The sequence below is a fragment of the Pseudomonas sp. F1_0610 genome, assembly GCF_047470865.1.
Taxonomy (GTDB): Bacteria; Pseudomonadota; Gammaproteobacteria; order Pseudomonadales; family Pseudomonadaceae; genus JAZDRH01.
On the sequence record NZ_JAZDRH010000001.1, the window covers coordinates 57,672 to 173,014 of the forward strand.

109 protein-coding genes, 1 tRNA gene, 1 pseudogene and 1 CRISPR repeat array (2 of these 112 cut by a window edge) are annotated in these 115,343 nt (G+C 42.3%); of the genes and pseudogenes, 82 read left to right on the top strand and 29 right to left on the bottom strand.

The features are described from left to right. The 6 genes in view from VQ643_RS00265 to VQ643_RS00290 are tightly spaced (at most 60 nt apart) and all read left to right on the top strand, a layout consistent with a single transcriptional unit that may run on beyond the window. Positions 1 to 782, top strand: partial view of an AI-2E family transporter gene (locus VQ643_RS00265; protein WP_414197149.1) — the 3' portion only. The gene continues 295 nt to the left of window position 1, outside the view; the window shows 782 of its 1,077 coding nt (coding positions 296–1,077); its start codon lies beyond the left edge, outside the window; the stop codon is at positions 780 to 782. Next, a complete protein-coding gene (locus VQ643_RS00270) occupies positions 783 to 1,061 on the top strand; it encodes a hypothetical protein (RefSeq protein WP_414197151.1) in 279 nt (92 codons plus the stop codon). It begins immediately after the preceding gene. Between the two features lie 16 nt (positions 1,062 to 1,077). Beyond that, positions 1,078 to 1,995 (top strand): AAA family ATPase, encoded by a 918-nt coding sequence (locus VQ643_RS00275; RefSeq protein WP_414197152.1) that lies wholly within the window; start codon positions 1,078 to 1,080, stop codon positions 1,993 to 1,995. Further along, entirely contained in the window at positions 1,995 to 2,936 is a 942-nt protein-coding gene (locus VQ643_RS00280) for a DUF58 domain-containing protein (protein WP_414197153.1), read from the top strand. The genes VQ643_RS00275 and VQ643_RS00280 overlap by 1 nt, the downstream gene beginning before the upstream one ends. A gap of 1 nt (position 2,937) precedes the next feature. Next, on the top strand, positions 2,938 to 4,926 hold the full coding sequence (locus tag VQ643_RS00285) for a transglutaminaseTgpA domain-containing protein (RefSeq protein ID WP_414197154.1): 1,989 nt from the start codon (positions 2,938 to 2,940) through the stop codon (positions 4,924 to 4,926). A 60-nt stretch (positions 4,927 to 4,986) separates the two neighbouring features. Next, positions 4,987 to 5,379 (top strand): hypothetical protein, encoded by a 393-nt coding sequence (locus tag VQ643_RS00290; RefSeq protein ID WP_414197155.1) that lies wholly within the window; start codon positions 4,987 to 4,989, stop codon positions 5,377 to 5,379. A gap of 16 nt (positions 5,380 to 5,395) precedes the next feature. On the opposite strand, the gene VQ643_RS00295 is transcribed toward VQ643_RS00290, so the two are convergent. Beyond that, positions 5,396 to 6,127, bottom strand: coding sequence for a phosphoadenylyl-sulfate reductase (locus VQ643_RS00295; RefSeq protein WP_414197157.1), 732 nt, complete (start codon positions 6,125 to 6,127; stop codon positions 5,396 to 5,398). Between the two features lie 185 nt (positions 6,128 to 6,312). Here VQ643_RS00295 and thrH point away from each other — a divergent pair, with 185 nt between their 5' ends. From thrH to VQ643_RS00315, 4 genes are all read left to right on the top strand, one after another. Next, positions 6,313 to 6,930, top strand: coding sequence for a bifunctional phosphoserine phosphatase/homoserine phosphotransferase ThrH (gene thrH / locus VQ643_RS00300; protein ID WP_414197159.1), 618 nt, complete (start codon positions 6,313 to 6,315; stop codon positions 6,928 to 6,930). A gap of 85 nt (positions 6,931 to 7,015) precedes the next feature. Continuing rightward, positions 7,016 to 7,513 (top strand): hypothetical protein, encoded by a 498-nt coding sequence (locus VQ643_RS00305; protein WP_414197160.1) that lies wholly within the window; start codon positions 7,016 to 7,018, stop codon positions 7,511 to 7,513. Positions 7,514 to 7,807: 294 nt separating this feature from the next. Beyond that, on the top strand, positions 7,808 to 9,355 hold the full coding sequence (locus VQ643_RS00310; protein ID WP_414197162.1) for an FGGY-family carbohydrate kinase: 1,548 nt from the start codon (positions 7,808 to 7,810) through the stop codon (positions 9,353 to 9,355). A gap of 78 nt (positions 9,356 to 9,433) precedes the next feature. Beyond that, entirely contained in the window at positions 9,434 to 9,778 is a 345-nt protein-coding gene (locus VQ643_RS00315) for a hypothetical protein (RefSeq protein WP_414197163.1), read from the top strand. Between the two features lie 129 nt (positions 9,779 to 9,907). Here the strand turns inward: VQ643_RS00315 and VQ643_RS00320 are convergent, their stop codons facing one another. After that, positions 9,908 to 11,830: a transglycosylase SLT domain-containing protein gene (locus VQ643_RS00320; protein WP_414197165.1), complete on the bottom strand. Its 1,923-nt coding sequence runs from the start codon at positions 11,828 to 11,830 to the stop codon at positions 9,908 to 9,910. Positions 11,831 to 11,984: 154 nt separating this feature from the next. On the opposite strand from VQ643_RS00320, the gene VQ643_RS00325 reads away from it, so the two are divergent. The 3 genes from VQ643_RS00325 to VQ643_RS00335 all read left to right on the top strand — a co-directional run bounded on the left by VQ643_RS00325 (position 11,985) and on the right by VQ643_RS00335 (position 16,699). Next, positions 11,985 to 13,901, top strand: coding sequence for an ATP-binding cassette domain-containing protein (locus VQ643_RS00325; protein WP_414197167.1), 1,917 nt, complete (start codon positions 11,985 to 11,987; stop codon positions 13,899 to 13,901). 46 nt (positions 13,902 to 13,947) lie between these two features. Then, positions 13,948 to 14,694: a hypothetical protein gene (locus tag VQ643_RS00330; RefSeq protein WP_414197168.1), complete on the top strand. Its 747-nt coding sequence runs from the start codon at positions 13,948 to 13,950 to the stop codon at positions 14,692 to 14,694. A gap of 274 nt (positions 14,695 to 14,968) precedes the next feature. Next, positions 14,969 to 16,699, top strand: a complete 1,731-nt coding sequence (locus VQ643_RS00335) for a DEAD/DEAH box helicase (RefSeq protein WP_414197169.1) — start codon at positions 14,969 to 14,971, stop codon at positions 16,697 to 16,699. Between the two features lie 388 nt (positions 16,700 to 17,087). Here the strand turns inward: VQ643_RS00335 and VQ643_RS00340 are convergent, their stop codons facing one another. From VQ643_RS00340 to VQ643_RS00365, 6 genes are all read right to left on the bottom strand, one after another. Beyond that, positions 17,088 to 18,404, bottom strand: coding sequence for a type II toxin-antitoxin system HipA family toxin (locus VQ643_RS00340; RefSeq protein WP_414197171.1), 1,317 nt, complete (start codon positions 18,402 to 18,404; stop codon positions 17,088 to 17,090). Further along, a complete protein-coding gene (locus VQ643_RS00345; RefSeq protein ID WP_414197172.1) occupies positions 18,398 to 18,721 on the bottom strand; it encodes a helix-turn-helix transcriptional regulator in 324 nt (107 codons plus the stop codon). The genes VQ643_RS00340 and VQ643_RS00345 overlap by 7 nt, the downstream gene beginning before the upstream one ends. Positions 18,722 to 18,967: 246 nt before the next feature. Continuing rightward, entirely contained in the window at positions 18,968 to 19,459 is a 492-nt protein-coding gene (locus VQ643_RS00350; protein ID WP_414197174.1) for a hypothetical protein, read from the bottom strand. Further along, a complete protein-coding gene (locus VQ643_RS00355) occupies positions 19,440 to 19,895 on the bottom strand; it encodes a DUF2489 domain-containing protein (RefSeq protein WP_414197175.1) in 456 nt (151 codons plus the stop codon). Before VQ643_RS00355 ends, VQ643_RS00350 begins: the two co-directional genes overlap by 20 nt. Positions 19,896 to 19,898: 3 nt before the next feature. Beyond that, positions 19,899 to 20,087: an SEC-C metal-binding domain-containing protein gene (locus VQ643_RS00360; protein WP_414197176.1), complete on the bottom strand. Its 189-nt coding sequence runs from the start codon at positions 20,085 to 20,087 to the stop codon at positions 19,899 to 19,901. A gap of 5 nt (positions 20,088 to 20,092) precedes the next feature. Beyond that, positions 20,093 to 20,581, bottom strand: coding sequence for an LEA type 2 family protein (locus tag VQ643_RS00365; protein WP_414197178.1), 489 nt, complete (start codon positions 20,579 to 20,581; stop codon positions 20,093 to 20,095). A 119-nt stretch (positions 20,582 to 20,700) separates the two neighbouring features. Here VQ643_RS00365 and VQ643_RS00370 point away from each other — a divergent pair, with 119 nt between their 5' ends. Next, positions 20,701 to 21,219 carry a hypothetical protein gene (locus VQ643_RS00370; RefSeq protein WP_414197180.1) on the top strand — a complete coding sequence of 173 codons (519 nt, stop codon included), beginning with the start codon at positions 20,701 to 20,703 and terminating at the stop codon, positions 21,217 to 21,219. Between the two features lie 4 nt (positions 21,220 to 21,223). Here VQ643_RS00370 and VQ643_RS00375 read toward each other — a convergent pair whose 3' ends face one another. Then, positions 21,224 to 21,691, bottom strand: coding sequence for a YchJ family protein (locus VQ643_RS00375; RefSeq protein ID WP_414197182.1), 468 nt, complete (start codon positions 21,689 to 21,691; stop codon positions 21,224 to 21,226). 98 nt (positions 21,692 to 21,789) lie between these two features. Between VQ643_RS00375 and dinG the strand changes: the two genes are divergently transcribed. From dinG to VQ643_RS00390, 3 genes are read left to right on the top strand one after another with little or no spacing between them, the layout of a single operon-like run. Beyond that, positions 21,790 to 23,928 carry an ATP-dependent DNA helicase DinG gene (dinG, locus tag VQ643_RS00380; RefSeq protein ID WP_414197183.1) on the top strand — a complete coding sequence of 713 codons (2,139 nt, stop codon included), beginning with the start codon at positions 21,790 to 21,792 and terminating at the stop codon, positions 23,926 to 23,928. A 25-nt stretch (positions 23,929 to 23,953) separates the two neighbouring features. Beyond that, positions 23,954 to 25,099, top strand: coding sequence for a serine hydrolase domain-containing protein (locus VQ643_RS00385; protein WP_414197184.1), 1,146 nt, complete (start codon positions 23,954 to 23,956; stop codon positions 25,097 to 25,099). Further along, positions 25,099 to 25,803 carry a helix-turn-helix domain-containing protein gene (locus VQ643_RS00390; RefSeq protein ID WP_414197185.1) on the top strand — a complete coding sequence of 235 codons (705 nt, stop codon included), beginning with the start codon at positions 25,099 to 25,101 and terminating at the stop codon, positions 25,801 to 25,803. The genes VQ643_RS00385 and VQ643_RS00390 overlap by 1 nt, the downstream gene beginning before the upstream one ends. Here VQ643_RS00390 and VQ643_RS00395 read toward each other — a convergent pair. Next, positions 25,789 to 26,175 carry a hypothetical protein gene (locus tag VQ643_RS00395; protein WP_414197186.1) on the bottom strand — a complete coding sequence of 129 codons (387 nt, stop codon included), beginning with the start codon at positions 26,173 to 26,175 and terminating at the stop codon, positions 25,789 to 25,791. The genes VQ643_RS00390 and VQ643_RS00395 overlap by 15 nt on opposite strands. Positions 26,176 to 26,313: 138 nt before the next feature. On the opposite strand from VQ643_RS00395, the gene VQ643_RS00400 reads away from it, so the two are divergent. Continuing rightward, the gene (locus VQ643_RS00400; protein WP_414197188.1) at positions 26,314 to 27,102 is read left to right on the top strand and encodes an SDR family oxidoreductase; all 789 of its coding nucleotides are present in this window, start codon (positions 26,314 to 26,316) and stop codon (positions 27,100 to 27,102) included. 62 nt (positions 27,103 to 27,164) lie between these two features. On the opposite strand, the gene VQ643_RS00405 is transcribed toward VQ643_RS00400, so the two are convergent. Continuing rightward, positions 27,165 to 27,446, bottom strand: a complete 282-nt coding sequence (locus VQ643_RS00405) for an HU family DNA-binding protein (protein ID WP_414197190.1) — start codon at positions 27,444 to 27,446, stop codon at positions 27,165 to 27,167. A 265-nt stretch (positions 27,447 to 27,711) separates the two neighbouring features. Then, a complete protein-coding gene (locus VQ643_RS00410) occupies positions 27,712 to 27,996 on the bottom strand; it encodes an Arc family DNA-binding protein (RefSeq protein WP_414197191.1) in 285 nt (94 codons plus the stop codon). 277 nt (positions 27,997 to 28,273) lie between these two features. On the opposite strand from VQ643_RS00410, the gene VQ643_RS00415 reads away from it, so the two are divergent. Further along, the gene (locus VQ643_RS00415; protein WP_414197192.1) at positions 28,274 to 28,891 is read left to right on the top strand and encodes an OmpA family protein; all 618 of its coding nucleotides are present in this window, start codon (positions 28,274 to 28,276) and stop codon (positions 28,889 to 28,891) included. Positions 28,892 to 28,941: 50 nt separating this feature from the next. Beyond that, positions 28,942 to 29,595, top strand: a complete 654-nt coding sequence (gene pdxH, locus VQ643_RS00420) for a pyridoxamine 5'-phosphate oxidase (protein WP_414197193.1) — start codon at positions 28,942 to 28,944, stop codon at positions 29,593 to 29,595. A 42-nt stretch (positions 29,596 to 29,637) separates the two neighbouring features. Here pdxH and VQ643_RS00425 read toward each other — a convergent pair whose 3' ends face one another. Beyond that, on the bottom strand, positions 29,638 to 29,880 hold the full coding sequence (locus VQ643_RS00425; protein WP_414197194.1) for a hypothetical protein: 243 nt from the start codon (positions 29,878 to 29,880) through the stop codon (positions 29,638 to 29,640). A 57-nt stretch (positions 29,881 to 29,937) separates the two neighbouring features. On the opposite strand from VQ643_RS00425, the gene VQ643_RS00430 reads away from it, so the two are divergent. From VQ643_RS00430 to VQ643_RS00490, 13 genes are all read left to right on the top strand, one after another. Continuing rightward, on the top strand, positions 29,938 to 30,405 hold the full coding sequence (locus VQ643_RS00430; RefSeq protein WP_414197195.1) for a glycine zipper 2TM domain-containing protein: 468 nt from the start codon (positions 29,938 to 29,940) through the stop codon (positions 30,403 to 30,405). Between the two features lie 172 nt (positions 30,406 to 30,577). Then, positions 30,578 to 33,373 carry a monovalent cation/H+ antiporter subunit A gene (locus VQ643_RS00435; protein ID WP_414197197.1) on the top strand — a complete coding sequence of 932 codons (2,796 nt, stop codon included), beginning with the start codon at positions 30,578 to 30,580 and terminating at the stop codon, positions 33,371 to 33,373. Then, entirely contained in the window at positions 33,373 to 33,723 is a 351-nt protein-coding gene (locus tag VQ643_RS00440) for a Na+/H+ antiporter subunit C (protein WP_414197198.1), read from the top strand. The genes VQ643_RS00435 and VQ643_RS00440 overlap by 1 nt, the downstream gene beginning before the upstream one ends. Then, on the top strand, positions 33,720 to 35,216 hold the full coding sequence (locus VQ643_RS00445; RefSeq protein WP_414197200.1) for a monovalent cation/H+ antiporter subunit D: 1,497 nt from the start codon (positions 33,720 to 33,722) through the stop codon (positions 35,214 to 35,216). Before VQ643_RS00440 ends, VQ643_RS00445 begins: the two co-directional genes overlap by 4 nt. Beyond that, complete coding sequence (locus VQ643_RS00450) at positions 35,216 to 35,719, top strand: Na+/H+ antiporter subunit E (RefSeq protein WP_414197201.1); 504 nt, start codon at positions 35,216 to 35,218, stop codon at positions 35,717 to 35,719. The genes VQ643_RS00445 and VQ643_RS00450 overlap by 1 nt, the downstream gene beginning before the upstream one ends. Next, complete coding sequence (locus VQ643_RS00455) at positions 35,707 to 35,976, top strand: K+/H+ antiporter subunit F (protein WP_414197203.1); 270 nt, start codon at positions 35,707 to 35,709, stop codon at positions 35,974 to 35,976. The genes VQ643_RS00450 and VQ643_RS00455 overlap by 13 nt, the downstream gene beginning before the upstream one ends. A gap of 9 nt (positions 35,977 to 35,985) precedes the next feature. After that, complete coding sequence (locus VQ643_RS00460; RefSeq protein ID WP_414197205.1) at positions 35,986 to 36,303, top strand: Na+/H+ antiporter subunit G; 318 nt, start codon at positions 35,986 to 35,988, stop codon at positions 36,301 to 36,303. 92 nt (positions 36,304 to 36,395) lie between these two features. Beyond that, positions 36,396 to 37,295 carry an EamA family transporter RarD gene (gene rarD / locus VQ643_RS00465; RefSeq protein WP_414197206.1) on the top strand — a complete coding sequence of 300 codons (900 nt, stop codon included), beginning with the start codon at positions 36,396 to 36,398 and terminating at the stop codon, positions 37,293 to 37,295. A gap of 10 nt (positions 37,296 to 37,305) precedes the next feature. Then, positions 37,306 to 38,631 carry a DEAD/DEAH box helicase gene (locus tag VQ643_RS00470; protein ID WP_414197207.1) on the top strand — a complete coding sequence of 442 codons (1,326 nt, stop codon included), beginning with the start codon at positions 37,306 to 37,308 and terminating at the stop codon, positions 38,629 to 38,631. Between the two features lie 78 nt (positions 38,632 to 38,709). Continuing rightward, complete coding sequence (locus VQ643_RS00475) at positions 38,710 to 39,348, top strand: bifunctional 4-hydroxy-2-oxoglutarate aldolase/2-dehydro-3-deoxy-phosphogluconate aldolase (protein ID WP_414197209.1); 639 nt, start codon at positions 38,710 to 38,712, stop codon at positions 39,346 to 39,348. 1 nt (position 39,349) lies between these two features. Continuing rightward, complete coding sequence (locus VQ643_RS00480) at positions 39,350 to 39,784, top strand: acyl-CoA thioesterase (protein ID WP_414197211.1); 435 nt, start codon at positions 39,350 to 39,352, stop codon at positions 39,782 to 39,784. 16 nt (positions 39,785 to 39,800) lie between these two features. Further along, positions 39,801 to 40,226 carry a hypothetical protein gene (locus VQ643_RS00485; RefSeq protein WP_414197212.1) on the top strand — a complete coding sequence of 142 codons (426 nt, stop codon included), beginning with the start codon at positions 39,801 to 39,803 and terminating at the stop codon, positions 40,224 to 40,226. A 181-nt stretch (positions 40,227 to 40,407) separates the two neighbouring features. After that, positions 40,408 to 41,364: a tRNA dihydrouridine synthase gene (locus VQ643_RS00490; protein WP_414197214.1), complete on the top strand. Its 957-nt coding sequence runs from the start codon at positions 40,408 to 40,410 to the stop codon at positions 41,362 to 41,364. Here VQ643_RS00490 and VQ643_RS00495 read toward each other — a convergent pair. Next, positions 41,339 to 42,217, bottom strand: a complete 879-nt coding sequence (locus tag VQ643_RS00495) for a LysR family transcriptional regulator (protein WP_414197215.1) — start codon at positions 42,215 to 42,217, stop codon at positions 41,339 to 41,341. The genes VQ643_RS00490 and VQ643_RS00495 overlap by 26 nt on opposite strands. A gap of 130 nt (positions 42,218 to 42,347) precedes the next feature. Here VQ643_RS00495 and leuC point away from each other — a divergent pair, with 130 nt between their 5' ends. From leuC to VQ643_RS00575, 16 genes are all read left to right on the top strand, one after another. Next, a complete protein-coding gene (leuC, locus tag VQ643_RS00500) occupies positions 42,348 to 43,769 on the top strand; it encodes a 3-isopropylmalate dehydratase large subunit (RefSeq protein WP_414197216.1) in 1,422 nt (473 codons plus the stop codon). Positions 43,770 to 43,780: 11 nt separating this feature from the next. Then, the gene (leuD, locus tag VQ643_RS00505) at positions 43,781 to 44,428 is read left to right on the top strand and encodes a 3-isopropylmalate dehydratase small subunit (RefSeq protein WP_414197218.1); all 648 of its coding nucleotides are present in this window, start codon (positions 43,781 to 43,783) and stop codon (positions 44,426 to 44,428) included. Positions 44,429 to 44,437: 9 nt separating this feature from the next. Further along, positions 44,438 to 45,520 carry a 3-isopropylmalate dehydrogenase gene (gene leuB / locus VQ643_RS00510; protein WP_414197220.1) on the top strand — a complete coding sequence of 361 codons (1,083 nt, stop codon included), beginning with the start codon at positions 44,438 to 44,440 and terminating at the stop codon, positions 45,518 to 45,520. 80 nt (positions 45,521 to 45,600) lie between these two features. Further along, on the top strand, positions 45,601 to 46,713 hold the full coding sequence (asd, locus tag VQ643_RS00515; protein WP_414197221.1) for an aspartate-semialdehyde dehydrogenase: 1,113 nt from the start codon (positions 45,601 to 45,603) through the stop codon (positions 46,711 to 46,713). A 299-nt stretch (positions 46,714 to 47,012) separates the two neighbouring features. Further along, the gene (locus tag VQ643_RS00520; protein WP_414197222.1) at positions 47,013 to 49,664 is read left to right on the top strand and encodes a FimV/HubP family polar landmark protein; all 2,652 of its coding nucleotides are present in this window, start codon (positions 47,013 to 47,015) and stop codon (positions 49,662 to 49,664) included. Between the two features lie 488 nt (positions 49,665 to 50,152). Next, positions 50,153 to 50,647 (top strand): hypothetical protein, encoded by a 495-nt coding sequence (locus VQ643_RS00525; protein WP_414197224.1) that lies wholly within the window; start codon positions 50,153 to 50,155, stop codon positions 50,645 to 50,647. 5 nt (positions 50,648 to 50,652) lie between these two features. Further along, complete coding sequence (locus VQ643_RS00530) at positions 50,653 to 50,877, top strand: hypothetical protein (RefSeq protein WP_414197225.1); 225 nt, start codon at positions 50,653 to 50,655, stop codon at positions 50,875 to 50,877. Positions 50,878 to 51,907: 1,030 nt separating this feature from the next. Next, complete coding sequence (gene truA / locus VQ643_RS00535; protein ID WP_414197226.1) at positions 51,908 to 52,768, top strand: tRNA pseudouridine(38-40) synthase TruA; 861 nt, start codon at positions 51,908 to 51,910, stop codon at positions 52,766 to 52,768. After that, on the top strand, positions 52,765 to 53,385 hold the full coding sequence (locus VQ643_RS00540) for a phosphoribosylanthranilate isomerase (RefSeq protein ID WP_414197228.1): 621 nt from the start codon (positions 52,765 to 52,767) through the stop codon (positions 53,383 to 53,385). The genes truA and VQ643_RS00540 overlap by 4 nt, the downstream gene beginning before the upstream one ends. Positions 53,386 to 53,525: 140 nt before the next feature. Then, positions 53,526 to 54,419 (top strand): acetyl-CoA carboxylase, carboxyltransferase subunit beta, encoded by an 894-nt coding sequence (accD, locus tag VQ643_RS00545; protein WP_414197230.1) that lies wholly within the window; start codon positions 53,526 to 53,528, stop codon positions 54,417 to 54,419. Continuing rightward, the gene (gene folC, locus VQ643_RS00550) at positions 54,419 to 55,690 is read left to right on the top strand and encodes a bifunctional tetrahydrofolate synthase/dihydrofolate synthase (protein ID WP_414197232.1); all 1,272 of its coding nucleotides are present in this window, start codon (positions 54,419 to 54,421) and stop codon (positions 55,688 to 55,690) included. The genes accD and folC overlap by 1 nt, the downstream gene beginning before the upstream one ends. A gap of 78 nt (positions 55,691 to 55,768) precedes the next feature. Next, positions 55,769 to 56,377: an SPOR domain-containing protein gene (locus tag VQ643_RS00555; RefSeq protein ID WP_414197233.1), complete on the top strand. Its 609-nt coding sequence runs from the start codon at positions 55,769 to 55,771 to the stop codon at positions 56,375 to 56,377. Between the two features lie 77 nt (positions 56,378 to 56,454). Beyond that, on the top strand, positions 56,455 to 56,961 hold the full coding sequence (locus VQ643_RS00560) for a CvpA family protein (RefSeq protein ID WP_414197235.1): 507 nt from the start codon (positions 56,455 to 56,457) through the stop codon (positions 56,959 to 56,961). Between the two features lie 49 nt (positions 56,962 to 57,010). Continuing rightward, positions 57,011 to 58,516, top strand: a complete 1,506-nt coding sequence (purF, locus tag VQ643_RS00565; RefSeq protein ID WP_414197237.1) for an amidophosphoribosyltransferase — start codon at positions 57,011 to 57,013, stop codon at positions 58,514 to 58,516. Between the two features lie 58 nt (positions 58,517 to 58,574). Then, positions 58,575 to 59,789, top strand: a complete 1,215-nt coding sequence (locus VQ643_RS00570; RefSeq protein ID WP_414197238.1) for an O-succinylhomoserine sulfhydrylase — start codon at positions 58,575 to 58,577, stop codon at positions 59,787 to 59,789. A gap of 93 nt (positions 59,790 to 59,882) precedes the next feature. Beyond that, positions 59,883 to 62,924, top strand: a complete 3,042-nt coding sequence (locus tag VQ643_RS00575; protein WP_414197240.1) for an autotransporter outer membrane beta-barrel domain-containing protein — start codon at positions 59,883 to 59,885, stop codon at positions 62,922 to 62,924. A gap of 1 nt (position 62,925) precedes the next feature. Here VQ643_RS00575 and VQ643_RS00580 read toward each other — a convergent pair whose 3' ends face one another. Then, entirely contained in the window at positions 62,926 to 64,389 is a 1,464-nt protein-coding gene (locus VQ643_RS00580) for a PLP-dependent aminotransferase family protein (protein ID WP_414197241.1), read from the bottom strand. Positions 64,390 to 64,520: 131 nt separating this feature from the next. Here VQ643_RS00580 and VQ643_RS00585 point away from each other — a divergent pair, with 131 nt between their 5' ends. Both VQ643_RS00585 and VQ643_RS00590 read left to right on the top strand, forming a co-directional pair. Then, on the top strand, positions 64,521 to 65,147 hold the full coding sequence (locus VQ643_RS00585) for a LysE family translocator (RefSeq protein ID WP_414197242.1): 627 nt from the start codon (positions 64,521 to 64,523) through the stop codon (positions 65,145 to 65,147). A gap of 243 nt (positions 65,148 to 65,390) precedes the next feature. Then, complete coding sequence (locus VQ643_RS00590) at positions 65,391 to 65,867, top strand: hypothetical protein (RefSeq protein ID WP_414197244.1); 477 nt, start codon at positions 65,391 to 65,393, stop codon at positions 65,865 to 65,867. Here the strand turns inward: VQ643_RS00590 and VQ643_RS00595 are convergent. Continuing rightward, positions 65,847 to 66,506 (bottom strand): HAD family hydrolase, encoded by a 660-nt coding sequence (locus VQ643_RS00595; protein ID WP_414197245.1) that lies wholly within the window; start codon positions 66,504 to 66,506, stop codon positions 65,847 to 65,849. The two genes, VQ643_RS00590 and VQ643_RS00595, sit on opposite strands and share 21 nt — an antisense overlap. An 83-nt stretch (positions 66,507 to 66,589) precedes the next feature. Between VQ643_RS00595 and VQ643_RS00600 the strand changes: the two genes are divergently transcribed. Further along, positions 66,590 to 67,342, top strand: coding sequence for a hypothetical protein (locus tag VQ643_RS00600; protein WP_414197246.1), 753 nt, complete (start codon positions 66,590 to 66,592; stop codon positions 67,340 to 67,342). A 5-nt stretch (positions 67,343 to 67,347) separates the two neighbouring features. Here VQ643_RS00600 and VQ643_RS00605 read toward each other — a convergent pair whose 3' ends face one another. From VQ643_RS00605 to VQ643_RS00615, 3 genes are all read right to left on the bottom strand, one after another. Then, on the bottom strand, positions 67,348 to 68,511 hold the full coding sequence (locus VQ643_RS00605) for a glutathionylspermidine synthase family protein (protein ID WP_414197248.1): 1,164 nt from the start codon (positions 68,509 to 68,511) through the stop codon (positions 67,348 to 67,350). Positions 68,512 to 68,518: 7 nt separating this feature from the next. Beyond that, on the bottom strand, positions 68,519 to 69,301 hold the full coding sequence (locus VQ643_RS00610; protein ID WP_414197249.1) for a DUF1190 domain-containing protein: 783 nt from the start codon (positions 69,299 to 69,301) through the stop codon (positions 68,519 to 68,521). Between the two features lie 521 nt (positions 69,302 to 69,822). Beyond that, on the bottom strand, positions 69,823 to 70,176 hold the full coding sequence (locus VQ643_RS00615; protein WP_414197250.1) for a histone-like nucleoid-structuring protein, MvaT/MvaU family: 354 nt from the start codon (positions 70,174 to 70,176) through the stop codon (positions 69,823 to 69,825). Between the two features lie 1,383 nt (positions 70,177 to 71,559). Here VQ643_RS00615 and VQ643_RS00620 point away from each other — a divergent pair. Next, positions 71,560 to 72,192 (top strand): TIGR02117 family protein, encoded by a 633-nt coding sequence (locus VQ643_RS00620; RefSeq protein ID WP_414197252.1) that lies wholly within the window; start codon positions 71,560 to 71,562, stop codon positions 72,190 to 72,192. 15 nt (positions 72,193 to 72,207) lie between these two features. Beyond that, entirely contained in the window at positions 72,208 to 72,540 is a 333-nt protein-coding gene (locus VQ643_RS00625) for a hypothetical protein (protein ID WP_414197253.1), read from the top strand. A 97-nt stretch (positions 72,541 to 72,637) separates the two neighbouring features. On the opposite strand, the pseudogene VQ643_RS00630 reads toward VQ643_RS00625, so the two are convergent. Next, positions 72,638 to 73,058 (bottom strand): annotated as a pseudogene (locus VQ643_RS00630) (IS30 family transposase); the annotation flags it as partial. A 552-nt stretch (positions 73,059 to 73,610) separates the two neighbouring features. Continuing rightward, a CRISPR array of direct repeats spans positions 73,611 to 75,921; the repeat unit is 28 nt; unit sequence GTTCACTGCCGAGTAGGCAGCTTAGAAA. Between the two features lie 453 nt (positions 75,922 to 76,374). Further along, positions 76,375 to 76,464 (bottom strand) — tRNA-Ser (locus tag VQ643_RS00635). Positions 76,465 to 76,620: 156 nt separating this feature from the next. On the opposite strand from VQ643_RS00635, the gene earP reads away from it, so the two are divergent. From earP to VQ643_RS00660, 5 genes are all read left to right on the top strand, one after another. Continuing rightward, positions 76,621 to 77,748, top strand: coding sequence for an elongation factor P maturation arginine rhamnosyltransferase EarP (gene earP, locus VQ643_RS00640; RefSeq protein ID WP_414197254.1), 1,128 nt, complete (start codon positions 76,621 to 76,623; stop codon positions 77,746 to 77,748). A 43-nt stretch (positions 77,749 to 77,791) separates the two neighbouring features. Further along, the gene (efp, locus tag VQ643_RS00645) at positions 77,792 to 78,358 is read left to right on the top strand and encodes an elongation factor P (RefSeq protein WP_414197255.1); all 567 of its coding nucleotides are present in this window, start codon (positions 77,792 to 77,794) and stop codon (positions 78,356 to 78,358) included. Positions 78,359 to 78,425: 67 nt separating this feature from the next. Continuing rightward, positions 78,426 to 79,178, top strand: coding sequence for a sulfite exporter TauE/SafE family protein (locus tag VQ643_RS00650; RefSeq protein ID WP_414197257.1), 753 nt, complete (start codon positions 78,426 to 78,428; stop codon positions 79,176 to 79,178). Positions 79,179 to 79,199: 21 nt separating this feature from the next. Further along, complete coding sequence (locus VQ643_RS00655) at positions 79,200 to 79,811, top strand: hypothetical protein (protein WP_414197258.1); 612 nt, start codon at positions 79,200 to 79,202, stop codon at positions 79,809 to 79,811. Between the two features lie 124 nt (positions 79,812 to 79,935). Continuing rightward, complete coding sequence (locus tag VQ643_RS00660; protein ID WP_414197259.1) at positions 79,936 to 80,604, top strand: TetR/AcrR family transcriptional regulator; 669 nt, start codon at positions 79,936 to 79,938, stop codon at positions 80,602 to 80,604. On the opposite strand, the gene VQ643_RS00665 is transcribed toward VQ643_RS00660, so the two are convergent. After that, positions 80,576 to 82,201 carry a phosphoethanolamine transferase gene (locus VQ643_RS00665; protein ID WP_414197261.1) on the bottom strand — a complete coding sequence of 542 codons (1,626 nt, stop codon included), beginning with the start codon at positions 82,199 to 82,201 and terminating at the stop codon, positions 80,576 to 80,578. The genes VQ643_RS00660 and VQ643_RS00665 overlap by 29 nt on opposite strands. Positions 82,202 to 82,376: 175 nt before the next feature. Between VQ643_RS00665 and VQ643_RS00670 the strand changes: the two genes are divergently transcribed. Beyond that, the gene (locus VQ643_RS00670) at positions 82,377 to 83,252 is read left to right on the top strand and encodes an alpha/beta hydrolase family protein (protein ID WP_414197263.1); all 876 of its coding nucleotides are present in this window, start codon (positions 82,377 to 82,379) and stop codon (positions 83,250 to 83,252) included. Between the two features lie 74 nt (positions 83,253 to 83,326). On the opposite strand, the gene VQ643_RS00675 is transcribed toward VQ643_RS00670, so the two are convergent. From VQ643_RS00675 to VQ643_RS00690, 4 genes are all read right to left on the bottom strand, one after another. After that, positions 83,327 to 84,067 carry a YciK family oxidoreductase gene (locus VQ643_RS00675; protein ID WP_414197265.1) on the bottom strand — a complete coding sequence of 247 codons (741 nt, stop codon included), beginning with the start codon at positions 84,065 to 84,067 and terminating at the stop codon, positions 83,327 to 83,329. A gap of 25 nt (positions 84,068 to 84,092) precedes the next feature. Next, positions 84,093 to 84,764 carry an HAD family hydrolase gene (locus VQ643_RS00680; RefSeq protein WP_414197267.1) on the bottom strand — a complete coding sequence of 224 codons (672 nt, stop codon included), beginning with the start codon at positions 84,762 to 84,764 and terminating at the stop codon, positions 84,093 to 84,095. Continuing rightward, positions 84,764 to 85,465 carry a bifunctional 2-polyprenyl-6-hydroxyphenol methylase/3-demethylubiquinol 3-O-methyltransferase UbiG gene (gene ubiG / locus VQ643_RS00685; protein ID WP_414197269.1) on the bottom strand — a complete coding sequence of 234 codons (702 nt, stop codon included), beginning with the start codon at positions 85,463 to 85,465 and terminating at the stop codon, positions 84,764 to 84,766. Before ubiG ends, VQ643_RS00680 begins: the two co-directional genes overlap by 1 nt. Before the next feature lie 207 nt (positions 85,466 to 85,672). After that, positions 85,673 to 87,019, bottom strand: a complete 1,347-nt coding sequence (locus VQ643_RS00690; protein WP_414197271.1) for a TRZ/ATZ family hydrolase — start codon at positions 87,017 to 87,019, stop codon at positions 85,673 to 85,675. A 153-nt stretch (positions 87,020 to 87,172) separates the two neighbouring features. On the opposite strand from VQ643_RS00690, the gene mtnA reads away from it, so the two are divergent. From mtnA to VQ643_RS00800, 22 genes are all read left to right on the top strand, one after another. After that, positions 87,173 to 88,246 carry an S-methyl-5-thioribose-1-phosphate isomerase gene (gene mtnA / locus VQ643_RS00695; RefSeq protein ID WP_414197273.1) on the top strand — a complete coding sequence of 358 codons (1,074 nt, stop codon included), beginning with the start codon at positions 87,173 to 87,175 and terminating at the stop codon, positions 88,244 to 88,246. Positions 88,247 to 88,356: 110 nt separating this feature from the next. After that, the gene (gene gyrA, locus VQ643_RS00700; protein ID WP_414197275.1) at positions 88,357 to 91,107 is read left to right on the top strand and encodes a DNA gyrase subunit A; all 2,751 of its coding nucleotides are present in this window, start codon (positions 88,357 to 88,359) and stop codon (positions 91,105 to 91,107) included. A gap of 7 nt (positions 91,108 to 91,114) precedes the next feature. Continuing rightward, positions 91,115 to 92,200, top strand: coding sequence for a 3-phosphoserine/phosphohydroxythreonine transaminase (gene serC / locus VQ643_RS00705; RefSeq protein WP_414197437.1), 1,086 nt, complete (start codon positions 91,115 to 91,117; stop codon positions 92,198 to 92,200). Beyond that, positions 92,201 to 93,295, top strand: a complete 1,095-nt coding sequence (pheA, locus tag VQ643_RS00710) for a prephenate dehydratase (RefSeq protein ID WP_414197277.1) — start codon at positions 92,201 to 92,203, stop codon at positions 93,293 to 93,295. Positions 93,296 to 93,348: 53 nt separating this feature from the next. After that, a complete protein-coding gene (hisC, locus tag VQ643_RS00715; RefSeq protein ID WP_414197279.1) occupies positions 93,349 to 94,461 on the top strand; it encodes a histidinol-phosphate transaminase in 1,113 nt (370 codons plus the stop codon). Next, on the top strand, positions 94,454 to 96,697 hold the full coding sequence (locus VQ643_RS00720) for a bifunctional prephenate dehydrogenase/3-phosphoshikimate 1-carboxyvinyltransferase (protein WP_414197281.1): 2,244 nt from the start codon (positions 94,454 to 94,456) through the stop codon (positions 96,695 to 96,697). Before hisC ends, VQ643_RS00720 begins: the two co-directional genes overlap by 8 nt. Further along, positions 96,694 to 97,383, top strand: a complete 690-nt coding sequence (gene cmk, locus VQ643_RS00725) for a (d)CMP kinase (protein WP_414197283.1) — start codon at positions 96,694 to 96,696, stop codon at positions 97,381 to 97,383. Before VQ643_RS00720 ends, cmk begins: the two co-directional genes overlap by 4 nt. Before the next feature lie 151 nt (positions 97,384 to 97,534). Then, positions 97,535 to 99,214: a 30S ribosomal protein S1 gene (rpsA, locus tag VQ643_RS00730; RefSeq protein WP_414197285.1), complete on the top strand. Its 1,680-nt coding sequence runs from the start codon at positions 97,535 to 97,537 to the stop codon at positions 99,212 to 99,214. A gap of 121 nt (positions 99,215 to 99,335) precedes the next feature. Beyond that, positions 99,336 to 99,815 carry a 2-C-methyl-D-erythritol 2,4-cyclodiphosphate synthase gene (ispF, locus tag VQ643_RS00735; RefSeq protein ID WP_414197287.1) on the top strand — a complete coding sequence of 160 codons (480 nt, stop codon included), beginning with the start codon at positions 99,336 to 99,338 and terminating at the stop codon, positions 99,813 to 99,815. Next, a complete protein-coding gene (truD, locus tag VQ643_RS00740) occupies positions 99,808 to 100,860 on the top strand; it encodes a tRNA pseudouridine(13) synthase TruD (RefSeq protein WP_414197289.1) in 1,053 nt (350 codons plus the stop codon). Before ispF ends, truD begins: the two co-directional genes overlap by 8 nt. Further along, positions 100,848 to 101,597 (top strand): 5'/3'-nucleotidase SurE, encoded by a 750-nt coding sequence (gene surE, locus VQ643_RS00745; protein WP_414197290.1) that lies wholly within the window; start codon positions 100,848 to 100,850, stop codon positions 101,595 to 101,597. The genes truD and surE overlap by 13 nt, the downstream gene beginning before the upstream one ends. Positions 101,598 to 101,635: 38 nt before the next feature. Continuing rightward, the gene (locus VQ643_RS00750; RefSeq protein WP_414197439.1) at positions 101,636 to 102,271 is read left to right on the top strand and encodes a protein-L-isoaspartate(D-aspartate) O-methyltransferase; all 636 of its coding nucleotides are present in this window, start codon (positions 101,636 to 101,638) and stop codon (positions 102,269 to 102,271) included. Positions 102,272 to 102,275: 4 nt separating this feature from the next. Beyond that, positions 102,276 to 103,199, top strand: a complete 924-nt coding sequence (locus VQ643_RS00755; RefSeq protein ID WP_414197292.1) for a DUF368 domain-containing protein — start codon at positions 102,276 to 102,278, stop codon at positions 103,197 to 103,199. A gap of 15 nt (positions 103,200 to 103,214) precedes the next feature. Then, complete coding sequence (locus VQ643_RS00760) at positions 103,215 to 104,033, top strand: peptidoglycan DD-metalloendopeptidase family protein (protein WP_414197294.1); 819 nt, start codon at positions 103,215 to 103,217, stop codon at positions 104,031 to 104,033. A gap of 69 nt (positions 104,034 to 104,102) precedes the next feature. Beyond that, a complete protein-coding gene (locus tag VQ643_RS00765; RefSeq protein WP_414197295.1) occupies positions 104,103 to 105,014 on the top strand; it encodes an RNA polymerase sigma factor RpoD/SigA in 912 nt (303 codons plus the stop codon). A gap of 28 nt (positions 105,015 to 105,042) precedes the next feature. Continuing rightward, positions 105,043 to 105,987 (top strand): alpha/beta fold hydrolase, encoded by a 945-nt coding sequence (locus VQ643_RS00770; RefSeq protein ID WP_414197297.1) that lies wholly within the window; start codon positions 105,043 to 105,045, stop codon positions 105,985 to 105,987. 32 nt (positions 105,988 to 106,019) lie between these two features. Continuing rightward, on the top strand, positions 106,020 to 106,496 hold the full coding sequence (gene rraA / locus VQ643_RS00775) for a ribonuclease E activity regulator RraA (protein WP_414197299.1): 477 nt from the start codon (positions 106,020 to 106,022) through the stop codon (positions 106,494 to 106,496). A gap of 17 nt (positions 106,497 to 106,513) precedes the next feature. Next, positions 106,514 to 107,491: a CorA family divalent cation transporter gene (locus tag VQ643_RS00780; RefSeq protein ID WP_414197301.1), complete on the top strand. Its 978-nt coding sequence runs from the start codon at positions 106,514 to 106,516 to the stop codon at positions 107,489 to 107,491. A 21-nt stretch (positions 107,492 to 107,512) separates the two neighbouring features. Beyond that, positions 107,513 to 107,779, top strand: coding sequence for a CrfX protein (locus tag VQ643_RS00785; RefSeq protein WP_414197303.1), 267 nt, complete (start codon positions 107,513 to 107,515; stop codon positions 107,777 to 107,779). Beyond that, positions 107,779 to 108,603 (top strand): mechanosensitive ion channel family protein, encoded by an 825-nt coding sequence (locus VQ643_RS00790; protein ID WP_414197305.1) that lies wholly within the window; start codon positions 107,779 to 107,781, stop codon positions 108,601 to 108,603. Before VQ643_RS00785 ends, VQ643_RS00790 begins: the two co-directional genes overlap by 1 nt. Before the next feature lie 45 nt (positions 108,604 to 108,648). Further along, complete coding sequence (sigX, locus tag VQ643_RS00795) at positions 108,649 to 109,239, top strand: RNA polymerase sigma factor SigX (protein ID WP_414197307.1); 591 nt, start codon at positions 108,649 to 108,651, stop codon at positions 109,237 to 109,239. 99 nt (positions 109,240 to 109,338) lie between these two features. After that, the gene (locus tag VQ643_RS00800) at positions 109,339 to 110,406 is read left to right on the top strand and encodes an OmpA family protein (protein ID WP_414197309.1); all 1,068 of its coding nucleotides are present in this window, start codon (positions 109,339 to 109,341) and stop codon (positions 110,404 to 110,406) included. 73 nt (positions 110,407 to 110,479) lie between these two features. Here the strand turns inward: VQ643_RS00800 and VQ643_RS00805 are convergent, their stop codons facing one another. The 3 genes from VQ643_RS00805 to metH form a co-directional block, all read right to left on the bottom strand. Beyond that, positions 110,480 to 110,980: a DUF934 domain-containing protein gene (locus tag VQ643_RS00805; RefSeq protein WP_414197310.1), complete on the bottom strand. Its 501-nt coding sequence runs from the start codon at positions 110,978 to 110,980 to the stop codon at positions 110,480 to 110,482. Further along, complete coding sequence (locus tag VQ643_RS00810; RefSeq protein WP_414197312.1) at positions 110,964 to 112,616, bottom strand: nitrite/sulfite reductase; 1,653 nt, start codon at positions 112,614 to 112,616, stop codon at positions 110,964 to 110,966. The genes VQ643_RS00805 and VQ643_RS00810 overlap by 17 nt, the downstream gene beginning before the upstream one ends. Before the next feature lie 425 nt (positions 112,617 to 113,041). After that, positions 113,042 to 115,343, bottom strand: the 3' portion of a protein-coding gene (gene metH / locus VQ643_RS00815; RefSeq protein ID WP_414197314.1) for a methionine synthase. The gene runs 1,394 nt beyond the window's last position; only the last 2,302 of its 3,696 coding nucleotides appear in the window; the start codon falls outside the window, past its right edge; its stop codon occupies positions 113,042 to 113,044.

The following is a 115,343-nucleotide window of genomic DNA, read 5'->3' on the forward strand; positions in this document are numbered from 1 at the left end:
AGGTTGAAGGTCTACCAGAGGCGCCTTCATGGCTAGGTAAGGTACCTATGTTAGGTGAGCGCTTAGTTGAAGTTTGGAATAATGTTGATCAACAAGGTGCGGCTTGGTTGGCAAGTGTTAAACCCTATTTAGGTCAACTGGGCAACTGGTTGCTAGGGCGTAGTGCCACTATTGCTCGCGGCCTGTTAGAAATGGCATTAAGCCTATTTTTAGTATTCTTCTTTTATCGTGATGGACCTAAGTTGGCCGTGTTAGTCCGTAATTTATTACAGCGCTTGATTAGCGAAAAAGCAGATCACTACATGAACTTAATCGCTGGTACTGTGCAACGTGTTGTTAATGGGGTGATAGGTACAGCTATTGCTCAGGCATTGATTGCTTGGGTTGGCTTTAAGATTGTGGGCGCACCAGGCGATTTAATACTGGCATTTATGGTATTTGTATTAAGCCTTATACCTATGGGGCCGCCATTAGTCTGGGGGCCTGTTGCAGTATGGTTATTTGTTACTGGGGAAGTCGGTTATGGTGTATTTATGGCTCTTTGGGGGTTATTAGTTGTCAGCAGTGTTGATAACTTCTTAAAGCCTTATTTGATTAGCCGAGGCGGTAACTTGCCAATTGTTGTGGTGCTAATGGGCGTTTTCGGCGGCATTATTGCCTTTGGCTTTATGGGGCTATTCTTAGGGCCAACCTTGTTGGCAGTGGTTTATAACCTATTAAGTGATTGGAGCGCTCAAACCCATAAAGCCACTCAAGCAGAACACTCATTAGAGGATGTTTAAATGCAGCGTTTACTTATTGTGCTAATCATTAGTATGGGTTTGTTGGGCTGCCAAGGTAAAAGTTATAAAAGAGAAGCCTGTGGTATCCAAACAGATGCAGCTTGGAAAGAATTGTCTATTGCTAAAGCAGAAGGTTTTGCGGGCACTGTAAGCTATTCAAAAGCCTTGTCGTTGCTAACTGCAGCTAAAACGCAACAGCAGTTTGAAGCCTTTGAAGGCTGTACTCGTAAGGCCAAAAAAGCACGATTTTATATCCAAGAATCACGTGCTGGACGTTAATTCATAGGAGCAGGGTGTGCGCCAACAATTGCTAGCTTGTGTAAAAACAATTAATCAGGTTATTTTGGGTAAAGAGCATCAGGTGAATTTGGCTGTTTGTTGTTTGTTAGCCAAAGGGCATCTTCTGTTAGAAGATTTGCCTGGTATGGGGAAAACAACGCTAAGCCATGTGCTAGCACAGGTCTTAGGCTTGTCTTATCAGCGTATTCAATTTACCTCTGATTTATTGCCAGGCGATGTATTAGGTACCTCTGTTTTTGACCGCTCAAATAATGCCTTTGTATTTCACCCCGGCCCTATATTTGCTCAAGTCGTATTGGCTGATGAAGTTAACCGAGCCACACCTAAAAGTCAGAGTGCTTTGCTTGAGGCCATGGAGGAGCGACAGGTTTCCATAGAGGGTAAAACGCATCTATTACCTGATCCGTTTTTTGTGATTGCAACACAAAACCCTTCAACACAAAGTGGTACTTTCCCTCTTCCTGAGTCTCAACTTGACCGTTTTTTAATGCGTATTTCATTAGGTTATCCTCCAGAAAAAGCAGAAAAAAAATTGCTACTAGCAGGAGGCGCCAGACGCACACTCAATCAAGCCGCTATCTTAACGATTGAAGGATTAAAAAAAGCTCAGCAAGAGGTGGTGCAGATAGAGGCGAGTGAAGTCTTGATTGACTATATTTTACGACTAGTCACTGCAACACGCTCGCAATCTCAGTTTGTGGAAGGCTTATCGCCTCGTGCAAGTTTGGGTTTATTAGCCGCCGCTAAAGCTTGGGCATACATGGCAGGTCGTTCCTATGTCATTCCTGAAGATGTACAGGCTGTACTTCCAGCGGTTGTTAGTCATCGCTTAAATGAGCCTGTAAGCACTAACTTGCAAGCAGGTGGCAAGCAAGTGCAGTGGCTATTAAATAATACGCCAACGGTTGCCTAATGCGCACATGGTTTAAGCGCTGGCTAGCTAAGCGGTTGCCACCAAGTTCCTGTGTGCAGCTCAATCGTAAAACAATTTTTATATTGCCTACGATAACAGGCTATGCCATGGGAACTGTCTTAATTTTGATGTTGTTATTGTCAATCAACTATCAAAATAGCCTTGCTTATGCGTTGACCTTTTTATTGTTTTCCATTTGTTTATTAACGGCCTTGCATACATGGAGAAATCTTGATCAGCTGAAACTACAGGCAGTTTCTGTAACAGATAGTTTTGTAGGTGAGCAGGCTTCGTTCTCTATTCAGTTAATCAGTGATAAACGTGCTTACTACGCGATTAATCTTTCTTGGTATGAAGGTGAAGAAAATTTACAGCGTTTTGACGCTAATGCGCAATCCCCCACCTTAGTGCACCTACCATTATTGCAATCTCGCCGAGGTGTAATGAAAGCGGGGCGTATTAAAATAAAAACAGTATTTCCGTTGGGTATTTGGCAAGCGTGGAGTTTGGTTGATCTTGACCAGTATGCATTAGTTTACCCTAAGCCAATTGAGGCGGATATTAAAGCGCTGCTGTCAGAGGGTAGTAAAGATTTGCAAGTCAGTGTAAATCAACGCTCTGGTGCTGATGATTATGATGGTTTGCGTGACTGGCAGAAAGGCGAGTCTATGCAGCGGGTGAACTGGAAGGTATGGTCAAAAACGGATCGTTTCGTGGTGAATAATTTTACTATGCAACAAGGTTCAGAACAGGTGCTTAACTATGCTGATATCCTAGGTGATACAGAATATCGACTTAGTGTTTTGTGCTTTCATGTGCTACGCCTAAGCCAAGCTGGGCAGACTTTTGAGTTGCAGCTACCACAGCAGACTATAGGTCCGGATCAAGGGCTTTTGCATCAAACTGAGTGCCTGCAAGCACTCGCCAAATTTGGGCAATGATATGAATAGCTTTTCAGCTCAACCCTTACCACGCACTAGTATTACTTGGCTTCTGGTAGCACAAGCCTTAGTTATTGTACCACTAACATTCTATTTGCCTTTTTGGGCGACATTATTATGGCTATTTTGTGCAGGATGGCGCATTCAGATTTATCGCAGCAAACTTAAATACCCTAAAAGCCTAATGAAAATCAGCTTAATGCTAGCCTGTGCTGCAGCTATTTTTTTTAGTCGCGGCACGCTGATTGGTGTAGATGCGGGGGTGGCTTTACTCATTAGCGCTTTTACTTTGAAACTGATAGAGGTACGTACCAATAGAGATGCCTTGGTTGTGATTTTTTTAGGCTTTTTTTGTTTACTGACTCACTATCTGTTTGATGCAGGAATATTACCCGCTCTATTTAGCTTGATTTCATTTTCAGCTTTGCTAGCTACCTTAATAGGCTTACAGCAAACCCCTAATAGTATTAAACCAATGGCAACTTGGCGTATGGCTTGGACACTTATTTTGCAAGCAGTGCCATTAATGCTAGTGCTATTTTTATTTTTTCCCAGACTATCACCGCTATGGGCATTGCCAGCACCTAGCGATCAAGCAAGAACGGGCTTATCTGAAAGCATGACACCAGGTGATGTGGCTAAATTAAGTCAGTCAGCTGACCTTGTGTTTCGAGTGAGCTTTACAGGAAAGGCACCAGAGCATAAAGACTTATACTGGCGCGCGCTTACCTTTAGTCATTTTGATGGGCAAACGTGGTCTGCTGGGAATACTTATGCGGGTATGGCGGGGCGCGAATTGAAATGGCAAAGGCGTGGTCAAGCGCTTGATTATCAAGTGATTATGGAGCCAAACAATAAGCATTGGCTTTATGCCCTAGATACAGCAACTAGTAGCGCGCCAGGTATTACGCAGCAATCTGACTTTAGTTTACAACGTCTAAGTCCTGTAACTAGCTTATACGGTTATAAAGTACAGTCTTGGCCAGCCGCTTTACGTCAGGGAAACTTATCGGAGCGGCAACAACAGCGCTACTTGCAGTTACCTGCAACAGGAAATATAGAGTCTAGAGAGTTTGCGCGTAACTTATTAGAAAACGCAGGTTCTACGGATGCATTTGCTGAAAAAATGCTCGCATATTTTAACCAGCAGCCTTATTACTATACGCTGACTCCACCGACCTTAGGCGAGAACAGTGTAGATGAGTTTATGTTTAGTTCACGCCAAGGCTTTTGTGCGCATTATGCAGGGGCTGCTGTTTTTATGTTTCGTGCAGCTGGTATTCCTGCACGAATGGTTGTTGGCTATCAAGGCGGTGAATTTAACCAAGAAAAAAACTTTGTGCAAGTAAGGCAATTGGATGCGCATGCATGGGTTGAATATTGGCAAGCCGATGTAGGTTGGACAACTATTGATCCTACTTTCGCAGTAGCGCCAGAGCGCATAGAGTTAGGCTTAGAAGCGGCTTTGTCTGGGCAGGAAGGCTACTTAGCAGAATCGCCATTTTCTCCATTGAATTACAGCAAATATGCTTGGGTCAACAAACTGCGAGGTTTCTGGGATAATCTTAATTATCAATGGCAGATAAAAGTACTTAACTTTCAAAGTGATGAGCAAGAAAGTTGGTTTTCAGCGCTTTTTGGTAACTGGAGTTGGCAAAGTATTGCCTTGTTCTTAGTGAGCAGTATAAGCATCATTATATTAGTGGTTATGTTGTTGATGTTTAAACCTTGGGTGCATAAGTATACGCCATTACAGCGCTTGCAAAATAATCTTGATAAGTTCCTATTAAAGAAAAATCTGCCACGGCATGAAACAGAAGGCTTACATAGCTATTTCGAACGTATTGAGCCACAGCTTACAGTTGAACAAAAAGTAATATTGCTAGAGTTTATTCGTAACTGGGACGCTTGCTTATACCGTAAATCCTTAGTAAATATAAAAGTATTACGTGTAAGCTTAGCAAAACTTAGGAGAAGTTGGCATAAATAGACGGAACCTTTAGCAGATAATTAAGGTCTATTGAAATTATCTATATAAGGTATTTTGCCAATGTCATCTTTTTTTAAGCTAAGTCTATTTATTTTCTCTATCCTGCTAATAGGCTGTAATGCATTACCGCAAAATACTACGGTGCCTAACAACCCATTAACTACACAAAATAGCGTTTTTTTAAAGGCTAAGGGAGATTCTCCCTTATGGACAGCAGATATTGAAAATAATCAGTTATTTTTTTCGAACACTAAGTATGCACGTTCTTTGACGGAGCTTACATCACGTGCAAACTATGCCTCTGGAGTGAGTTACAGCGGAAACTGGCAGGGCTATGCCTTGGTACTTAATGTGACTAAACAAGATTGTGAAGATAAAAGTGGACGCAATTATCAATATACTGCCCAAGCCATGTTAGATGATCAAGTATATTCAGGCTGTGCCAGTCTCTAAAGCTGTTGAGAAAAAGTCATGATAAATTAACATTGCCTGCATGTAGTCCACATTCTTTATGGGTGCTTTCTTCCCACCACCAACGACCTTCGCGTTCATGTTGATTAGGCAATACGGGACGAGTGCAAGGCTCGCAGCCAATGCTAATAAAACCTCGCTCATGCAAGCTGTTGTAGGGCACCTCTAAAGCACGAATATAGTCCCAAATTTCACTACTGCTCATCTGGGCAAGTGGGTTGAACTTGTATAAAGGATGCTCTGGAGTAGAAAAGCTTGTATCTAATTCAACATGGGCAACCTGATTACGTGTGCTAGGGCTTTGATCTCGACGTTGTCCTGTAATCCAAGCACTAATTGTACTTAATTTGCGTCTTAAAGGAGCTATTTTGCGAATACTGCAGCACTGACTATGACCGTCTTGATAAAAGCTAAATAAACCTTTCTCATGAACAAAATGCGCCAGTTCTTCTGCATTGGGAGAAAGCACTTCAATTTTTAACTGATAATGGGTTCGTACTTGCTCAATAAAACGATAGGTTTCAGGGTGTAAACGACCTGTATCTAGAGTAAATACGCGTAGATTAGGGTTTATCTTGACTGCCATATCTATAAGCACAACATCCTCGGCACCACTAAAAGATAAGCAGATATCATTACCAAAGAGTTCGAAGGCTTTTTTTAAAATCTGCCTCGCAGAGCTTTGTGCAAGGCTTTCATTTAAAGCAGCTATATCAAGTAGACTGGGCATAGTTAGGCTCATAGCTATAAAAATTATTGGGCTATGGTAGCAAGCTTTATTTAGAACATTAACTGTGATTGTGCGTTAAATATATACCTGTTAGTTATATATCAATAAAAAGCTGTGCTTAAAGATTGCAGGGGGCATTGCAAGTCGTTAGAGTGCATACTTTTCAACCTATTGAGGATGCATTTGTGGAAATCGCCTGTCTCGACCTTGAAGGGGTACTGGTACCAGAAATCTGGATTGCGTTTGCTGAAAAAACTGGGATTGATGAGTTACGGGCTACCACGCGTGATATTCCAGATTACGATGTACTCATGAAACAACGCTTACGCATTTTAGATGAGCATGGCCTAAAGCTGAATGACATCCAAGAAGTTATAGCAACACTAAAACCACTTGAAGGTGCTGTTGAATTTGTTGATTGGTTGCGTGAGCGTTTTCAAGTTATTATTTTGTCGGATACCTTTTATGAGTTCTCTCAGCCACTCATGCGCCAATTAGGCTTCCCAACGCTGTTATGCCATAAGCTAATCACAGATGAAACCGATCGCGTAGTGAGCTATCAGCTGCGCCAGAAGGACCCTAAGCGTCAATCTGTCATCGCACTTAAAAGCCTGTATTACCGTATTATTGCTGCAGGGGATTCGTATAATGACACTACTATGTTGGCAGAAGCCCACGCTGGTATTTTATTCCACGCGCCACAAAATGTGATTGATGAGTTTCCTCAATTCCCAGCTGTGCACACTTACGAAGATTTGAAAAAAGAATTTATCAAAGCTTCAGATCGTAAATTAACGCTGTAACAAGTTATTCAAAATAAACCAAGCTGGCGTTGTCTAATGCTAGCTTGGAATTGCCATTTAATACGTTAAGGAAGAATCAATTAAAATGGTTAAAAAAATAAAAACGGAACTTACCTATCTCAAATATGAAAGCGACTGGAATCGGTTAGACATTAATTTTGGCTCAGTCATTTTTAAAATGTCGAAAGATAAAATTTATATCGATGAAACACCTTATGCCTGCAATGAAACATTATCTGAAATTTTTAATTTAAAACTGGATGATGCAGGTTATTTATTTTTTTCAGTAAACTCATATAAAAAGAAAGTAATTAAGTACCGCTTAGATTGTAATACGGTGGCAGGTGCTGCTGAATTGGCTAGATGTTTAATCAGTGTGCATTCGGGCACTATGATAAGAAATTCAGCCTATAACGATATTGATATTGTCATTAAAGAAAATAACTACTATGTAGCAATAGGTACACGCCATTTAAAATTATTTTTGCTATCGATAATCCTTATCGTCATGATTTTACAGAGCGCTTTCCAGAGCCAAGTAAAAAATTTGATTTTACAACGGTTGATATTGATAAAAACATGATTCAAGTTAATTGTGTTGGTCCTGATTTAAATAATGAGCAATCAGGCCTTGTTGATTATAAATATGAATGGCAGTTAAATTTACCCAAAGAATTAGAATTACATTGCTAATTGTTATTGAAAGCGACCTTTAGTTTAATGAGTAAAACTCAATAATATAGTTGGCTTTAACTGATTAAAAAATTAGTGCAACTCAGTTAATGCTAGCGTTTCATGTTCATAGAGTTTTCAAATCTTAGCGTGCAAAAAAATAAGCTTCTTTGCATAATGTGCTACCTTCTTGATGAGCATTGCTATGAGTACTTCTGATTACTTGTTAGCTTTAGATAATGGAACACAAAGTGTTCGTGCCTTGGTTTTTGACTTGCAGGGCAATTTGATTGCTAAAAGTCAAGAGATCTTTGAGGCGCCGCACTCACCGAAAAAAGGCTGGGCTGAGCAAGATGCTAACTACTTTTGGATAAAGCTGGCTTATGCTTGCCAACATTTATGGCAACAAGGGATTGATCCTCAATCTATAAAAGCAGTATGTGTTACCACGCAGCGTGGTTCATTGGTGCATGTTGACGAAAAAGGCAACCCATTGCGTCCTATGATTCTATGGATGGATCAACGCCAAGCTTGTGTGCGTAAACCCCTAGGTTCTTATTGGGGGGTATTGTTTAAGTCTATTGGCTTAAGTTCATTGGTAAATTACTTTCGTGCACAATCAGAAGTAAATTGGGTTGCACAAAATCAACCTGAAATCATGCGTAAAACCCATAAAGTACTTTTACTATCAGGACTTATTAATTATCGCCTAACAGGTAAATTTGTTGAGTCCAGCGCTAATTGCGTAGCCTATCTGCCTTTTGATTATAAGAAACAGCGCTGGGCTGCTAAGGGTAGCTGGAAGTGGCATGCGATTGCTTTGCGCCCAGAGCAATTACCAGATTTGCTTGAGGTAGGTACACCGCTAGGAGAGATCACGGAGCAGGCGTCTATTCAAACAGGTATTCCTCAGGGGGTGCCAGTGATTGCAGGAGCTGCTGATAAAGCCTGTGAAGTGCTAGGTAGTGGGGCGTTAGAAAAAAATGTGGCGTGTTTGTCTTATGGTACCACGGCAACTATTAATACAACGCGTGAAGATTATTTAGAAATTACTCGTTTAATTCCGCCGTATCCAGCCGCAGTTGCAGGGCGCTATAACACTGAAGTGATGATTTATCGTGGTTTTTGGATGGTAAGTTGGTTTAAACAAGAGTTTGGATTGCAAGAGTTACAACTTGCCGAGCGTTTAGGACTTGCACCAGAAGCGTTATTTGATGATTTAGTCAAGCAAGTGCCAGCGGGTAGCGAGGGCTTAATGTTACAGCCTTACTGGTCTCCAGGTTTACGTGTGCCAGGGCTTGAGGCAAAAGGGGCTATTATTGGTTTTACGGACGTACATACTCGCGCGCATATGTATCGCGCTATTTTAGAAGGTATTGCTTATGGCTTGCGTGAAGGAAAAGAGCGTATTGAAAAGCGCAGTGGAACCCCGATTAAATGCTTGAAAGTATCAGGTGGCGGTTCGCAAAGTAATGCCGCAATGCAACTGACTGCAGATATTTTTGGATTACCAGCCGAGCGCCCTCATACCTTTGAAGCCTCTGGTTTAGGTGCAGCCATCATCTGTGCAGTAGCTTTGGGCTATTATCCAAGTTATACAGCAGCCGTAGAGGCTATGGTACGAGTAGGTGATGTCTTTTACCCTAATCCATTAGCGCAAACAACCTATAATCAATTATATCGCCGCGTTTACTTAAAAATGTACAAGCGCTTGCGTGCTTTATATAAGCAAATTGAAAAACTACCGAAATAACGCAATAACATAGGGTACTGATATACCTAAGAAGTGCAAAATTTATATGATAAAATCAATAAGTTGAGAGGCAAGGTATTGCAAGGCAGAAAAACTGATAGCAAAAGCGAAACTGAAAAACAGGCCTTGGCTTTTCAAGATGTTTTTTATGGGCGAAATGCACATTTCCTACCTTGTGCTTGGAATAATGAGGAGTCTTTAGGACGAGCGCTGGTTGATGATGCTGGGATCACTGGTAATACAGATGATACAGTGTTTCGACTTGCAATTTTTATGATAAAAGAATATTTAGAAACTTACCTCAAGTATGAGGATAATCAAGTGAGCGATGAAAGCTTTAAAAACTTTGTTAACACTATTATTAATAAATACACATTGGTTTTGCTAGGTCGTGACTATTCTTATAGGCGTGATACTCAATAAAAGGATTAACATTTATTTAGGTGTATTTTAGAAAGGGGAAAATGCACAGTTCTTATGTTTGTATGATCAAGCTCAAAGCAGTTAGATTTTATGCGGCGCTTATTGTTGTTATAGGCGCCGCTTTTTTTATTACTGGCGTAAATCTTGTTCGTGAAGTTGAATCATTTGTGCAGGTACTTTCAACTTGTCACTATAAATCACCGAATAGGTTAATACGTTTTGCACATACTGTCGGGTTTCATCAAAAGGAATACTTTCAACCCATACATCATAAGGAAGATGATCGGCATCCTTTAACCATTGACGCACACGGCCAGGGCCAGCGTTATAAGCAGCAGATGCGAGAATACGGTTACCTTTAAACATATTTGAAACCTGACTTAAATAGGCTGTACCGATTTGAATATTAGTCTCAGGTTCTAAGGCTTTTTGTGGATGACTTAATGTGATGCCATAACGGCGCGCTGTTTCGCGTGCAGTGGCGGGCATGACTTGCATTAAACCCATAGCACCTGCGTGAGATTTAGCATCAGCCATAAACCCACTTTCTTGGCGAGTAATAGCAATAACCCAGCTGGTTAATAAGCCTCGCTGTTTGGCGTTATCTCTAAACTGTTGCTGATAAACAAGTGGGAAGCGAATATCCAAGTCATCCCAATATTGCGCGCGGCTAATATTGACGATAGCAGGGAAGTACCATTGCATCTCATAGGCTAATTTGGCTTGGGCAATCAGTTCGTCATTGCTAAGATGCTGGCTAATGAAGTACCACTCACGACGCGCCTCAGCAATTTCATTGCGTGCAATAAACTCTTTTGCACGGGCCACCGCAGGAAGGTTGCGGACCTTGTCCGTTATTTCAGGGCTGAGTGTTTTAGGTTGATTGAGTAAATGGTATGGCTGTTTGACTTGGTCAGCCGATAGAAAGCCATAAAAGTCTCGCTGATTAGCCACATTAGCGAAATGCTGCTGAATACCTTTATCACTAGGGTTAGCTAGCTGTAACGAACGGGCTTGCCAGTATTGCCAGCGGTTAGTGTTTGCCAGTGAGCTAGGAAACGCTCGAATGGTCTGATTAGCCGCCTTCCATTGTCCTGTACGCAATAATAAACGGGCTTTCCACTCACTAACTGTATCGTCTTTATAGTTAGGGTCAAAATTTTGCATCACAGCTAAGCCACGTATATCAAAACGCTTAGCTAAAGGTAAACCAATGGTTTTGGCCAGTGCAATTTGCTCGTGTTCAGTAAAGGCCAGTTGCTGGCTATAATGATTGAGCAGAGTTAGGGCTTGTTCAGCATTTTTTCGAGCTAGTTTACGTAAGCCTAAGGCAACAACTTGAGCGGTTTGGCTATCTTTACCGGGATAGTTTTGAGTTTGTGCTATGAGCTCAGGGCGTTGAGCAACCGCTAATAACTTATTGGCTTGAGCTTTATGGCTGGGAATGGTTTGGGTTAAATAATTCGCTAAACGGTAATTATTGGCATCAATCGCCAGTAAAAAACGCTGCCAACGGTGTTCTTCTGTTTGCTTGCCAGCAGCTGCCCATGCATTAAATAAAGGGTCACACGCATTAGGTTGAGACTGTCCTGAAAGCCAAAGTGTATTTGCTAAGCTATAAGCTGAATCAAATTGGTTGGTAGCAAGCAGTTGCTGGCCTTGTAAACAGTCTAACTCTGTAAAGTTGAGTTCTGGTGAGTAGTACTTAGCAAAGGTCGCCCAGTCTTTTTTGTCAGCCAGTTGTTTTAACCAACGCATTTGCATCCAGCGAATTTGAGGTAAGTCTTGATTGCTACTAATATAGTGCTCGATTTCTTGATCAGGGGCTGATTTTAGGCGCAACGAAAGTTCGTCATAAACCAAGTAGGTATAAAGCGGATAGCTACTTAAAGCATTTTTATTTTGCTGGAAAAGACTCGTTTTGCCTTTGGCTAGCTCAGCTTTTGTTTGCGTAAATAAGCTACGTTGTTGCTCTAATGACAGCGCGGCAGCAGGCAGTGAAATACTAAAAGAAATAGCTGCACATAAAGAAAGTAAAGAAGTCGTGCGCATAATAAACCCGTAATAAATAATGCTCAGGAATAAATAAATGCAGCTTATCCTTTTACGGACGCAGTTAAAAGCGTTGAACCTACGGCTTTTCAATAAAATCAGGAAATCTTTCACAGACTAGGTACAATGCGCAGCAATTAATAGGAGATCCCCCATGACCTTGCTAAAACTTACTGATGTTTCATTAGCCTATGGTGCGACGCCATTGCTTGACCATGTTAGCTGGCAAATAGCTAAAGGCGAGCGTGTTTGCATTATTGGGCGCAATGGTACAGGTAAGTCCAGCATGCTCAGCGTTGTGCGTGGCAGCCAGTTGCCAGATGATGGCAGCATTTGGCGTGCGCCTGGTTTAAAAATTGGTGAGTTACCACAAGAACTACCGCGGGCAGATGATCGCACCGTGTTTGATGTGGTAGCTGAAGGCTTAGAAGGTGTTGGTGAGTTATTAGCGAAATATCACAAGCTTAGCCAAAATATTCAAACCGATGCAGATCTCACAGAATTAATGCACGTCCAGCAAGCATTGGAAAGTAAAGATGGCTGGCGTTTACAGCAGTTGGTTGAGAGTACTCTAAGTCGTTTGCAATTACCCGCAGAAAAGACCCTGAGTGAGTTATCAGGTGGTTGGCGCCGTCGAGTTTTATTGGCGCAAGCTTTAGTAGCTGAGCCAGATTTGCTTCTACTGGATGAACCAACTAACCATTTGGATATTGGTGCTATCGCATGGCTAGAAGAGGCACTCAAAAGCTTTACAGGTGCAGTGCTTTTTATTACCCATGATCGAACCTTCTTGCAGCACTTAGCAACCCGTATTTTAGAGTTGGACCGTGGGCATTTAATTGACTGGCAAGGGGACTACGCCAGTTTCTTAGTTCATAAAGAGCAAGAATTAGCGGCTGAAGAAACCGCCAATGCCTTATTTGATAAGCGTTTAGCGCAAGAAGAAGTATGGATTCGCCAAGGTATTAAAGCACGCCGTACTCGTAATGAGGGGCGAGTCCGAGCTTTAAAAGCGATGCGTATGGAGCGTCGTGAGCGGCGTGAGCGTCAAGGCACTGCAAATATCCAGTTAGAAACGGCCTCGAAATCAGGAAAGCAAGTTCTTGTTGCAAAAAATATTAGTTTTGCGCATCCGCAAGGGCGGACGTTGATTAAGGATTTTTCCTTTCTTTTGCAGCGTGGAGATCGTGTTGGTCTGCTTGGCGCCAATGGTAGTGGTAAAACAACACTATTAAAACTGCTTCTAGGTGAACTAACTCCAACTAAAGGCGAGTTGGAAGTAGGCACCAAATTAGAAATTGCTTATTTTGACCAGTTACGCCATCAGCTTGATCCGGAAAAAACAGTCATGGATAACGTAGCTGAAGGCAGTGATACCTTGACTATTAATGGTCAAGACAAGCATGTGTTGAGTTATTTAGGTGATTTTCTTTTTAGCCCTCAGCGTGCGCGTACACCGGTAAAAGCTTTATCTGGTGGGGAAAGAGCGCGCTTGTTATTGGCTAAACTCTTTACTAAGCCTGCTAACCTATTAGTACTTGATGAGCCAACTAACGATTTAGATGTGGAAACACTTGAACTGCTAGAGGAAGTCCTTTCTGAGTACCAAGGTACAGTGCTTATTGTTAGTCATGACCGTAGCTTCCTTGATAACGTAGCAACCAGTACTTTGGTGTTTGATGGTACGGGGAAAGTTAATGAGTTTGTAGGTGGTTTTGATGACTGGCTGCGCCAAGGTGGCAGTATCACGCAGTTAGGAATGACTGAAGCACTAGATAATAAAAACCAGAAAAAAGCACCAACAGCTGCAGCGACAGCAGCAATAGAAAAACCAACGGCTGAGCCTAAAAAAAAGCTAAGTTATAAACTACAGCGTGAATTAGATAGCATGCCTGAGCAGATAGAGGCTATTGAAACACGCATTGCAGCTTTAGAAACAATGACAGCTGATGTTGCCTTTTATGCTCAGTCAGTGGAGCAAACGCAGCCTATATTAGATGAGTTAATAGCAAAACAAGAAGAGCTTGAAACATTGATCGAGCGCTGGGCTGAATTGGAAGAAATGCAATAATATGGCGTCATTAATGGAATAAAATTAATGATAAAGGGGTAGGAATATGCCTATATTAGTAGGATTTTCAGGATTGATGATTGGCTGTGCCATCTTTTTTGCAATCCATGCGATACGTCATCGACAACCACTGTACTGGGTATTTTTACTCTTTGTATTTCCTGGTTTAGGCTCTTTGGTATACTTTTTTGCTGTGTATTATCCGCAATCGAAAGTGCAGGTTGGCGTGAATCGTGCACTGAACAAAGCTGTATCTGAGCTTAATAGAGGTAAAAATCTGCAGGCAGCAAGAGATGCTTTTGAGTTTACGCCCACAGCGCAAAGGCGTTTAGAGTTAGCTGATTTATTGCTGGATAATGATTTGCCAGAGGAAGCATTGGCTCATTATGAACAATGCTTAACTGGTATTTATGCAGAAGATATGAATATTCGCTTCTCGGCAGCCAAAGCTGCATTTGAGTCAGCACGCTATGATTGCGGACTTAAACATCTAGAAACTATTCGGCAAAAAGCACCTGATTTTAATCCAGAAAAGATTTTGGTACTGATAGGGCAAGGTCTTTGGATGGCGCAACGCTATGAAGAGCGAGACAGGTTTTTTACTCAGCAATTAAAAATGCTTGATACCTTTGATGCTCGTGTAGTCTATGCATTATGGGCTCAAGAAAAGCAATTGCCAGAGGCAAAAAATCTAGCGGATAGTATTGAAAACACTATTAAGCGCTGGAGTAAGATTAATAAACAAATGAACAAGGAAATGCTTGCTTATTGGCAAAAAACAAATACCTTGTAAAAAATGTGGTCATAAATTTAAGCTAAAGTCTAGGTTTTTATAGATAAAACCTGTATTATATGCGCCGGCTAAACATTAGCCCCCGTTAGGTACTGCATTAACACGAAACGCTCAGTTTCGGCTGCTTGTCCAAAATTGGACTGTCCTTACGTTTTTATCTGAATATTCGCAAATACTCGCCATATTAAAGGCTGCCTGGGTGACCTCAAATGAAGGTCTTTCATGGCGTGCGCAGCTTAGCATGGGTCTTTGCGATTGCACATGAGGCATCCCCATGACCCAAGAAACCATCAGCTTCGCTGAACTCGGACTTCACCCTTCTGTAGTTGCAGCTATCGCTGAGGTTGGCTTTGAAGAGCCATCTCCAATCCAACAGCAAGCTATTCCATTGGTGCTTGCTGGACATGACATTATTGGTCAAGCGCAAACAGGTACAGGTAAAACTGCTGCCTTTGGTTTGCCATTACTATCACGTATTGATCCATCACGTCGTGAACCACAAATTTTAGTATTAGCACCTACACGTGAGCTAGCCTTACAGGTTGCTGAATCCTTTGAAACCTTTTCGCGTCAATTACCAAGCGTAAATGTTGTAGCTGTCTACGGTGGTGCTCCTATGGGGCCGCAGTTAGGCGCTTTACGCCGTGGTGCGCAAGTTATAGTAGCAACACCAGGTCGTCTGATTGACCATTTAAGTCGCAATGCTAATTTGTTATCGAGCATTGAATACTTAGTGCTAGATGAAGCAGACGAAATGCTAAAGCTCGGTTTTATGGAAGACCTTGAAGTTATCTTTAATGCGATCCCAGCGAACCGTCAAACACTACTTTTCTCAGCAACCTTGCCAGCGTCTATTCGCGGTATTGCTGAGAAACACTTGCGCGAGCCAAAGCACGTAAAAATTGCGAGTAAAACACAAACAGTGGCACGTATTGATCAGGCCCACTTAATGGTGCACGCTGATCAGAAGGCTAATGCAGTTTTACGTTTGTTAGAAGTTGAAGACTTTGATGCTTTAATTGCCTTCGTTCGTACTAAGCAAGCGACCTTAGACTTAACCACGGCACTTGAGGCAAAAGGTCATAAAGTAGCAGCGCTTAATGGCGATATTGCGCAAAATCAGCGTGAACGTGTTATTGAGTCATTAAAAGATGGCCGTATCGATATCGTCGTAGCCACTGATGTAGCCGCTCGTGGTCTTGATGTGCCACGTATTACGCATGTATTAAACGTAGATATGCCATATGATCCTGAATCATATGTGCACCGTATTGGTCGTACTGGTCGTGCTGGACGTGATGGTCGTGCACTGCTGCTAGTAACTCCTCGCGAACGTCGTATGCTGCAAGTGATTGAACGTGTAACAGGGCAAAAAGTGGCAGAAGCGACTTTGCCAGATGCTCAGCAAGTGTTAGCAGCGCGTATTGCTCGTCTAGAGAAAAAATTAGCACCTTTAGCCGAGCGTGCGACGGATAAGCAAAAAGAATTATTGGCTCAATTACAAAGCCAATTGAACTGCTCAGTTGAGGATTTAGCGGTTGCATTGCTGGCTAAAGCGACTGAAGGGCAGGCATTAACTAGTCAAGAAGTAGAGCGTGAATACCCCATTGCCCCTGTTATGAATCGCGAGCGTCGTGATCGTCGCGAGCGCAATGATGGTAAAGGCAGTGAGCGTCGTGAGCGTTCAGAACGCCGTGGCGAAAGAGCTGAGCGTGGCGGTGAACGAGGTGATCGCCGTGAGCGTCGCTTAGCCCCTTTAACTGAAGGTCGTGTACGTTGTCGTACGGCTTTAGGTGTGCGTGATGGTGTTGCTGCACGTAACTTGCTAGGCGCTATTCTTAATGAGGGCGGCTTAGCACGTGAGTCTATTGGCCGTATACAAGTACGTGAAAGTTTCAGCCTGATTGAACTGCCGGAAGAGGGCTTGGAGCGCTTACTGGGTAAGCTTAAAGATACACGTGTGGTAGGTAAGCAATTAAAACTACGCCGTTATCGCGAAGATTAAGCTAAATTGTCTGGTTTAAGCAGGTAAGTTAAGCGGTATTTTCCGCTGCTAAGCGTTAACTGTTAAGCTAAACAAGATAAATAACTAAGATCCGATGATTGATTAGTCAATCATCGGATTTTTTATTTCTTTGTTAAGTGCTTTAACCTGTTTCGTGTATTGCTATGGCTTATTTGGGGCTTATCTATTGGTGTTCCAGTAGATGGTGTTCCAGTAGAAATACGTAAGGCGAAAAATGGGTGTGCTCTAAGGGGCTTGCTGTAAAACCGACAGTGTAGCTAGGTAAGTACAAGTAAGGTTGCTAGTGCAGTCTGTTTTTCACTGTATTGTGCTAAGTACTATTTCGTCAGGCTGCTTGGCTAGACACCTAGCAACATGTTCTGTTGACTTAAATAGCTAAACGCAAGTTTGCTTGGATTTGATCTATTAGTGCTTGGGGGACATCCCATTGCTGTGCCAGTTGAGGCCAATTTGATAGTTGTTCAATGGTGGCATCTATTATTTCGTCAATCTTTCTTTTTTTAAAAATGGGGCTTAGTTTTTCTAAGCTGTAGAAATCGCTTCGTGTAAAGTTGTCTCTTTTACCATTCAGGCTCATCCAGTGGCTATTAACCCATTGGCTGCCAGGTTTGTAGCTGTAAGCTAAATCATAAGCCGGAGCAAGAGTCCACTTGTCTTGTTGTAGCATGAAGGCAAAGTTCTTTGAGTGATCATCATGGTTGCGTGCGATGATATTAAATGCCATGCGCTTGAATAGTTGTTCTGCTTCAAGGGCAGAAAGCCTCAGCTGTCTGGCTATGGCAAATAACTCTGCGTAAGAAAAAGAACCAGGTTTTTTATAATCAACGTGCGCTAGGCCGTTAAGGGTCTGCACATGTACTTTGTTATTTTCAATTCGATCAAAACGTTGTGTAATGAAGTGTCTTCGTTTTCCCTCATGAAGCAGGTGGCAAGGCATCATATCAATACCGCATTGCTTCGCCATCAAGTGATAAACATATTCCATAGCGCCATAACCTAAAGGGTCGCCAAAGGTTTCTTGGTTTTTATTATGTTCACTGACACCATCAAATTTCATTAAGTAATGGGTAAACCCGCTCGGCGCATGAGTTTGGCCAGAGCGTACTTGAGTAAAGTTTTTGTTAAAGGCTAATACCGCTTTAGGCCTTGCCCCGCCTGCACTCATGCCAACAGAGAGTAAAGACATCATTGCTTCTCGATCATCTTGGCCGTTTTGATTGAGCTCTACTGTAAAGTTACCGCGTGAATCTAAAATTTCCTGTGCAATTGAAATAAGGGATTGAATTTCTATCTGCTGTGAAGCGTTTAAACTGCGCAATTGTGTGGCAGGTGCATACTCAAGTGCGCCCATGCCTCGTTTTCCCGTATATTGAAGGCGTTGTAAGGGGCTAATCTCGTTTGGTGAGCGTCCTTGTCCTGCGATCCAAGCATTCAGTACGGCATTGCCAAAGTCGTCAGGTAAGGAATCGGCAATTAATCCAGGCAATCCTTTAAAAGTATTAAAATCCAGCTCAGGAAAGTTATAAATCTGGCGTGATAATGGCATCTTAATGGGCGAGAGTTCGATGCCAGTTTTTATGAAGTTTGAGTCATACTCAAATGAACCTAGCCCCTTTTCAGAGTCAAAACTAACAGCGCCAACCAGATAGTCTTGGTAGGTTATTTTAATGACATCCATTACCATTCTGGGGTTTCCTCTTTGCTAGTACTGTTCTGACCAGAAGCCCTTTGTCTTCTTTTGCCTTGCAGCTTGGCTAGTTGCAAGGGAGATATTTCTTGTTTGGGAAGAAATAGATCAAGCTGTCCTGTTAGGTCTAGTGCCATAAGGATGGCAATCAAAATTTCAAGCTGCACTTTCCCTTTTTCGGCATTAAGAACTGTTTTTCGAGCTATGCCAGCAAGGGTGGCTACTTGAGATTGAGTGAGATCGCGATTGAGGCGCGCTTGCTTTAATCTTTCGCCAATCTCTTCGGCTAATGCAGTGGCAGTTATTTGGCTCATTTTAAAGTGCCTATTTGGTATCTTTAAACTTATTTTATGGATTAATGTTACTAATTTAGGACTTTAAACCTGTGTTGTCAAACTATGTATATAGTGTCCCATTTTGGTTTCATTATAGAGATATTTACATTTAATGTATCTAATATGGGGCTTTACGATAAGGAAGATAGAATTGTTTTGCCAGTGGAGACTCTTGATATTTATCTCGGTACTGTTCTTCGCCTTATATAAGAGGAGGCTCTGTTTTTAGTTACAGTGTGATAGCTCGCTCTGTTCTTGCATATTACGCAACAGCTGGTAAGCCGGAAATAAGTGATAGTGAGCATACCTCTGGCGATAATATGCATTCCAATAGCTGATACTGCGTTGTATTGATTTTGCCAAATAGCATGGATTTTCGTGAGCAAATCCCGTGAAGGCTTGGTGCTGCTGTTGGCAGTATTTAATACAGGCTAAATGAATGTCTAACACATATTCACTCAGTAGCTGAATAATGAAGGGGGTATTGAAATCGCAGGGCGTTCTAAGTAGTTGTAACAGGCCTTGTTGGCGTATAAAACCATTTGTTGCACGTGTTTGAAGGGCGCTTTGAATGCATTTGGGCGTGCTTTGTCTGATATCAAAGCGATAGGGAATGAGCAGTCTATTGCCCTTTATTTTTACTTGAAAGGCTGAGTTTTCATTAAAAGCAGACTGTGCGAATAATGCTTGGATAGCCTCAATTTTTGCGTGTAGCATAGTTTTGTCGAATAGCAGTTACAAGCGCTTGTACCGCATCTTGGCTGGTTACTTTATGCATGGTTTCCAGCTCATTAAAAAGCTGCTCGTAGTTTGTGCGAGACTGAGCATCCAATGCGCGCCATGCATCATGGCTAGGCGTATCTTTCACTGCATCATAGACGCTGTGTAGTACCTGAAATTGTGGCTGTAAGCTTAGGCTGTGATCATAATTATCCAACAGTACTTTCAAGCGAATACAGCCTTCAATCCAAGGTACTTGTCCTTCCATAAAAGCTTTGGCAATCAATAGGAGGCTTTCTGTGAGTTGATCTTGGCGTTCTTGGGTAACTTCTCGCAAGGCTTTTTCCTGGCGCCAAACTTTACGCCATAGGCTTAAAGTGTATATTCCTAAGCCTATAACTATACCTAAGCCAACAATAATAAAGATGCTCATGGCTTAATTAGCGCCATGGCATTTTTTAAATTTGCTACCACTACCGCAAGGGCATGGATCATTGCGCCCAATGTTTTTTAGTGGGTTGCGTATAGGGGCTTGTGATCCATGATTACAGTGCGGTCCATGCACGTGGTGTTCATGATCATGCTCGTGATTACAGTTTGGGCCGTGTTGATGGTTATTGCTCATAAACTTCACTCAAGTAATAAATTGCCAGGTACGAATTGCCCTGTGCGAGAAACGTTAACTTTTTTGCCAAACATACCGCCTGTTTTGAACTCAGTATCAAGCTGATACTCAATAGGGGTATTAGGCTTTTCAATAAGGCGGATTATAGACTTCATATGCCGCCAAAGGTTAGTGAAAACTGTAAGTTCTATATGTTTATGTTGCTTAGCAGGGACTGTTAGCCAAATTTTTTGCGAACCTTGTGCAAGTGGAATGTTATTAATCTGGACATCATACTTCATGCTTTTTAGCGCAAGAGAGCTATCATTAGGGTTATCCACCCGAAATTGTAGCTTAAACTCTTGTTCTACTAGCTTTGCTTGGACTAACTCAATGCTGGTCAGTTGAATATCAGGCTGCTGAAAATTGCTGCTGAGCCAAGTTGAGCAGCCATTGAGGAACATCAATGTCATAAGTAGTGTAATTGAAGTAAAGCTATATCTTATTCTTGCCATGTGATTCACTATGTAATTCCCTCGTATATGGCAATGTAACAAAAACTTATTTTCTTAGCTAAGCATCCTGAGAAAATATAACTTAGTTTGTAGCATGTAAATCAGTAAGGAGATAGGTAATGGCGCAATATGACATTATTTTTTCAGGGCAAATCACAAATGGCGCCGTGCTTGACCAGGTTCAACAGAATCTAAAACAAATATTACGCGTTGATGACAAAACCATTGCTGTTTTATTTTCAGGCAAGCGTATTTCCATAAAGAAAGGTGTTGACTTGGCAACGGGTGAAAAATTTCAGCAAGCCTTTGCTAAAGCCGGGGCTATTGTGCAATTAGAGGCTCAGTCTGTTGTTGAGTCGCCAGTAGCCAGCACAGCACCACCTGTACAAACCAACCCAGAAGCAAAAGCAGCTGAGGAAGTAGAAGGCTATATGAAAGCCTTTGCGCATATAATTGCACCCAATTTTAACGTTGCTCCAACAGGCACTAGCTTAAAAGATGCAGATCCTGAGCCGGTAGCGCCACAGGTTAATCTAGATGGTATTAGCATAGCACCTGTAGGCAGTGATATGAATCAGATGGATATGCGTAAAACAGCTGTTATTCCGGATACCAGCCATATTAAGCTGGTAGACTAGTCCTTTAGGGTAAATAGAGTGCGCAGCATTTTTTAAATTTCTTGCCACTTTGGCAAATACAATTATCGTTGCGCCCCAATTTAGTTCCTAGCGTAGAATCGAGAAAATACCAAGCGCCATCACGTAAAACAAATTCTGAACATTCGTGATGGCTGTGTTCTCCATTTTTATCTTGCCATTTGGCTATAAATTCCACACGGCTGCGATCATTGGTATAGGCTTGGTAGTCAATAACCTGTAGCCCTAGCCATTGGCTTTGAGTGCTCCATAAATACATAGCGGTTTGATCAAGCAGTCGCTGTTGATTAGGTACGGTGGTGCGTACTAAATAAGCAATATCGCCTATAGCAAATGCACAATAACGTGAGCGCATTAATTTTTCTGCATCAGGTGCAAGCTCACCTAAGTGGTAAGGCTTGCAGCATTGAGCGTAAGGTTTTTCGCTATTACAACGGCACATTGTGGCAGGCATAGCATAATCTCATTAAGCAAAACTGTAATTTTGCGCTATTATAGCTTAATTCTGAAATACTGATTTTATATACAGCCTAGTTGCTACGCAGGAACAGCATGTTATCAAGCGAATTGAAAAACACTATCCAAACCGCCTATTCGCAGTTTTTAACGAATAAAGAGTTAAAGCCGCGTTATGGCCAACGCTTGATGATTGCTGAAGTGGCAAAGGTGTTAGGTTCAATTGAGGTTGATGAAGAAGGACAACGCACAGGCGAGCCTGCTGTAGTTGCCGTTGAAGCAGGCACAGGTACAGGAAAAACGGTAGCTTATAGTATCGCTGCTATTCCTGCAGCTAAGCTAGCGGGCAAACGCTTAGTGATAGCAACGGCTACTGTTGCCTTACAAGAGCAAATAGTAAATAAAGATTTACCTGATTTAATGCGCAATTCTGGGCTTAATTTTAGCTTTGCCTTAGCTAAAGGGCGTGGGCGCTATTTATGTTTGTCGAAACTGGATTTATTACTCCAGGAAGGCCATGCTCAAACTGCAACTGCTCAATTATTTGAAGAAGAAGGGTTTAAGCTGGATGTTGATAAAGATAGTTTAAAGCTTTATAGCACAATGATTGAACGGCTAGCAGGTAATCGTTGGGATGGTGATAGAGACAGTTGGGCGCAGGTTTTAGAAGATGAACAGTGGAGTAAAGTAACCACAGATCATAGTCAGTGCACAGGACGGCATTGTCCTAATTTTGGGCAATGTGCTTTTTATCGCGCCCGAGAAGGTATGACCAAGGTTGATGTTATTGTTACGAATCACGATATGGTATTGGCTGATTTAGCTTTAGGCGGTGGCGCAGTGCTACCCGACCCGCGTGATACCTTATATGTGTTTGATGAAGGCCATCATCTACCAGATAAGGCGATTAACCATTTTGCTCATACAACGCGCTTGCGTTCAACAGCAGATTGGTTGGGGCAGATTGATAAAAATATCACCAAGTTGTTAGCACAGCATCCATTACAAGGTGATTTGGGTCGAATCTTGGAAGAAATACCTAGTGTAGCGCGTGAGTTAAAAGTGCAGCAGCAATTTATGCTCAATGCCTGTGAAGAACTGGCGGACTTTAAACTAGCAGAAGACAGCGAAGGGCGCGAAAAGCCTCGCTTTCGATTTGTAGGCGGGGTTATCCCTGAGCATATTGAAAGCTTAGGATTGGAACTCAAAAAAGGCTTCTTAGGCTTAACCGATAGTTTAAACCGCGTAACAGACCTGCTAAAAAAAGCTATGGATGATGAGCCTGTTGGTGTTTCTTCTGTACAAGCAGAAGAATGGTTTCCACTGTTTGGTAGTTTATATACACGAAGTGATGCCAATTTTAGTTTGTGGTCAGCTTTTACAACCCAAGATCCTGAGGACAGTCCGCCAATGGCGCGCTGGTTATCCTTAGCAGAGGGTAATTTTTTCGATATTGAAGTGAATGCTAGCCCTATTTTAGCAGCACAAACCTTGCGCCGTAATCTATGGAATGTTGCCTACGGTGCTTTAGTAACATCAGCAACCTTAACGGCGCTAGGTAGTTTCGATCGTTACCGTATGCGCTCGGGTATCCCTAAAGATGCAGTAACAGCTGTTGTGCCTAGCCCATTTTTTCATGCTGATGCTGGCGTATTGCAGATTCCTGATTTAAAAGCAGATCCACGTGATAGTGCTGCCCATACTTCGGCTATAGTGCGTGTGTTACCTGATTTACTGGAAGCTAATAAAGGTAGCTTGGTGCTATTTTCTTCTAGAAGACAAATGCAGGATGTATTTGATCAACTCGACCGTGATTGGCGTAAACGGGTACTTATTCAAGGCTCCTTGTCGCGCCAAGAAACCCTAATTAAGCATAAAAACAAAGTTGATAAGGGTGAGGTTAGTGTCTTATTTGGGCTGGCAAGTTTTGCCGAAGGCGTAGATTTACCTGGTGATTATTGTCAGCATGTGGTTATTGCAAAAATCCCGTTTTCAGTGCCAGATGATCCTGTAGAAGCGGCTTTGGCAGAATGGGTTGAAGCACGAGGCGGTAATCCCTTTATGGAGATTGCAGTGCCTGATGCTTCACTTAAATTGATTCAGGCCTGTGGTCGACTGTTACGCACAGAACAAGATAAAGGCACTATTAGTTTGCTTGATCGTAGAGTGGTAACCCAGCGCTACGGTAAAGCTATTTTAAATTCATTACCACCTTTTGCGCGTAAAATTGATTAATTATTGCTTGTTGTAGGAGTAGCTCATGCCAGTACAAGGTTATTTTGATTTGACCTTTGAGTCGGTAAAAGAAGCATTTGCACAGCTTTTTGAAAATGATCAGCAGCGAGGCGCTGCATTATGTGTGCAAATTGCTGGGGAAACTGTTATTGACCTTTGGGCGGGCACTACTGACAGAGAGCGCAGCCAAGCGTGGCAGCAAGACACATTGGTGAATGTGTTCTCAAGTACTAAGCCATTTGCTGCTGTAGTATTAATGCAGTTGGTCGCCGAAGGTAAACTAGAGTTAGACGCTCCAGTCAGTCAGTACTGGCCTGAGTTTGTGGCAAAGGGTAAGCAAGACATTAGTGTTCGTCATCTATTAAGCCATCGCTCAGGCATATCTGCCATTCATCAAAGCTTGCCAGCGGAGTCTTTGTACCATTGGCAAGCTATGGTACAGGCTATTGAGCAGGAAACCCCCTGGTGGACACCCAATACAACCCATGGTTATGCACCTATTACCTATGGCTGGCTGGTTGGTGAGCTTATTCGACGAGTAGATGGCAGAATGCCAGGTGATGCAATAGCAGCGCGTATTTGTCAGCCATTAAATCTAGATTTCTTTGTGGGGACACCAGCATCAGAATTTTACCGCATCAGTGATGTTAGTCGCATGAAGGGGGATATAGGTGATGAGGCAGCGCAGCGTATGTTGCAAACAATCATGCGTGAACCAAATAGTTTAACAACAAAATCCTTTACTAATCCGCCTTCAGTAATGACCAGTACAAATAAACCTGAATGGCGACTGATGCAGCAACCTGCAGCTAATGGGCATGGAAATGCACGGAGTTTGGCGCAGTTTTATACGGCTCTGTTAAATAATAGCTTGCTAGAGCAAAAGTATTTATTAGAAATGTGTAAAGAACATAGCTTTGGCATGGATAAAACGATGTTGACTTCTACACGTATTGGGCTGGGCTTAATGCTTGATCAAACGAATACAGAAAATGCTACTTACGGAATGACGGCTTCCGCATTTGGCCACCCAGGAGCAGGAGGAACAACCGCCTTTGCTGATCCTCAACTAAATTTAAGTTTTTCTTTTGTAACTAATAGCTTAGGCCCTTATGTCTTAATGGACCCTCGAGCGCAACGCTTAGCCAGATTAGTTAAAGCGGTACTCTAATGCTTAGTTTTTATAAAAGTTTTACCTATGAAAAACATATGTCTGTAACAGCGCATAGCCATATTGAGCAGCAATGGGTATATATGCACGAGGGGTTAGGGGTGGTACGTACGCCCTCACAGTCAATTTTTATTAGTCATGGCCAATTACTGAAAATCCCTGCCCGTTTTGCCCATGAGTTTGAAGTAATGCGCACAGGGCGCGTGAGTGTTTTTTATGCGACACCGGCGAGTGAGGATGGCATTTTAGCTCAGCAAACGGTATCTACTTTGTTGGTTCAGTTGTTGGAATTGTTTCAGCAAGAGTCTGATCCTAAATTGCGTGATGCCTATGCCCAGGTGATTTACCCACAGTTATTACAACAACAGAATGTAGCTTTTAATACCTATGTTACTAATCGTTTAGATAGACGCCTGTTAAAAGCAATGGAGGTGGTTAGTAGTCGGCCTAATATTCAATTAACCTTGAATCATGCAGCTGATCATGCCGGTGTTTCTATTCGTACTTTGCATCGTTTGTTTTTGCAGGGGTTAGGTTGTAGCTTTCGGCAGTGGCGAACCCATATTGTCATGCAAGAGGCAGTTATTCTGCAAAAACAAGGTTTAAATCAAACACAAATTGCTTATGAATTAGGTTATGACAGTTTGTCAGCATTTTCAGCAGCATTTAGTAACTATCAGAAAAACCAATTAGCGCCAGCCTAAACTGGCGTTTTCTTCATCACCTTCAAGTAGTTCAGTGGTCTCATTTGTCAAAATAAGTTTGTTATGTTCAAACGTAAATTGGCCCTGCACCTTAATTCGCACCTTGCTGCTATCATTTTTTACCACACGCACAATGTGAATGGAATGAATAGTGTTGCCATGCTGTTCGAGCAATTCAAAATCGATTGAACAGCGAATAACAGCCTGTTTTAAGTGCTCTATATGAGCTACGAATTGCTCGTAGTTAAGCGTTTTACCATCAACATGTTGTATGTAGCTAGTTGAAAAGTATTCCGCAATAAGCGCTGTATCAAAATTAGGATTGCAGATAACTTCTGATAGGCATTCTTGAAAACGTTTTTTATAGTCCATAGGAGACTCCTTTTGTTGAGAATTATTATCATATAGGAATCAGATTAAATTTGTTTTGGCAAACAAGCCAAAAGATTTAGAGAATCTGCCATCTTGTATGCTAATTTGTGTCGCATTTCTAATATGAGGATTAAATCAATGGATTTAGGTATAGCAGGGCGCTGGGCGCTGGTATGTGCCTCGAGTGCAGGTTTAGGCCGTGGTTGTGCGCAAGCTTTAGCAAAAGAAGGTGTTAACTTAGTTATTAATGGCCGTAATGAGCAAAAGCTGGCAATGACACGTAATGAGCTACTTGCATTAAACCCAGCACTTGAAGTGCGAATGGTTGCAGGTGATATTACACAAGCCAGTGTAAGAGCTGAATTTCTAGCGGCTGCCCCACATGTAGATATTTTAGTTAATAACGCGGGTGGCCCACGGCCTGATAGTTACGCAAACCTTACAACAGATGATTGGCATGATGCGTTAAATAACAACATGATCACGCCAATTGAGCTGATTCGTGAATGCTTACCAGATATGATTTCACGTGGGTTTGGGCGCGTCATTAATATTACGTCGATGGCCGTTAAAGCGCCGGTAAGCGTACTAGGATTGTCTAATGGTGCTCGCGCTGGCTTAACTGGTTTTGTTTCAGGGGTGGCTCGCGAAGCAGAGCTGGCCGCCAATAATGTCACCATCAATAATATTCTACCAGGTGCTTTTGATACGGATCGTATTTTAAAAACCATGGGTATTGATGAGCAGACATCTGCAGAAGAAGCACAGCGTAAAATAGAGGCACGTTATAAAACGATACCGGCACGTCGTTTTGGTAAGCCAGAGGAGTTTGGTGCGCTTTGTGCTTTTCTATGCAGTCAACAGGCCGCTTATATGACAGGACAGAATCTGCTTATTGACGGTGGGGCTTATCCAGGTACCTTTTAGCTTTTGTGCCTAAATACTAAAAAGCCCAAGGTTAAACTTGGGCTTTTTAGTTCAACAACAACTTATTTGTTGATGTCGTCAGCTAATGCTTTAGCAGGAACAAGTTTGATTACTTTTTTCGCAGCAATCTTAATTGTTTTACCTGTTTGTGGGTTACGTCCACTGCGTGCTGGGCGATCTACTACTTTTAATTTGCCAACGCCTGGCAACGTAATTTCACCGTCGTTATCTAACGCATCGGTAACAATTTCTTTTAAATGATCTAGAAATGCGCGAGCTGTTACTTTGGTTGTATCAGTCGCTTCGGCTAGTTCACTGATCAGTTGGTCTTTAGTTAGTGCCATAGTGTCAAACTCCAAGGTTGAAGACTCTGTTCATGCAGAGAAAGGTTAGTTGACTATTTCATCCATAAACTATGACGTTATTGATAATGCTTTACCTGCATAAAGTAAAGGTAAAACAGCTCTGGGATGTGATTTTATTGACGAAGTAGGGGAAGTTTCACATTTATGCTAAATAGTGTTTCAAATAATATAATTATTAATTCTTTCTTTTTCTATCCTGTGCTATCTGAAAAGCAACACTCTGACGAGTGCTGCTTAGCTAAAACTAGGCTTTGTCTTTGTTGATTAGCTCCAGTAACGCACTTTGTTGGTGCTGTGCCAGCTGGCGAAAATTACGTAGCAATAATTGCTCGTTATGTGACAAATCCTTATTTTCAATACCTTTAATAGGGGTGATTTGTTGTTCATTGTGCAGACTATGTTCTAAGCGTGAAATTATTTCAGAGTTCATGCTGCGATGATAGTTGCGCGCAATTTGAGCGATACGATCACGCATTCCTTCAGGCAAACGAACAACAAATTTATCAGCAGGGCGGCTTGAATATGGCATATCTATCATTCTACTAGCTAAAGCCAGAGAGTTCTCGGCGTTAGGTTAAACACAGATTGGTGGCCTTTATGAACTGGTGTGTCAAAAAAATGCCGCCAAATTAATGACGATCATAACCAGATAAATGAAAAAAACCAGCCTATTTTTTTAAATATACTTCTGAGATTGCGTGAAAAGACTGTGACTAGGCACGTTAAAATTGATCTATGCTCTAGCTAACTTAATATAGAAAGAGTAATCTTTTATTATCTTGTAATGTTAAATATGGACTCCTTTCATGGGCTTCAAGAAATTTTTTGGCATCCTCTCCTTTGCTTTACTAACGGCCTGTCTTGGGCAAAAACCTGTACCTATTGCTGATGCGGTGAAACCTTTAACGCCAGAAGAACAAAAAATCTGGCTTGACCAGTACGAGCCTAAGATTCGCCAAGCCGTACGAGGCTCAGATTTTGTCGTAACGCGCATGGATCGTACTTTAGTGGTGACAGCGAGTGCAAAAACCATGTTTCACCCTGATCGTCCTACTATGTTGATGCCTGTTGTATTAAACCCTTTAACACGTGTTTCTAAAATGCTAGAAAACGACCGCAGTGTAGGGGTTATTATTTTTGGTCATACAGACTCCACAGGCAGCTTAGACCTAAACCAAAAGCTTAGCCAAGACCGTGCACGCTCAGTTGCTGCTATTTTCCGTCTTAGCGGCTTAGGTAATGATCGCATGTTATTATTAGGCATGGCTGATAGTAAGCCTATCAATAGCCAGCGCAATGCAAAAGAGCGTGAAGCTAACCGACGGGTTGAATTGGTAATAACGCCACAACGAGCCATGGCTTTGGCGCTTTCTGAATATCGTGGTCGATCCCCAGAGGTTATTGCAGCAGGTCAAACACGATAGTAAAAAAAAGGCGTATTGTTAATGCGCCTTTTTTGTTGCCGGAGAAGCCTATGAGCCACATAGAACGCTTAGCTGATATGCGTCGTAACTATACACGTGACGGCTTACATGAATCACAAGTACCACAGCATCCTTTCTTGCTATTTAAACAATGGTTTGATGATGCTGTTGAAACTGAGCAGCCCCCTGTAGAGCCTAACGCCATGATGCTTGCTACCGTTGATACGCTAGGGCAGCCTCATTGCCGTGTGTTGCTATTAAAAGGGGCGGATGAAGCAGGTTTTACATTTTTTACCAATTATCAAAGCAATAAAGGTGAGCAACTGGCTTTTAATGCGCAAGCCGCAATGACATTTTTTTGGCCTACACTAGAGCGCCAGGTGCGCATTGAAGGTAAGATTGAAAAAGTTTCCGCGCAAGAATCAGATGATTATTTCCAGGTTCGCCCATTAGGAAGTCGCCTAGGTGCCTGGGCATCGCCACAAAGCAGACCTTTGAAAAATCGTGAAGAACTTGAAGCGTTATTGGAAGATGTACAATTGCGTTTTGCCGATACAGCACCCAGCTGTCCACCGCACTGGGGCGGGTACCGATTAAAACCAAGGTTAATTGAGTTTTGGCAAGGCCGTCCAAGCCGTTTGCATGATCGAATTTGCTACCAGTTACAAAATGATACATGGCAACTGCAACGATTAGCGCCGTAATAGCGCTAATCCGTTAAACTATAGCTGTATAAAATGCTTATTCTATTGTTCAATATAGTTTTTAGCAGCAGCTTCAAGCCATGTTTGTAGTTCTGCTTTTTTAACTTTTTGTTGTTTGGCTTGCTCTAGCATTTTTAGCATGTATTCGCGCTTTTTAGGGTCGCTTCCGGCGATATTAAGTGCAAGATCGCGATCTACCCAGCGGCGGATGCGTGAAAAAAACCACCAGTGAAGGTAAAGGGCAACTAGTGTGGCTATAATGCCAGCAACAACGACATAATCCATTGTAACCTCGATTAAAATTAGTCGGACTGTCTATGACAGTGTTTAAAGGAGTATTCTATGCGTAAGATGATGATTCTTGCAGCATCTATGGCAGTTGTTAGTACGCTAGTGACTGGTTGTGCATCAAGTTTGACAGGCGATAGCTATTCTCGCGATGACGCACGTCAGGTTCAAACTGTTCGTTTAGGGACTATTGTCGCATTACGTCCTGTGAAAATTGAAGGCACTAAAACAGCAATTGGCTCTGTAGCGGGTGGTGCTGTAGGTGGTATTGCAGGTAGTTCTGTAGGTGGCGGCAAAGGAAGTGCAGTAGCTGCAGTGATAGGTGCTGTTGCAGGCGGGCTATTAGGGTCAGCTGCCGAGGAAGGTATGACGCGTACTCAAGGGGTTGAGATTACTATTCGTGAAGACGATGGTAGCTTGCGCGCCTATGTCCAAGCCGTAGAGCCCAATCAAATATTTCGCGTTGATCAGCGTGTGCGCATCATGAGTGTAAATGGTGCCAGTCGCGTTGCTCCACTCTAGTTCTTGTTGTCTTAAAAGCTTGGGCTAGAGCCCAAGCTTTTTCTGTTAAATTTGATATATCTAGTAGCTTTTAAAACGGATTTGTAATAACTTTATCACATTAAGGTTTTTAGATTTGCTGGGTGGGTATTGGTACTCCTGTTCGTCCGGCTGAACATAAAGGAGGGCTTATATGCTACTACCCATCATAGTTGCTTTACCTTTTCTCGCCTGCATTTTGCCTTTAATTGCAGCGCGTCGCTCACAAACACAAATCGCCTTGGCTGCTGCTTTAGCGCCTATTTTGGGTTTGTCATTGCTGCTTTCTCAAACCTCTGCTGTTTTAGATAGTCAAGTCATTACCTATTACCAGCCCTGGCTAACCCAGTTAGGACTTAACTTAAGCTTGCGTTTAGATGGCTTAAGCTATTTATTTGCCTTATTAATTCTAGGCATAGGCTTGCTGGTTATTCTCTATGCGCGCTATTACTTAGGCGTGAATGAAAAAATAGGTCGTTTCTACTGTTTTCTGCTGCTGTTTATGGGCGCCATGCTTGGCGTTGTGCTCTCTAGCAACGTCTTATTGATGATGGTGTTTTGGGAATTAACTAGCCTTTCATCTTTCTTGCTCATCGGATTCTGGAGTTATCGTCGTGATGCGCGACAAGGTGCTCGCATGGCGTTAGCTGTTACAGGCGGTGGTGGGTTAGCGCTTTTAGCTGGTGTACTGCTATTAGGTAAAATAGTCGGCAGCTTCGAGCTGGCTGACATTCTTCAAGCTGGCGATATTGTTCGAGCCCATGCACTTTATCCTGTTGTACTCATCTTGATTTTGCTTGGTGTATTTACTAAATCTGCGCAGTTTCCATTTCATTTCTGGCTACCACATGCCATGGCAGCACCGACTCCAGTATCCTCGTACCTGCACTCTGCGACTATGGTGAAGGCTGGCGTCTTTCTTTTAGCGCGTTTCTATCCCGTGTTGTCTGATACTGAGTTGTGGTTTTATTTAGTCACTTTTACCGGTTTAACTACACTTTGTGTGGGAGCTGTAACAGCGCTATTTCAGCATGATTTAAAAGGGTTGCTGGCTTACTCGACGATTAGTCATTTGGGGTTAATTACCTTGCTATTTGGCTTGAACTCGCCATTAGCACCTGTGGCGGCTATTTTTCATATTATCAATCACGCTACGTTTAAAGCTTCGTTATTTATGGCGGCTGGTATTATTGACCATGAAACAGGCACACGTGATATGCGTCGTATTAATGGTTTATGGAAATACATGCCACATACTGCCTTACTTGCCATGGTTGCCTCCTCCGCAATGGCTGGCGTACCGCTGCTAAATGGTTTCTTGAGTAAGGAGATGTTTTTTGGCGAAACGCTACAGCAAAGTTTGTTAGGAGGTTTTAGTTGGTTGATTCCTGCCTTGGCTACTTTCGCTGGTGTGTTCTCTGTAGCTTATTCATTACGTTTTATCCATGACGTATTTTTTAATGGTGAGCCAATTAACTTGCCTAAATATCCACCGCATGAGCCGCCACGCTATATGAAAATACCTGTAGAAATACTAGTGTTTTTATGCTTATTGGTTGGTATGGTGCCGGCGTGGAGTGTTGCAGGATTACTCGCCTCGGCAGCCAGTGCCAGCTTAAATGGCGCCTTACCTCAGTATGATTTAGCTATCTGGCATGGCGTGAATATGCCATTAATTATGAGTTGTATAGCTTTAGTCGGTGGTTTAATTATCTATGGATTGCGCAAACCTTTGTTTAACTGGTATGACGGCTTACCGCCTTTACATGCGCGGGTTATGTTTGAGCGTGCGGTTGTACGTTTGCGACGCTTGGTTCAGCGCGCATTAGGTGCATTGGAAAATGGCTCTCTTCAACGTTATATCGGACTGTTTTTTATCAGTGCAATTATTGTGACGGTGGCGGCACTGACGCCAATGTCTAGCATGCATGGCAGTTTACAGCAAACAGAAGTAGACCCTGTTACCGCCATTGCTTTAGTAATGATGATGTTAGGGGCTTTGGCTACTGTATTCTTTGTTTATACGCGTTTAATTGCCGTTATTATGATCGGCATTGTTGGCTTGTTTAGTGCGTTATTGTTTGCGCGCTTTTCGGCACCAGATCTGGCATTAACGCAGCTGGTTGTAGAGGTGGTCAGTGTACTCCTGATGCTGCTTGTGCTGCATTTTATGCCTAAAAAATCACCCTTTGAAACCTCTAGTTTAAGGCGTAGTGGGCATTACTTGATTGCTTTAGCGGGCGGCACTTTAATGGGTGTTTTATTATTTGCCGTGTTAACGCGACCTTATAGCAGTATTAAAGACTTTTTTATTACCAATAGCGTGCCTGGTGGCGGCGGTCATAACGTCGTTAATGTGATTTTGGTGGATTTCCGAGGTTTTGATACCTTAGGGGAGATTAGCGTATTAGCAATTACAGCGATTGCAATTATTGCACTCTTAAAAGGCATGCTGATTAAACGCTCACCACTTGATCCAGAAGGACGACCCTGGTCACCAGAAACTCATCCATTAATGATGCGCGTATTGGCGCGCTTCACTTTACCATTAGCGCTAATGGTCGCTGTATTTATTTTCTTGCGTGGCCATAACGAGCCAGGTGGTGGCTTTATTGCAGGCTTAATTGTAGCAGTAGCACTGATTTTGTTAGAAATAGCCTATGGACAGCAATGGGTTGAAAGTCACCTGCGGATTAAACCCAGCTTATTAGCAGGTTTAGGTGTGTTAGTAGCAGGGGCTACAGGTCTGGGCAGTTGGCTGTGGGGATACCCATTCTTAACCACCGCATTTGGACATTTTAGTCTTCCATTCATTGGCGAAATTGAATTAGCCACTGCCATGCTATTTGACTTGGGTGTGCTGTTTACCGTTGTAGGAGCTACTTTAATGATTTTGAGTCGCTTAGGTCATTTAGGAAATAATGAAGTGCAACCACAGGAGGATAACTAATGGAACTATTGTTAGCTATTACTGTGGGCGTAGTGGCCAGTTGCGGCATCTTTTTGATCTTGCGTGCACGTACATTCGCTGTAGCTTTAGGCTTAACGCTATTTTCTTATGCTGTAAATATTTTTCTGTTTGCGATGGGGCGCTTAGAAACTGGTAAACCAGCCGTGGTAGGTTTGGTTGCAGAATATACTGATCCTGTTCCTCAGGCCTTAGTCTTAACAGCCATTGTCATTGGCTTTGCAATGACAGCCTTCGTCTTGGTATTGGCGTTACGTGGGCAAATAGATTTAGGCAATGACCATGTAGATGGCAAAGAAGATAAAGACAATCATCAGGAGCCTAAAGTATGAATCATTGGCTAATTGCTCCTGTTTTATTACCTTTATTTGTAGGTGCGCTGCTGGTTTGCTTTGGTAGTCAGCCGCGTTTAGCGCGTGGTTTTAGTCTTTTGAGCACAGTAGCCTTATTGCCTATCGCTATTTATCTTCTAGGGTTAGCTGCTACAGGTGAAATTCATACCTACGCCTTAGGTAACTGGCAGTCACCTTTTGGTATTGTGCTGTTGCTAGACAGATTAAGCGCACTAATGCTGCTCACTACGGCAGTCTTAGCTATTTTTGCGGTGTTATATGCTTTACGTGGTGAGGATCAGCAAGGGCTATATTTTCATGCGCTATTTCAGTTTCAATTAGCTGGAATTAATGGCGCTTTCCTAACAGGCGATTTGTTCACCCTATTTGTATTTTTTGAAATACTACTGATAGCTTCTTATGGCCTGCTGCTACATGGTCGCACCCAAGCCCGTGTTAAAGCCGCTATGCACTATATTTTATTGAACCTAGTTGGATCCGCCTTTTTCTTGATTGCAGCAGGCATTTTTTATGGTATTGCTGGCACCTTAAATATGGTCGACCTAGCGCGCGCAGTTTCTCAAGCGCAGGGCGATCAGCGCTTACTACTGCATGCTGCTGGACTCTTGCTCTTTTTAGTCTTTGGCTTAAAAGCAGCCTTTTTACCTTTATATTTTTGGCTACCAAAATCTTATGCTAGCGCTGCTGCTTCAGTGGCGGCATTATTTGCCATTATGACAAAAGTTGGTTTGTACGCCATTATTCGCTTTAGTGTTTTAGTTTTTGGCAGCTTAGCAGGAGAATCGGCAGGTTTAGGTTTGTCGTGGTTCTGGCCACTTGCCTTGTTAACCATTTTCCTAGGCGCTTTAGGTGCTTTTGCTGCAACCAATTTAGCTAGCATGGTCGCTTATTTTATTTTGGTTTCCGTAGGCACTATTTTGGCAGGTATTGCTTTGGGTACGCCACAAGCGCTAGGCGCAACACTGTATTATTTAGTTCACAGTACTTGGGTCAGTGGCGGGCTATTCTTGCTTGTAGGAGTAATTGCGAGTCAGCGTGGAAAGCTAGTAGATCAGCTTACACGCGGCCCAGCCTTAAACCGCCATAGCCTGATTGGCGTGTTGTTTTTTGCGGGCGCTATTTCCATTGCAGGTTTGCCACCACTATCAGGCTTCTTCGGTAAGATAATGTTGTTATTTAGTGCCACAGGCTGGCAGGCTGGCTTGCTATGGGGAGTTATATTGTCAGCTGGTTTAATTGGTGTTGTGGCTCTCTCAAGAGCGGGCAGTCAAGTTTTTTGGCGCTCTAATGCCCCAGCACGAGAAGATATTCATCTGGATACCGCGTCGTTAGTTATCGCTTCTGGCTTAATTGTATTAAGCCCAGTACTTGTGGTGTTTGCAGAGCCTGTTAGCCAATTTACACAGGCTACAGCGAATCAGTTATTTGATGTAATAGCTTACTTATCATTATTAAATGGAGGAGTAAACTGATGAAAAAGCGCCGTTTACTCGCCCATCCGTTGATGACCTTAGGCCTGTTATTCGTCTGGCTGTTATTGGTTGATGACTTTACTTCTGTCGGGCATTGGATTTTAGGTACAGTGCTGGCATTGTCATTATCCTATTTAACAGATCATTGGTGGCCACCGCTATTAAAGATTCATAGCTGGAAAAGTTTGTTTGTTTTTATGACTCATATGCTTACAGATATAGTGAAAGCTAATTTAGATGTGGCACGCTTAATTTTAGGCTCCACTGAAAAGCTGGATCCTAGCTATATTGAAGTACCTTATGAATTAGAGAATGAATTAGGTATTTTTATGTTGGCGAGCGCTATTTCACTAGCGCCAGGTACAGTAGCTACTAGTGTTGATTGGCGTAAAAAACGCCTGCAAGTGCATGCTTTACATTGTGAAGATAGCAACGCACTTATTGCAGAAATCAAACAACGTTATGAGCAACCCTTGTTGGAGGTGTTTCCATGCTCAAAATAGTGATGCTTATTAGCATGGTGATTTTTGCAATTAGCATGTGTTTAACCTTATGGCGTCTATTTGTTGGACCTGACATGGTCGATCGAGTATTAGCACTAGATACCTTATATATCAATGCATTGGCGCTGTTAGTTATTTTTGGTATTTGGTTGGCCTCAGATATTTTCTTTGAAGCAGCTTTGCTAATTGGTCTTTTTGGTTTTGTTAGCACTGTTGCCTTGTCTAAGTATTTAATGCGTGGCGATATTATTGAGTAGGGAGGCGGTATGGATTTTGTAATAGAGTTAATCATCGCCTTCTTTTTGTTGGCAGGTAGTTTGTTTGCGCTTATTGGTTCTATTGGCATTGTGCGCTTTCCTGACTTTCTTATGCGTTTGCACGCACAAGCAAAGCTCACAACACTGGGTGTAGGCTCGGTACTTATAGCTTCTCTGCTGTATTTCAACTGGTATGAACATATTTTGCATTTACACGAGCTGCTTATTACAGCATTTTTAATGCTCAGTGCACCACCATCAGCCTATATGATGGCTAAAGCGGCAGTGCAGCAGGGGGTAAAAAGAAAACAAGGCAAAACTGATTAAGCGCTATCTAAAGATAGGGAATTGCGTAAAATGTGCACTGTATAGCCTGGTATGTAGGGTACATTTTTATTTGTCAGGAGTAAGGGAGTCGTATGCGGTTGTCTGGTCGCGGTGTGGGAATGTCGCTGTTTTCTTCATTGATGTTCGCCTTGATACCTAGCTACGCCCTATTACTGGCACCATTAGACGGCATCCAAGTGTTTGCTCAGCGGCTACTCTGGTCTTTACCTGTTCTTTTGGCTTTGGTGGTAATAACGGGGCATTGGCGTAAATTTTTGCTTTGTTTACGCCAACTTAAACGTCGCCCTATATTAACCTTGGGTTTATTGGCCAGTGCGAGTATTTTAGGCTCACAATGGTTTTTATTTGTGTGGTCACCCTTAAATGGCCATATGCTAGATATTACCCTAGGTTATTTTTTAATGCCTTTGGTCTTGGTTTTAGTAGGGCGCGTGTTCTATCAAGAACGGTTGCGAGCCTTGCAGAAAATAGCAGTACTGTTGGCAGTCATTGGCTGTGTACATGAGTTATTTGCACTGGGTGCCATATCATGGGTGACAGTGGTGACTATGTTTGGCTATCCACCTTACTTTATGCTACGCCGCTGGATGAAGTTTGATGCTTTCAGTGGTTTTTTCTTAGAAATGCTAGTGCTTGCACCTGTAGCTATTACTTTAATGTATTTATATGGTGATACATTTAGCCTAATACAGGTGCAGCCATGGTTGATTCCCTTACTGTTAGGAATGGGGATTCTTAGTAGTTTTGCCTTTGCTGCCATGATAGCAGCTAGTCGTTTGTTACCTCTAGGTGTGCTGGGTATTTTAAGTTATATAGAGCCAGTACTGCTGTTTTTATCCAGTATTTTTATTGTTGGTGAGGCGGTAACCAGCCAGCAATGGTGGACATATATTCCTATTTGGCTAGCCGTAGTGCTAGTAATGTTTGATAGTGTGCGCTTGCTGTATAAGCAGGCGCAACGTGGATATTGAAAGGTTTTTAATGAATAATTTTGCTGATTTACACTTACATGAGCGTTTACTAAAGGGTTTAGACGAGCTCAAACTGACTAAACCAACGCCAGTCCAAGAGCAGGCGATTCCTCTACTGCTACAAGGCAAAGATGTGCGTGCCATTGCCCGTACTGGAAGTGGAAAAACAGCTGCCTTTGTATTGCCTCTGTTACATTATTGTTTAGAAAATCCGCAACGTATTCCTTTACATAGAGCCTTAATTTTAGCGCCTACGCGCGAGCTTGCACGGCAAATCTTGCAAGAGGTTGAGCGTTTTGCGAGCTACACCTTTATTAAAGGTATATTGCTTACAGGCGGTGAAAACTTTAAAGAGCAAATTGCAGCATTGCGTAAAGTACCTGAGATTATTATTGCCACACCAGGACGTTTATTGGAACATATCAGCGCAAAAAGTCTTGATTTAGCAGAGATTGAATTATTGGTGCTAGATGAAGCTGATCGTATGCTAGATATGGGATTCGCAGAAGATATTCAAAAAATTACTGATTTATGCGTTGATCGTAAGCAGACTATGCTGTTCTCCGCCACCACAGGCGGTAATGCGCTGCGTGAAATGGTGCAAGCGATTCTAACCAATCCTGAGCACTTAATGCTCAATAAAGTGGCCGATCTAAACGAGAGCACTCAGCAACAAATTATTACCGCTGAAAGTGAGCAGCATAAGCAAAACCTATTGAAGTGGTTGCTAGAAAACGAAACCTACCGTAAAGCAATAGTCTTTACCAATACGCGAGAAAAAGCTGACTTTTTATATGGGCGAATGGAAGCAGCACAAGTAAAAGTATTTGTTTTGCATGGCGAGAAAGATCAGTCAGAACGTCGCAAAGCCTTAGAGCGCTTTAGCCAAGGCAGCTCGCGAGTGCTGATTGCTACAGACGTGGCTGCGCGTGGTTTAGATATTGAGGGTGTTGATTTAGTCATTAATCACGATATGCCGCGATCTGGAGATGAATATGTTCACCGTATCGGTCGGACTGGACGAGCAGGTGAAGCAGGTTTAGCTATTTCACTGATAGATCACACAGAATGGAACTTAATGAGCAGTATTCAGCGCTACTTAAAGCAGCAGTTTGAGCACCGTGTGATTAAAGGTTTGAAAGGTGGTTATATGGGGCCTAAAAAGCTCAAGTCATCAGGTAAAGCTGTAGGCGTTAAAAAGAAGAAAACGACGGATAAAGCGATAGTAACGAAAAAAACACGACCCACACAACACAAGCCAAAAACACTCCAAACACAAACAGAAAACAGTAGCACGGATGGATTTGCGCCATTGCGTAGACGCAAATCAGAATAAGCCAAAGGTGTAGCAGTTTTAATATCCGCTATCACCTATGCTAAACCTACTATTTGCTGTACTCACAAGGAGCTAACTATGACTATGGAAGATATTTTACGTAAAGCCTATCCATTACTACCTGTGCTAGTCATCGAAGATGCAGAGACGGCTGTGCCTATAGCTCAGGCTTTAAAGGCTGGAGGTTTAAACGCCGTGGAAGTCACGCTACGAACTCCAGATGCGTTAAAATCGGTACAGAAAATTAGCGAGGAAGTACCTGATTTATTAGTTGGAGTAGGGACTGTTGTTTGCCCAACACAACTGGCTAAAGCACAAAAAGCAGGTGCGCAATTTGCAGTTAGCCCAGGTTTTAATAAGGCTTTAGGACGTGAAGCTTTACGTCTAAAAATGCCATTTTTGCCTGGCGTGATGACACCTTCTGAAGTTATGAAAGCCATGAAGATGGGGTTTAAATCACTTAAGCTATTTCCAGCGGATGCAGTGAATGGATTAGAGTTATTAAAAAGTTTACATGGTCCACTGACTGATCTACATTTTTGTGCCACAGGTGGCATTAACCGTAGCAATCTTTTAACCTACTTAAGCCTACCTAACGTGTCTTGCTGTGGAGGTAGTTGGCTAGTGCCCAATAAGTTGGTGCAAAATAAAGATTGGGAGCAAATTTCCTCATTAGCACGCGAGGCTTGTGCATTAGCAGGTCGAATGGAGCTGTAATATGTGGGATTGGCCTAAGCCATTTACGCAAGAAATTGTTGTTAGCGCACAGGAAATAGATGGCTTAGGTCATGCCAATAATGCCAATTACGTACGTTGGATGGAAGAGTGCGCTTGGCAACACTCGCAGTCTTTAGGGTTAGGACTTGAGGAATACCAGCGTTTAAATAGAGCAATGGCAGTGATTCGCCATGAGGTTGACTATTTATCCAGTGCTTATCAAGATCAAACTCTAATTATGGGAACTTGGATTCGAGAAGTAGATAATAAATTGAAAATGGATCGCTATTTTCAACTTATTCGGCCAGCTGACCAAGTTACCTTGCTTCGTGCCAAAACTACTTTCGCTTGCATTGAGCTTAGCTCAGGACGGCCAAAACGTATGCCTATTGAGTTTATTGAAGGCTATAGTAAGGCTGTTTCAACTCAAGCTTAGTGCAGCACAACAAAGCTTGATTATAGGAAATACAGACTATGCAGTCGCCGCTCCGGCATTTAACTCTGATGCCTTTCCCATTGTGGCTGGAGAAGATGAAGAAGTTAATCCAGGTATCTATGGAAAAACACTGAGCGAATGGTTGGCTGAAAAATTAGCCACCAAAAATATTAAGGTGCTGAGTATTTTTGCAGATGACTTTGGCCGTCTGATAGAGATTGAAACTCATCCATTTAACCTGTTTGTTGTGTGTGCCAGTGAAAGTGGGTCAAAAAACCAATTCTGTGTTTTTGTATTGTGTGAAGGGGCTGCCTTACAATGCTTGTTTTCAAAAAAAGTTCGTAGTAAAAAAGCACAACTGATGGGTACAACCTTTGCAACAGTGCAGTCTATTTTACAAGCGACCAATGAAATCAGTCATCTTCAAGTAATAGAGTCTTAGATATTTGAGTTTTAAAAAACAATACAGTACAGGTCATAGGCTAGAGGTTGAGGCGTTACCAAGCTTCTTGCAAGCTATAAAGGTGAAAAATTTTTATGTACGTTGCTCTCTAGTAGTAAATTACTTGTCTTGCGTGTTTTTTTAGTTACAATCGCCTCTTTTTTTGAGATGGTCCTATTTCGTGCAGATAGCTCTTGCGCCAATGGAGGGGTTGGTTGACGACATTCTCCGTGATGTTCTTACAAAAGTCGGTGGCATTGATTGGTGTGTCACTGAGTTTATCCGTGTCTGTGACCGTCTGCTTCCTGCACATCAGTTCTATAAATTAGCCCCTGAGCTACTTAACGGTTCTAAAACTGCTGCTGGTACTGCGTTGCGAGTACAACTGCTTGGTTCTGATCCAAGTGCTTTAGCTGACAATGCAGCGTTAGCTGTTAAGTTAGGCGCACCTGTGATTGATCTTAATTTTGGTTGCCCTGCTAAAACAGTTAATAAATCCCGTGGTGGTGCTGTGCTTTTACAAGAGCCAGAGTTGTTATTTCGTATCCTACAAGAGGTACGTAAAACAGTTGCCCCTGAAATTCCTGTAACCGCAAAAATGCGCTTAGGTTATGAAGATAAATCCTTAGCCTTAGATTGCGCTTTAGCTTTAACTGAAGGCGGGGCGCAACAGCTAGTGGTGCATGCACGCACTAAGGTTGAAGGCTACAAAGCGCCAGCCCATTGGGAATGGATTGCGCGAATTAATGAGCATGTAGCTGTACCTGTTGTGGCAAATGGTGAAATTTGGACCATAGAGGACTGGCAGCGTTGTCGAGCTATTAGTGGCGTTGACGATATTATGCTGGGCCGTGGCCTTGTAAGTTGTCCTGATTTAGCCTTACAAATTGCTAAGGCTAAAGCAGGAGAAGCTTATCAGGCAATGACTTGGCAGCAAGTACAACCTGTATTGTTTGACTTTTGGCGGCAAGCACGACAAAACATAGCGCCACGCTTTGCGCCAGGGCGGTTAAAACAGTGGCTAGCTATGTTGTCTCGCACCTATAACGAGGCTGAGTTGCTTTTTTCAGCCGTGCGTAGAGAAACTGATGTTGAACGCATTGAAGCCCTAATTAAGCCCAGCTTCCATGCTGTTTAAGTATTTGCATAAAAGCCTGTGCTGCATTAGATAAAGTCCGTTCTTGATGAAAGATATATCCTAGCTGTCGTGTTAACTGAATATTGCCTACCTTAAGGTGAGCTATGGAGTCATCGAGCATGGTGCGTGGCAGCAAGCTCCAAGCTAGACCAATAGATACCATCATTTTTATGGTTTCTAGATAATTGCTGCTCATACTGATGTTAGGTGTAATGCCTGCACGATCAAAGAAGCCTTGGGCAATTTTCTGGGTAAAGGTATTAGCACCTGGAAAAACAGCAGGATAGGCGGCTAAGTCTTCTAAGGTTAAACTTCCAAGCATAGAAAGAGGGTGATCTTTCGCCGCAACAAAATCAAGATAATCCAGCCAAATTGGCATAGCGTGCAAGGGTGGCTGAGTACTGGGCGATAAGGTAATAATAGCGAGCTCACATCGGCCTTGTAGCACTTGTTCATAAGCCACCTCTGAGTCAAGAAAACGAATGTCTAAGCGCACCTTGGGGTATTGCTTAGTAAAGGCTTTAAGTGTTGCAGGTAAGCGATGTAGCCCAATATGGTGGCTGGTCGCTAAGGTTAGAGAGCCACCAACGTGCTGTTCTAAATTGGCCAGTGCACGTTGAGTATCTTGTAGTTCATTAATAATTCGTCTAGCTCTAGGGAGTAAGGCTGTACCTGCTTGCGTAAGCCCAACATCACGACCTATACGATCAAATAAACGCGCATTTAGCTGTTGCTCTAGTGCTGCAATTCGTTTGCTAACGGCTGGTTGAGTGAGATGCAAACGCTCTCCAGCCAGTGAAAAACTACCTAGTTCAGCCACTGCTATAAAAGTATGTAGGTTAGCTAAATCCATTTCGTATTCCTATTTGGAATGCAATCTATAAAAAATTACAATTTGAGTTATTCAATTAAAGCACATAGCATCACAAAAAAGCACATAAAAACTGTGCGAATAACACTACCGTATAGATGAGGATGCTCTGATGGCTGGTAAAACGTTGTACGATAAATTATGGGAAATGCATGAAGTGAAACGCCGTGATGACGGTTCTTCATTGATTTATATTGACCGTCATATTCTGCATGAAGTTACTTCTCCTCAGGCATTTGAAGGGCTACGTTTAGCTCAGCGTAAACCATGGCGGATTGATGCTAATATCGCTACTCCTGATCATAACGTACCAACAACGAAAAAAGAGCGTGATGGTGGCTTACAAGCTATTGCAGATGAAGTAGCGCGTATTCAAGTAACTACCTTGGATGAAAACTGTGATGAGTTTGGTATCGTTGAATTTAAAATGAACGATATTCGCCAAGGCATTGTGCATGTAATAGGGCCTGAACAAGGGGCTACTTTGCCTGGCATGACGGTAGTCTGTGGTGATTCTCACACCTCAACTCATGGTGCATTTGGTGCCTTGGCGCATGGCATTGGTACGTCAGAGGTAGAGCATGTATTAGCGACGCAATGCTTGGTTGCTAAAAAAATGAAAAATATGCAAGTACGTGTTGAAGGCAAGTTGCAACAAGGCGTGACGGCAAAAGATGTCGTTTTAGCGATTATTGGCAAGATTGGTACCGCCGGTGGCACAGGCCATGCAATTGAATTTGCCGGTAGCGCTATTCGTGATTTATCTATTGAAGGGCGCATGACTATTTGCAATATGGCGATCGAAGCCGGTGCACGTGTAGGCTTAGTCGCTGTAGATGAAAAAACGATTGATTATGTTAAAGGGCGTACCTACTCACCAAAAGGTGATGACTGGAATAAAGCAGTCACTGTATGGCAAAACCTAGTGTCTGATGCAGATGCACATTTTGACAAGTTGGTTGAATTGCGCGCCGAAGATATTATTCCGCAAGTCAGTTGGGGTACCTCGCCAGAAATGGTTTTGGCTGTTGATCAAACCGTTCCTGATCCAGCTAAAGAATCTGATCCTGTTAAGCGTGATTCTATTGAACGGGCTTTGAAATACATGGGACTGCAGCCTAATCAGGCGATCAAAGATATTAAAATCGACCGTGTATTTATTGGTTCATGCACTAACTCTCGGATTGAGGATTTACGAGATGCCGCTAAGGTGGCTAAAGGACGCAAAGTGGCTGCGGGAGTAAATGCCATGGTTGTGCCAGGCTCAGGCTTAGTCAAAGCACAGGCAGAGCAAGAAGGTTTGCATCAGATCTTTCTTGAAGCAGGTTTTGAGTGGCGTGAACCTGGCTGTTCAATGTGCTTGGCAATGAATCCAGACAAATTAGCTTCAGGTGAGCATTGTGCGTCTACCTCCAACCGTAACTTTGAAGGGCGCCAAGGCAATGGTGGGCGCACGCATTTAGTGAGCCCTGCTATGGCGGCGGCGGCAGCGATTGCTGGTCACTTTGTTGATGTTCGTGAATTGTTAAACTAAGGAGCCCAAAAATGAAAGCATTTACTCAGCATACAGGTATGGTTGCTCCATTAGATCGCGCCAATGTGGATACTGACCAAATCATTCCTAAACAGTTTTTAAAATCAATTAAACGAACAGGTTTTGGACAAAACCTTTTTGATGAATGGCGTTATTTAGATGAGGGCTATCCAGGGCAAGATTGCTCAAAGCGTCCATTAAATAAAGATTTCATTTTGAATCAGGCACGCTATCAAGGTGCTAGTGTGTTATTAGCACAAGAAAATTTTGGCTGCGGTTCCAGTCGTGAGCATGCACCTTGGGCGCTGGATGAGTATGGATTCCGTTGCGTGATTGCACCTAGTTTTGCCGATATTTTTTATAACAATAGCTTTAAAAATGGACTGTTGCCTATCGTATTAAAACAAGAGGAAGTGGACGCTTTATTTGCGCAGGTAGAAGCCAATGAAGGCTATTGCTTAACAATAGATTTAGACCAGCAAAAAGTAATGCGTCCTGATGGTATCAGTTATAGCTTTGAAGTAGATGCTTTCCGTAAGCACTGCTTATTTAATGGGTTAGATGACATTGGATTAACCTTGCAAGATCAGGACGCAATCAAAGCATTTGAGGCTCAACATAAAGCTAGCCAACCTTGGTTATTTGGCGCAGTTAAATAGGAATGAAGTATGACTAAGCAAATTTTAGTATTGCCTGGCGATGGTATTGGCCCAGAAATTATGAGCCAGGCCGTCAAGGTGCTTGAGCAAGTAAACCAGCAGTTTAATCTTGGCTTTTCTTTAGTCGAAGATGTTATTGGCGGTGCTGCTATTGATAAGCATGGCGTTCCTTTAGCCGATGAGACCTTGGCGCTTGCGCATAAGTCAGATGCTGTATTGCTAGGTGCTGTTGGTGGTCCTAAGTGGGATACATTAGATCGAGCTATCCGACCTGAGCGTGGCCTGTTAAAAATTCGCTCAGAAATGAAGCTCTTTGCTAATTTACGCCCTGCAATGTTGTATAAACAACTGGCAGAAGCCTCTACCTTAAAACCTGAAGTAGTATCGGGCTTAGATATTTTAATTGTGCGTGAGTTAACAGGCGGCATTTATTTTGGTAGTCCACGCGATACAGTTACTTTGGAAAATGGTGAGCGTAAGGCCTTTGATACCCTGCCATACAGTGAAAGTGAGATTCGCCGTATTGCTAAAGTAGGTTTTGAAATGGCGCGTCTACGTAATAAAAAATTATGCTCTGTAGATAAAGCTAATGTTTTGGAATCAAGCCGTTTATGGCGCGAAGTTGTGACTGAACTGGCAAAAGACTATCCAGATATTGAGTTAAGTCACATGTATGTCGATAATGCCGCTATGCAATTAGTGCGAGCTCCAAAACAGTTTGATGTCATTGTCACAGACAACATGTTTGGTGATATCTTGTCTGATGAAGCCTCTATGTTGACAGGTTCTATAGGCATGTTACCTTCTGCATCACTTGATGCGCAGAATAAAGGCATGTACGAACCTTGCCACGGTTCCGCCCCCGATATCGCAGGGCAAAACCTAGCTAATCCATTAGCTACTATATTGTCCGTTTCAATGATGCTACGTTATAGCTTCAATGAAGTGCGAGCGGCTGATGCTATTGAGCAGGCTGTAAGTCAGGTGCTTGACCAAGGGTTGCGTACAGGTGATATTTTTAGTCATGGCATGACTAAAGTAAGTACAGATGCAATGGGTGACGCAGTAGTCACCGCGCTTGCAAAGCTGTAAGCTGTTCGGTCCCGTCGTTTTGGCTATTTTAATAGATAGTCAAAAAGGCGGGTTATTTCTTTATACAGGTGTAGTTGCAGATGAAACGTGTAGGTCTTATCGGTTGGCGTGGCATGGTTGGCTCAGTCCTCATGCAGCGCATGCAAGAAGAACGTGATTTCGATTTAATCGAGCCTATCTTCTTTACCACATCCAATGTTGGCGGTCAGGCTCCTGAAGTGGGTAAAGATACGCCTACGCTTAAAGATGCCTATAGTATTGATGAGCTAAAGACCTTAGATATTATTATCACCTGTCAAGGTGGTGACTACACAAATGAAGTATTCCCTAAGCTGCGTGCTGCAGGCTGGCAAGGCTATTGGATTGATGCCGCCTCCGCATTACGTATGGAAGATGACTCCGTTATTATTTTAGATCCTGTTAACCGGAAGGTAATTGATCAGTCCTTAGATGCAGGTCGTAAAGATTTTATTGGCGGTAACTGTACAGTTAGCTTGATGTTAATGGGCTTAGGTGGCTTGTTTGAGGCGGGCTTGGTTGAGTGGATGAGTGTGATGACTTATCAAGCAGCCAGTGGTGCAGGCGCACAAAATATGCGCGAACTAATTAAGCAGATGGGTGCTATCCGTGACAGTGTAGCTGATGAGTTGGCCGATCCTGCCTCTGCTATTTTAGATATTGATCGTAAAGTGGCGCAGATGCAACGTAGCGAACACTTCCCTACTGAACATTTTGGGGTACCGCTAGCAGGCAGTCTTATTCCTTGGATTGACAAAGCGCTGCCTAATGGTCAAAGCCGTGAGGAATGGAAAGGCCAGGCTGAAACTAACAAAATTTTAGGGCGCTTTAAAAACCCTATTCCTGTAGATGGTATGTGCGTCCGTATTGGTGCTATGCGCTGCCATAGTCAAGCGCTAACTATTAAGCTAAACAAAGATGTGCCTTTAACAGATATTGAGCAGCTCATTAGTCAGCATAATCCTTGGGTGAAGCTGGTACCTAATCAGCGAGAAGTTTCTATGCATGAATTAACACCTACTGCTGTAACAGGAACTATGAGTATTCCTGTAGGTCGTTTGCGTAAATTGAATATGGGATCACAGTTTTTAGGTGCATTCACTGTAGGGGATCAATTACTATGGGGTGCAGCTGAACCATTGCGACGTATGTTGCGAATTTTACTGGAACGTTAAAATAGCTGCTGTAAATCAAAGAAAGGTCGCTAAAAAGCGACCTTTTTTATTAATCTTTGTTTTTCATGTTAAATCAATGCTTTAATTTGTGCAGCACGTCCACTAAATCAGACGCTTAAGTTGATAATTTAGACTCAAAGGTTGATGTAACATCTTGAATTAGAATTGAGTCAAAGAAAAAATAACGTATACATACGTTAATTGTTTGTTTTCAGTTAACTCACGTCTGGCTATCATGGTTGTGATGATGAAAGCTTTACATGGCCCTAATGTGGGAAAGAATTAAGGGATAACTTCATATGCTTCAGGTTCGCAAGTTGGTGTTGGCAATTGCAGCCGTGACTACATTTTCTTCCAGCGCTGCTTTTGCGCTTGGCCTTGGTGAGATTAAAGTTCACTCTAAACTCAACCAACCGCTAAATGCAGAAATTGAACTGTTAGACACTAGAGGTCTTACGGCAACAGAGATGAAACCTGCTTTAGCTTCGCCTGAAGACTTTGCGATGGCGGGGGTTGATCGTAACTATGGCCTAACTAGCCTTAGGTTTACGCCTATTATTAAAAATGGCAAAAGCTACGTGCGTGTAACTACGCAAAAGCCTATAAACGAGCCTTATCTTAATTTCTTAATGGAAATGGTATGGCCCGATGGTAAGTTGCTACGTGAGTACACCTTGTTGCTCGATCCGCCAAACTATGTGCCGCAAAAAATTGTTTATGCGCCCGCTGTAGCGCCTAGTCTTGCTCCAGTGACTGTGACGACCGCGAGCGAGCCATTAACAAAGCAGCCACCGCAAGTAGCACCTAATAAAACAGCGGCAGAGCAACCCGCAGTTGCTGCCAATCAACCACGTGTTGCTCCAACTCAGCCACTGTCAAAACCTTTACCTGCAAGCGCTGTACAGCAGCAGACTGCAAGTAAGCAGCCATCTACTCCTGCTAAAGGACAAGGTGCTCAACAGGCTGGCGAGTATAAGGTTAAGAAAAACGACACATTATGGGACATTGCCAACGAAGTTTCGGGTGGTCGTAACGTCAACCAAACCATGCTGGCGTTGCAGGACTTAAACCCTAAAGCCTTTATCAATGGTAATATTAACCAGCTTAGAGAAGGCTATACCCTACGTACACCTTCTGAACAAGAAGTGCGTAGCCGTACTCGCGCACAAGCCATTGCTGAAGTTCAAAACCAAAATAGTGCTTGGCGTAATGAGCCAGCCCCTAAGCGTCAGTTAGATGCTGGTCGAGTAGCACAGGCTGGTTCAGCACCATCTAAGGTTGCAAAACCTGACCAACTGCGTATTGAGGGCAGCTCTGGTAAGGGGCAGCAAGGCCAGGATCGTGGTAATACAAATAATGCAGCCTTAGCTGCAGAGTTAGCTCAATTAAAAGAGTCAATTGATTCTTTACGCTTAGAAAATCAAGAATTGCAAAGTCGTGTTTCTGACTTAAATAGTCAGTTAACTAAGGCACAGCAGATCGCTCAGCTGAAAAGTAATCAACTTGCTCAGTTGCAAGAATCCTTAGCCAAACAGGAGCAGGCTGTAAAACCAGAGGCAGTCGCAACTCAGCCTGAAGAGGTTAAACAAAACGAGGACGGCTCAGAGGAAAAACCTGATACAAATGCATTGCCAGCTGTTAAGCCAGCAGCGCCAGAGGTTTCTACTGCTACTGTGCCTGAGGTACAAGAGTCCCCAAAGTCTGAACCCCAGCCAGAGCCAAAAGCTGAGTCTAAACCAGTCTATAGTGAGCCTGAGCCATTTGTAGATGATAGCTCATTCTTAGAGTCATTATTGGCTGACCCAGTAATGATGGCTGCTGTTGGTGGGGGGGTAATTTTACTATTACTTGTTGCGATATTAGCTCGTCGTCGTCTTGCTGCGAAAAAAAATGCAAATCTTGAAGAAGATTCAACAGTTACTGCTGTTGAGCTACCTGTTGCAGCAAAGTCCGCCGTTCCAGCAGCTAATATTATTGACTCTCCAGTACCCGATGCTGTAGATACCGTTTTAGAAGATGCTGATACTTATATTAAGTTTGGACGCTTTCCAGAAGCTATAGAAGTATTAGAGCAAGCAATAGGTAAACAACCAAAGCGTATCGATCTACGCAATAAGTTAGCAGGGCTCTATGCTCAAACAGGTAATAAAGATGCTTTTAATACTCAGTTACGCGAGTTGCAGGCATTAAATGCAGACACTGAAGTGCAGTTTTTAAGTGTTAAGTTTGCTGAGCTCGTTGAAAAAGCGCCTGAGCTATCAGATGATCTGCTAGATCTGGAGTTTAATGTAACTAGTCCTGCACCGGCTCAAACCAGTACAAGCACGGAATTTGACTTCCAGGAAGAACAAGCAGCTGCCACACAAGGCACCGATGATTTTGACTTGTCTAGCTTCGAAGCGGAGTTGAATGATGCATCAGCTAGCTTAGATGCAGGTTTTGCTGAACTTGATTTAACGGAAAAGCCAGTACAGCCATCTGAGCCGGTTATTGAGCCTCAGGCCGCATCAACTGAAATGGAATTTAACCTAGATGAGTTAGCTCAAGAGCCAGAAGTTCAAGTAGCTTTACCTGAACTAGAGCCAGAAACGCCATCTACGGATGAGTTACTAACTGAGCTTGACCAAATGTTAGATGTGGCAGACAACACTGTTGCCTCGACAACTACCAAAGACAGCGACTTTGATTTCTCATTACCAGAAGATAATTTTGCATCTGCAGCACCTATGGATGAGGTTGCAGTTGCTGATGAGGGCTTTGCTTTTGAGGAAGGTGATGACTTCAATATGCTAGAAGGTACAGATATGAACGCAACCAAACTGGATTTGGCTCAAGCCTATATTGATATGGGTGACAAAGACGGCGCGCGTGATATTTTAAATGAAGTTCTAGCTGAAGGTAACGACCAGCAGAAGCAAACGGCACAAGGGCTCATTGCAAAACTAGGATAGTTTGTAAATAATGAGTCATTATGAAAGGCAGCCAATATGGCTGCCTTTTTATTTTAATGTAGTTAGATAAATACAAGTATTTTCTGTTTTTTGGAGTATTTATGAGACTATGTAACGTTATAAAAAGTATTCTTTTTTAATATTTACTGCTTTATTATTTGGTCATCTGATAGGGTTTTTTTTGATATTAAAGGCTAATCTTGTTGGCTGTTTTATTCGTTGTTTAGATAAGATTAAATTATGCGGGCTTGGCCCAAGCTTCACTATTTTTAGAGTATTATGGCTTAGGTTTTATTGTGATAAATTCTTGCAGGTCAAATAGGTTATAAGTCTATACGCAGGAATAGCTCGTGGTTGATTCTATTATTTTATATAAAGCGGAGTAGGAAAATTGGAAAAATAAATAATAAATAGTTGATAAATTTTTTTTATTGATTTTAAAAAAAATTATGTCAAGATATCTAAAATTAATTGTAAGAGATAAAAATATGAAATATACACAATACCTAAAAAGCTTAATTTTTCTTGTTTTTCTTATACCACTGACCGTCAATGCCAAAACAGAGCAGTTTGGTAGGAATAACTTTAAAATTGATAAGTGCGTGTTAGTGAAGGATGCATTCTTTAGGGAGAATCAATTTAACTCTTATACCTTACTGGTGCAGTGCGCTGATCTTGATGAAATGCAAGCCTATGCAAACGGTCAGCGTAAAAGCTTTATGGTGTATACCCTCCCACAAGGACGCTACTCAAAGAATGGTACAAAGGGAATAAAACTTCCTGTACACCATAAAAAAGGTGCCGTCTGGACCTTTATTTTTAACTATCATCCGCGTACTGGCCAATGGATGTGGGATCATATCTATGCACAAATGACAGCAAAGCCATTTAGTAAGTGGGAAGATGCTATGGGATCAGACCCTGAGATTACATACTCTGAATATGTGACGACTGTTGATAAACTCCTTTCTGGTGAGTGGTAATTAATATGAAAAAAATAGCACTTATTCTGACGTTGTCACTACCCATTTTTATCTCAGGCTGTACTAACCCAGAAGGTTTTTTTGAAGTTTTACTTGATCCGGAAACAGGTGTATTAGCGCCTAAGGGTGGTGCTAATACAACCAATACTAATCGGAGAATGGGTACAATGAAACCAGATACAGCGGTACAAAAAGAAGCGCAAGCTTATGCGAGACAGTTGTTTAGATAGTTTATTAGGTTGAAGCTAACCTAGTGTAAAAACCCGCCTTGGCGGGTTTTTTCTTATCAAGAACAACGGTGTATTGGCAACAATGATATAGCTGATACACCCATGGCATTATTTAATAAACATATTTTAAAATATCTAGCTAAGGTGTTGAACCATCAGTAATCGCTATGCGAAATTCAAGCTAGGTTTATTTGTGAGCCAGCTTGAGTGTATTAAGCTACCTTTATTGAGAAGGTATCTAAAAGATGGAGTATGCACAGCATTGAGCTAATATTAAACAAATATGAGCCGCTCTCTAATACTGCTAATACAAGGCCGATGTTTGCTAAAGGATGCAAAGTCAAATAATTAAGTTAATCATAATTAGAAAGCTTTAATACTATCGCGTGGTGCAAAATATTCTTATTCCTTTGCATTCTTTTCTTCAACTTCACGACAGCCTTGAGCCGCATGTGCTCTAATATTGTGTGCGCCTATGGCATCCTAGCTCCAACCTGTATTTTGGGTTATAGGTGACCAATGCACAGAGATGCAACCGCTAGAGAAACTTACAACAGCCTGACATTGACCAGTCTGCCCAGTGTTATTACGGATACAATATTTTTCAGCTTCTCTCAACGCCTTATTTTTGATGGCCAATTTCATACACCTCCTGTAGCCCCAGTTTGCTTATTAATATAGACAGTCTCAATAGTTAGCATGAGCACTTGTTATTGGGGTCGAAAAGAAGGGTAAAGCTAAGCTAAGTTTTTAAACAGGCTCATAAATTTACTTTTTAATACAGTACTAGATATATCTATACTATCAGGATTTCAACTCATAACCTGAAGTATGAGCAAGTAAACAGGCAAATCTTTAGTAAAGCCTAGAGGTCGATTCAGCTGAGTAAAAAGCCAGCAGAGAGTAAAGTCTGTATGCTGCGATATGATTTTTTGTATAGACTGCAATTTTGTTTTGGGTAAAACAAAAATAGCTCTAAATAGGTGGTATCTTTGATTCTGAAATTTAATAGAATATCCGTATTTTCAATATGTTAGATATAGATAAAGCAGTTAATACAGCTACCTCTGGCATAGCTAGAATAGCCTTAGGCGTTGAGTATAAAGGCTCAAGCTACCGAGGGTTTCAACGCCAGCCAGATGGAATTCCAAGCATTCAGGCTTGTTTAGAACAGGCGCTAAGCCAAGTTGCAGGTGGTGCGGAAATCAGCTTGACATGTGCTGGACGAACCGATGCTATGGTACATGCCTGTATGCAGGTAGTGCATTTTGATACGCCAGTAATGCGCACAGAGAAAGCCTGGGTTATGGGCGCTAATAGTTATTTGCCTGCTGATATTAGCGTGATTTGGGCAAAACCTATGCCAGTTCATTTTGATGCGCGCTTTAGTGCTTATGCTCGGCGCTATCGCTACGTTATTTATAGTGATTTAATACGTCCAGCGCATATGCATCAAGAAGTCACATGGACCTATAAAAAGCTTGACCTAAATAAAATGCAACAAGCGGCTGATTTGTTATTGGGTACGCATGATTTTAGTTCTTTTCGAGCAGCAGAGTGTCAAGCTAAAACACCTATAAAAACAGTGTATCACGCTAAGATTTTGGCTTTTGGTCAGTTCCTTGTGCTTGATATTCGAGCAGATGCTTTTTTACATCATATGGTACGCAATATAGTGGGAGTTTTAATGCGCATTGGTGCAGGAGAGCGCCCAGTGAGTTGGATGCTAGACGTTTTAGCTGCAAAAGATCGCAAGCAAGCTGATGTTACGGCGCCGCCTTATGGACTTTATATGATAAAGGCAGATTATCCAGAAGAGTTTGCTGTTCCTAAACGCTATTTAGGACCTCATTTTTTATCAGCCTTACCCGATGTGGAGCAACAGCAATGAAGTGGGTGCGTAGCAAAATTTGTGGCATCACTCGGATTGAAGATGGACTTTGTGCTGCGCATATGGGAGCAGATGCCATTGGGTTGGTTTTTTATGAAAAAAGCCCTCGTTATGTTGGTTTAGATCAAGCACGCAGTATTGTTCAAGCCATGCCAGCCTTTGTTAGTATTGTAGGCTTATTTGTGAATGCACAAGCAGCGCAGATTAAGCAGACTTTTGACTATGTTGGTTTAGACTTGATCCAGTACCACGGCGATGAGACGGCTAGCTTTTGTGAAGCCTTAGCCTTGCCTTATATTCGAGCGTTGCGTATGCAGCCTGATGTAGATATTGCGCAAGTAGCTAAAACCTATGTCAATGCTAGAGGTATTTTGCTTGACTCGTATGTGCCAGGTTTGCCAGGCGGAACAGGTGAGGTATTTAATTGGTCGTTGATTCCTTCATTAGATAAACCGTTAATTTTAGCCGGTGGTTTATCTAGCACTAACATTGCCCAGGCTGTAGCTCAGGTGCAACCTTGGGCGGTAGATGTGAGTGGCGGTGTTGAACAAGCGAAGGGTATTAAAAGTGCCGAAAAAATAACTGATTTTATGCAGGCTTTGCGCGCTAATAGATAGCAATAAATGTGACGAGTAAGTTAAAACTACCGTCACTGCTAGTAATTAATTTAACGAACACTGCGTGGGCAGATAATTTTGCCCAGCTTAGATTTTAATGACTGTGTCCAAAACACAGTAACGGCTGGAGTACTTCTCTAATGAGCAACTGGTTAGTTGATAAACTGATTCCCTCTATCATGCGTTCTGAAGTAAAGAAAAGCACGGTCCCTGAAGGTTTATGGCATAAATGCCCATCCTGTGATGCTGTTTTATACAAGCCCGAACTAGAAAAATCACTTGATGTTTGCCCAAAATGCGATCATCACATGCGAGTTAGCGCCCGCAGTCGCTTAAATATTTTCTTAGATGCAGAAGGTCGTGAAGAAATTGGTGCTGAACTAGAGCCAGTTGACCGTCTCAAGTTCCGTGATAGTAAACGCTATAAAGACCGTTTATCAGGTGCACAGAAAGCAACCAAAGAAAAAGATGCATTAGTTGCTATGAGTGGCAGTTTAAATGCAATGCCAATTGTTGCCTGTGCTTTTGAATTCTCCTTTATGGGCGGTTCGATGGGCGCTGTGGTAGGTGAAAAGTTTGTGCAAGCAGCAAATGTGGCGCTTGAGAAAAAATGCCCATTTGTATGTTTTGCTGCATCAGGTGGCGCTCGTATGCAAGAAGGTCTGATCTCGTTAATGCAAATGGCTAAGACATCTGCCGTATTGGCACGTTTACGTGAACAAGGTGTTCCTTATGTTGCCGTGTTGACCGATCCAATCTATGGTGGTGTTTCTGCAAGCTTGGCTATGTTAGGTGACATTAATGTTGCAGAACCAAAAGCCTTAGTAGGCTTTGCAGGACCTCGTGTAATTGAGCAAACAGTACGTGAAAAGCTACCAGAAGGTTTCCAACGCAGTGAGTTCTTGCTTGAGCATGGCCAAGTAGATTTAATTATTCATCGCAAAGATATGCGTACTCGTCTAACTCAAGTTTTACGCCAAATGATGAATTTGCCCGCTCTGGAAGCGACAGAGGAAGAAAAAGAGATCGCCTAATGCAACATCGTAACCTTGCGCAGTGGTTAGCCTATTTAGAGCAGCTTCATCCTAGTGAAATTGATATGGGGTTGGAGCGTGTTAAACAAGTAGCAACGAGGCTAGGTTTAACCAAGCCGGCTAGTAAAATCGTTACTGTTACGGGTACCAATGGTAAAGGCTCTACCTGCGCCATGTTGGCTGCTTTATTACAAGCACAAGGACTTACGGTGGGTGTGTATAGCTCTCCGCACATGCTTCGTTATAACGAACGTGTGCGAATTAACGGCAAAGAAGTATTGGATGATGCGTTATGCCAAGCTTTTGAGAAAATAGAGCAGGCACGAGGTGATATCTCATTAACCTATTTTGAGATGGGCACCTTGGCAGCCTTTGATATTTTTAGCCATGCTGGTCTAGATGTGGCCATTCTTGAAGTGGGTTTAGGTGGGCGTTTAGATGCCGTAAATATTGTGGACGCAGATATCGCCATTGTAACTAGCATCGCTGTTGATCATACAGAGTATTTGGGTAATACCCGTGATTCTGTTGCTTACGAAAAATCAGGGATTTTTCGGCAAGGGAAAATAGCAATCTGTGGCGATATAAACCCACCGCAAACCTTGTTGGATCGAGCAACAGAAATAGGTGTGGATCTCTACCTACGCAGCCGCTGCGATTTTGATGTTGCAGTAACGGATGAGCATTGGCATTGGCAAGGGCAAGACGCACAGCACCATAAGTTGCAAATTAATAACCTGCCTATTATTAACTTGCCTATTGATAATGCCGCTATTGTATTGCAAGCCTTTGAATTGCTATCAGCCCAACTAAGCGCTGAAGAAATAGGCAAGGTATTACAACAAGTACAAATGCCGGGGCGTTTGCAAGCCATTGACTATGTACTGCTGCATAAAAGGGTACATCTTCTGTTAGATGTTGCACATAATCCCCATGCTGCACAGTATTTAGCACAGCGTTTATCTCAAAAACCTAAACGTCGTTTAGCTGTGTTCAGTATTTTAAACGATAAAGAAATGGGTGCTGTATTAGAAAGCATGTTGCCATTAATTGATACTTGGGCAGTAGCCAGTTTGCCTACGCCACGTAGTCGTACTACAGAGGATATGCAGGCAACATTACAGGGTTTAGGCGCTTCAGTTCTAAGTTATGAAAGTATTGAACAGGCTTTGTTAGCTCAGTGTGAAAAAGCAAATGCTGATGATGAGGTGCTTGTTTTCGGCTCATTCTTTACAGTTGCCCAAGTACTTGCATTACTTGAGAAGAATTAACTGCAAAATAATGGAACTGAGTTTAAGCTATACAACCTAAAGAACATTCGTTCACTTTCCAACAAAGGATGTAAGTTTATGGCAGTTTTCACGGGTCAATTAAAGCAGCGTATTGTGGGTGCTTTGGTTTTAATTGCCTTAGCCGTTATTTTTTTACCCATGTTGTTTAAAAAAGATGAACAGCTTGTTGAGCAGCCAGTTCAGGTGAGTGTTCCTCCTACGCCTATAGCGCCTAGTCAGCCGGTAGTAGATACTGCACCCGTGGTAGTGCCTCAACCTACACCTCCTGTTATTCTAGAGTCTCCTGTGACGCCACCAGCAGCGCAGCCTAGCATTGAGCCTATAGCTCAGCCAAGTAAGCCGGTTATTGCTGAAACAACAAGGCCTGTAGCACCACCGGCTAAGCCCGAAACTAAACCAGCGCCAATACCAAACAAACCTGTGGTAAGCGCAAGTGCAGGGCAATGGGCTGTACAGTTGGCACGTTCTAGTGATGAAAAAAATGCTAAGCAATTAAGCGAAAAATTCCGTGCAAAACAATACAAAGCCTATATCAGCAAAGAATCAGGCTTTTACTACGTACGCATTGGGCCTTTGGTCAAGCGTGATGACGCCCAGCAAATGTGCAAACAACTGAAAGCCCGTGAACAGCAAGACTGCTTCGTTGTTACTTATAAAGCCAAATAATTAGTATATTAAAGCTTACCCGAAACTTAATGCTCTGATAAAATGCCCGTCTGATTTAGCTACCTAGGCATTTTATCGTGGCATTGATTTGGGTTGACTGGGTGATTATTGCGATTATTGTGATCTCAGCCGTAATAAGTTTAGTACGTGGCTTTGTAAAAGAAGCACTTTCTTTGATTACTTGGGTGATTGCAGGACTTATCGCATGGCTATTTGGTAGCGCCTTAGCACCGCATTTAGAACCTTATATTGATACACCTTCAATGCGGGTTATCGTGGCCTGTACCATTTTATTTGTAATTGCTTTATTACTGGGCGGCTTGGTTAATTTCTTGATTTCGCAATTAATTAAGGTGACAGGGCTCAGTGGCACTGATCGTGTATTAGGAATGGTGTTTGGTGCGGCGCGTGGAGCAATGTTAGTAGTTATCGCTGTTGGTTTGTTAAGCTTAGCGCCTGTTCGTCAAGATCAATGGTGGCATGATTCAGCATTGATTCCTCACTTTTTAGTTATGGCTGATTGGTCAAAAAACTTAATGTTAGACTGGTCTGCTGGCTGGATAACAGATGCAAAAGCATCTTAATTGAGCATTTTGGTGCTCATAGCCTAAAATCAATAGGGGTTTTCTCTACATGTGTGGCATTGTTGGAATCGTCGGTAAATCATACGTCAACCAAGCATTGTATGATGCGTTAACTGTTTTGCAGCATCGTGGTCAAGATGCCGCTGGCATAGTTACCACGCAAAATGGTCGTTTGTATCTACGCAAAGACAATGGACTGGTCAAAGATGTGTTTCATACAAGGCACATGAAGGAGCTACACGGTAATATTGGTATTGGCCATATTCGTTATCCAACAGCAGGTAGCTCATCTAACGCAGAAGCACAGCCTTTCTACGTTAACTCCCCTTATGGCATTACTTTGGCTCACAATGGTAATTTGACCAATGTTGAGCAATTAACCAAAGAAATTTATGAAGCTGATCTACGCCATATAAACACTGATTCAGACTCGGAAGTTTTACTGAATGTGTTTGCTAATGAGTTAGCAGAGCGTGGCAAGTTGCATCCTACTGAAGATGACATTTTTGCAGCGGTAGCAAAAGTACATCAACGCTGTAAAGGTGGATATGCCGCTGTTGCCATGATTACAGGCTATGGTTTAGTAGCGTTTCGTGATCCTCATGGAATTCGCCCTGTTGTATTTGGCCAACGTCATACTGATGAAGGCGTTGAATATATGGTTGCCTCGGAAAGTGTTGCATTAGATGTTTCTGGATTTAACCTGATTCGTGATATTGCACCAGGTGAAGCTATTTACATTACTGAAAATGGCAAATTACACACACGTCAATGTGCGAGCAATGCGCAGTTGGCACCTTGTATTTTTGAGTATGTTTATTTAGCTCGACCTGACTCTATCATTGATGGTGTATCTGTCTACTCAGCGCGCTTACGCATGGGCGAAAAGCTAGCTGATAAGATTCAGCGCATACGTCCCGATCATGATATTGATGTTGTTATACCTATTCCAGATACCAGTCGCACTGCAGCTTTAGAAGTAGCAACACGTTTGGGTATTAAGTTTCGCGAAGGTTTTGTTAAAAATCGCTATATTGGCCGTACTTTTATTATGCCAGGACAAGCTGTACGTAAAAAATCAGTACGCCAAAAGCTAAATGCCATTGGCCAAGAGTTTGCTGGTAAAACAGTATTGCTGGTAGATGACTCTATTGTGCGTGGTACTACCTGTAAACAAATTATTCAGATGGCGCGTGAAGCAGGAGCAAAAAAAGTTTATTTCTGCTCTGCGGCTCCAGAAGTTCGCTATCCAAACGTCTATGGCATTGATATGCCTAGTGCACATGAACTCATTGCACATGAGCGCACCGTAGATGAAGTGGCTGACTTAATCGGTGCTGACTGGCTAATCTATCAAGATTTAGACGATCTTAAAGATGCTGTCGGTGGCGGCGTAGAAAAAATAGAACATTTTGATTGTGCTGTGTTTGATGGGCATTATGTTACAGGCGACATTGATGCGAGCTATCTACAGCACATTGAAGATGAACGTAACGAACTATCAAAAAACGCTCGAAGGGGAGCGAATGCTGTAATAGAATTGCACAATAACTAATAAAAAGGCCAAATCACTGATTTGGCCTTTTTTGTTTATAACCAAAGAAGGTAAGCATATGTCAATTGAATGGGATGCAGGGCGTTTAAATAGTGATTTGTCAGATGTAGCACAAGATACATTTGCAGTGCGTGGTGGGCAACATCGCACGCCAGAAGCAGAGCATGGCGAACCAATGTTTATGACATCTAGTTATGTATTCCAAAGCGCAGAGCAAGCGGCGGCAAGCTTTTCAGGCGAACTGGGTGATGTGAATGTTTACTCACGTTATACCAATCCTACTGTGCGTGTATTTGAAGAGCGCCTCGCCGCACTGGAGCAAGGTGAGCAAGCCGTAGCAACTGCCTCAGGTATGTCGGCCATCTATGCTGTGGTTATGAGCTTGTGCTCATTAGGTGATCATATTCTGGTATCACGCAGTGTGTTTGGTGCCACCATCAGTTTGTTTGATAAATACTGTAAGCGTTTTGGTTTAGAAGTCGACTATGTTGAGCTAGATGACCTCAATGCCTGGAAAGCAGCTTGCAAGCCAAATACCAAATTATTCTTTTTAGAATCGCCTTCTAACCCATTAGCAGTGGTTGCTGATATTCGAGCAATTAGTCAAATTGCACATGCAGCCGGTGCTTTATTAATGGTCGATAATTGTTTTTGTACACCTATTGTGCAAAAACCATTAACCTTAGGCGCCGATATTGTTATTCATTCAGCTACTAAGTTTATTGACGGGCAAGGGCGTTGTTTAGGTGGTGCAGCGGTAGGGCGCGCTGAGCATATGAAAGAACTAACAGGCTTTTTACGTACTATTGGCCCGACTATGAGCCCTTTTAATGCCTGGGTATTTCTCAAAGGTTTAGAAACCTTGCATGTGCGTATGAAAGCACATTGTCAATCGGCCTTAGAGTTGGCTCAATGGCTAAGTCAGCAAGACAAAATAGAAAAAGTCTACTACACAGGCTTAACTGATCATCCTCAGCATGAACTTGCGAAATCACAACAAACACTGTTTGGTGCTGTACTGAGTTTTGAGGTGAAAGGTGGACGTGAAGCGGCATGGCGTTTTATTAATGCAACACGTATTTTATCCATTACCTCGAACTTAGGTGACACAAAAACTACTATTACCCATCCGGCAACCACCACCCATGGTCGCTTGTCAGATGAAGATAAAAGGCAGGCCGGCATAGGCGAAAATCTTATACGTATCTCAGTTGGACTCGAAGATATCAATGATCTTAAAAATGACTTTGAGCGTGGTTTAAGTTCTATTTAGTGCTTGTTTTTACTAAAAACGTGAAAGGACTCACGATGTATATGCTTAAAATATGAAATTATATAAAGTATATAAAACTAAAGGATATAGTTTATGTTTGCCTTTCAGCGGAAGAAACTCGCCCACGCTATTTTATTGTGCAGTGTGTTGCCTATTGGAGCTCAGGCTGCTTCTTATGAAGATGCTTACGATTTAGGTTTTATGGCATGGACCAATATGGGTATCTCCACAGGCTCAGGTCGCATTGCTGAAAGTAATCAACTACAAGCACAAGAATTTCTTTATCTAATTAACAATAATAAAAATGCGGATGTGGGAGATTCTGCCTTATACATGGTAGAAAAAAACTCAGCATTGACAATATTGACTGACCATGACAATCCAGATGATCCTGGTTTTAATAGCACAATTATTTCTTCATATACTGAAAATGCTAAAACAGGTATTGCTGTAAAAATTGGCAATAACCATTTTACAGAAGCTGAAAAACCTTCATTAAGTGGTAGTAGCGGTGCTGATTTTTTTGCCGATAAAACAGGTATATTAGCTAATAGTGCTAATGTGGACTTAAAAAATATCAGTATCTCTGCATTAGATACAGGTCTTAGCATTGAAGATGTGACTTATGATCGCAGAGGCAATGTGATAGCTAAAGGGGCAGGCAGTAAAGTCAATTTAGAAAACTTTAAAATTCAATTTGATGCCAATCGTTTTAATACTGTTATCAATGATATCTCTAGCAATCCACCTGATACTCCTGCCAACTTTACAAATGATCAAAAAACCAATGTAGGCGTTTATGTAGATGGTACAGGCATAAAAGGCGAAACCATTGTTAACTTAAAAAGTGGTGAGATTCATACGCAAGGTGCTGCAGTGAATGCCTATTCTGCGGCCACTGTTAATTTAGATAACGTTAACATCTCCACGCAACAAACGGCTGGCGGTAGCATTAATGCTTCCAATAAAGATACCCTTGTCAGTATCAAAAATTCTGATATTAAAACCAGATCTATTGCTTTAGGTGCAGATGCAGGTGCAGAAATCTATATTGAAGATAGCCATATAGAACGTCAGAACAGCGCATGGGGTGCTGTTGCGCAAGGAGAAAACTCAAAAGTTACCGTTAAAAACACAGATATGACTTTAACCTCTGGTGGCGGTGCTGCTGGCGACTATGGCTTTACACCCGCAGGCGCTACTGCGCGCAGCGGCGGAAAAGTTGTGCTAGATAATGTGCGAATCAAAGATCAAGCCACTGGTATAGATAGCATGAAAGGCATTTTTGCTGACTCTAAAGGCGAGGTTGTAGGTAATGCAGTTACTTATACCTCAGCTGAAAAGCTAACCATGGGTGTTCAGTTTAGTGACGAAGGCAAAGTAACGCTAACTAACTCAAAGTTTGAACTGACAGGACAAGGTTCTGCTGGTGTAGTGGCGAGTGGTGGCACATTTACAGCGAATAATACTGAGTTTAGTAGTGCAGGTGCATTAATAAGAGTTTATGAAAGAAGCTCAGGTTCTTCAGCTATCAACCTCAATAATGGCTCGAAATTTGTTTCAGATACTGTGTTGTTAAGAAATGATTTTGTACTAGATCCATTTGAAGATAGAGAAGTTAAACTCAATGCAGATAACTCAACCCTAGGCGGCAGAATACTTGGCGGCTTCACCACTGATGTTAGCTTAAAAAATAATACCACTTGGTCTTATTCGGGTTTATCCACTGTGCGGGCTTTAACATTAGATAACGCAACTATCCAATTGAGCAAACCAGCTGCTGGGCAACACAATACACTAGAAGTCGACACTTTAAATAGCACAAACGGCGTGATTGAACTTTGGACTGAATTTAATGCTGATGCTTCAAAGACAGATAGAATCCTTATAAATGAAGAAGCAACAGGAAAAACTGGGCTTCGTTTCCGTAATGCTGGTGGTACAGGTGAGCAAACCATAAAAGGCATTAAAGTGGTAGACGCCGTTGATAATTCAGAGCAGGGTGGGCCGAAGGCGACAACCACTACAGATGCTTTTTTTATTGATCCGTTATCCGATGGCTACCGCCAAGATAAAACAGATACCATTGCCGTAGGTGCTTATAACTATAAATTAAAACGTGGCCATCGAGCGGATGAGAATGAGAGTAACTGGTATCTTGTCTCCTCTTTAGAAGGTCAAGACAATAGTGGAGATGAGGATAGCTACCGCCCAGAAGTTCCTGCCTATTTTTCCAATAATCAGATGGCCCGTAACTTACAGCGTCATAAATGGCAAGATCGTAAAGGCCAAACAAATGGTATTGCGCAAGACAGTGTTGGCTGGATCCGTGTGCAATCAGATAAAACCTCCTTTAGTGATCAGTTTGACTCTAAGCGCAAAAGTACAAGTCATCTAATACACTTTGGGGCTGATGTAGTGCGCTATGAGTTGTCAGATGGTAGCCGTTTTGATTTGGGTGTAATGGGCTTATTGGGTAAAGCAGAAACCAAAGCTAAAGCACAAGCTATTCATGCCAAGGCTAACCTAGATAGCTATAATATTGGTGCTTATGCTACTTGGCAACAAAGCCCAAGCAGCAAAACAGGCAGCTATGTTGATACATGGCTATTGCATGGTTGGAATAGTAATAATGTCAAAGGCGACGGTTTATCCAGTGAAAAATATCATTCACAAATGACCTCTGTATCGCTTGAAGTAGGGCATAACTTTTTGCTAGCCAGTAGTGCAAACCAGCAATGGTACTTGCAACCACAGGCTCAGGTTATTTGGAATAAAGCCAATAATGGCTCTCATACAGAGAAAAGCACAAAAACACATATCAAATGGGATAATAAAAATGAAGTCTCTACTCGTTTAGGCGCGCGTTTAGCAGCAGAATTAGACTTAGAGTCAGGCTCACAGTTATTACCCTTTATTGAGCTGAATTATTGGCGTAATCCAAAAGACCAACATATGCAATTTGGTAATGAGCAAGTCAAAGACAAGTTGTCCACCTCAGCTGTTGAAATGGCTATTGGCCTGCAAGGGCAGGTCAATGATGACATCCAAGTATGGACGCGCTTTGGTGTTCAGCAAGGACAGCGCCATTATCGTAATATGAACGGTCAGGTTGGTGTAACCTTTAAGTGGTAAATTAATTAAGGCCGGCGCTGATGCCCGTCATCTCGCAGGCCTTGCTTCCCGTGCGCGCCAGAGCATATTTATACTGTTCATTGAAAGGATAGCAACAAGAAATACGTAATGCATTGCTAAACCTCCCGCTAGGCGAGTAGAGCATGCCAGGTGTTAAGCAAATATGTTCTTTCAGTAATTGCTGATGCAGTTCGACCGTATCTATTTTACCTGGTAATTCAACCCAAAATACAAAACCACCTTGAGGCTTAGTCGCACAGGTTCCTTTTGGAAAATGCTGTGCAATGATAGCCTGTGCTTGGTTCATATTCTCACTATAGCGTTTACGCAATTTGCGTAAATGATGGTCATAGCCACCAACAGCTAAAAACTGTGCAATAGTTTCACAGAGCAGTTGTGATTCAGCGACTGAGAGCATATTTTTTAGTTGTTGTACGGATTGACTAAAGCGTCCAGCACTAATCCATCCAATGCGAAAGTCAGGCGCTAAAGTTTTTGTAAAGCTTGAACAAAACATAACCCAGCCGTGTTTATCAAAGGTTTTTACTGCAGGCAGAACTTGATCAAATTGCAGTTCGCAATAAAGCCCATCCTCGATAAGGGGAATTTCATACTGATTAACTAATTGAGCTAGACGTTTTTTCGCGGCTAATGGCATGCTGCAGCCAAGAGGGTTATGTAAGTTTGGCATGCAGATAATAGCCTGTATTCGTTTTTGCTCAAGCAGCATCTCTACCGCTTCAATTGATAGCCCTGTTTCGGCATGGGTTGGGATCTCTAATACCGTCAAGCCCATACTGGCGAGCAATGGCATTAAATAAAAATAGGTTGGAGATTCTAGCCCTACACAGTCGCCAGCTTTGGTTACTGCGCGTAAGGCTAAATGCAAAGCATCGACGCAACCGTGGGTGATAGTGACTTCGTTGGCATCTGTAACTATGCCTAAATCGAGCATGCGACGTGCAATTTGTTGGCGCAGATTTAAGCTGCCAGGCGGTAAAGCATAACTACCAACGAGCTGAGGTTGCTGCCTTAGCAACTGAGTCATAATTTTCCCAAGCTTTTCACGCGGGTAGAAATCTGAGTCTTGAGTGGGGCATGCGAGCGAAATATTGGTGAATTCTGGGTTTTGTTGTGCGGCAAAAGTGGTATCAATCAAGCGTAAAACATTGGGTTTAGGTGCAGCACTCACACTATGGCTGGTCAGCGTATGTTCAAGTTTAGGTAATTGGTTACGAATATAAAAACCAGATTGCGGGCGTGCCTCAATAAATCCTTGATCTTCTAAATGGCGGTAGGCAGCAATCACCGTATTGATACTGACAGAATAGGTTTTGGCTGTGCGTCTGACCGATGGAAAACGAGCGCCTGCTTTAAAAACATGGGTTTGAATAGCATGAGCTAGCTTTTCACTCAATTGATAATAGAGGGGGCGGTTATCTTGTAAATCCAGCGTAGTAGGCACAGTTCTCTCCAATGTAATGGTTACAGTTTAGTAAAATAAAAACTGTAACCATTACAATACATAAATACTGAATCTGTATCTATGATTAATCTTAATTTAATCTATGGCTAATCAGTCAGTAGGGTAAAACCATGATCAGCCTCGCTTTTATTTCTTATATTGTAGTGATGTCCATTACGCCAGGACCTAATAATCTCTTATTAACAGCCTCAGGTGTTAATTTTGGCTTAAAACGCACTTTGCCAGCGACTTTGGGCATTAGCATTGGCAGTGGGCTACAAACTTTTATTGCACTGCAAGCGTTTAGCTTTGTAGAGCAATGGATTAGTGAAATCCGCATGCCAATTGCCATTATTGGTAGCCTTTATTTATTGTGGTTGTCGTGGAAAATCTATTTATCCAGCGCGCCAGAAAAAATCCAGCGCCCAGCCCCCGCTAGTTTCATACAAATGGCACTGTTTCAATGGATTAATCCTAAAGCGTGGTTAATGGCTGTTAACGTAGCTATTTTGTTTGCTACAAAAGGTGAGCAGCCTTGGCTGGCAAATATCGTATTAGCCAGTGCTAGTGCACTTATTAACTATCCATGTATTTTTATTTGGGCAGTAGCAGGTGATCGTTTACGCCTAGCCTTACAGCATCCAATGCGTTTACGATTATTTAATATCAGCATGGCTGGTATGATGTCGCTAACTGCGCTTTGGTTGTTATTTGATGAGTTAAATACAGAGCTAAATTTTATGCAAATTTACAGTTAAAGAGATAATAATTATAGAGGCTGGCATAACATCTAGCTTACTCTGTAACTAGGCTGAGCCAGCCTTAATTTAAAGACTCTATTGCAATTTGAAAAAATACTAAGCAAGGCATAGGCAGTTTTACGCATCGCTGTCTGAAGTGATAAAATAGAAATCTATTCTTAAAATGATCTAAGTTAAAAAAATATTTAACTATACTATTTTATACTAACGGAAATGTTTAGCCCATGACAGGAGGTCGTAATGCTTAACATCATACTTGAACACCTTTCAAGTGAAGCGCAGTTAGAGGCTTTATTGAGCATTCAACAAGAACTAACAGATGCTGATTTTGTGCAAATACTATTAATTGCTGTTAATCCGGACATAGACAGCCAAGTTCGCTTAGAGGCGCTCAAAGTTCTTTCACGTTATAGCCAGCCTTTGCATGCTATTTTCTTTAAAAACGGCTTATGCCATTTAATTGGCAACGATAGCAATGACTACATTCGTATCGCAGCGTTGAATGCTTTGTCTTTACAAAACTTGAGCGATCAAGAGTTTTCTACTTTACTCTTAGCGTTAGTAACAGGCGAGAATAAAGAGGCTCAAGTTGCAGGTTTTAAGCGCTTTAGAGAACACTTTGATACACAACGAGTGCACCAAGCTTTAGAACACTTGGCGCACCTCCCACAAGCTGTAGAGCAAATTAAGCAAGCTTTATTGGTCACTCACGCCTAATAGCTGTGCAAGCTGAGCTACGGACTCAACCAAGTACGTAGCGCCAGCTTGTTGCAACTCCTCTTTACTACCAAATCCGTAAGTAACGCCGCAGCACTGAATATGGTTTATCAGCGCACCGCTTATATCATGGTAGCGATCGCCTATCATTAAGGTTTTATCAAACTCTTGATTGCCACTTTGTATCAGAGCATAACGAATAACATCGGCTTTTTGAGAGCGACTGGCATCGAAAGTAGCACCATAAATACCAGTAAAATACATAGATAACTGGAAGTGCTGCAAAATAGTAATAGCGAAAGCCTCAGGTTTTGAAGTGGCCAGATAAAGTGTATAGCCTTTGTTTTTCAATCTTTCCAGTAAATTGATAATACCTGAGTAAGGAGTATTCTCATAAAGACCAGTGGTTTTGTAATACTGGCGATATAAAACCAGCGCCTGCTTAGTTTGCTCTGGTGAAAGCTTGAGTATCTGGCTAAATGAATCAACCAAAGGTGGACCGATAAAGCTTTTTAGTACCTCTGATGGCTGAGGCGCAAGACCTAACTGTTGTAATGCAAAATTGATAGCATTATAAATACCGCTTGATGAGTCGGTTAGAGTGCCATCTAAATCAAAAAGTAAGTGTTTATATAACATGCTTAAACTACCGAAGAAGGCTATGAATTTGTAGAATAGCCTAACATGTTGGCCTATTAGCAGTAATGTTTAAGGATATGAGTGTGCAGTTACCAGATGAGTTACACCACTTATTACAAGCGCCTATTTTCTTTGAGGGCTTGGAAATGCCACAGCACTATGCTGATCCAAAACATGTTGATTGGTTTCAAATAGGGTATCGCGTGCATGGCATTACTCATGAAGATTTAACTTCTACAGAGTCTGGTGCTTTTCAACCAACATGGTATGTGTTTGCGCAAAATGAAATGGCAGATCCATTTTTTATTGATATAGCTGAACAAGAACAGGGTTTTCCTGTTTATTTTGCACGTCACGGACAGGGCTTTTGGCAAGCAGAACCTATTGCTGAAAGTTTTACTGCGTTTACTAATTATTTAAACCAAATTAAACAACGTGAGCAATGTATTCCAGAGCTTTTAGCCTTTGTACAAAACATTGCATCTGATAGCGAGTTCTGGTGCTCTGTTGAGTATTACTATGAGGAGTTATTAGCCTCAGTTGAAGAGGATGATGCTTTTTTACCTGTAAATGATCAGGTTAACCCAGCAGATTGGGAAGTCGTCCAGGTAAGATTGCTCGCCTTAGGTGCACGCAAACTGGAGGTCGTAAAATTTATTAAAGACTACTTGCAGCTCTCTTTGGTGCAAGCACTGGCGGTCACCAAGGAGTTACCCTTAACAGTTAAGCAAGGGGCACGCCGTTTTATGCAGGTGTTAGCAGATGACTTACAAGCATTAGGTGCTGAAGTGGATTTGCTGGCGATCACTAATGAGGGCTTGCTAGAAGCCCCATAGCATCTTTAATCAAGAATAGCGTGCGGATAAAAACGTGATAAATCTTGAGTGATTCGAGAGCGGTCTTCACGCATACCAATGCCACAGGCGTGATCATTTACAATCCAACTGCCAATGAGCGTATAGCTATCATAGAATTTAGGTAGGGCGTAATATTCTTGGATAATAAAGCCTTCGTCGCCATAAATGCCTTCGGTTTTCTCTACAACGCGGCCGTTTTGGACAATTTCAATATTCGCCCCTTCACGGCTAAAGATAGGTTTTTTAACGAAGTTACCTATACTCGAAGCTTTCCTGTCATTGGCAAAATAGGCTGGCAAAAGATTAGGGTGATTAGGAAATAACTCCCATAGTGCAGCTAATAAAGCCTTATTCGATAGAATACTTTTCCAAGCTGGTTCCAGCCATCCGGTAGTTTGTGTGGAAAGCGCTGAGGCGAAACTTTCACGAAACATAAACTCCCACGGATAAAGCTTAAACATATGCTCAATCGACTGATCAAGCAGGTCAGTGAAGTAGTCTTGTTGGTTTAACCCAATTTCATCAATATACAAAAATGGTGTTGAAAGCCCAGCTTCTTCGGCGCAATCTTGTAAATATTGAACAGTAGCGCGATCTTCATCTGTGTCGCGACAGCACGTCATATAAATCTGTTGTAAATGGTAGTTTTGCCGTAACTCAGTAAAACGGGCTATCAGCTGATCCTGAATACTATTAAATTGATCAGCATGGCGTGGAAGTTTGCCAGCTTCAATCTGTTCTTCTAGCCAGAGCCACTGAAAGAAAGCTGCTTCATATAGCGAAGTAGGCGTATCCGCATTATTTTCAAGTAACTTGGGGTGGCCGTAGCCAGAATACGCAAAATCAAGCCGCGAATAGAGTGAAGGTTCATGGGTTAGCCAAGAGTCACGTACAAAATCCCAGCATTGCTCTGGAATTTGAAATTTGCTTAGCCATTGTTCGCTATTGGCCACCATGTCAGCCACTTGTAAACACATTTGGTGCAGTTCATTGGTGGCATCTTCAATGGTTTCAACTTGCGCTAGTGTAAAAGAGTAATAGGCATCTTCACACCAGTACGGCTCGCCATACATAGTATGAAAATGAAAGCCATAGTCATGGGCTTGTTTTTTCCAGTACGGACGCTCAGCGATTGATTTACGTTGCATGGTCTAGTTAGCCACCATAACTGCGAGCAGGACGGCTAGCTGAACTGTTTGATGAGCGCATTGATGAGCGCAGTTGATTATTACGCGATTCAGCCGCAGCAACGGTCGAACCAAAGCCCCCACGGCGGCTAATGCCTTGCGCAGCAGGTTTGGGTTGCAAAGCGCTGGCAGGGGCTGAGGTAAAGCGCCCTGTTTGGTTATTGCCATAGTTATTACCTGCTGTATCAACCATTCGGTTATAGGCAGGGCTAGCGGGCTGTTTAGACGAAAACAAGGGCTGGGCGTTGGCTGAATTAAATTGCCCTGAGGAACGACCTAGCATGTAACCAGCTAACGCAGGAATAATGAAGCTATTGTGTCCGCCTGACGCATGTGTCGCTGTTGTTCTACTGGTATCCGAATTATCCGCGCCAGTTAAAGTACTGGCAGATGTATGAGAAGCGTTTGTGTTAGCTGTATTTTCAGTAATGCAAACCTCTGCGCCAAAGTCAGCTGCACAATCCTCATAAGAGGCATAGCGAGGTGCGGTACGCTTTGCTTCATTGAGCGCATTTTGATAGGCCTGCTGGCAGGCTTGAGCTTCACTAGGGTACTGAGCAATGCATTCATCAGCATTTTTGAAAATACCAACAACTATTGGCTGGTTGCTAGTTCCAGATGCCGTTTGATTGTTATTGTTATCACATCCTGTGAGTAACAAGCTACTGACGGCTAAAGCGATAGGTGCCAAAGGGAAGGCATATATACTTTTACGAAAGTTTTGTAACACAACATGCTTTGAGCGTTTCATAGGTAATATCTTGACTGTGGCTATCCTTAGTGTCGGTTAGTATAGCTTTTTTTCGGGTAATACATAGTGTAGTGAATCAAATATCTGACAAATAAATTTAATGATAATCATTTACATGTGGAGGCATATGTTGTTTAATTTGGGCTGATAGGATCTTAGCAAATGCTCTTTGGTTGGAAGCATTTTTGGTTGGAAAAACGACCATTATTCTTGCTAGTCTGCCAGTGGATGGCACTTTTAAAGCTTGAATATTATGTGCATTTTAACTAACACTGGGTTTTGAGAGAATGCGGCTAACCATTGCTCCTTGCTCAATATCTATGGTTAGTTTTACTGCAGATTTATTAAAATAAAGATGGATTTTTCATTCTGCTTTAATATTAATAAATTTATTTTTATTTATTTAAAAAGAGATGCAGCAAGCCAAAAAGGGGGAAAGGGGGGGTGTTGCTCTAGGCATCGTCTGTAAGCTAGGCAGATTGCTTAAAATAGCAACACAAGCAAACTGCCTAGTTATATTTCTATTTAGTGGACACAACCCAAGTAGAAATATCTTCTTTTGGATATTTTGCACGCCATTCATTTAGTTTTTTATGATTGCCGCCAGCCGTAGTGACGGTTTCTTTGGTGTGTGGGTTTTTATAGGTTTTTACGGCTCTTGGCTTGCGTATTTTGCTGGTTCTTTTCGTGGTTTCAGGGAAAAGGTAGGCTTGTAGATCAGCTTGAGTTTTTCCATGGTCTTTTAACAATTTATCTAAAGCTTCAACAAAGGCTTTTTCTTTAGCAAATTTTGGATCTGACTCCAATCTTGCGATCTGTGCTTTTAATTCTTCTAGCGCTTTTTTGCTTTCAGCGTATGAGCTAAGTAGTTTCATTTAATTATTCCTTTTAATTGAAAGTTGTAAGAAATTTAGGCTGTGAACCTAGCTTAGTATAGAATCCTTTGGGAAGAAATTAAAATATAATTTAGTTATTTTTTAATATCTTTGATTTAGTTTGTATTTATTGTTTTGCTCAATCCAAATAGCCGACTATTAGTTGCGCATTTCTGCTGCTTAAGGTCATTATCGATTTCTTTTAATACTGTTGCTCCAGCCGCTAACCCTATATTAGAGAGAGTCTCGCACCTTGTTCTTATCGATGACTTAGGCCTTATTTAAAGGCATCACACCGCTATTTTCCATAAGTACACATATTGCTTATTGCCTGTAGAGTTTAAACCTAGAGTAGGCATCATAAGCATTGCATCATTATCTGTAGGTCCTAATTGAATACCATAATCTTATGTACTGAGCTTTAGCATTATTAGGCGGTCTTGTTTAGTCCATAGGGTTTGTATGTCATCATTAACAGTGTAACCTAAATGCTTAAGTGCATTTAATATAGCTTGCTGACTAAAAGAGTTTTCTCCTCACGGGTAAGGCACAGTTTAGGTTCTCTCATCCTTTTCAATAGAGTTTAACCCCTGAATACTTGAATCAAGCGGCTTAGTTTATTTGCCTATGAATGTGCAGTTAAACGAGGTAAAAGTAAGTGTGCTTTTATAAGAACGGAGTGTTTTTTCAAATAATCTAATGTGTTGAGTATCTAATAACCCTAGTTCTAATAGCGGGTGTTTTATGTGGCTTAGCAGACATCAGCGTGGAAAAAGGTATATTCTGTTGGCGATAAGGGCGGTTCTTAGTAGTATGAAAGAACACTAAGGTTTGCGTAAAAAGCTGTTTTTAGTTTAGGTTAAACTATCGTGTGCGTTATTAAGCACGAGCTATAGTTGATAATTAACACTATTGGGGCTTAGAGTACTGATTAATTCTTGTGGGCACCTGTTCCAGTTGTACAGAGCTAAGCTATTACTTTGGTTAGAAACCTTTAACATAGCAAGTAAAGCTGGATTATTCAGTGCAAGTAGCGTAAATCTCCAGCATAAGATATCTGAACATCTCGCTTTGTTTAGCTTTTCTCGCAGAGTATGCTGCAAATTGAGTGGAGCAATCATTTGTGCAGGTATTTTGTTGATATATAAACTATGTATATTACCTGAAAGCACAAACTGGCTTGTAGTGGCAAAAATGCAACAAGTCTCGACTCCAGCGTGATTTTTCGAAAACAGAGATGCTGATATAGCGTGCTCAAGCTATCCAAGCATTTACTGTAGGCTGCTAAAAAACATCTGGCTTAGCATAATATAGCGCATTCTCAGACTGGATAATTTATAATTTAGCTCTTATTGAGGAAGCATTACACATGGTGACGAAGAAATGCTAAAAAAATGGAGCCTTTCTATATTAATAGCTCCCTTTATTCTTATATTTTCCTACTTATTGATGGTGCTGATAGGTGGATTGTTGTCTACTGAACAAAAACGTCAAATTAATGAGTCAAAGACTATCATTATTTATGTGGCAAGTAATGGTGTGCATCTGAATTTATGGTTGCCCACTAAGAGCAGCCAAGTTGATTGGCAAGCACAATACCCAAATAGTTTTCCTTATAAAAATATGCAATGGACACAAATAGGTTGGGGAAGTGAAGCCTTTTATACGCAAGTGCCTACATGGGCTGATTTGACGCTAGGCATTACCTGGCAAGCGCTAACGGGCGATAATTCTGTTATACAGTTATCAGGGCAGTTTAATAGCCCAATACGTAATGAAAATAAACGAAAAATTTTACTCAGTCATACTCAGTACCAAGAATTAGTGAATGACATTCAAAAACAGTTTTCAAGTAAAACCCCATTATTTGATAACTTTTATGCAGCTAAAGGGTCATATAATGCTTATACTACGTGCAATGAGTGGGTTCGAAAACGTTTGAGCGCTATAGGTATAAAAATGCCCTTGTGGTCACCATTTGATAAGGTGGTGCTATGGTATCTACCTAAAACTTAAAAAGTGCTTATTTTTATGGAAGAAATGATTTTAGCTGCCGCAGATTTTATATTAAACGACCCTAAAGGCCGCATAATTGGCATATTGATCGCAAGTATTAGCAGTATTTCAAGTTATGGGTTAGCTGTTGCAGAAATTAACGCAATGCCATTAGCTTTGCGCCCTAATTATAAAACCAACATGGGCTACGGTATGCTTGCAATGCGCTATTTACTAGGGCGTCCTTTGCTTAATCAAAGAAATAGATTGTTATTAAAAGTTTTTCGAATGAGTACATTGATAGGGTTACTTATTATAGTAATTTTGTTCTTAAGCTTTCACTATAAAGGACTTACTTTTTTTAGATAGTTTTCTGTTTGTTGTGTTTTTTAATTATGATTGATAGTGGACGGATTCAAGACCTGAGTGCAACAGGTTTAATGAGTTGATACTGCCCCATTATTGCTCATCGGCTGTTTTTTTGCATAACTTCAGTCAATACCTCACCAGGACACCTGAAACCGAACCCTTTTCTGGAGTTTGCGTTGAGTGATAACGCAACTTCATCACATTTTCTTGACGATACACAGAGAAATCTGTGCCTTTGGGCAAGTACTGGTATCGTTACTACCGCACTGCCAAGGGCTGTGTGGGTTGTAAAAACAAATGGCTACCTCGTTTCTTGGGTGATTTTTGCACGATGAGCCATTTTCCGCCCTTGATCATAGGTCGTGCTTTTACGCACAGCCAACGGCATTTGATTCAGTGCAGCACTAAACCCTTCAACGGCAGAGGTTACGGTAAGCAGCATTCATTTTCATCAGCATTAGATAATTGCAGGTTTGTTCAACAAAGGTACCTACAGAAGAAGCATTATTTTTACCTTTATGAGTAGCAAACAAATGGGCAAACTAGCGGCTAGTTGTTAAGGAGAATAGCCTTCTCGCAACATGGCAATGACCACTTCAAAAAGCTCAGCATCATTGTGCTAGCTTAAGTTTAGGTCGACAGTTCAGTCGCTATGCTTGGCATTGGCTTCTGCGCCGAATCTAGTGGTAGCTCCTATCGCAAGCACTATTGCAGCGTACCTCACGACTGATGGTAGAAGGAAAAGGCTTGAGTTGGCGCAGCCTCAGCTCTTGTAATAGGCCTATGTTGATCCTAATTCGTTGGCCAAGTTCATGCTACGTCATACCGTTCGCCTTACCTGATTGGTCAGGTGTTGCGGCCAGAATTGGCGCCCACCCGCTTCCAAATATATTGAACCGCTAGAAGTTCAGACGGAAACCTAAATAGCAGTACAAATGACCCAAAGTTTTTTCCTTTAAAAATAGTCACTATAAATCAATGACTTATGATTTACATAAAAAACTTGGGTTAAATTACTAATTTGTGGGTTAACTTACTGTTCTAACTTGGTTTTTTGTTGTAAATTAACAGTTCACTGCCGAGTAGGCAGCTTAGAAAGATAGCGTCCCATTCGAACTCGTCTACCCACTGTTCACTGCCGAGTAGGCAGCTTAGAAATGCCGTCATACCACCGGTTAAAATATATTCCTGTTCACTGCCGAGTAGGCAGCTTAGAAAAGCCGCCAGCAAATCATAGCAGCCGTGGAAGCGTTCACTGCCGAGTAGGCAGCTTAGAAATTGAGCAGCGTGTCGGAGCAGTTGCCAGCGCTGTTCACTGCCGAGTAGGCAGCTTAGAAACGTATAGTTCATAAATATATGCATGCGCTTGATGTTCACTGCCGAGTAGGCAGCTTAGAAATAGAACCAAAAGACCTTGCCACCTTAGAACAAGTTCACTGCCGAGTAGGCAGCTTAGAAATATGTCGTAACTTGCCTGATCTCATACGCCTAGTTCACTGCCGAGTAGGCAGCTTAGAAAGAGATCGGGAACGACTTCACAGCGTATCAAGCGTTCACTGCCGAGTAGGCAGCTTAGAAAAGCAAGGCGGCAACCTCTGCACCATTTAGGCCGTTCACTGCCGAGTAGGCAGCTTAGAAAAATCATGGTTGAATCCCTCCATCTGTTTTAGTGTTCACTGCCGAGTAGGCAGCTTAGAAAATGCCCGGTACGGAAATGGCAGAAAGAATGCCGTTCACTGCCGAGTAGGCAGCTTAGAAACATAGGCGGCCATCGGGATTCAACATTATTTCGTTCACTGCCGAGTAGGCAGCTTAGAAATTGCTCATATAAACGCTGAGCCAGTTCCATCGGTTCACTGCCGAGTAGGCAGCTTAGAAACATCACCCATCACGCAATCTTACGCGATTCTAGTTCACTGCCGAGTAGGCAGCTTAGAAATTTGTTTGTTGTAGGCGGACTGATCGCGCTTGGTTCACTGCCGAGTAGGCAGCTTAGAAAAGCCTTTGATGCACACCACAAATATAATCAATGTTCACTGCCGAGTAGGCAGCTTAGAAAACACACATAAATAACTTTAGGTAAATAATATGGTTCACTGCCGAGTAGGCAGCTTAGAAAATGATAAAAACTCAGTGTAGCTTAGGGTGCGTGTTCACTGCCGAGTAGGCAGCTTAGAAATCTCCTTATTCGGTCAGCAACATGTTGTTCGCGTTCACTGCCGAGTAGGCAGCTTAGAAATATCGTTTTGATCGAGCAGATGAGGTAAAGATGTTCACTGCCGAGTAGGCAGCTTAGAAAGTTACCGTCAAACTCGACGGCATACGGGACAAGTTCACTGCCGAGTAGGCAGCTTAGAAAAACTGTTCGTGAAGAAAACTCAGAAATATGGGGTTCACTGCCGAGTAGGCAGCTTAGAAATAAGTCGGCTTTGTAACGGTTTAATTTGATATGTTCACTGCCGAGTAGGCAGCTTAGAAACAAAGGTGACGGCACCTAAGCGGCAATTAAACGTTCACTGCCGAGTAGGCAGCTTAGAAATAACACAACACACGCTCACTTGTGAGCAAATCGTTCACTGCCGAGTAGGCAGCTTAGAAAACCCGATAGGCTTGAATGCCTTAGCACTGTTAGTTCACTGCCGAGTAGGCAGCTTAGAAATTGAGTTTTATATAACTTGCAAGGCATACCTAGTTCACTGCCGAGTAGGCAGCTTAGAAATAACGGTAACTTATTGCCCTCAGTCGGTTGCGGTTCACTGCCGAGTAGGCAGCTTAGAAAAATACAAAACGCATCAGCCCGTTTAACTTTGGGTTCACTGCCGAGTAGGCAGCTTAGAAACCAGAGCAAGCAAGCTTCAATAAATCAGGAAATGTTCACTGCCGAGTAGGCAGCTTAGAAATAGGAAAATTGGCACTGCATACACTGCTAATCGTTCACTGCCGAGTAGGCAGCTTAGAAAAATTGATAATCACACGAATGCAGGTATCCGTGGTTCACTGCCGAGTAGGCAGCTTAGAAAAAACCGAAAATAGGGGGCTACAAAATGAACACGTTCACTGCCGAGTAGGCAGCTTAGAAAATGCCAACCGTCTTTTAACGCCTTACCTTGCATGTTCACTGCCGAGTAGGCAGCTTAGAAAACTAGAACCCAGCTAAAGAATGTTCTGTACATGTTCACTGCCGAGTAGGCAGCTTAGAAATAGTTCAGTCGGCGTAAAACTTAACTCTTGCGGTTCACTGCCGAGTAGGCAGCTTAGAAACTGCCGCGATCAGCATGCATGAAGCCAACCACGTTCACTGCCGAGTAGGCAGCTTAGAAAAACATCCAGCAGTTAGGCGTATTTGTGCAGAGGTTCACTGCCGAGTAGGCAGCTTAGAAACATCACAACAGTATAAATACCAAGGATCACTGATTTACGTCGCAGGTGATATTGATTTTGTGCTTGTGGCTAAATTTCCCAGAATAAAATGGGCTAAGTTTGTATGAGATGGGTTAAGGAAGCATAGTGATCATTCATTGCGTAAGCATATAGATGATTGAGTTAATGTGACGTAGTTTCGTTTATTAAAGAGGTTTTAAATCTCTACTTGCGGGAAAGATAGCGTAAAATCACATAAGTCTAAAAGTAGGCGCACAGTTCAGTGCAGAAAACACTCGAAAACGATAAATTATAATAGCAGATGAGGTGGCGTTTAAATATTTAATAAATTTGCAGGAAGAATTATAGGTAGTCTGGCTACAGCGTAGTAATTATGCTTCTAACTTTGACGCTGAATTGCTGACAAATAAAGATCCTGATTTTTCTACTAAAATCAAGGCTTTAAAAAATAACTGGCGGTGAAAGAGGGATTCGAACCCTCGATACGGTTTCCCGTATACACGCTTTCCAGGCGTGCTCCTTCAACCACTCGGACATTTCACCAGCAAAATAAGCAATGGCTTATAGGGCGCAGTAATCTACTTGAATAGAATAAAATTTGCAAGAATTATTGAGTTTTTTCAAATGCTTGCCTATTTTTGCTGTGTTTTGATAAGGATTGCGTAGAATAACAAGCTAGATTGAGTTTAGGTTTTTAGCATGCGTTGGGATATATTTTGTAAGGTAATTGATAATTTTGGCGATATTGGGGTGACTTGGCGTTTGGCGCGACAGTTACAACATGAGCATGGTTATCAAGTTCGTTTGTGGGTTGATGAGCTAGAAGCTTTTTATGCCATTTGTCCTGCCGCAGCCAATACGTTGCAACGACAAACCATTGAGCATGTTGAAATATATACATGGAATGAATATAACTTACAGATAGCTCAGGCAGCCGATGTTGTTATTGAAGCTTTTGCTTGTGAGATCCCAGCGTCTTATTTAGACAAAATGCGTGAAAAAGCGCTCAAACCTTTATGGTTAAATCTAGAATACTTAACAGCGCAAACATGGGCAGCCGACTGCCATGCATTACCTTCTATGCAAGGTGCTGGGTTATCAAAGTTTTTCTTTTTTCCAGGATTTAGTGAGGCCGTTGGGGGCTTGCTACGTGAGCGTGATCTAATCGCGCAGCGAGATGCGTTTATTGCATCGCCTCAGGCGCAAGCTACTTTTTTAGCAAGTTTAGGCGTGAAAAAGGCCGAAGGTAGGCAGCTTATTAGTTTATTTGCTTATGAGAATGAGGCGGTTGCAAGCTGGCTAGATGCGCTCAGTGTGCAACCACAAAAAAACCATGTTTTAGTTCCTAGGAGCAAGGTTTTATCTAGCGTGCAGGCTTGGTTAGGCGCTGAGCTTTCTCGAGGTAAAGTAGTGCAGCGAGGCCAGTTAAATATCCAGTTAATTGAATTTGTCGAGCAGCGTGAGTTTGACAAGTTGCTCTGGTGCTGCGATGTTAACTGTGTAAGAGGTGAAGATTCGTTAGTTAGAGCTATTTGGGCTGGAAAGCCATTTGTTTGGCATATTTATCCGCAAGATGACGATGCTCACTGGGATAAACTTAATGCTTTTTTAGAGCTATACTTGGCGACGACGCCAGAACCTATTAAAACCTATATTAGTCAGTTTTTTATTGATTGGAATGCACAGCAAATAACAGCAACAAGCTGGAAGTGCTGGCAAGAAAACTGGGTACAGATACAAGCTGTGACAGAAAACTTCACTAATCAGCAAATTAAATTGCCTGATCTTGCATCAAGACTAGCTAATTTTCATAAAAATTGGCTATGATGCGCACCTAAATTTTGTCAACCATTTTTGATGGACATTCAGTATGAAAACAGCACAAGAGTTTCGCGCCGGTCAAGTTGTTAGCATCGACGGAACACCATGGGTTATTCAAAAAGCCGAATTTAACAAGTCTGGTCGTAACGCCGCTGTGGTGAAAATGAAGTTAAAGAACTTACTTAATGGTTCTGCAACTGAAACCGTATTCCGTGCTGACGACAAGCTAGAGCCAGTTATCCTTGAGCGTAAAGACGTAACCTATTCTTATTTTGCAGATCCTCTTTATGTGTTTATGGATGAAGAGTACAACCAATACGAAGTAGAACAGGTGGACCTAGAAGGTGTTTTACCTTTCATTCAAGACGGCATGCAAGATGTTTGCGCCGCTGTGTTCTATAACGGTAAAGTTATTTCTATCGAGCTGCCTACGATTATTGTTCGTGAAATTGTTTACACTGAACCAGCCGTACGTGGCGATACCTCAGGTAAAGTCATGAAAGTGGCACGCTTAGCCACTGACCACGAAATTTCTGTAGCCTCATTCTGTGAAATTGGTGACTCAATTGAGATTGATACGCGCACAGGTGAATATAGAGCACGTGTTAAAGCTTAATTGACATATTCTGTAAAAAAGCCCAGTTTAACTGGGTTTTTTTATGTTTAGAGCATAGGAATAGGCAATGGATATCATAGAAATTATCGGAAACTTGGTGCTAGGAGGGCTATTAGGTTTAGTGGGAGGTATTTTTGGTATTGGTGGTGGTTTAATTGCCATTCCTGCGTTAGGTATTTTCTTTGGCTTAGATCAACAGCTAGCTCAAGGTACAGCATTGGTTATGGTGGTACCCAATGTTTTAATGAGTTGTTGGCGGTATTATCAGCGCAATAAAATTAATTGGCGTCATGCCTTGCTACTGGCAAGTTTTTCTTTTGCTTTAGCCTGGGTTGGGGCAAAAATTGCTGTCGGTTTAGATAATCAGCAAATGCGTTCCATCTTTGTTGTATTTCTTGTGGTGCTTTCAGTTTGGACTTTTATCCAGCTAAGACTAAGCCGTAGTGAAGGGCAGGACCATGTTACTCAGCCTTGGTATGCGCTGGCTGGTCTAGGTAGTTTTTCTGGCTTTGTTGGTGGATTATTTGGAGTGGGTGGTGCTGTTGTGGCAACGCCAATATTAACGCTATTTTTTGGTTTAACTCAGGTGTTAGCCCAAGGGCTTTCATTGTCTTTAGCTATACCTAGCACTAGCGTTACGTTATTTACTTATGCCATTCATGATCAAATTAATTGGACTATGGGGATTCCCTTAGCTATTGGCGGCATTTTAACGGTTAGCTATGGCGTAAAAATAGCGCATGCTATGCCGCAGCGTTTGCTAAGAAAACTATTTGCAGGCTTTTTACTGGTAAGCGCCGTTTTATTATTTAATAGCTAAATTTAAAATGGGTTTTTAAATATGGGAACTATTAAAACAGGATTTTGGAATTGTAAATTTATTATCACCCCTGAAGAATTTGCACAATTTATTGAAAAAGCGGTTGAGTATAAAATAAAATTTCATCTTCCTGACTATCAATCTACGCAGTTAACAGCTGAGCAGCTTTTAGAAAAATATATCCAGTTTTATCAAGAGTTAACCGCGTTAGAGCAGCCAGAACTGCACCGTGGCTTTGTTTGTAGCCTAATTGTTGAATATTCAGGCGGCACTAGTGGCTTTCATTTGGTTAATACTGATGTGCGTTTATTTTCAGGTCGTAGTTATTTGGACCGCGCTTTATCTTATTTAAATATTACTTTTCCCAAAGGTAAGGCTGTTGATACTGAAGATGGAAAGTATTTTTATTACGAAGATATTTTACTTACAGAATCCGATGTTTATGCTATTTATGAAAAATTAACTGATTTTGTTAAAAGCCGAACTAAGCCGCTACGTTTTGAGGCATTAGTGATAGATGAAATTAAACAGGTAAAGCCAGCTGCTGTTAGGATTAGCCAGCAAGCAGCAAGGGACATTGAACACAGTTGGTATTTTAAAAAAATGCAATTAACGATGCGAAGTTTTAAGTAATCCAGCTATTTTATGCTGTGGATAGCCTTGCTTTGAGAGTGTAATTTTAAAATCCTATTACGGCTTAGAGAGCACTAGCCTGATGAGACGTGGTATTTGACTGGAGGAGGCAAAACCTCGCCATGTGTGTTATTGTTTATGTTCTAGATTTGGAGAATTTATGCGCCCCCTATCAGAACTGACACCGAAAGGCTTAAAAAGATATAAAGCCATAGTAGAAGCCGCACGTGAGGTTTTTATTGAGTATGGTTTTTCTGGTGCTAGCATTGAGAAAGTGATTGCGCTGTCTGGCGGCTCTTTTGCCACTGTATATCGGCTGTTTGGTGATAAAGAAGGCTTGTTTATTGCCGTTGTTGAGTCTATGGTAAATGACATATTTTCGCCTGAAGAGCTAGAAAAGCAGAGCTATAAACCAGAAACTTTAGAAGCTACTTTGGAGTATTATGGTATTTTATTTCTGAATAAAATACTCGATAGCAGAACCATTGCAGTATATAAACTAGCAATCAATGACGCTTATGTTTTACCTAAAATAGGTAGTAATTTTTTTACTAAAGGCCCTGAGCATGTTTATAAATTACTCTCAGATAGATTAACGCCATTTCTTGATCAGCGGTTTGAAAAGTATGAAATTGATAGGCTGGCATGCCAGTACCTATCAATGCTTCAGTCGGATTTATTTACAAAAGCGCTTTGCTATAAAGATATTGTCATCACGCAAACAGAGATAAATAGTCAAGTACAGTATTCTATTTCTTTTATGCTTAGTTATCTAAAAGCTCGCAGCCAGTAAATATGTCTAACTCCTTATTATAAATTTCCGTTTTAATTTCAAGGGCACTTAATAGTGAATTAAATAAATAATCATGACTAAAGTTATTGTGCTCAGCTTTATTGATTAAGCAGTTTTTACTAACGGTCTTATTTTCATAATAGTCATCAGCGCTCCAGAATATCATAGGTATATGTTTTTGTTCTTGGGGAGCTATAGCGTAAGGAGCGCTGTGTAAATAGACACCTTTTTCTCCTAATGACTCGCCATGATCTGAAACATAGAGCATAGCAACTTCGTATTTTTCTGAGTAGTGTTCTAGTAGTTGAATTGTTTTCGCTAATAAATCATCCACTTGAAGTATAGTATTGTCATATACGTTAATTAATTCTTCTTCTGTGTAGTTTTCAATTGCATTTGTTTTGCAAGCGGGTTCAAATAGATGCTTGAGTGTAGGGCGATAGCGATTGTAATACTCTGGGCCATGACTGCCATTAGTATGTAGAACTATAAAGGTGTTAGTTTCTTGGTCGTTAATAAAATCGTCTAAATTATCTAACAGGTGATCGTCATAATATAAGCCACCAAACGAAGGAGCGTCTTTGCTAATATACTCCTTAACTTTTTGAGTGGGTATACGTTTACAGACACCCTTGCAACCAAAATCATTTTCTCTCCATAAGACCCGATACCCTGCTTTTTGGATAATATCTAAAATATTCTCCCTAGCGTGTGCTACAGAGGAGGAGTATTCTGTTCGCGTCATATTAGAAAACATGCAAGGTACTGAAACAGAAGTCGCTGTGCCGCAAGAGTACATATGTTTAAAACTAATGATGTTAGACAGGTTGGCGAGTTGAGGATTGGTAAGTTTGTGATAACCATTCAAAGAGAAATTTTGAGAACGAGAAGTCTCACCTAACACTAAGATAAATAGCTTTTTTCTGGTATGAGTAATATAAGCATCTTGAGCAATTTGCTCTAAAGGTCGAAAGGTATTTGAGCTTTCAGCAGCGTACTTGTAGATGCTATTTATAATATTGACAGGCATTATTAATTTTACAAGATGTCTGTTGTTTCTACTGATGGCAGCAAACTCTTTGTAGAAAGGATATACCGAAAATATGCAAACTATAAAAAGAATAGTTATTACTCCTAGTCTTTTTATCATACTTCTTATTCGTGAGTCGTTAGTTTCAATTTTTATGAAGATAATGATTAGTGCAGGAAGTAGCGCGGCTACAAATAGCCATAACAACATGTCTAATGTTATTAAGCTTACCGCTTCACCTATTTCTGTTTCAAAAATATTGCTCAGCATTACCTTGTCAATATAAATATTATACTTTAAATAAAAATAATTGCTGAGTGCTGTGCCTATGATAAAAAAAATACTCACTAATTTTAAGAAGGGCTGCCAAAGTAAAAGCAAAAAACAAAAGGCAATAAAGCAAAAAATAAAAACAGCGACCGATAGCATTAATAGCGCTTTATCGACTCCTGAGCTGTTGATCACTGTATTCAATGATAGCCAGAATGAAATGTTGAGCACTAGAGTGAAGCAGGCGGATAGAAGCAGAATGAAACAGAGGCTGTTTGTCTTTACGATGTAACGCACGATGCTAGACCTTGGGAAAAATATGTAATATAGATTACATAAAAAAATAAAGGCGTCAAATGATTTGCTTAAAATTATTGTAATGTATTGATTTTATTGAATTTATTTTCACCTTGAAAACCTTTTTGGTGGCTCTTATAATTAAAATGTAAGCTACATTACAGGAAGTGGATAAATGCGATTATACCTCGTGCTGCTTTTGCTCAGTTGCTGTTCTTTGGCGCAGGCTGTGGAGAGAGCGTTTTTTCGAGAAGATGGCAGTAAAATTGAGTATTATTTAATGAGTGAAAATAAGACAAAAACATTGCTTGTTGTTCTACAAGGAAGTGATTGCAATAGTGTTTATAATAACCAGTTTGTCCGTGAAAACTTTACGCAGCTCGTAGAAGCTGATGTATTGTTAGTTGAAAAATATGCTATTACGAATGAACTGCCGTATAGACTCGATGAAGCTCGATCTGATTGCCCAGTGGACTATTTGTTAAATGACTCTGTGCTGCAACGCAGGGACGATTATTTGCATGTCTTAGCCTATCTAAAGTCTCACTATGAAAAAATATATTTATTGGGTGGAAGTGAAGGTGCTGTCGTGGCAGCGTTAATTGCGCACAAGGCTGATTATATTGACAAGGCTGTCTTAATTAATGGTGGGAGTCGCTTTTTTCTGGATGATATTTTGCATAATCTCGCTGCAACAGTGCCTACTGAACATTTAGCGGCAGCTCAGGCCGACTTTATTGCCAAAGTGAAAGGCTTAGCATCAGCTAACTCTGGTAGTCTATCAGGGCATGGTGCGAAATGGTGGCGAGATGCAATGGCGGTAGATTTGCAGCATAGCTTAGAACAGAGCCAGGTGCGCTTACTCTATATCCAGACGACAAAGGATGAAAATGTGGATTGGCAAGGAGCGCTTGCTATGTCACAAGCTTTGACTAATAAGAACGTTAAGTTTGTTTTTATTGATCATCAAAACCATTTTTTTCTTGATCAAAATGGAGCGTCTTTGGTTAAGGTCGTTAAAGAAATGATTGTCGACTGGCTAGCTGACTAAGCTCTAGGTTAACTGAGCAACGCCTGCCTTAGCTCAGTTGATACAGGCGTTATCTAGCTGATACAGAAGAGGTTTTAGTCTTGAGCGTTAAAGGCTTTACCATTTTCATGTTGGCTATCTTCACCCATTAGGTAAAGGTAAACAGGCATGATTTCTTCTGGTGTAGGATTGTTGTCTGGATTTTCTCCAGGATAGGCATGGGCGCGCATATTGGTGCGTGTGGCGCCAGGGTTGAGGCTGTTGACACGTACATTGGTTTCATCCATTTCATCAGCCATTACTTGCATTAAGCCTTCTGTGGCAAATTTAGAAACCGCATAAGCTCCCCAGTAGGCGCGTCCTTTACGGCCAACGCTGCTTGAGGTGAAAACAACAGAGGCATCTTGAGAGAGGCGCAGAATAGGGATCATGGCGCGGGTTAAGTTAAAGGCAGCATTTACATTGATATTCATGACACGGTTAAAGTGCTCCCCGCTGAGCTGCTCTAGTGGCGTGCGCGGCCCTAGAATGGAGGCATTATGTAGTAGCCCATCTAGGCGACCAAAGGCTTGCTCAATCATGGCTGCTAGTTCGTTGTATTGTGGTGTTTGGGCGCTTTCTAAGTCTAAGGGAATAACAACAGGTTCAGGATTACCTTGGGCAATAATTTGGTCATAAATGGCATTTAGCGCGTCCTCTTGGCGGCCTAATAAGAGGACGGTGGCGCCATGTGCGGCGAAGCATTGTGCGGCAGTTGCACCTATGCCTGAACTGGCACCTGTAACTAAAATAACGCGATCTTTTAGTAAGTCATTTCGCGCATGATATGCAAACATAATTAACTCTCTAGCAAAATGTTCTTTAACAGCTACAGCTTGTTCGCTCAATAATAGCTAACAACTCTTGGGGCTGATTGATCACTGCATTGGCACCCCAGTTATCAGGGTTGTCTTGCGGGTGAATATAGCCATAGCGTGCAGCAATACTGTACATCCCAGCAGCCTCAGCAGCCTGAATATCTCGTTGATCATCCCCAATATAGAGTACCTTTTGGGGTTCTACTTGCAAAATTTCACAGGCTTTAAGCAACATATCGGGGGCAGGTTTGCTGTTTTCCACATGCTCGGGGCACATTAAAACAGCACAGCGTTGCTCTAAGTCGAGCTGCTGGAGAATAGGTTCGGCATAACGTACGGGTTTATTTGTCGCAATACCCCAGATAATACCTGCTTGTTCTAGCTGGGTTAATACGTTTTTCATACCAGCAAATAAGGAGGTATGTACGGCGCATTGGGTTTGATAACGCTTTAAAAATTCTTGGCGTAAGGCTTCAAAGGCGCTATCGGATTCACTGATTTCGAGTGCAGTTTCAACAATGGCAGCAGCACCACCGGAGATAACTTCTCGAATGCGTGGCGCTGGCATTTCAGGAAGGCCATGCTCAACACGCATTTGTTGAGCAATGGAAATAAAATCTAAGGCGGTATCCATTAAGGTGCCATCTAGGTCAAACAACACGGCTTGCCAGCGCATTAAGCCTCCTTAACTGTAGCTATCATATAATTCACATCCACATCAGAAGCGACTAGTTTGTAGTTTTTACTGATGGGGTTATAGGTCAGTCCTGTCATATCTGTAACTGTTAAGCCAACATCACGACACCAGGCTCCTAGTTCAGAAGGGCGAATAAATTTTTTATAATCATGAGTGCCGCGTGGAATCATTTGCATAATGTATTCGGCGCCAATCACTGCCATTAAATAGGCTTTAGTATTGCGACTAATAGTAGAAAAAAATACCTGCCCACCTGGTTTTACTAGTTCAAAGCAAGAGCGAATAACCGAGGCTGGGTCGGGTACATGTTCTAACATTTCAAGACAAGTCACTACGTCAAACTGCTCAGGCATTTCGACAGCTAAGTTTTCTGCTGTGATTTGTCGGTAATCAATGGTGAGATTTGATTCTAGTTGGTGTAAACGGGCTACTGATAAAGGCGCTTCGCCCATGTCGATACCCGTTACTTGTGCGCCGCGGTGTGCCATGGCTTCGCTTAAAATACCACCGCCACAGCCCACATCTAGTACTTTTTTACCAGCTAAAGAAGCACGCTGATCTATCCAGTTCACGCGCAGTGGGTTGATATCGTGCAAGGGTTTGAATTCGCTTTCCCGATCCCACCAGCGGTGTGCTAAGGCTTCAAATTTGGCAATTTCAGCCTGATCGACGTTTGACATACCAGCTCCTCGTAAACGCAGCAGCAAAACAGAATTGATATATGATGCCATTTAATTGAAAAGTGCCCAAGGTTTGTCTTGGTAAATTGCTAGTAAATATAAAATTTTGACTCATTACTTGATATAACAAGCTAAATTGAAGTTTGCAAACTCAGGCTGGGAACTTTTTAATTTTTAAAAAATACCTAATGCTTTTGTGGTGGTACACTATTTTTGAGTAGTGTCTGCTCGATGATCAAAAGCAGCAATCTTTAAACCCCACTCGCGTGTGGTTTGCACTAATGCGGCCTCATCAATACGGATTAAATGATGATCTTTTACCAGTAGTTTTCCGCCAACCCAAACATGTCGCACACAGGATGCATTGCTGGCGTAAATAAGTTGTGATACAGGGTCGTAAACAGGCTGTTGAGCTAATTTATTTAAATCAAAGGCTACTAAGTCTGCCCATTTGCCAATTTCAATAGAGCCTATACTGTCTTCTAGGCCTAGGGTTTTAGCACCATTTAGGGTTGCCATGCGCAATGCTTGGTGAGCATTTAATGCACTTGCGCTACCAGCGATAGCTTTGGCAAGAAGGGCTGCGGTACGTGTTTCACTGAGTAGATCAAGGTCGTTATTACTGGCTGCGCCATCAGTGCCTAGCGAAATGTTAATCCCCGCTTGTTCTAGTCGGTCAACTGGGCAGAATCCGCTGGCCAGCTTTAAGTTAGATTCAGGGCAGTGCACCACATGAGAGCTCGTTTTTCTGAGTATTTCAATATCGTCTGCGCTAACTTGTGTCATATGTACTGCTTGAAAATGAGGTCCTAGCAAGCCAAGTTTTTCAAGGCGTGCTAAAGGACGCATGCCATGTATAGCTAAACTTTTCTCAATTTCATGGGCCGTTTCATGTACGTGCATTTGAATTGGGCAGTCTAGCTGGGCGGTTAGAGTAGCAATGTTGCGTAACCCGTCATCATTTACAGTGTAGGGTGCATGAGGGCCTAGTCCAATTTGTATACGAGGGTGGTTTTTTAGATCATTAAATAACACGAGTCCTTGCTTAATGGCTATTTGTGAACTAGCCGCACCCGGAACTGGAAAGTCTAAAATAGGTACTGTTATTTGCGCTCGAATGCCTTGAGTATGCACTTGTTGAGCCGCTATTTCAGGATAAAAATACATGTCTGAGTAGGTAGTAATGCCGCTTTTTAATTGCTCCGCAATGGCAAGATCAGTACCTACACGAATAAAATCTTCATTGACCCATTTAGCTTCAGCAGGCCAAATATGATCTTGTAACCAAGTTTGCAGTGGCAGATCATCTGCTAGTCCACGAAATAGACTCATGGCAGCATGACAGTGAGTATTAATAAGACCAGGTGTCAGTGCGCACTGAAAGAGCTCAATAGTTTCTAAACTGGGAATCTTTAATGCTTTTTCACGTGGTGCTATTAGCGCTATTTTGCCGTCTTTAATGCCTAGTGCGTAATCTGTTAGTACAACACCTGCAGGTTCAACAGGAATTAACCACGTAGGTAGTAGTAAAAGATCAAGCACAGTTTGAGGCATGTAATTATTCCTTGTCATTAGCAAACTAAGGCTGTGGTGCAGTGTAATTAAAAAATGTTACAAGCTGTAGTCTGACGTGAGTATTGCACTACAAGGCACGCAAAAATTGGTTTTTTCGGTATACTTAAGCACTTTTGCAAGGTTGAGGATGCTATGCGAGAAAAAATGTATGCGGCAGAGAAAATTACCGCCTTGCGCTGGCATTCAGGTGTGTTAGAGCTGCTAGATCAACGCGCTTTGCCGCAAGAAATTCTTTGGCTTCATTGTCAGAATGCTGGGCAGGTTGCTCAGGCTATTCGTGAAATGAGCGTGCGTGGTGCGCCTGCTATTGGTATCGCCGCAGCCTTTGCTGTAGTGCTCTCAGTTAAAGCACAACAACATAATCCGCAATGGAAGAATGCTGTTTTGGCTGATATTGAGCTATTGGCAGCCTCTAGGCCGACAGCTGTTAATTTATTCTGGGCCCTGAAACAGTTACGTGCAGTGGTTGAGCAAACATTTGATTGGCAAAACGCTTTAAACCAAACTGAGCAAGCTGCGCAAACTATTTTTGCAGATGACCGAGAGGCCAATCTGACTATGGCAGAATACGGTGCCGCACTTATTAAGCGTGGTTGTGAAACCGCGCAAGAGTTATTGACCCATTGTAATACAGGGGCCTTGGCTACAGGTGGTTTTGGTACAGCTTTGGGGGTTATTCGCGCAGCGCACCATGCGGGCTTAGTCTCATTGGTGCATGTTGATGAAACACGTCCTTGGCTACAAGGTTCTCGCCTAACGGCTTATGAGTTATCTGAAGAAGGTATTTCTGTTAGTTTGAATGTTGATTCCGCTGCAGCGCATTTAATGCGTGAAGGCAATATTACTTGGGTGGTTGTAGGTGCTGATCGAATCACCGCAAATGGCGATGTGGCGAACAAGATAGGCACCTATCAACTGGCGGTGCTTGCACGCTATCATGCTGTTAAATTTATGGTGGTAGCCCCTAGCTCAAGCATTGATATGGAACTAGCACATGGTGGGCTAATTCCCATAGAAGAGCGTGAAGCAAAAGAGCTTGTGCAACTGGCAGGGCAAACTGTAGCAGCACAAGTGCCGGCTTTTAATCCTGTGTTTGATGTAACACCTGCCCATTTAATTGACGCGATAGTCACAGAAAAAGGTGTGGTTGAGCAACCGAACGCAGAAAAAATGTATCAGTTAATGCATTCTGTAAGTTTACATTAGTGAATCTACAGCAAGGCTAAGTAAAACAGTATTGGCACTAGCACAATCAAGGGTGCCATGTGCTATGATGCTTAGCTTGCTTTACTGCGTTATTAAGGAACCAAGCGTCCATGGGTGAATTGGCTAGAGAAATTTTACCGATCAAGATCGAAGACGAAATGCGTCAATCCTATCTTGATTATGCAATGAGCGTAATTGTAGGTCGTGCATTACCAGATGCCCGCGATGGTTTAAAACCAGTGCATCGGCGCGTCCTGTTTGCCATGAAGGAGTTAGGTAATGACTGGAATAAAGCCTACCTCAAGTCTGCCCGTGTTGTTGGCGACGTAATCGGTAAATATCACCCACATGGTGACTCAGCAGTTTATGAAACCATTGTACGTATGGCACAGCCATTCTCAATGCGTTACATGCTGGTGGATGGGCAAGGTAACTTCGGTTCGGTTGATGGCGATAGCGCAGCTGCTATGCGATATACCGAAGTGCGTATGGCGAAAATTACCCATGAATTACTCGCCGATCTAGAAAAAGAAACGGTCGACTGGGTACCCAACTATGATGGCACACAGCAAATCCCAGCGGTATTGCCTACTAAAATTCCTGCCTTGCTGGTTAATGGTTCATCAGGTATTGCGGTGGGTATGGCAACTAATATTCCACCGCATAACCTTACAGAAGTGATCACAGGTTGCCTTGCATTAATTGATAATCCTGATTTATCTGTTGATGATTTAATGCAATACATCCCAGGCCCGGACTTCCCAACGGCTGGTATTATCAATGGCCGAGCGGGCATTATTGAAGCTTACCGTACTGGCCGTGGTCGTGTGTACATGCGTGCCCGTGCTGGATTTGAAGATGTTGATAAAACAGGAACTCGTCAGCAAATTGTAGTGACTGAACTGCCTTATCAAGTTAATAAAGCAAAATTAGTTGAGAAAATTGCTGAACTGGTTAAAGAGAAAAAGATAGAAGGCATCAGCGAGCTACGTGATGAGTCTGATAAGGACGGCATGCGTATTGTGATTGAGCTTCGCCGTGGTGAAATGCCCGAAGTGGTATTGAATAACCTGTATGCACAAACCCAAATGCAATCGGTGTTTGGTATCAATAACGTGGCTTTGGTTGACGGTCGTCCTCGCTTATTGAATTTGCGCGATATGCTAGATGTGTTCTTGCGTCATCGCCGTGAAGTAGTGACACGTCGTACTGTTTATGAGCTGCGTAAAGCGCGTGAACGGGGGCATATTTTAGAGGGGCAAACGGTTGCGCTGTCTAATATTGATCCAGTAATTGAGTTAATCCGCCAATCACCAACACCAGCCGAAGCTAAAGAGCGTTTAATTGCGCACGCTTGGAAGTCAGAAGCAGTAACCGCAATGTTGGAGCGCTCAGGTGCACTTTCATGCCGTCCTGAAGATTTGCCAGAGCAATATGGCATGCGTGATGGCTTTTACCACTTATCGCCTGAGCAAGCACAAGCTATCTTAGATTTACGCTTACACCGCCTAACAGGGCTAGAGCATGAAAAGTTAGTTGCTGAATACCAGCAAATTCTTGAGCAAATTGCAGAATTACTACATATCTTAAATAGCCCTGAGCGTTTACTTGAAGTGATTCGTGAAGAGCTCAATAAAGTGAAAGATGAGTTCGGTGATGAGCGTCGCTCAGAAATCATTGCATCACAAGTTGATTTAACCTCAGCAGATTTAATTCCAGTTGAAGAGCGTGTTGTTACCATTTCCCATGGTGGTTACGCCAAGAGCCAGCCATTAGAGTCTTATCAAGCGCAACGTCGTGGTGGGCGTGGTAAGTCCGCCACAGGTGTGAAAGATGAAGACTATATTGAACATCTTTTAGTGGCTAATAGCCATGCCACATTGCTGCTGTTCTCCAGTAAAGGCAAGGTTTACTGGCTACGTACTTTTGAAATTCCTGAAGCCTCGCGTGCCTCACGTGGTCGCCCATTGGTTAACCTATTACCTTTGGATGACGATGAATGCATTACCGCTATGTTGGAAATTGATCTTGAGGCATTAAATGCCCAAGCAGGTGATGAAGACCTTGATGATACGGATGATGTCATCGAGAGCGCAGCAGAAGTAGTGGAAACTGAGGATGAGGATAGCGCTGACGAGAATGAATACGATGAAGCTGATGGCGCCTATATCTTTATGGCAACAGCTAAAGGTACAGTTAAGAAAACGCCATTGATTCAGTTCCGTCGCCCACGTAGTTCAGGTTTAATTGCGCTGCGCCTTGAAGAGGGCGATACGTTGATTGCAGCAGCGATTACAGATGGTTCTAAGCATGTAATGCTGTTCTCTGATGCTGGCAAAGTCATTCGCTTTAAAGAAAGCAAAGTGCGTCAAATGGGACGTACTGCCCGCGGTGTTCGTGGTATGCGTATCAGTGCTGATCAGCGTTTAATTTCTATGTTGATTCCAGAACTTGAAGCGCAAATTCTAACAGCTTCTGAGAAAGGCTATGGTAAACGTACACCATTGGCTGAGTTCCCGTTACGTGGACGTGGCGGCCAAGGCGTTATTGCTCAAGTGCAAAACGAACGCAATGGCAAGCTTGTCGGTGCAGTGCAGGTGCAGGCTGGTGAAGAGATTATGTTGATCTCTGATCAGGGCACTTTAGTGCGTACGCGGGTTGATGAAGTTTCCTCGCAGTCAAGAAACACACAAGGTGTTACCTTGATTAAGCTAGCTAATAATGAAAAATTAGTTGGCCTTGAGCGAGTGCAAGAACCTTCAGATAACGGTGAAGCAACCGCTGAAGAATTAAGTGATGAAGTCGCCGTTGTTGCAGGTGAAGTGCCCGCAGCCGACGAACTAGGCAATGATCAAGAGTGAGAGCCAAGTGAGTAAACGAGCCTATAACTTCTGCGCAGGCCCAGCCGCGCTACCAGAAGCAGTACTGCAACGTGCCAGAGAGGAGATGCTAGATTGGCACGGCAAGGGATTATCCGTAATGGAGATGAGTCACCGTGGCGCAGATTTTGTAGGCATTGCCGAGCAGGCCGAGCAAGACTTTCGCGACCTGCTCAGTATTCCCAACAATTACAAAGTATTGTTTATGCAGGGGGGCGCTAGCCAGCAATTTGCACAAATCCCCTTGAATCTGCTGCCAGAAAATGGTGTGGCAGACTATATCGATACAGGTATTTGGTCAGGTAAAAGTGCGAAAGAAGCGGCGCATTTTGGCAAAGTAAATATCGCTGCAACAGGCAAAGCACATAACTACTTTGATATTCCTGCTCAACGTGAATGGCAGCTAAGCAAAGATGCCGCTTATGTGCATTATGCAACCAATGAAACTATTGGTGGTGTACAGTTTGATTGGGTTCCAGAAACAAATGGCGTGCCACTGGTTGCGGATATGTCATCTGATATTTTATCACGCCCCATTAACGTGGCTGACTTTGGCATGATCTATGCCGGAGCACAAAAAAATATTGGCCCAAGTGGCCTTTTAATCGGCATTATTCGTGAAGACTTATTAGGCAAAGCTCGCGCTAGCTGTCCAACAGTAATGGACTACAAAGTGATTGCCGACAATGACTCCATGTACAATACACCGCCTACCTTTTCGTGGTATTTATCAGGCCTTGTATTTAAATGGCTAAAAGCACAAGGTGGCGTGCTAGCAATGGAAAAACTCAATCGAGAAAAGAAAGAGTTACTTTATAAAGCCATTGATGAAAGTAGCTTCTATACCAATCCAGTAGCTAAAGAATGCCGCTCTTGGATGAATATTCCTTTCCGTTTGGCGGATGAATCTTTAGATAAAGCCTTCCTCGCAGGTGCTGAGGAACGTGGCTTGCTTAATCTAAAAGGGCATCGCTCAGTGGGTGGTATGCGCGCCTCTATCTATAACGCCGTTGGTTTAGATGCAGTACAAGCCTTAGTTGATTACATGCGCGAATTCGAGAAGGAAAAAGCTTAAATGAGCAGTCAGGAACTGCAAGCACTTCGCGTACGCATTGATCAGTTGGATGAAAAAATTCTTGACTTGATCAGTGAGCGTGCCCGCTGTGCCCAAGAAGTTGGCAATATTAAAATGCGTGAGCTAGCCGAAGGTGAAGAGGTTGTTTTCTATCGCCCTGAGCGTGAAGCCCAAGTATTAAAACGCATTATGCAGCTCAATAAAGGGCCTATTGACAATGAAGAAATGGCACGCCTATTTCGTGAAATCATGTCTACGTGCCTTGCCCTAGAGCAGCCATTAAAAATTGCTTATTTAGGGCCAGAAGGTACCTTCTCACAAGCGGCTACCTTGAAACACTTTGGTAAAGCCGTGATTAGCAAGCCTATGGCCGCTATTGATGAGATTTTTCGCGAAGTGGCTGCAGGCTCTGTTAATTTTGGTGTAGTACCAGTTGAGAACTCAACGGAAGGTGCTATTAACCATACGCTGGATAGCTTTATGGAGCACGACTTGGTCATTTGTGGCGAAGTCGAGTTGCGTATTCATCATCATTTATTGGTGGGTAGCAATACCAAAACCGATAAAATTACACGCATCTACTCACATGCTCAATCGCTTGCACAATGTCGCAAATGGCTAGATGCACATTATCCAAATGCCGAGCGTGTAGCTGTTTCTAGCAATGCAGATGCTGCTAAGCGCGTGCAGAGTGAATGGAATAGCGCCGCTATTGCAGGTGATATGGCGGCCCAGTTGTATGGTTTGACTATCCTAGAAGACAAGATTGAGGATCGCCCAGATAACTCAACGCGCTTCTTGATTATTGGTAACCAAAGCGTGCCAGCAACAGGCGATGATAAAACATCAGTGATTGTTTCAGTAAACAATAAACCTGGTGCTTTACACGAGTTGCTTATTCCATTTCAAGCGCGAGGCTTGGACCTTACGCGTATTGAAACGCGCCCATCACGCAGTGGTAAATGGTCTTATGTGTTCTTTATTGATTTTATTGGACATCATAGCGACCCATTGGTACGAGCCGCTTTTGAAAAGATCTCGGAAGAGTCAATTGGTTTAAAAGTTCTAGGTTCATACCCTAAAGCAGTACTTTAAAAAATAGAAGCAAGCTATTAAAAAGGCTTGCTTTTTTAGCCTGAGGTTTAATCATGACGTGTGATTTTCTTGCTCAGGCATTGCCTGGCGTGCAAAAAATTTCTCCCTATGTTACGGGTAAGCCAATTGAAGAAGTGGCTCGTGAATACGGTGTTGCAATAAAAGATATTATTAAGTTAGCAAGCAATGAAAACCCTATAGGGCCTAGTGCTAAAGTTGCTTTTGCAATTGAGCAGCAATTGGCCGACTTGGCACGATATCCTGATGGCGGTGGTTACCAAATCAAGCAAAAAATAAGCGCACTATATCAGGTAAAGCCTAGCCAAATTACATTAGGCAATGGTTCTAATGATATTTTAGACTTAATGGCTAAAGCATGGATTAAACCAGGCTTAAACGCTGTTTATAGCCAGCATGCTTTTGTTGCGTACCCATTAGCTATTTTAGCCGCTGATGGCGAATGTCGAGAAGTGCCTGCGAAAAACTATGGCCATGACCTAGATGCGATGTTAGCTGCAATGGATGCTAATACGCGGATTGCCTTTGTTTCAAATCCTAACAACCCAACGGGCACTGCGTTCGATCAGTCCGAACTAGAGTCCTTCTTGGCGAAAGTCCCAGCACATGTTTTAGTGGTGATGGATGAAGCCTATATTGAATACACAGAGCAAGGCGTGATTGCTAATAGTTTGTCATTACTGGCACAGTATCCAAACTTAGTAGTGTCTCGTACCTTCTCTAAAGCCTACGGTTTGGCCGCCTTACGTGTAGGTTATGCGATTTCTAGTGATGTGGTAGCTGATGTGCTCAACCGAGTTCGCCAACCCTTTAATGTCAATAGCATGGCGTTAGCAGGAGCCTGTGCGGCATTGGATGATCAGGCGCATATTGAGCATGTTCGCCAAGAAAATACAAAAGGCATGCGACAACTAGAACAAGGTTTTAAACGCTTAGGATTAAGCTGGATACCATCATTTGGTAACTTTATAGCCGTTGATTTTAAGCGCGATGCCGCCCCTATTAACCAAGCATTGTTGGAAAAAGGCGTTATTGTGCGTCCAATAGCGGGCTATGACATGCCAACTTTCTTGCGTGTTTCAGTAGGCACTGAACAAGAAAACGCTGGTTTTTTAGCCGCTTTAACTTCGGTACTTAAGCATGCCTGAATTGTTATCGCCCATTGACGATAAACTTCACTTTAAACGTCTTGTTGTGATTGGCTTGGGTCTGATTGGCTCATCCTTTGCTAAAGGTTTAAAACAACAGCATATTTTTGATGAAATAGTTGGTGTTGATTTAAATGAAAAATCTTGCAAAACCGCGATTGAGCTAGGTATCGTCGATTGGTGCACGCAGGATTTAGCTAAAGCCTGTGAAGGTGCTTCTATTATTCAATTGGCGGTGCCTATTCTTGCCTTGGAAACATTGCTACATGAATTGGCAGAGCTAAAGCTGCAGCAGGTAATCATCACTGATGTAGGCAGTGCTAAAGCCAGTTTGATTGATGCCGCTAAGTCAGCTTTTGGTATGGTGCCAAGTTATTTTGTTCCTGGGCATCCTATTGCCGGATCTGAACAGCATGGCGTAGAGTCGGTTAATCCTGAGCTTTTTAAACATCACAAGGTGATTTTGACGCCTAATGAGCATACCGATAAGACGGCGCTCAGTGTTGTGACTAAGCTGTGGCAATTACTAGATGCCGATGTAGAGTCAATGGACCCTGAGTACCATGACTTCGTGCTGGCGGCCACTAGCCATTTACCTCATTTATTATCCTATGCTTTAGTTGATTCTTTGGCTAAACGCGATGAAAATCTTGACGTCTTTCGCTATGCAGCGGGCGGCTTTCGCGACTTTACCCGCATTGCCGCCAGTGATCCACAAATGTGGCATGATATTTTTCTGGCTAATCGTAATGCCGTCTTACAGCAACTAGATGTATTTCGCCATGACCTTGATAGCTTACGCGAAGCAGTAATCAATCAAGATGGGCATTACATGCTGGGGGTTTTTACGCGAGCCCAGATGGCGCGTGAGCATTTTAGTAAAATTTTAGCCCAAAGGGCTTATGTGGATAGTATGCAAAATAATGACCTTGTATTTATAGCAACCCCAGGCGGCAGTGTGAATGGTACTGTGCGCGTGCCTGGCGATAAATCTATTTCACATCGCTCCATTATGCTGGGCGCTATCGCAGAAGGCACAACACAGATTGAAGGCTTTTTAGAAGGTGAAGATGCTTTAGCCACTATTCAAGCATTTCGTGATATGGGTGTGGTTATTGAAGGGCCGCAGCAAGGCAAGGTCACAGTCCATGGCGTAGGGCTTACTGGTTTAAAACCAGCACCAGGAGCCATTTATCTAGGCAACTCAGGTACCTCTATGCGCTTATTGGCAGGCTTACTAGCCGCACAGCCATTTGACACTGTATTGACTGGCGATGCTTCGCTATCTAAACGACCAATGAATCGCGTGGCCAAACCATTGCGTGAAATGGGCGCGGTAATTGAGACAGGGCCAGAAGGTCGTCCTCCGTTAACTATTCGCGGTAACCATTTATTGACCGCCATGCACTATGAAATGCCAATGGCCAGCGCTCAGGTTAAATCATGTTTGCTATTAGCAGGGTTATATGCTTCAGGTGTCACATCAGTTGCAGAGCCTGCACCCACGCGCGACCATACTGAGCGCATGCTGCGCGGCTTTGGCTATCCTGTTGAAGTACAAGGCAATATTGCCAAAGTGGAAAGTGGACACAAACTTAAAGCAACCCATATTGATGTGCCTGGGGATATTTCATCAGCGGCTTTCTTTATGGTGGCCGCCTCTATCGCGCCAGAAGCTTCAGAGGTTGTGTTGGAGCATGTTGGTATTAATCCAACACGTACGGGCATCATTGATATTCTGAAATTAATGGGCGCTGATATTAGCCTAGAAAATATCCATGAAGTAGGCGGTGAAATGGTGGCTGATATTCGCGTGCGTAGTGCTTCGCTCACTGGCATCAATATTCCTGCTGAGCTTGTGCCGTTGGCGATTGATGAATTCCCTGTGATCTTTATTGCAGCGGCTTGTGCGCAAGGTAAAACAGTTTTAACAGGGGCTGAAGAGTTACGTGTCAAAGAGTCTGATCGCATTCAAGTCATGGCTGATGGCTTGGCACAAATGGGTATCCAAGTACAGCCTACAGTTGATGGTATTATTATTGAAGGCGGCACTATGGGGGGCGCAGAAATTTGGGCGCAAGGCGATCACCGTATTGCAATGTCGTTTGCAGTGGCTTCTTTGCGTGCAACTCAACCAATTAAAATACACGAAGCACAGCATGTAGCAACGTCATTCCCAGGGTTTGTGCAGCTCTGTCAAATGGTTGGAATGAATGTGAAAGAGGAGTTGGTGTGAAATTTATACCTGTAATTACTATTGATGGACCTAGTGGAAGTGGCAAAGGCACTGTCGCAAGTCTTCTAGCAAAAGCGCTAAATTGGGACTTACTGGACTCAGGAGCACTCTATCGCGTATTGGCCTTTGCGGTTAATAAACATCAGGTAAATACAGATGATTTAGCCTATTTAGAACAATTTGCTGCTCAATTAGATGTGCATTTTGTACCTGCCCAAAGCGGGCAAGAACAGCAGATTGTCTATGAAGGAGAAGATGTTAATTTACTTATCAGAAATGAACAGGTAGGAACTAATGCTTCAAAACTTGCCGTTATTCCTGAAGTACGTGCAGGGCTTTTACAATTACAAAAAGATTTTCGCCGTTTACCGGGTTTAATTGCCGACGGGCGGGATATGGGAACAGTCGTCTTTCCGGATGCGCCTTTAAAGGTTTTTTTAACCGCTTCTGCCGAAGAACGCGCGCGTCGCCGTTATTTACAGTTGAAGGAAAAGGGCGCTGATGTTAATCTTGCGAATCTTTTGCATGATATTCGAGCACGTGATGAGCGTGATACAAATCGCTCCATCGCCCCTTTGAAGGCAGCAGAAGACGCTATAGTATTAGATTCAACTACGATGACAATTGATCAAGTGGTTGAGCGAATTTTGAATGAGGTCGCTAGTCGCGCCCTTTATTCGGAGTAAGAGTAGGTTGTTAAATGGTTAATAATCACTCTAAGAGTGGCGTATTAGGTTTTCCAGAAATCGCCTAAACGTTGCTTTTTTTATTAATAAACCCACATTATCTGGAATGTGGATTGGGCAGATTCTTGCCCTTAATCCGACAGGAATAAACATGAGCGAAAGCTTTGCAGAACTCTTTGAAGAAAGCCTACAATCCTTAGACATGCAACCAGGTTCTATCATCAGCGGTTTAGTTGTTGATATCGACGGTGACTGGGTAACAGTGCACGCTGGTCTTAAATCTGAGGGCGTTATCCCAGTTGAGCAGTTCTTAAACGAACAAGGTGAATTAACCATCAGCGTGGGTGACGAAGTAAGCGTTGCTCTTGATGCTGTAGAAGATGGTTTCGGCGAAACTAAACTATCTCGCGAAAAAGCTAAGCGCGCTGAATCTTGGCAAGTTCTGGAAGCAGCGTTTAACGCTGAAGAAGTGGTTACTGGTCTTATCAATGGTAAAGTCAAAGGCGGCTTTACAGTTGACGTTAATGGTATCCGCGCATTCTTACCAGGTTCTTTAGTAGACGTACGTCCAGTACGTGATACTGCGCACCTCGAAGGTAAAGAGCTTGAATTTAAAGTTATCAAGCTAGATCAAAAACGTAATAACGTAGTTGTATCTCGTCGTAGCGTTCTTGAAGCAGAAAACAGCGCTGAGCGCGAAGCACTGCTTGAAAACCTACAAGAAGGTCAACAAGTTAAAGGTATCGTTAAGAACCTTACTGACTACGGTGCATTCGTTGATCTTGGTGGCGTTGACGGTCTTCTACACATCACTGATATGGCTTGGAAACGCATCAAGCATCCATCAGAGATCGTAAATGTTGGTGACGAAATCGACGTTAAAGTATTGAAGTTCGATCGTGATCGTAACCGCGTTTCTCTAGGTCTAAAACAACTAGGTGAAGACCCATGGGTAGCTATTACTGCGCGCTACCCAGAAGGTACACGTGTGACTGCACGCGTAACTAACCTAACTGACTACGGCTGCTTTGCTGAGTTAGAAGAAGGCGTTGAAGGCTTAGTACACGTTTCAGAAATGGACTGGACTAACAAAAACATTCATCCATCTAAAGTAGTTCAAGTAGGTGATGATGTTGAAGTTCAAGTGCTAGACATCGACGAAGAGCGTCGTCGTATTTCTTTGGGTATCAAGCAATGCAAAGTAAACCCATGGGAAGAATTCTCTAGCCAATTCAACAAAGGCGACAAGATCAGTGGCACTATCAAGTCAATCACTGACTTCGGTATCTTTATCGGTCTTGACGGCGGTATCGACGGTTTAGTTCACTTGTCAGACATTAGCTGGCACGAAGCAGGCGAAGAAGCAGTACGCCGCTACAAAAAAGGTGATGAACTAGAAACTGTTATCCTTTCTGTTGATCCAGAGCGTGAGCGTATCTCTCTAGGTGTTAAGCAATTAGAAGAAGATCCGTTCTCTAACTACGCTTCTGAGCATGAGAAAGGCAGCATCGTTAAAGGCGTAGTAAAAGAAGTTGACGCTAAAGGCGCTGTTGTAGTGTTATCTGGCGACGTTGAAGCTACTTTAAAAGCCTCTGAAATCAGCCGTGACCGCGTTGAAGATGCGCGTAACGTACTGAAAGAAGGCGAGGAAGTTGAAGCTAAAATTATCAACATCGACCGTAAAGCGCGTGTCATCAATTTGTCTATCAAGTCTAAAGACGCTGAAGACGAAAAAGACGCAATCAAAGAGCTGCGTAAACAAGAAAGTGATGCATCTGGTCCAACCACTATTGGTGACTTGATTCGTCAGCAAATGGAAGAGCAAAACTAAGTTTTGACCTTCTATAAAAAGGCGGCCTTAAGGCCGCCTTTTTTATTTGTGTAAATAGCTGTATTTCAAAGAAAAAATCTGAAAAACTAGGTATGATAGCTAGCCTTTTTAGGGGGAAGTGATGCGCATCGGTCATGGTTATGATGTTCACCGTTTCGGCGAAGGTAATTTTATTACTTTAGGCGGCGTGAAAATTGAATATACACAAGGCTTTATTGCCCATTCAGATGGTGATGTTCTGCTGCATGCAGTTTGTGATGCCTTATTAGGAGCAGTTGCTTTAGGGGATATTGGTCATCATTTTCCAGATACTGATCCTGCTTTTAAGGGCGCTGATAGTCGCCTGCTATTGCGTGAAGTGATACGTAAAGTCGCTGCAAAAGGCTATGCGGTCGCTAACCTTGATTGCACCATACAAGCACAGGCGCCAAAACTTGCACCTTATATTACACAAATGTGCCAAGTATTAGCGCAAGACTTAAATGTCCAGCTTGATCAAGTTAATGTCAAGGCAACAACTACAGAAAAACTAGGTTTTGTAGGTGAAAAACTAGGCATAGCTGTACATGCTGTCGTCTTATTAAGTAAAGCACATGACTGAACTTGAGCTATTAGGCCCATATGCCTTTGGTGTTCCTTCTGCAAAGGCTATTTTGAAAGCTACACCGGCTGACTTTCAGGTCGAAGAACAGCTGGATATTGCTTTATCAGGTGAAGGTGAGCACTTATGGTTGTGGGTTGAAAAACAGGGGCTTAACACCGAAGAAGTTGCAATACAGTTAAGCAAGCGCGCCAAGTTACCTGTGCGCGCCATTAGCTATGCAGGATTAAAAGATCGGCAGGCGATTACCAGACAATGGTTTAGCTTACATCTTCCTGGCCGGCAAGACCCAGACTTTACTACAGCAGAAACTGAGCAATGGAAAGTCTTGCATACAATACGTCATCATCGAAAGTTACAACGCGGGGCGCATAAGTCCAATACTTTTGTTATTTGTTTGCAAGATTTTCAAGGCAATCCCCAACAGCTAGAAGAACGCCTGAATAGCATTAAGCAGCAGGGGGTGCCAAATTATTATGGTACTCAACGTTTTGGTCGCGAAGGCTTTAATTTACTTAAGGCTCAAGAGTTTGCAGAGCAGAAAATCTTACCTGACAAACGCCATGTCCGCTCTCGTTTGTTATCGAGCGCACGTAGTTTCCTATTTAATCAAGTCTTAGCTTTACGTGTTCGACAAGGCATCTGGAATCAGATAGTGGCAGGTGATCTGATTGGATTTTCAGGAAGTCATAGTTTTTTTCCGGCATCAGAACTGCAAGCCAATGATCCTCGATTTACAGCGCTAGATATTCATCCAACGCTGATGTTATGGGGTAAAGGTCATTTGGCAACAACAGCCTTGGCACATCAGTTAGAAACCGCTATAGCTATTCAGAATCAGCCAATATGTGCTTGGCTAGAAAACGCAGGTTTAGAGCAAGAGCGCCGTATTAGCCGACTAGTTGTGAGTGATTTACGCTATGAATTACATGAACACCATATTCAACTGGCATTTAGTTTGCCAGTAGGTAGTTTTGCCACCGTAGTATTGCGTGAGTTAGTTCAGTTAGAAACAATCAATGAGGGCCTGCTATGCGCTTATTAATAGCTAATGATGATGGCGTTCATAGCGCTGGGATTAAAGCGCTTTATCAAAGGTTAAGCCCCATGGCAGACTGCACTGTAGTGGCGCCTGATCGTGACTGCAGCGGTGTTAGCAGCAGCCTAACTTTAGATCGGCCTTTGTATCCTCAGCCACAAGAAAACGGCTTTATAGGAATAAATGGTACACCAACAGACTGCGTTCATTTAGCGCTTAATGGCTTCTTAGACGCTACCTTTGATCAAGTTGTCTCGGGAATTAACTTAGGTGCCAATCTAGGCGATGATGTTATTTATTCCGGTACGGTTGCTGCTGCTTTGGAAGGACGCTTTCTTGATCGACCTGCATTAGCTTTCTCATTGGCTTCACGCACAACAGAGCACTTAAATGTAGCCGCTCAAATAGCGCAAAAACTAACTTTGGCAAGCTGGAATCTCTCCTTGCCAGTGCATACCATTCTCAATATTAATATTCCCAATCTGCCACTTGAGCAAATTAACGGAATCAAAATAACGCGTTTAGGGCATAGACTACCCTCTGCCCATTTGGTTGAGTCGATTAATCCACGCGGCAAAAAAGGCTATTGGATTGGTGCAGCCAATAACGCATTGGATGCACAGGAAGGAACAGATTTTCATGCGCTTGAGCATGGTTTTGTTTCCGTGACTCCATTACTATTTGATCGCACTGACCATGCCCAATGTGTTCAGCTAGAAAACTGGATTGACGGCATCTTTTAAGTTTGTAGGAATTGAACATGCAGTTTGGTGGAATTGGAATGACCTCTCAGCGCACTCGAGAGCGTTTAATTCAAAGACTTTCTGAGGATGGCATTGCCAATACTCAAGTACTTGAAGTCGTACGTCGTACGCCTCGCCATGTTTTTGTTGAAGAGGCTTTAGCGCATCGAGCTTATGAAGATACAGCGCTTCCTATAGGCCATAATCAAACCATTTCACAGCCCTATATTGTTGGACGCATGACAGAGCTTTTGTTAGCAGCGGGTCCATTAGATAAAGTGCTTGAAATTGGTACAGGTAGTGGATATCAAACAGCCATTTTGGCTCAACTTGTAGAACGTGTATTTTCTGTGGAGCGTATTCAAGCACTGCAAGAACGTGCCAAAGAACGCCTAGCCCGACTAAATCTGCGTAATATTGTATTTCGTTTTGGCGACGGCTGGGACGGCTGGAACGCTTTAGCTCCTTATAATGGCATTATGGTGACTGCCGCAGCCAGTAGTGTGCCCCAAGCGTTACTTGATCAGCTTGCGCCTAATGGGCGAATGATTATTCCTGTAGGTACTGAGCGCAATCAGCAGCTATTTTTAATTACGCGGACATCTCAAGGGTTTGATCAGCAACTACTTGATCCTGTGCATTTTGTTCCTTTACTTCATGGCACTCAGTATTAATCATATGAAAGAATATTTAATCGTATTTTTAAAAGGTTTAGCCATGGGAATGGCTGATATTGTACCAGGTGTATCAGGTGGTACCATTGCTTTCATTTCAGGTATTTATGAGCGTCTTTTAAATGCCATAGCAAATATTCCTGTTGGTTTTTTATTACTCTTAAAAGGGCAGTTCAAAGCGGCTTGGAAAAAAGCAGATGCAACATTCTTGATTGCATTATTAGCCGGCATGCTGCTAAGTATTATTATCTTTGCACGTTTAATTACATGGTTATTAGAAACCCATCCTATTATAGTCTGGGCCTTTTTCTTTGGCTTAGTTATAGTATCTTGCTATTTAGTAGGAAGGGAAGTTGGTAAGTGGAATCTGTGGAATATTATTGCTTTTGTTATAGGTGCGGGCTTTGCTTACTGGATCACGGTAGCAGCCAGTATTCAGTGGGGACATGATTATCTAAGTATCTTTATTGCAGGAGCAATTGCTATCTGTGCAATGATTCTACCGGGTATTTCAGGTAGTTTTATTCTACTGATTATGGGTATTTATGGCTTTATCTTAACAGCAGTTAAAGAATTAAATATGCCTATATTGTTAATATTTGCGGCTGGCTGTGCCTTTGGTATTATCGCATTTTCGCATGCGTTAAAAGCACTATTAAGACACTTTCATGACTTTACATTGGCATTATTATTAGGCACGCTCTTTGGCTCATTGAATAAAGTTTGGCCTTGGAAACACGCAACAGAAACCTATATAAATAATCAAGGCAAAATAACTGTAGTACATGAACAGAATTTATGGCCTTGGGACTATGCTGAAAAACTAAATTTAGATGCACAGTTGCCTTTGGCTTTATTGCTGGCAATTTGTGGTATTTTAGCTGTGTTGTCACTTGAGTTTTTGGCAAAACAATTGCGTACAAAGTAAGTTAAGAGGTGTTTTGTGAGTTTATCTACAGCCCAAAAAAATAGTACCTATTTTGTAACAGCTGTTTTATCTGCCACTCTGTTATTGTCTGCTTGTAATAGCTCACGCACAACAGTGCCTGTAGTAGATAGAAACCACTCAAGTAGTAAAACACCACCACGCCCTATGGTAACTAAAGGGCAGTATGTCGTTCGGCCTGGGGACACTTTGTACTCAATCGCCTTTCGTTTTGGTTGGGATTATAAAAACTTAGCTGCTCGTAACGGTATTTATGCGCCTTATACTATAGTCCCAGGACAGGTTATACATTTTTCCAGTGGTAAGGTAACCACAGTAGCCACCACTAAACCTACAAACAAAGCGGCTACATCGAGTACTACGACTACAGTACAGCCAAAAAGCTCAGCCACAACAGCCTCAGCACCAGTTGTGCACTCCTCAGGAAAAGCTGTCACCAATAGCGGTATTCGCTGGCAATGGCCAGCAACAGGACCGTTATTAGCACGATTTTCTACTGCTACTAGCCTAAATAAGGGGCTTGATATAGGCGGCCAAATGGGGCAGGCTGTATATGCGACTGCAAACGGGACGGTGGTTTATGCTGGTGGTGGCCTAGTTGGTTACGGCGAACTAGTTATTATCAAGCATAATGATACCTATATCAGTGCTTATGGGCATAGCCGCAAATTGCTTGTCAAAGAGGGGCAGCAGGTTAAAGCAGGTCAGCAAATTGCTGAAATGGGATCAACAGGTACAACAAGCGTTCGGTTACATTTTGAAATACGAAAACAAGGTAAACCAGTAGACCCACTGCAATATCTCCCTCCATTATAGACAGGCAATTCAAGGGTTGTTTAAAACACACCTTAAAGGCTCATAAGTTCTTCAATGAGGAAGAAGATGATGACTGCCAAAGAAGCAAAAACAATAGCAGCGGCAGCAGCTTTTGATGCTAACGCTGTAACAGACGAAACTAGCAACATCAGTATTATTCAGCTTTACCTTAAAGAAATCTCACGCCTACTGTTACTCTCGGTTGAAGAAGAGCGAGAACTGGCAAAACAAGTTCAAGCCGGAGATGCAGCCAGTAGACAGCGCTTTATCGAGCGTAATCTGCGCTTAGTCGTTAGTATTGCTCGCCCTTATATACGCAGAGGGGCACATTTATTGGACGTTGTAGCCGATGGTAATATTGGCTTGATACGGGCAGTAGAAAAATTTGATCCTGATCGTGGTTTTCGTTTTTCCACTTATGCCACTTGGTGGATCAAGCAAGCAATTGATCGCGGGCTATTAGATCAGAAACGAGCTATTCGCATTCCAATTGACTTGCACAAGTTCGTGAATAAAATTATGCGCGAGTTTCGGCGTTTGTCTCCTGAGTTATCTGAAGCTAGCCGAGAGCTATTGTTAGCACAACAATTTGCTAAAAATGTTAGTGAAATACGCTATTTACTATCACTATCCGATCACTTGGTTTCGCTAGATGACGATAGTTTTGTACAAGATCAAACAGCTACATTGCATAATTTAATTCCTACCGACTCAGGTAAAGAGCCTGCTCATGTTGTGCAAAAAGTTAATCTAACGGATTATGTATTGCGTAACATTCAAAAGCTGACTGATCGTCAGCAGCTTATTTTAAAACTGCGTTTTGGCTTAGGTGATTTTGAGCCCCATACACTGGAAGCTGTTGGCGAGCGTTTAGGTTTGACACGTGAGCGTGTTCGCCAAATTCAGCTTGAAGGGCTTAACCAATTGCGTTTAGATTTTTCTCGAGAGGGGTTAAAGTTAACAGACGTATTGGATGAGTAGTATTGAGTTCAGGAGATTAGGAGCTAAGTTGGTATTATCTTCTCATGGCAATGCTTGCGTGATTCGGCAAAGTTATTTCTCTAATGTTCAGGAAGAGGTTTTTCTGCTCAATATTGATTGCCCAGATCCAAGTGTGCAACTGGCGATAACTCGCTTAGCAACGAAATCTCCTGAAACTACCCAGTTAGGCCCCCCTGTAGTGTTGTTGCATGGTAGTTTTTGCAATAGAAGTTTCTGGTTATCTAAAAATGGACATGGCCTGGCCATGTTTTTAGCGCAGCAAGGGTATGAAGTCTGGTTACCTGAAATGAGAGGCCATGGCTTTTCGCCTAAAAATCAAACATATGAGCAAAATACGATGAGTGCCTATGTGCGTTTTGATTTGCCTCAAATAGCGCACTTTATTTATCAGCAGAATCCTCAGTCAGCGCATTGGCTTGGACACTCATTAGGTGGCATCAGCCTTAGCGCATTATTAGCGGAACAACGAGTTCCAGCACATTACTTTTTAACCTTAACACTGCTAGGAACACAAGTAAGCTATTTTAACCCTTGCTTACGAATTCCTTTTATGTGGCGCATTCTAAAAAAATATTATCTATCCCGCTGGCTGCATAATGCAGAAAATAAAGAGCATGAGCCTAAAGCGCTATTAATTGAATTTCTGCGCTGGTTTTCCATAGCGGGAGGCTTTAAAACCAAGGATCTGCATTGGTGGAAAGCACTAAAAACAGTAACTATTCCTTTGCTTAGTATTGCTGCTGCACAAGATCAAGGTGATCCGCCACATGCTTGTTTTAAGTTATTTAAACAATTCTCAAGCACGAAGAAAATATTTATTACGCTGGGAAAAGAACAAGGCTATCTTATTGATTATAACCATACAGATATGCTAATTGGTCGTTCTGCGAAAAAAGAAGTATGGCCATTATTAGCCCTTTGGATGGCTGAAAATGAGACCAAAAGCGCCTAAACTGCAGTTTTCAACTAACCTAGGACCTAACTATGAAGTATGTAACTCCCGATTTATGTGATCAGTATCCTGATGTGCAGGTGGTTGAGCCTATGTTTGCTAACTTTGGTGGACGAGACAGCTTTGGTGGCGAAATAGTTACTGTAAAATGCCATGAAGATAATTCTGTCGTTAAATCGCAAGTAGCTACTCCTGGCAAAGGAAAAGTACTAGTTGTTGATGGTGGTGGCTCACTACGCCGAGCGTTATTAGGCGACATGTTAGCTGGCAAAGCAGCAGATAATGGCTGGGAAGGGATAATTATTTATGGCTGTGTCCGTGATGTTGATGTTTTAGCACAGACCGATTTAGGTATCCAAGCGCTAGCCAGTCATCCAATGAAAACAGATAAACGTGATATTGGTGATTTAAATGTTGTTGTAACCTTTGCAGGCGTCACATTTCGCCCAGGCGAATATGTATATGCTGATAATAACGGCATTATTGTGGCACCACATAAATTAATCTAATTGACTATAGAAGCCCAATGAACACACACGCATTACTTCATGCTTATGTACTCGATGGCTTGGGTAGTGCGCGTGCGCTGACTTTCGAGGAAATTCCCAATCAGCTCAGTGACAATGAATCACTCTGGCTACACTGGGCAATGCATCACGAAGATACTAAAAAATGGCTGTACCAACATTCGCCATTAAACGAGTTTGATTGTGATATTTTGCTTGATGAGAATATGCGCCCTAGGCTTATTCAACGTAATGAAGAAGAAATTTTAGTCTTTTTGCGCACTATTAATAACCCAGCTTTAAATGCAGATAGTGATTTGTTGCCTTTGCGTTTATGCCTTTTGCCTGATTGCTTAATTAGCTTGCGAGACGCCCGTACAGGCTTTGCTGAGCAGCTCATTGAAGCATTCAAAGCCGGTAAAGGGCCGAAAAACGCCAATGAGTTGCTCTTGTTTTTTGCTAATGCCTCAACAGATAATATTGAAGAAAAAATAAATCAATTAGTTGACTTTGTTGATGAGCAAGAAGAAAAAATAGACACTGATGCCGGCTTTGTTATTAACCACAAAGAAATGATTGAAGCGCGGCGTGCAGCAGCTAACTTACGTAAAATATTAGCACCTGAACGTGATATGTTTACGCAACTGGCACAAAAGCAAGATGCTTGGTATAGCTTAGGGTTAATACGGCATTGGAGTGAGCTGAGTAACAACCTAACACGCTTTGTTGAAGAACTGGAACTATCGCGTGAGCGAGTCGGTTTTATTTTAGAGACAGAACGGCGTCAGCGCGAAGAGCGTACTGGCCGAATCATGTTCTACCTTACAGTGATTACTGGTTTTTTCTTACCACTTAGTTTCTTTACAGGCCTTTTAGGTATTAATGTTGGCGGTATCCCCTTAGCTGAAAACAGCTATGGTTTTTTTATTGTCTGCGCTTTGCTATTAGGTGTAATGGTGATTCAGCTGGTATTATTACGTTGGCTGCGTTGGTTGTAACGCTATCTTAAAGGTTTCTATATGTCACAAGATGATCCTTTTGAAGCATCACTCAAAGAGATGATGAATGCTCCTTCAAAATCACAGCAAGCTAAATCAGACCCCGTAAAAAAGGTTCTAAAAACAGCTAATCGCCAAATCGGAGCGGGGCAATTAGTAGGCTTGCTAGGGCATGCTATTGAAGCCTTTATGATAGCGCTTAGTTGTGGTTCCGCACACCTTAAAACAACCTCACGCCAGATCGAATCTAGTACAACATCATCAACTGATAAAAATAAGGCTCTGTAATGGAACTGGACTCTTGGACTAAAAGCTTAGTGGATATCATGAAAACGGTATGGCGTGGTTTTACCGACTTCGCCCCTAATCTGTTTGCCGCTATTATTGTTGTCCTGCTTGGTTTTATTGTGGCAAAACTGTTAGACACATTATTCTCTAAGTTATTGGCTAAGTTAGGCGTAGATCGCATTATGACGGGTGCAGGATTGACCAAATCCTTGCATCGTATTGGTATTAATGTTCCTGTGAGTACCCTTGTTGGGAAAATTATTTACTGGTTTGTTTTACTTATTTTTATTGTTGCAGGGGTGCGCTTTTTAGGCTTAGAAAGCGTTTCTGCTATTTTAACATCGCTAGCACTTTATATTCCTAAAGTTATTGCAGCAGCTATTGTTTTGTTGGTAGGTATCCTTATTGCTCAATTTGTTAATGGCGTAGTGCGTGGTGCGTCTGAGGGTGTTGGCATAGAATATGCTGCAGGTATTGGTCGTATTGCTCAAGGGTTAATTATTATTATTAGCATTTCTGTAGCTATAGGCCAACTGGAAATCAAGGCTGAACTATTAAACTATGTTGTTGCGATACTACTAGCCACTATAGGTCTTGGTGTGGCCATAGCATTAGGTTTAGGTAGTCATGAGGTGGCTGGGCAAATCATTGCAGGTATTTATGTTCGTGAGCAATTTCAGGTGGGACAGCGCATCAAGATCGAAGATATAGAAGGTATTTTGGATGAAGTAGGTACTGTTAAAACAACTATTTTAACAGATGAAGGTTTATATATTTCATTTGCTAATAAAGATGTGCTCACAGGACGAGTCATAAGCCATTAATGGCAAGAACTTTAGAACTCTAGTTTCACAGAGGCTTGACTCGTTTTGACAGACTTATCTCTAACCAATCCGCTGTATAACGCAACGTCTTTGACTGATGAAGAATTGGTTGAGAAGGCGCGTGTAGAACTATTTAATATCACTACAGCTTATGAAGAGCTTATGCGACGTTATCAGCGCACCTTGTTTAATGTGTGCGCGCGTTATTTAGGTAATGAGCGGGATGCTGACGATATTTGTCAAGAAATTATGTTGAAAGTATTGTATGGCATTAAAAAATTTGAAGGAAAATCCAAGTTTAAAACTTGGCTGTATAGTATTACTTATAATGAGTGCATAACTCAATTTCGTAAAGATAGACGTAAAAGACGTTTATTAGATGCATTAAGTTTGAATCCTCAAGAAGAAGCTTCTGAAGATCAAGCACCAGAAATAAAAGATACGGCAGGCTTAGATCGTTGGCTAGTTCACGTTAATCAAATAGATCGTGAGATTTTAGTGTTACGATTTGTAGCAGAGCTTGAATTTCAAGAAATAGCGGATATTATGAGCCTTGGTTTAAGCGCTACAAAAATGCGTTATAAACGAGCCATCGACAGATTACGTGAAAATTTTGCGCACAGCATTGAAGTTTAAACTGATAAAACTACAATGCAGGATGCTTTTAATTGAAAAATCATGTAATATTTAACGAGTGGTAGTATTAATCATATCAATACAATGGGGACATTACCTATGAAGCTGAAGAACACCCTTGGTGCGACCATCGCTTCAATTCTCGCGGCGTCTTCCTTAAGTGCTTTCGCACAAGGCCAAGGAGCGGTGGAGGCTGAAGCTTTTGCTAAACGTTACTTTACTGACAGCTACCGTAACATGTCTGACGGTAATCTGTACGGTGGAAGCTTAAGCTACTTCATCACTGATAAAGTATCTTTAGGTCTTTCATACGGTGACTACAGCGATCTACGCTCTGATAAGCGTAACACTGAGCACAGTAACGGTGCTGCTAAGCGTCAAAAAGTTAAAGGTTCTTTAGCTACTTTTGATGCAACTTATCACTTCCGTAATAATGGCGATGCATTACGTCCATACCTATCTGCAGGTGTTGGTCATCAAAGCATCAGCAACCTAAAAGGTGAGCGTCATGATTCAAACCGTGACCGCACAACTTTCGCAGTTGTAGGTGCTGGTGTTAAGTGGTACATCACTGAAAATCTATTTACACGCGCTGGCGTTGAAGGTCTATACGGCCTAGACAACCATCAAAGCGAGTGGCAAGCAGGTTTAGGCGTTGGTGTTAACTTTGGTGGTGCTCCAAAAGCAGCTAAAGTTGTTGACCCAGTAGCTTGTGTAGATTCTGACTTTGATGGCGTTTGCGACGAAGTAGATCTATGCCCAGATACTCCAGCAGGTACTCCTGTTGATGCAAATGGTTGCCCAGTTGAAGCAGAAACTGTACGTGTTGAGTTAGACGTTAAGTTTGACTTTGACAAAGACGTAGTTCGTAAAGACAGCTATGCAGACATCGAAAACCTAGCTGACTTCATGAAACAGTTCCCACAAACTGCAACTACTGTAGAAGGTCACACTGACTCTACAGGTCCTGCAGCTTACAACCAAAAACTGTCTGAGCGTCGTGCAAACTCTGTACGTAACGTTCTAGTACAGACTTACGGTGTAGAAGGTGAGCGTGTGAACTCTGTTGGTTACGGCGCAACTCGCCCAATCGCTGACAATGCTACACGTGAAGGCCGTGCTCTAAACCGTCGCGTTGAAGCAGAAGTAGAAGCTCAAGTTCAATAATTATTGAATAAGTAGTTTCAAAAAAGCCCCAGTTTTAACTGGGGCTTTTTCATTTTTCCATTGTTAAAGTTAATCAGGCAACTGCTCTGCGGCGATAAAGAGGTAGCTTTTCATCAAATGCAGCTTGATAGCTAATGTAATGTTCTCTAGCTTTTTCTAAAGCCAATTCAGGCTTGCTGCCTTCTTTTAATTGAAAAGAGTCAATCCCACAACGTAACATATAAGGCATAAGATCAGGTGTTACATCACCTAGGGCTCTAATTTCACCACTGTATTTAAAACGCTCACGTAATAAGCGAGCATTACTAAAATGCCTACCATCATTAAATGTTGAGAAATTAAGTGCAATTAATTGAAAGTGAGTTAAATCATGTTCAATGTCTTCAACAAGCTCATCGCTATTTAAAATTAAACTGAGATTATGCAGCACAGATAAGTCTTTTTTATGTTCCTGCCAGATAGCAAGGCTTATTAATGTTTTTGCAGCGGTGAATGCTGTTGGTAACTCTTGTGCATCCAGTACCCAATGAAAATCACTTTCTTGAATGGTTAAATCTTTAGTGATGACTAGCATATACACGCTCCTTAAATGGCTCCATACCAATACGGCGATAGGTATCAATAAAGCTTTCTTCCTCTGTGCGTTGTTCTACATACAACTCTATAATTTGGCTAATGACATCAGGAATCAGCTCTTGAGCAAAAGAGGGGCCTAAAATTTTTCCTAGTTGAGCATTTCTGCCACTACTACCACCAATGGATATTTGATAAAACTCCTCACCTTTTTTATCCACGCCTAAAATACCAATATTACCAATATGATGATGACCACAAGCGTTCATGCATCCAGAAATATTTAGGTCGATGTTGCCTATATCAAAAACAAAATCAAGATTGTCAAAACGCTCTTGAATAGCCTGAGCTACAGGAATGGATTTAGCATTGGCTAAAGCGCAAAAGTCACCGCCAGGGCAGCAAATAATATCAGTAATCAAACCAATATTAGGTGTTGCAAAACCAAGCTCACGGGCTTCTTGCCATAGATTAAATAGCTGAGCTTGCTCAACATCTGCCAAAACAATGTTTTGCTCATGGGTATTACGCACCTCACTAAAGCTATATTTTTCAGCTAAGTCGGCAATAGCATAAAGCTGCTGTTCCGTCACATCACCTGGGGCAATACCTGTTTTCTTTAATGATAGGGTGACAGCAACATAGCCTGTCTTTTTATGTGGATGCGTATTGCGCGCACGCCATCGGGCAAATCCTTGATGCTCTTGATCTAGTTGGGAAAAATCAAAATTAGTTAAATTCTTATAAGCAGGATCAACAAAATATTTACTGACGCGCTCAACTTCTTCACTGGTGAGCGTGATAGGGCCATCTTTTATATGTTGCCACTCTTGTTCAACACGCTTCGCAAAAACCTCAGGAGTGAGGGCTTTCACTAAAATTTTAATACGAGCCTTGTACTTATTATCGCGACGACCAAAACGATTATAAACGCGTAAAATAGCTTCTAAATAACTAAGTAAATGTTGCCAAGGCAAAAATTCATTAATGATGCTACCTACAATAGGTGTACGACCTAAACCACCGCCCACTAAAACTTTAAAACCTAGCTCACCTTGGTTATTACGAATAGCTTCTAAGCCGATATCATGCACTTCAGTGGCTGCTCTATCACTGACACAGCCGTTGACTGCAATTTTAAATTTTCGCGGTAAACGTAAAAACTCAGGGTGAAAGGTTGACCATTGACGAATAATTTCACACCAAGGACGCGGGTCTACTACTTCATCAGGAGCAACACCCGCGAACTGGTCGGTTGTTGTATTGCGAATACAGTTACCACTGGTTTGTATAGCATGCATCTGTACTGTTGCTAGTTTTTCTAAAATATCAGGGACATCTTTAATTTGTGGCCAATTCAACTGGACATTGGTGCGTGTTGTAATATGCGCATAGCCTTTGTCATATTCACGGCAAATATGCGCCAGCATGCGTACCTGTGTGCTAGACATTAAACCATAAGGTACCGCAATACGTAACATAGGTGCATGCCGCTGCACATAAAGGCCATTTTGTAAGCGTAAAGGCAGATATTCTTCCTCTGCTAGTTCGCCAGCAAAATAACGTGCCGTCTGATCACGAAATTGGCGAACGCGATCTTCCACTATTTGCTGGTCATATTGGTCATAAATGTACATGATGTTTCCTGTATCAGGCGGCTGATTTTCAGCTTTTTCTAGGACTGTTGACGATAGCAATACTTCTATATATCTTGAAGTAGTTATTTGTGCTATATTTATAGCTAATAGGAATATTGATTTATATAAATCCAAATGATCTGAGAATCTACCTCAAGAGGTAGTTCATCTCATCTTTCTGCTAGGTGCTTGAGGTTCTACTTCTTTTGGCCGCTTTTGGCCACGCTGTTGGACGGCTATGTGAAAATTACTTTACGCTATCCTAGGTTCTCGCTGAAGCCACGTAATAGTCTATGGATGGTTTTCCAGACATGATGAGTTAAGTGGCCAAGTCCAGTACAATACCGAACTCAGGCCTTGTCCGCTGAATGACTAACTTGTCCAATAAATGGGGGCAGTTCAAACTTCGCCCTTTTTTCATTCAATTAACTAGGATCATAAGCAAGGTTAGGCATTAGCCAGCGTTCTGCATAGTCTAGATCAACCTGTTTACGTTGACAGTAAGCGGTGACTTGATCTTTTTCTATTTTCCCAACTGCAAAGTAGTTTGCCTGTGGGTGAGCAAAGTACCAACCAGAAACAGCGGCGGTTGGAAACATGGCAAAATGCTCAGTTAAACTAACGCCTGAGATTTTCTGAGGATCAAGCAAGTTAAATAGCTGTTCTTTTTCGGTATGATCAGGGCAGGCTGGATAGCCTGGAGCAGGGCGTATGCCGCTGTATTGCTCTTTAATCAAGGCTTCATTATCTAGCTGCTCATCAGGAGCGTAACCCCAATAATAAGTACGTACTTGTTGATGCAACCATTCAGCACAGGCTTCAGCTAATCGGTCAGCTAAAGCTTTTACCATAATGGCATTATAGTCGTCCCCTTGGTTCTGATAGCTTTGCGCTAGCTCCTCAGCGCCTATGCCAGCAGTCGTAATAAAGCCGCCAATGTAATCATTGATTCTGGCTGATTTGGGGGCTACAAAATCGGCTAGGCTCATATTGGGCTTGTTATCAGGCAAAATACCTTGTTGACGTAAATGATGTAAGCGCTGCATTAGTTGACCATGCTCGTCGTAAACTTCTATATCGTCATCATCTACTTGCGCAGCTTTCCAAAAACCGAGTAAAGCACGTGCTTTAATTTGTTGCTTGGAAATCATTTGTTCAAGTAAGGTTTGCGCATCATTAAATAAGTTTTGGGCGGCTTCGCCTACAACTTCATCTTGAAAAATGCGGGGGTACTTGCCTACAAGGTTCCAAGAAATAAAAAAAGGAGTCCAGTCTATGTATTCACGCAGCCTATTTAAATCAATATTATCCAGTAGCTTTGTACCTAAGAATTTAGGTTCTGGTGCTTGGTAGTTGTTCCAGTCAAACACAGGTTTGTTAGCAACTGCTTGCGTGTAGCTTAGGTATTCTGTGCGCGCACTACGGGCTGCTGTGCGCTCACGGATGTCGGCATATTCTTCGCGTATTTTAATAGCATAATCAGTTTTTAGTTCTTTAGAGAGCAGACTAGTTGCTACGCCAACAGCACGTGAGGCGTCTGTCACGTAAACAACTGCGTCATTGGTGTAATGCGGATCTATCTTAACCGCCGTATGTGCTTTAGATGTAGTAGCACCACCAATAAGCAAAGGTAACTGGAAGTCTTGACGTTGCATTTCTTTAGCAACATGCACCATCTCATCCAGTGATGGGGTAATAAGCCCTGATAGTCCGATGATATCGCATTTTTCTTCAATAGCTGTTTTCAAGATTTTATCAGCTGGCACCATAACGCCAAGATCAACAATGTCATAACCATTGCAGCCTAGAACAACACCCACAATATTTTTACCAATATCGTGTACATCGCCTTTGACGGTGGCCATTAAAATTTTGCCTTTGGCTTCAGGTTTGTCGCCTTTTTCTTCCTCAATAAATGGAATCAAATGGCCAACCGCTTGCTTCATTACTCGGGCAGATTTGACAACCTGAGGAAGGAACATTTTGCCACTGCCAAATAAGTCGCCAACAACATTCATACCTGACATTAAAGGCCCTTCAATTACTTCGATAGGCCGTGCATACTTTTGCCGACATTCTTCTGTATCTTGGATGATATGGGTAGTTATGCCCTTGACTAACGCGTGTTCTAGGCGTTTTTCTACGCTGTATTCACGCCATTCTTCATTCTCTACTTCTTTTTTACTGCCATCACCGCGATAATCTTCTGCAATAGCAAGCAGGGCTTCTGTTGAATTAGAGTGGCGATTAAGGATGACATCCTCTACGCGCTCACGTAACAGGCTAGGGATTTGATCATAAATCTCTAGTTGTCCCGCATTCACAATGCCCATATTCAGGCCGTTTTTAATGGCATGAAACAGAAATACTGAGTGAATGGCTTCGCGCACAGGATTATTGCCGCGAAATGAAAAAGATACGTTAGATACACCGCCAGAAGTTAGTGCGTAAGGCAAGTTATCACGGATCCAGGCGCAGGCTTCAATGAAGTCAACCGCATAGTTGTGGTGCTCTTCAATGCCCGTTGCTACAGCAAAGATATTGGCGTCAAAAATAATATCCTCAGCAGGAAAGCCGAGTTGATTAACTAAAATATTGTAAGATCGAGCACAGATTTCACGTTTACGAGCAGCGGTATCCGCTTGCCCTGTTTCATCAAATGCCATCACTACAACAGCCGCACCATAGCGCTGACAGAGTTTAGCGTGCTCAATAAAAGCAGCTTCA

Excerpts from the sequence above, each read along its gene's own strand:
- VQ643_RS00680 (WP_414197267.1), bottom strand. The coding sequence starts at position 84,764 with ATGCGCTGGCAAGCCGTGTTGTTTGACCTAGATGGCACCTTAATGGAT.
- VQ643_RS00440 (WP_414197198.1), top strand. The coding sequence starts at position 33,373 with ATGGAACTATTGTTAGCTATTACTGTGGGCGTAGTGGCCAGTTGCGGC.
- VQ643_RS00470 (WP_414197207.1), top strand. The coding sequence starts at position 37,306 with ATGAATAATTTTGCTGATTTACACTTACATGAGCGTTTACTAAAGGGT.
- earP (WP_414197254.1), top strand. The coding sequence starts at position 76,621 with ATGCGTTGGGATATATTTTGTAAGGTAATTGATAATTTTGGCGATATT.
- VQ643_RS00270 (WP_414197151.1), top strand. The coding sequence starts at position 783 with ATGCAGCGTTTACTTATTGTGCTAATCATTAGTATGGGTTTGTTGGGC.
- surE (WP_414197290.1), top strand. The coding sequence starts at position 100,848 with ATGCGCTTATTAATAGCTAATGATGATGGCGTTCATAGCGCTGGGATT.
- VQ643_RS00590 (WP_414197244.1), top strand. The coding sequence starts at position 65,391 with ATGCTTAACATCATACTTGAACACCTTTCAAGTGAAGCGCAGTTAGAG.
- VQ643_RS00625 (WP_414197253.1), top strand. The coding sequence starts at position 72,208 with ATGGAAGAAATGATTTTAGCTGCCGCAGATTTTATATTAAACGACCCT.
- ubiG (WP_414197269.1), bottom strand. The coding sequence starts at position 85,465 with ATGTCAAACGTCGATCAGGCTGAAATTGCCAAATTTGAAGCCTTAGCA.
- VQ643_RS00595 (WP_414197245.1), bottom strand. The coding sequence starts at position 66,506 with ATGTTATATAAACACTTACTTTTTGATTTAGATGGCACTCTAACCGAC.
- VQ643_RS00390 (WP_414197185.1), top strand. The coding sequence starts at position 25,099 with ATGCTTAGTTTTTATAAAAGTTTTACCTATGAAAAACATATGTCTGTA.
- VQ643_RS00385 (WP_414197184.1), top strand. The coding sequence starts at position 23,954 with ATGCCAGTACAAGGTTATTTTGATTTGACCTTTGAGTCGGTAAAAGAA.
- VQ643_RS00400 (WP_414197188.1), top strand. The coding sequence starts at position 26,314 with ATGGATTTAGGTATAGCAGGGCGCTGGGCGCTGGTATGTGCCTCGAGT.
- VQ643_RS00605 (WP_414197248.1), bottom strand. The coding sequence starts at position 68,511 with ATGCAACGTAAATCAATCGCTGAGCGTCCGTACTGGAAAAAACAAGCC.
- purF (WP_414197237.1), top strand. The coding sequence starts at position 57,011 with ATGTGTGGCATTGTTGGAATCGTCGGTAAATCATACGTCAACCAAGCA.
- truA (WP_414197226.1), top strand. The coding sequence starts at position 51,908 with ATGTTAGATATAGATAAAGCAGTTAATACAGCTACCTCTGGCATAGCT.
- VQ643_RS00495 (WP_414197215.1), bottom strand. The coding sequence starts at position 42,217 with ATGGATTTAGCTAACCTACATACTTTTATAGCAGTGGCTGAACTAGGT.
- accD (WP_414197230.1), top strand. The coding sequence starts at position 53,526 with ATGAGCAACTGGTTAGTTGATAAACTGATTCCCTCTATCATGCGTTCT.
- VQ643_RS00435 (WP_414197197.1), top strand. The coding sequence starts at position 30,578 with ATGCTACTACCCATCATAGTTGCTTTACCTTTTCTCGCCTGCATTTTG.
- VQ643_RS00305 (WP_414197160.1), top strand. The coding sequence starts at position 7,016 with ATGGTTAAAAAAATAAAAACGGAACTTACCTATCTCAAATATGAAAGC.
- VQ643_RS00345 (WP_414197172.1), bottom strand. The coding sequence starts at position 18,721 with ATGAGCCAAATAACTGCCACTGCATTAGCCGAAGAGATTGGCGAAAGA.
- gyrA (WP_414197275.1), top strand. The coding sequence starts at position 88,357 with ATGGGTGAATTGGCTAGAGAAATTTTACCGATCAAGATCGAAGACGAA.
- VQ643_RS00455 (WP_414197203.1), top strand. The coding sequence starts at position 35,707 with ATGCTCAAAATAGTGATGCTTATTAGCATGGTGATTTTTGCAATTAGC.
- asd (WP_414197221.1), top strand. The coding sequence starts at position 45,601 with ATGAAACGTGTAGGTCTTATCGGTTGGCGTGGCATGGTTGGCTCAGTC.
- VQ643_RS00520 (WP_414197222.1), top strand. The coding sequence starts at position 47,013 with ATGCTTCAGGTTCGCAAGTTGGTGTTGGCAATTGCAGCCGTGACTACA.
- VQ643_RS00720 (WP_414197281.1), top strand. The coding sequence starts at position 94,454 with ATGCCTGAATTGTTATCGCCCATTGACGATAAACTTCACTTTAAACGT.
- VQ643_RS00425 (WP_414197194.1), bottom strand. The coding sequence starts at position 29,880 with ATGGATTATGTCGTTGTTGCTGGCATTATAGCCACACTAGTTGCCCTT.
- VQ643_RS00340 (WP_414197171.1), bottom strand. The coding sequence starts at position 18,404 with ATGGTAATGGATGTCATTAAAATAACCTACCAAGACTATCTGGTTGGC.
- VQ643_RS00335 (WP_414197169.1), top strand. The coding sequence starts at position 14,969 with ATGACCCAAGAAACCATCAGCTTCGCTGAACTCGGACTTCACCCTTCT.
- VQ643_RS00450 (WP_414197201.1), top strand. The coding sequence starts at position 35,216 with ATGAAAAAGCGCCGTTTACTCGCCCATCCGTTGATGACCTTAGGCCTG.
- VQ643_RS00570 (WP_414197238.1), top strand. The coding sequence starts at position 58,575 with ATGTCAATTGAATGGGATGCAGGGCGTTTAAATAGTGATTTGTCAGAT.
- pdxH (WP_414197193.1), top strand. The coding sequence starts at position 28,942 with ATGAGCCACATAGAACGCTTAGCTGATATGCGTCGTAACTATACACGT.
- VQ643_RS00555 (WP_414197233.1), top strand. The coding sequence starts at position 55,769 with ATGGCAGTTTTCACGGGTCAATTAAAGCAGCGTATTGTGGGTGCTTTG.
- ispF (WP_414197287.1), top strand. The coding sequence starts at position 99,336 with ATGCGCATCGGTCATGGTTATGATGTTCACCGTTTCGGCGAAGGTAAT.
- VQ643_RS00765 (WP_414197295.1), top strand. The coding sequence starts at position 104,103 with ATGACTGCCAAAGAAGCAAAAACAATAGCAGCGGCAGCAGCTTTTGAT.
- VQ643_RS00285 (WP_414197154.1), top strand. The coding sequence starts at position 2,938 with ATGAATAGCTTTTCAGCTCAACCCTTACCACGCACTAGTATTACTTGG.
- VQ643_RS00655 (WP_414197258.1), top strand. The coding sequence starts at position 79,200 with ATGGGAACTATTAAAACAGGATTTTGGAATTGTAAATTTATTATCACC.
- mtnA (WP_414197273.1), top strand. The coding sequence starts at position 87,173 with ATGCGAGAAAAAATGTATGCGGCAGAGAAAATTACCGCCTTGCGCTGG.
- VQ643_RS00290 (WP_414197155.1), top strand. The coding sequence starts at position 4,987 with ATGTCATCTTTTTTTAAGCTAAGTCTATTTATTTTCTCTATCCTGCTA.
- rpsA (WP_414197285.1), top strand. The coding sequence starts at position 97,535 with ATGAGCGAAAGCTTTGCAGAACTCTTTGAAGAAAGCCTACAATCCTTA.
- VQ643_RS00320 (WP_414197165.1), bottom strand. The coding sequence starts at position 11,830 with ATGCGCACGACTTCTTTACTTTCTTTATGTGCAGCTATTTCTTTTAGT.
- VQ643_RS00620 (WP_414197252.1), top strand. The coding sequence starts at position 71,560 with ATGCTAAAAAAATGGAGCCTTTCTATATTAATAGCTCCCTTTATTCTT.
- leuD (WP_414197218.1), top strand. The coding sequence starts at position 43,781 with ATGAAAGCATTTACTCAGCATACAGGTATGGTTGCTCCATTAGATCGC.
- leuC (WP_414197216.1), top strand. The coding sequence starts at position 42,348 with ATGGCTGGTAAAACGTTGTACGATAAATTATGGGAAATGCATGAAGTG.
- VQ643_RS00790 (WP_414197305.1), top strand. The coding sequence starts at position 107,779 with ATGGAACTGGACTCTTGGACTAAAAGCTTAGTGGATATCATGAAAACG.
- VQ643_RS00395 (WP_414197186.1), bottom strand. The coding sequence starts at position 26,175 with ATGGACTATAAAAAACGTTTTCAAGAATGCCTATCAGAAGTTATCTGC.
- VQ643_RS00800 (WP_414197309.1), top strand. The coding sequence starts at position 109,339 with ATGAAGCTGAAGAACACCCTTGGTGCGACCATCGCTTCAATTCTCGCG.
- VQ643_RS00480 (WP_414197211.1), top strand. The coding sequence starts at position 39,350 with ATGTGGGATTGGCCTAAGCCATTTACGCAAGAAATTGTTGTTAGCGCA.
- VQ643_RS00460 (WP_414197205.1), top strand. The coding sequence starts at position 35,986 with ATGGATTTTGTAATAGAGTTAATCATCGCCTTCTTTTTGTTGGCAGGT.
- VQ643_RS00430 (WP_414197195.1), top strand. The coding sequence starts at position 29,938 with ATGCGTAAGATGATGATTCTTGCAGCATCTATGGCAGTTGTTAGTACG.
- folC (WP_414197232.1), top strand. The coding sequence starts at position 54,419 with ATGCAACATCGTAACCTTGCGCAGTGGTTAGCCTATTTAGAGCAGCTT.
- VQ643_RS00445 (WP_414197200.1), top strand. The coding sequence starts at position 33,720 with ATGAATCATTGGCTAATTGCTCCTGTTTTATTACCTTTATTTGTAGGT.
- VQ643_RS00585 (WP_414197242.1), top strand. The coding sequence starts at position 64,521 with ATGATCAGCCTCGCTTTTATTTCTTATATTGTAGTGATGTCCATTACG.
- VQ643_RS00330 (WP_414197168.1), top strand. The coding sequence starts at position 13,948 with ATGCCTATATTAGTAGGATTTTCAGGATTGATGATTGGCTGTGCCATC.
- VQ643_RS00785 (WP_414197303.1), top strand. The coding sequence starts at position 107,513 with ATGTCACAAGATGATCCTTTTGAAGCATCACTCAAAGAGATGATGAAT.
- VQ643_RS00475 (WP_414197209.1), top strand. The coding sequence starts at position 38,710 with ATGACTATGGAAGATATTTTACGTAAAGCCTATCCATTACTACCTGTG.
- rraA (WP_414197299.1), top strand. The coding sequence starts at position 106,020 with ATGAAGTATGTAACTCCCGATTTATGTGATCAGTATCCTGATGTGCAG.
- VQ643_RS00415 (WP_414197192.1), top strand. The coding sequence starts at position 28,274 with ATGGGCTTCAAGAAATTTTTTGGCATCCTCTCCTTTGCTTTACTAACG.
- VQ643_RS00805 (WP_414197310.1), bottom strand. The coding sequence starts at position 110,980 with ATGCTAGTCATCACTAAAGATTTAACCATTCAAGAAAGTGATTTTCAT.
- VQ643_RS00575 (WP_414197240.1), top strand. The coding sequence starts at position 59,883 with ATGTTTGCCTTTCAGCGGAAGAAACTCGCCCACGCTATTTTATTGTGC.
- VQ643_RS00360 (WP_414197176.1), bottom strand. The coding sequence starts at position 20,087 with ATGAGCAATAACCATCAACACGGCCCAAACTGTAATCACGAGCATGAT.
- pheA (WP_414197277.1), top strand. The coding sequence starts at position 92,201 with ATGAGCAGTCAGGAACTGCAAGCACTTCGCGTACGCATTGATCAGTTG.
- VQ643_RS00610 (WP_414197249.1), bottom strand. The coding sequence starts at position 69,301 with ATGAAACGCTCAAAGCATGTTGTGTTACAAAACTTTCGTAAAAGTATA.
- VQ643_RS00350 (WP_414197174.1), bottom strand. The coding sequence starts at position 19,459 with ATGCTACACGCAAAAATTGAGGCTATCCAAGCATTATTCGCACAGTCT.
- VQ643_RS00280 (WP_414197153.1), top strand. The coding sequence starts at position 1,995 with ATGCGCACATGGTTTAAGCGCTGGCTAGCTAAGCGGTTGCCACCAAGT.
- VQ643_RS00675 (WP_414197265.1), bottom strand. The coding sequence starts at position 84,067 with ATGTTTGCATATCATGCGCGAAATGACTTACTAAAAGATCGCGTTATT.
- VQ643_RS00525 (WP_414197224.1), top strand. The coding sequence starts at position 50,153 with ATGAAATATACACAATACCTAAAAAGCTTAATTTTTCTTGTTTTTCTT.
- VQ643_RS00310 (WP_414197162.1), top strand. The coding sequence starts at position 7,808 with ATGAGTACTTCTGATTACTTGTTAGCTTTAGATAATGGAACACAAAGT.
- VQ643_RS00670 (WP_414197263.1), top strand. The coding sequence starts at position 82,377 with ATGCGATTATACCTCGTGCTGCTTTTGCTCAGTTGCTGTTCTTTGGCG.
- VQ643_RS00295 (WP_414197157.1), bottom strand. The coding sequence starts at position 6,127 with ATGCCCAGTCTACTTGATATAGCTGCTTTAAATGAAAGCCTTGCACAA.
- VQ643_RS00755 (WP_414197292.1), top strand. The coding sequence starts at position 102,276 with ATGAAAGAATATTTAATCGTATTTTTAAAAGGTTTAGCCATGGGAATG.
- VQ643_RS00405 (WP_414197190.1), bottom strand. The coding sequence starts at position 27,446 with ATGGCACTAACTAAAGACCAACTGATCAGTGAACTAGCCGAAGCGACT.
- VQ643_RS00410 (WP_414197191.1), bottom strand. The coding sequence starts at position 27,996 with ATGCCATATTCAAGCCGCCCTGCTGATAAATTTGTTGTTCGTTTGCCT.
- VQ643_RS00325 (WP_414197167.1), top strand. The coding sequence starts at position 11,985 with ATGACCTTGCTAAAACTTACTGATGTTTCATTAGCCTATGGTGCGACG.
- VQ643_RS00375 (WP_414197182.1), bottom strand. The coding sequence starts at position 21,691 with ATGCCTGCCACAATGTGCCGTTGTAATAGCGAAAAACCTTACGCTCAA.
- VQ643_RS00690 (WP_414197271.1), bottom strand. The coding sequence starts at position 87,019 with ATGCCTCAAACTGTGCTTGATCTTTTACTACTACCTACGTGGTTAATT.
- VQ643_RS00780 (WP_414197301.1), top strand. The coding sequence starts at position 106,514 with ATGAACACACACGCATTACTTCATGCTTATGTACTCGATGGCTTGGGT.
- leuB (WP_414197220.1), top strand. The coding sequence starts at position 44,438 with ATGACTAAGCAAATTTTAGTATTGCCTGGCGATGGTATTGGCCCAGAA.
- VQ643_RS00810 (WP_414197312.1), bottom strand. The coding sequence starts at position 112,616 with ATGTACATTTATGACCAATATGACCAGCAAATAGTGGAAGATCGCGTT.
- VQ643_RS00355 (WP_414197175.1), bottom strand. The coding sequence starts at position 19,895 with ATGAGCATCTTTATTATTGTTGGCTTAGGTATAGTTATAGGCTTAGGA.
- VQ643_RS00365 (WP_414197178.1), bottom strand. The coding sequence starts at position 20,581 with ATGGCAAGAATAAGATATAGCTTTACTTCAATTACACTACTTATGACA.
- VQ643_RS00650 (WP_414197257.1), top strand. The coding sequence starts at position 78,426 with ATGGATATCATAGAAATTATCGGAAACTTGGTGCTAGGAGGGCTATTA.
- VQ643_RS00530 (WP_414197225.1), top strand. The coding sequence starts at position 50,653 with ATGAAAAAAATAGCACTTATTCTGACGTTGTCACTACCCATTTTTATC.
- efp (WP_414197255.1), top strand. The coding sequence starts at position 77,792 with ATGAAAACAGCACAAGAGTTTCGCGCCGGTCAAGTTGTTAGCATCGAC.
- rarD (WP_414197206.1), top strand. The coding sequence starts at position 36,396 with ATGCGGTTGTCTGGTCGCGGTGTGGGAATGTCGCTGTTTTCTTCATTG.
- VQ643_RS00370 (WP_414197180.1), top strand. The coding sequence starts at position 20,701 with ATGGCGCAATATGACATTATTTTTTCAGGGCAAATCACAAATGGCGCC.
- truD (WP_414197289.1), top strand. The coding sequence starts at position 99,808 with ATGACTGAACTTGAGCTATTAGGCCCATATGCCTTTGGTGTTCCTTCT.
- dinG (WP_414197183.1), top strand. The coding sequence starts at position 21,790 with ATGTTATCAAGCGAATTGAAAAACACTATCCAAACCGCCTATTCGCAG.
- VQ643_RS00615 (WP_414197250.1), bottom strand. The coding sequence starts at position 70,176 with ATGAAACTACTTAGCTCATACGCTGAAAGCAAAAAAGCGCTAGAAGAA.
- VQ643_RS00540 (WP_414197228.1), top strand. The coding sequence starts at position 52,765 with ATGAAGTGGGTGCGTAGCAAAATTTGTGGCATCACTCGGATTGAAGAT.
- VQ643_RS00750 (WP_414197439.1), top strand. The coding sequence starts at position 101,636 with ATGACCTCTCAGCGCACTCGAGAGCGTTTAATTCAAAGACTTTCTGAG.
- hisC (WP_414197279.1), top strand. The coding sequence starts at position 93,349 with ATGACGTGTGATTTTCTTGCTCAGGCATTGCCTGGCGTGCAAAAAATT.